Annotated in this window: 113 protein-coding genes, 1 pseudogene and 1 riboswitch; of the genes and pseudogenes, 69 read left to right on the top strand and 45 right to left on the bottom strand. The window is 28.6% G+C overall.

Going from position 1 to position 115,343, the window contains the following annotated elements:
• The first annotated feature begins 102 nt into the window (after positions 1-102).
• Positions 103-453: a holo-ACP synthase gene (acpS, locus tag ACH5BF_RS09565; protein WP_423274016.1), complete on the top strand. Its 351-nt coding sequence runs from the start codon at positions 103-105 to the stop codon at positions 451-453.
• Positions 454-487: 34 nt separating this feature from the next.
• Here the strand turns inward: acpS and ruvX are convergent, their stop codons facing one another.
• Positions 488-868, bottom strand: coding sequence for a Holliday junction resolvase RuvX (gene ruvX / locus ACH5BF_RS09560; RefSeq protein WP_423274015.1), 381 nt, complete (start codon positions 866-868; stop codon positions 488-490).
• A 65-nt stretch (positions 869-933) separates the two neighbouring features.
• Between ruvX and serB the strand changes: the two genes are divergently transcribed.
• The 3 genes from serB to ACH5BF_RS09545 all read left to right on the top strand — a co-directional run bounded on the left by serB (position 934) and on the right by ACH5BF_RS09545 (position 4,070).
• On the top strand, positions 934-1,554 hold the full coding sequence (serB, locus tag ACH5BF_RS09555) for a phosphoserine phosphatase SerB (protein WP_254576424.1): 621 nt from the start codon (positions 934-936) through the stop codon (positions 1,552-1,554).
• A gap of 11 nt (positions 1,555-1,565) precedes the next feature.
• A complete protein-coding gene (locus tag ACH5BF_RS09550; protein WP_423274014.1) occupies positions 1,566-2,558 on the top strand; it encodes a transaldolase in 993 nt (330 codons plus the stop codon).
• Between the two features lie 147 nt (positions 2,559-2,705).
• Positions 2,706-4,070 (top strand): class II 3-deoxy-7-phosphoheptulonate synthase, encoded by a 1,365-nt coding sequence (locus ACH5BF_RS09545; RefSeq protein WP_423274013.1) that lies wholly within the window; start codon positions 2,706-2,708, stop codon positions 4,068-4,070.
• Between the two features lie 63 nt (positions 4,071-4,133).
• Here the strand turns inward: ACH5BF_RS09545 and ACH5BF_RS09540 are convergent.
• A pseudogene (locus ACH5BF_RS09540) lies at positions 4,134-4,430 on the bottom strand (arsenate reductase family protein); the annotation flags it as partial.
• A 62-nt stretch (positions 4,431-4,492) separates the two neighbouring features.
• On the bottom strand, positions 4,493-4,783 hold the full coding sequence (gene gatC, locus ACH5BF_RS09535) for an Asp-tRNA(Asn)/Glu-tRNA(Gln) amidotransferase subunit GatC (RefSeq protein WP_423274012.1): 291 nt from the start codon (positions 4,781-4,783) through the stop codon (positions 4,493-4,495).
• Between the two features lie 220 nt (positions 4,784-5,003).
• A riboswitch (cyclic di-GMP riboswitch) is annotated at positions 5,004-5,079 on the top strand.
• Between the two features lie 81 nt (positions 5,080-5,160).
• Between gatC and ACH5BF_RS09530 the strand changes: the two genes are divergently transcribed.
• From ACH5BF_RS09530 to ACH5BF_RS09490, 9 genes are read left to right on the top strand one after another with little or no spacing between them, the layout of a single operon-like run.
• Positions 5,161-5,355, top strand: a complete 195-nt coding sequence (locus tag ACH5BF_RS09530) for a hypothetical protein (protein WP_254576419.1) — start codon at positions 5,161-5,163, stop codon at positions 5,353-5,355.
• 48 nt (positions 5,356-5,403) lie between these two features.
• Complete coding sequence (locus ACH5BF_RS09525; RefSeq protein ID WP_423274011.1) at positions 5,404-5,832, top strand: prepilin peptidase; 429 nt, start codon at positions 5,404-5,406, stop codon at positions 5,830-5,832.
• Positions 5,833-5,867: 35 nt separating this feature from the next.
• Positions 5,868-7,457: a CpaE/TadZ family protein gene (locus tag ACH5BF_RS09520; protein ID WP_423274010.1), complete on the top strand. Its 1,590-nt coding sequence runs from the start codon at positions 5,868-5,870 to the stop codon at positions 7,455-7,457.
• On the top strand, positions 7,457-9,058 hold the full coding sequence (locus ACH5BF_RS09515) for a TadA family conjugal transfer-associated ATPase (protein WP_423274009.1): 1,602 nt from the start codon (positions 7,457-7,459) through the stop codon (positions 9,056-9,058). Before ACH5BF_RS09520 ends, ACH5BF_RS09515 begins: the two co-directional genes overlap by 1 nt.
• 3 nt (positions 9,059-9,061) lie before the next feature.
• On the top strand, positions 9,062-9,988 hold the full coding sequence (locus ACH5BF_RS09510) for a type II secretion system F family protein (protein WP_423274008.1): 927 nt from the start codon (positions 9,062-9,064) through the stop codon (positions 9,986-9,988).
• On the top strand, positions 9,988-10,830 hold the full coding sequence (locus ACH5BF_RS09505) for a type II secretion system F family protein (RefSeq protein ID WP_423274007.1): 843 nt from the start codon (positions 9,988-9,990) through the stop codon (positions 10,828-10,830). Before ACH5BF_RS09510 ends, ACH5BF_RS09505 begins: the two co-directional genes overlap by 1 nt.
• A gap of 18 nt (positions 10,831-10,848) precedes the next feature.
• Positions 10,849-12,036, top strand: coding sequence for a hypothetical protein (locus tag ACH5BF_RS09500; RefSeq protein ID WP_423274006.1), 1,188 nt, complete (start codon positions 10,849-10,851; stop codon positions 12,034-12,036).
• Positions 12,033-12,476: a TadE/TadG family type IV pilus assembly protein gene (locus ACH5BF_RS09495; RefSeq protein ID WP_423274005.1), complete on the top strand. Its 444-nt coding sequence runs from the start codon at positions 12,033-12,035 to the stop codon at positions 12,474-12,476. Before ACH5BF_RS09500 ends, ACH5BF_RS09495 begins: the two co-directional genes overlap by 4 nt.
• A gap of 9 nt (positions 12,477-12,485) precedes the next feature.
• Positions 12,486-14,066 (top strand): secretin GspD/PilQ domain-containing protein, encoded by a 1,581-nt coding sequence (locus ACH5BF_RS09490; RefSeq protein WP_423274004.1) that lies wholly within the window; start codon positions 12,486-12,488, stop codon positions 14,064-14,066.
• Positions 14,067-14,077: 11 nt separating this feature from the next.
• Here ACH5BF_RS09490 and tgt read toward each other — a convergent pair whose 3' ends face one another.
• The gene (gene tgt / locus ACH5BF_RS09485; protein ID WP_423274003.1) at positions 14,078-15,196 is read right to left on the bottom strand and encodes a tRNA guanosine(34) transglycosylase Tgt; all 1,119 of its coding nucleotides are present in this window, start codon (positions 15,194-15,196) and stop codon (positions 14,078-14,080) included.
• A gap of 43 nt (positions 15,197-15,239) precedes the next feature.
• Positions 15,240-15,722: a response regulator gene (locus tag ACH5BF_RS09480; protein ID WP_423274002.1), complete on the bottom strand. Its 483-nt coding sequence runs from the start codon at positions 15,720-15,722 to the stop codon at positions 15,240-15,242.
• 125 nt (positions 15,723-15,847) lie between these two features.
• On the opposite strand from ACH5BF_RS09480, the gene ACH5BF_RS09475 reads away from it, so the two are divergent.
• Both ACH5BF_RS09475 and ACH5BF_RS09470 read left to right on the top strand, forming a co-directional pair.
• Positions 15,848-17,290, top strand: coding sequence for a TolC family protein (locus ACH5BF_RS09475; RefSeq protein ID WP_423274001.1), 1,443 nt, complete (start codon positions 15,848-15,850; stop codon positions 17,288-17,290).
• Position 17,291: 1 nt separating this feature from the next.
• A complete protein-coding gene (locus ACH5BF_RS09470) occupies positions 17,292-18,929 on the top strand; it encodes a HAMP domain-containing sensor histidine kinase (protein ID WP_423274000.1) in 1,638 nt (545 codons plus the stop codon).
• Here ACH5BF_RS09470 and ACH5BF_RS09465 read toward each other — a convergent pair.
• A complete protein-coding gene (locus ACH5BF_RS09465; protein WP_423273999.1) occupies positions 18,922-19,893 on the bottom strand; it encodes a hypothetical protein in 972 nt (323 codons plus the stop codon). The two genes, ACH5BF_RS09470 and ACH5BF_RS09465, sit on opposite strands and share 8 nt — an antisense overlap.
• Positions 19,894-20,081: 188 nt before the next feature.
• On the opposite strand from ACH5BF_RS09465, the gene ACH5BF_RS09460 reads away from it, so the two are divergent.
• From ACH5BF_RS09460 to nhaA, 5 genes are all read left to right on the top strand, one after another.
• Positions 20,082-21,515: a COG3400 family protein gene (locus ACH5BF_RS09460; RefSeq protein ID WP_423273998.1), complete on the top strand. Its 1,434-nt coding sequence runs from the start codon at positions 20,082-20,084 to the stop codon at positions 21,513-21,515.
• Between the two features lie 19 nt (positions 21,516-21,534).
• Complete coding sequence (locus ACH5BF_RS09455) at positions 21,535-22,671, top strand: succinyldiaminopimelate transaminase (protein WP_423273997.1); 1,137 nt, start codon at positions 21,535-21,537, stop codon at positions 22,669-22,671.
• Complete coding sequence (locus tag ACH5BF_RS09450) at positions 22,658-23,239, top strand: hypothetical protein (protein ID WP_423273996.1); 582 nt, start codon at positions 22,658-22,660, stop codon at positions 23,237-23,239. Before ACH5BF_RS09455 ends, ACH5BF_RS09450 begins: the two co-directional genes overlap by 14 nt.
• Positions 23,240-24,544, top strand: a complete 1,305-nt coding sequence (gene murC / locus ACH5BF_RS09445) for a UDP-N-acetylmuramate--L-alanine ligase (protein ID WP_423273995.1) — start codon at positions 23,240-23,242, stop codon at positions 24,542-24,544.
• An 81-nt stretch (positions 24,545-24,625) separates the two neighbouring features.
• Complete coding sequence (gene nhaA, locus ACH5BF_RS09440) at positions 24,626-25,819, top strand: Na+/H+ antiporter NhaA (RefSeq protein ID WP_423273994.1); 1,194 nt, start codon at positions 24,626-24,628, stop codon at positions 25,817-25,819.
• Positions 25,820-25,835: 16 nt separating this feature from the next.
• Here the strand turns inward: nhaA and ACH5BF_RS09435 are convergent, their stop codons facing one another.
• From ACH5BF_RS09435 to ilvC, 3 genes are read right to left on the bottom strand one after another with little or no spacing between them, the layout of a single operon-like run.
• The gene (locus tag ACH5BF_RS09435) at positions 25,836-26,615 is read right to left on the bottom strand and encodes a DNA-processing protein DprA (RefSeq protein ID WP_423273993.1); all 780 of its coding nucleotides are present in this window, start codon (positions 26,613-26,615) and stop codon (positions 25,836-25,838) included.
• 40 nt (positions 26,616-26,655) lie between these two features.
• Positions 26,656-27,756: a divergent polysaccharide deacetylase family protein gene (locus tag ACH5BF_RS09430; RefSeq protein WP_423273992.1), complete on the bottom strand. Its 1,101-nt coding sequence runs from the start codon at positions 27,754-27,756 to the stop codon at positions 26,656-26,658.
• Positions 27,757-27,796: 40 nt separating this feature from the next.
• Complete coding sequence (ilvC, locus tag ACH5BF_RS09425; RefSeq protein ID WP_423273991.1) at positions 27,797-28,819, bottom strand: ketol-acid reductoisomerase; 1,023 nt, start codon at positions 28,817-28,819, stop codon at positions 27,797-27,799.
• Between the two features lie 184 nt (positions 28,820-29,003).
• Here ilvC and ACH5BF_RS09420 point away from each other — a divergent pair, with 184 nt between their 5' ends.
• Positions 29,004-30,854 carry an RNB domain-containing ribonuclease gene (locus tag ACH5BF_RS09420; protein ID WP_423273990.1) on the top strand — a complete coding sequence of 617 codons (1,851 nt, stop codon included), beginning with the start codon at positions 29,004-29,006 and terminating at the stop codon, positions 30,852-30,854.
• A 1-nt stretch (position 30,855) separates the two neighbouring features.
• Here ACH5BF_RS09420 and fliW read toward each other — a convergent pair whose 3' ends face one another.
• Positions 30,856-31,224, bottom strand: a complete 369-nt coding sequence (gene fliW, locus ACH5BF_RS09415) for a flagellar assembly protein FliW (RefSeq protein ID WP_423273989.1) — start codon at positions 31,222-31,224, stop codon at positions 30,856-30,858.
• A gap of 62 nt (positions 31,225-31,286) precedes the next feature.
• Here fliW and holA point away from each other — a divergent pair, with 62 nt between their 5' ends.
• From holA to ACH5BF_RS09390, 5 genes are all read left to right on the top strand, one after another.
• Complete coding sequence (gene holA / locus ACH5BF_RS09410) at positions 31,287-32,267, top strand: DNA polymerase III subunit delta (protein ID WP_423273988.1); 981 nt, start codon at positions 31,287-31,289, stop codon at positions 32,265-32,267.
• An 81-nt stretch (positions 32,268-32,348) separates the two neighbouring features.
• Complete coding sequence (gene rpsF / locus ACH5BF_RS09405; RefSeq protein ID WP_423273987.1) at positions 32,349-32,702, top strand: 30S ribosomal protein S6; 354 nt, start codon at positions 32,349-32,351, stop codon at positions 32,700-32,702.
• A gap of 24 nt (positions 32,703-32,726) precedes the next feature.
• Positions 32,727-33,263, top strand: coding sequence for a single-stranded DNA-binding protein (locus ACH5BF_RS09400; protein WP_423273986.1), 537 nt, complete (start codon positions 32,727-32,729; stop codon positions 33,261-33,263).
• Between the two features lie 18 nt (positions 33,264-33,281).
• A complete protein-coding gene (rpsR, locus tag ACH5BF_RS09395) occupies positions 33,282-33,539 on the top strand; it encodes a 30S ribosomal protein S18 (RefSeq protein ID WP_423273985.1) in 258 nt (85 codons plus the stop codon).
• An 88-nt stretch (positions 33,540-33,627) separates the two neighbouring features.
• Positions 33,628-33,792, top strand: coding sequence for a hypothetical protein (locus ACH5BF_RS09390; RefSeq protein WP_423273984.1), 165 nt, complete (start codon positions 33,628-33,630; stop codon positions 33,790-33,792).
• 38 nt (positions 33,793-33,830) lie between these two features.
• Here ACH5BF_RS09390 and ACH5BF_RS09385 read toward each other — a convergent pair whose 3' ends face one another.
• The 3 genes from ACH5BF_RS09385 to nusA all read right to left on the bottom strand — a co-directional run bounded on the left by ACH5BF_RS09385 (position 33,831) and on the right by nusA (position 38,504).
• The gene (locus ACH5BF_RS09385; protein ID WP_423273983.1) at positions 33,831-35,810 is read right to left on the bottom strand and encodes a BCCT family transporter; all 1,980 of its coding nucleotides are present in this window, start codon (positions 35,808-35,810) and stop codon (positions 33,831-33,833) included.
• Between the two features lie 113 nt (positions 35,811-35,923).
• The gene (gene cysS / locus ACH5BF_RS09380; protein WP_423273982.1) at positions 35,924-37,327 is read right to left on the bottom strand and encodes a cysteine--tRNA ligase; all 1,404 of its coding nucleotides are present in this window, start codon (positions 37,325-37,327) and stop codon (positions 35,924-35,926) included.
• A 1-nt stretch (position 37,328) separates the two neighbouring features.
• Positions 37,329-38,504 carry a transcription termination factor NusA gene (nusA, locus tag ACH5BF_RS09375; RefSeq protein ID WP_423273981.1) on the bottom strand — a complete coding sequence of 392 codons (1,176 nt, stop codon included), beginning with the start codon at positions 38,502-38,504 and terminating at the stop codon, positions 37,329-37,331.
• Positions 38,505-38,656: 152 nt separating this feature from the next.
• On the opposite strand from nusA, the gene ACH5BF_RS09370 reads away from it, so the two are divergent.
• Genes ACH5BF_RS09370 through ACH5BF_RS09355 form a run of 4 tightly spaced genes read left to right on the top strand, consistent with a single transcriptional unit; the run spans position 38,657 to position 42,419 of the window.
• Positions 38,657-38,899, top strand: coding sequence for an HP0268 family nuclease (locus tag ACH5BF_RS09370; RefSeq protein WP_404306764.1), 243 nt, complete (start codon positions 38,657-38,659; stop codon positions 38,897-38,899).
• Positions 38,900-38,918: 19 nt separating this feature from the next.
• Positions 38,919-40,229, top strand: coding sequence for a tRNA (N6-isopentenyl adenosine(37)-C2)-methylthiotransferase MiaB (gene miaB, locus ACH5BF_RS09365; protein ID WP_423273980.1), 1,311 nt, complete (start codon positions 38,919-38,921; stop codon positions 40,227-40,229).
• The gene (locus ACH5BF_RS09360; protein WP_423273979.1) at positions 40,229-40,843 is read left to right on the top strand and encodes a lysophospholipid acyltransferase family protein; all 615 of its coding nucleotides are present in this window, start codon (positions 40,229-40,231) and stop codon (positions 40,841-40,843) included. The genes miaB and ACH5BF_RS09360 overlap by 1 nt, the downstream gene beginning before the upstream one ends.
• Positions 40,844-40,859: 16 nt before the next feature.
• A complete protein-coding gene (locus ACH5BF_RS09355) occupies positions 40,860-42,419 on the top strand; it encodes a DUF8569 domain-containing protein (RefSeq protein ID WP_423273978.1) in 1,560 nt (519 codons plus the stop codon).
• 27 nt (positions 42,420-42,446) lie between these two features.
• On the opposite strand, the gene mqnE is transcribed toward ACH5BF_RS09355, so the two are convergent.
• From mqnE to ACH5BF_RS09330, 5 genes are read right to left on the bottom strand one after another with little or no spacing between them, the layout of a single operon-like run.
• The gene (gene mqnE, locus ACH5BF_RS09350) at positions 42,447-43,511 is read right to left on the bottom strand and encodes an aminofutalosine synthase MqnE (RefSeq protein WP_423273977.1); all 1,065 of its coding nucleotides are present in this window, start codon (positions 43,509-43,511) and stop codon (positions 42,447-42,449) included.
• A gap of 7 nt (positions 43,512-43,518) precedes the next feature.
• Complete coding sequence (locus ACH5BF_RS09345; protein WP_423273976.1) at positions 43,519-43,839, bottom strand: hypothetical protein; 321 nt, start codon at positions 43,837-43,839, stop codon at positions 43,519-43,521.
• Between the two features lie 9 nt (positions 43,840-43,848).
• Positions 43,849-44,505, bottom strand: a complete 657-nt coding sequence (locus tag ACH5BF_RS09340; RefSeq protein ID WP_423273975.1) for a carbonic anhydrase — start codon at positions 44,503-44,505, stop codon at positions 43,849-43,851.
• Complete coding sequence (locus ACH5BF_RS09335) at positions 44,502-44,744, bottom strand: hypothetical protein (RefSeq protein WP_423273974.1); 243 nt, start codon at positions 44,742-44,744, stop codon at positions 44,502-44,504. The genes ACH5BF_RS09340 and ACH5BF_RS09335 overlap by 4 nt, the downstream gene beginning before the upstream one ends.
• Positions 44,741-45,835 carry an aminotransferase class I/II-fold pyridoxal phosphate-dependent enzyme gene (locus ACH5BF_RS09330; protein ID WP_423273973.1) on the bottom strand — a complete coding sequence of 365 codons (1,095 nt, stop codon included), beginning with the start codon at positions 45,833-45,835 and terminating at the stop codon, positions 44,741-44,743. Before ACH5BF_RS09330 ends, ACH5BF_RS09335 begins: the two co-directional genes overlap by 4 nt.
• A 233-nt stretch (positions 45,836-46,068) precedes the next feature.
• Between ACH5BF_RS09330 and ACH5BF_RS09325 the strand changes: the two genes are divergently transcribed.
• From ACH5BF_RS09325 to ACH5BF_RS09315, 3 genes are all read left to right on the top strand, one after another.
• Positions 46,069-46,881: an AraC family transcriptional regulator gene (locus tag ACH5BF_RS09325; protein ID WP_423273972.1), complete on the top strand. Its 813-nt coding sequence runs from the start codon at positions 46,069-46,071 to the stop codon at positions 46,879-46,881.
• Positions 46,871-48,046, top strand: coding sequence for a YbfB/YjiJ family MFS transporter (locus tag ACH5BF_RS09320; protein WP_423273971.1), 1,176 nt, complete (start codon positions 46,871-46,873; stop codon positions 48,044-48,046). Before ACH5BF_RS09325 ends, ACH5BF_RS09320 begins: the two co-directional genes overlap by 11 nt.
• Before the next feature lie 68 nt (positions 48,047-48,114).
• Positions 48,115-50,619 carry a methyl-accepting chemotaxis protein gene (locus tag ACH5BF_RS09315; protein WP_423273970.1) on the top strand — a complete coding sequence of 835 codons (2,505 nt, stop codon included), beginning with the start codon at positions 48,115-48,117 and terminating at the stop codon, positions 50,617-50,619.
• Between the two features lie 3 nt (positions 50,620-50,622).
• On the opposite strand, the gene ACH5BF_RS09310 is transcribed toward ACH5BF_RS09315, so the two are convergent.
• The 7 genes from ACH5BF_RS09310 to ACH5BF_RS09280 form a co-directional block, all read right to left on the bottom strand.
• Entirely contained in the window at positions 50,623-52,218 is a 1,596-nt protein-coding gene (locus ACH5BF_RS09310) for a cation:proton antiporter domain-containing protein (RefSeq protein WP_423273969.1), read from the bottom strand.
• Positions 52,219-52,274: 56 nt separating this feature from the next.
• Positions 52,275-52,607: a YraN family protein gene (locus ACH5BF_RS09305; protein WP_423273968.1), complete on the bottom strand. Its 333-nt coding sequence runs from the start codon at positions 52,605-52,607 to the stop codon at positions 52,275-52,277.
• 6 nt (positions 52,608-52,613) lie between these two features.
• Positions 52,614-52,814: a sulfur carrier protein ThiS gene (gene thiS / locus ACH5BF_RS09300; RefSeq protein ID WP_423273967.1), complete on the bottom strand. Its 201-nt coding sequence runs from the start codon at positions 52,812-52,814 to the stop codon at positions 52,614-52,616.
• 2 nt (positions 52,815-52,816) lie between these two features.
• Positions 52,817-53,482 carry a response regulator transcription factor gene (locus tag ACH5BF_RS09295; RefSeq protein ID WP_423273965.1) on the bottom strand — a complete coding sequence of 222 codons (666 nt, stop codon included), beginning with the start codon at positions 53,480-53,482 and terminating at the stop codon, positions 52,817-52,819.
• Positions 53,479-55,386 carry an FIST N-terminal domain-containing protein gene (locus ACH5BF_RS09290; RefSeq protein ID WP_423273963.1) on the bottom strand — a complete coding sequence of 636 codons (1,908 nt, stop codon included), beginning with the start codon at positions 55,384-55,386 and terminating at the stop codon, positions 53,479-53,481. Before ACH5BF_RS09290 ends, ACH5BF_RS09295 begins: the two co-directional genes overlap by 4 nt.
• Before the next feature lie 103 nt (positions 55,387-55,489).
• On the bottom strand, positions 55,490-56,497 hold the full coding sequence (locus ACH5BF_RS09285; RefSeq protein ID WP_423273962.1) for an SAM-dependent methyltransferase: 1,008 nt from the start codon (positions 56,495-56,497) through the stop codon (positions 55,490-55,492).
• Positions 56,498-56,560: 63 nt separating this feature from the next.
• On the bottom strand, positions 56,561-57,289 hold the full coding sequence (locus ACH5BF_RS09280) for an OmpA family protein (RefSeq protein ID WP_423273960.1): 729 nt from the start codon (positions 57,287-57,289) through the stop codon (positions 56,561-56,563).
• Between the two features lie 127 nt (positions 57,290-57,416).
• Here ACH5BF_RS09280 and pyk point away from each other — a divergent pair, with 127 nt between their 5' ends.
• The gene (gene pyk, locus ACH5BF_RS09275) at positions 57,417-58,856 is read left to right on the top strand and encodes a pyruvate kinase (protein ID WP_423273958.1); all 1,440 of its coding nucleotides are present in this window, start codon (positions 57,417-57,419) and stop codon (positions 58,854-58,856) included.
• A gap of 22 nt (positions 58,857-58,878) precedes the next feature.
• Here the strand turns inward: pyk and ACH5BF_RS09270 are convergent, their stop codons facing one another.
• Genes ACH5BF_RS09270 through ACH5BF_RS09260 form a run of 3 tightly spaced genes read right to left on the bottom strand, consistent with a single transcriptional unit; the run spans position 58,879 to position 63,201 of the window.
• On the bottom strand, positions 58,879-60,834 hold the full coding sequence (locus tag ACH5BF_RS09270) for a sensor histidine kinase (protein WP_423273956.1): 1,956 nt from the start codon (positions 60,832-60,834) through the stop codon (positions 58,879-58,881).
• 14 nt (positions 60,835-60,848) lie between these two features.
• The gene (locus ACH5BF_RS09265; protein WP_423273954.1) at positions 60,849-62,039 is read right to left on the bottom strand and encodes a TolC family protein; all 1,191 of its coding nucleotides are present in this window, start codon (positions 62,037-62,039) and stop codon (positions 60,849-60,851) included.
• A complete protein-coding gene (locus ACH5BF_RS09260) occupies positions 62,017-63,201 on the bottom strand; it encodes an aspartate aminotransferase family protein (protein ID WP_423273953.1) in 1,185 nt (394 codons plus the stop codon). The genes ACH5BF_RS09265 and ACH5BF_RS09260 overlap by 23 nt, the downstream gene beginning before the upstream one ends.
• A gap of 140 nt (positions 63,202-63,341) precedes the next feature.
• Here ACH5BF_RS09260 and ACH5BF_RS09255 point away from each other — a divergent pair, with 140 nt between their 5' ends.
• From ACH5BF_RS09255 to ACH5BF_RS09245, 3 genes are all read left to right on the top strand, one after another.
• Positions 63,342-64,220, top strand: a complete 879-nt coding sequence (locus ACH5BF_RS09255) for an aspartate carbamoyltransferase catalytic subunit (protein WP_423273951.1) — start codon at positions 63,342-63,344, stop codon at positions 64,218-64,220.
• A 10-nt stretch (positions 64,221-64,230) separates the two neighbouring features.
• A complete protein-coding gene (locus ACH5BF_RS09250) occupies positions 64,231-65,196 on the top strand; it encodes an aminodeoxychorismate synthase component I (RefSeq protein ID WP_423273949.1) in 966 nt (321 codons plus the stop codon).
• Between the two features lie 67 nt (positions 65,197-65,263).
• Positions 65,264-66,289, top strand: a complete 1,026-nt coding sequence (locus ACH5BF_RS09245) for a Cj0069 family protein (protein WP_423273947.1) — start codon at positions 65,264-65,266, stop codon at positions 66,287-66,289.
• 11 nt (positions 66,290-66,300) lie between these two features.
• On the opposite strand, the gene ACH5BF_RS09240 is transcribed toward ACH5BF_RS09245, so the two are convergent.
• A complete protein-coding gene (locus ACH5BF_RS09240; RefSeq protein WP_423273945.1) occupies positions 66,301-67,077 on the bottom strand; it encodes a hypothetical protein in 777 nt (258 codons plus the stop codon).
• A gap of 68 nt (positions 67,078-67,145) precedes the next feature.
• Here ACH5BF_RS09240 and ACH5BF_RS09235 point away from each other — a divergent pair, with 68 nt between their 5' ends.
• Positions 67,146-67,706: an aminotransferase class IV family protein gene (locus ACH5BF_RS09235; protein WP_423273943.1), complete on the top strand. Its 561-nt coding sequence runs from the start codon at positions 67,146-67,148 to the stop codon at positions 67,704-67,706.
• Here the strand turns inward: ACH5BF_RS09235 and ACH5BF_RS09230 are convergent.
• A complete protein-coding gene (locus tag ACH5BF_RS09230; protein WP_423273941.1) occupies positions 67,688-68,329 on the bottom strand; it encodes a transglutaminase-like cysteine peptidase in 642 nt (213 codons plus the stop codon). The genes ACH5BF_RS09235 and ACH5BF_RS09230 overlap by 19 nt on opposite strands.
• A 42-nt stretch (positions 68,330-68,371) precedes the next feature.
• On the opposite strand from ACH5BF_RS09230, the gene ACH5BF_RS09225 reads away from it, so the two are divergent.
• From ACH5BF_RS09225 to ACH5BF_RS09215, 3 genes are read left to right on the top strand one after another with little or no spacing between them, the layout of a single operon-like run.
• Complete coding sequence (locus ACH5BF_RS09225; protein WP_423273939.1) at positions 68,372-68,809, top strand: hypothetical protein; 438 nt, start codon at positions 68,372-68,374, stop codon at positions 68,807-68,809.
• Positions 68,810-68,821: 12 nt separating this feature from the next.
• Positions 68,822-69,505, top strand: coding sequence for an AzlC family ABC transporter permease (locus ACH5BF_RS09220; RefSeq protein ID WP_423273937.1), 684 nt, complete (start codon positions 68,822-68,824; stop codon positions 69,503-69,505).
• Positions 69,502-69,822, top strand: coding sequence for a branched-chain amino acid transporter permease (locus ACH5BF_RS09215; RefSeq protein ID WP_423273935.1), 321 nt, complete (start codon positions 69,502-69,504; stop codon positions 69,820-69,822). The genes ACH5BF_RS09220 and ACH5BF_RS09215 overlap by 4 nt, the downstream gene beginning before the upstream one ends.
• An 89-nt stretch (positions 69,823-69,911) precedes the next feature.
• Here ACH5BF_RS09215 and ACH5BF_RS09210 read toward each other — a convergent pair whose 3' ends face one another.
• From ACH5BF_RS09210 to ACH5BF_RS09185, 6 genes are all read right to left on the bottom strand, one after another.
• Positions 69,912-70,910, bottom strand: coding sequence for a beta-ketoacyl-ACP synthase III (locus ACH5BF_RS09210; protein ID WP_423273933.1), 999 nt, complete (start codon positions 70,908-70,910; stop codon positions 69,912-69,914).
• A gap of 42 nt (positions 70,911-70,952) precedes the next feature.
• Entirely contained in the window at positions 70,953-71,945 is a 993-nt protein-coding gene (gene plsX, locus ACH5BF_RS09205) for a phosphate acyltransferase PlsX (protein ID WP_423273931.1), read from the bottom strand.
• The gene (rpmF, locus tag ACH5BF_RS09200) at positions 71,945-72,097 is read right to left on the bottom strand and encodes a 50S ribosomal protein L32 (protein ID WP_423273929.1); all 153 of its coding nucleotides are present in this window, start codon (positions 72,095-72,097) and stop codon (positions 71,945-71,947) included. Before rpmF ends, plsX begins: the two co-directional genes overlap by 1 nt.
• A gap of 10 nt (positions 72,098-72,107) precedes the next feature.
• Positions 72,108-72,488 carry a hypothetical protein gene (locus ACH5BF_RS09195; RefSeq protein ID WP_423273927.1) on the bottom strand — a complete coding sequence of 127 codons (381 nt, stop codon included), beginning with the start codon at positions 72,486-72,488 and terminating at the stop codon, positions 72,108-72,110.
• A 26-nt stretch (positions 72,489-72,514) separates the two neighbouring features.
• Positions 72,515-72,928 carry a nucleoside-diphosphate kinase gene (gene ndk, locus ACH5BF_RS09190; protein ID WP_423273926.1) on the bottom strand — a complete coding sequence of 138 codons (414 nt, stop codon included), beginning with the start codon at positions 72,926-72,928 and terminating at the stop codon, positions 72,515-72,517.
• Between the two features lie 121 nt (positions 72,929-73,049).
• Complete coding sequence (locus ACH5BF_RS09185; protein ID WP_423273925.1) at positions 73,050-73,325, bottom strand: NADH-quinone oxidoreductase subunit I; 276 nt, start codon at positions 73,323-73,325, stop codon at positions 73,050-73,052.
• A 346-nt stretch (positions 73,326-73,671) separates the two neighbouring features.
• Here ACH5BF_RS09185 and ACH5BF_RS09180 point away from each other — a divergent pair, with 346 nt between their 5' ends.
• The 5 genes from ACH5BF_RS09180 to ACH5BF_RS09160 all read left to right on the top strand — a co-directional run bounded on the left by ACH5BF_RS09180 (position 73,672) and on the right by ACH5BF_RS09160 (position 78,351).
• On the top strand, positions 73,672-74,268 hold the full coding sequence (locus ACH5BF_RS09180) for a peroxiredoxin (RefSeq protein WP_423273923.1): 597 nt from the start codon (positions 73,672-73,674) through the stop codon (positions 74,266-74,268).
• Between the two features lie 176 nt (positions 74,269-74,444).
• Positions 74,445-75,767 (top strand): transcription termination factor Rho, encoded by a 1,323-nt coding sequence (gene rho, locus ACH5BF_RS09175; RefSeq protein WP_423273921.1) that lies wholly within the window; start codon positions 74,445-74,447, stop codon positions 75,765-75,767.
• A gap of 165 nt (positions 75,768-75,932) precedes the next feature.
• A complete protein-coding gene (locus tag ACH5BF_RS09170) occupies positions 75,933-76,889 on the top strand; it encodes a methionine ABC transporter ATP-binding protein (RefSeq protein ID WP_423273919.1) in 957 nt (318 codons plus the stop codon).
• The gene (locus ACH5BF_RS09165; RefSeq protein ID WP_423273918.1) at positions 76,889-77,527 is read left to right on the top strand and encodes a methionine ABC transporter permease; all 639 of its coding nucleotides are present in this window, start codon (positions 76,889-76,891) and stop codon (positions 77,525-77,527) included. The genes ACH5BF_RS09170 and ACH5BF_RS09165 overlap by 1 nt, the downstream gene beginning before the upstream one ends.
• Before the next feature lie 14 nt (positions 77,528-77,541).
• A complete protein-coding gene (locus tag ACH5BF_RS09160; protein WP_423273917.1) occupies positions 77,542-78,351 on the top strand; it encodes a MetQ/NlpA family ABC transporter substrate-binding protein in 810 nt (269 codons plus the stop codon).
• A gap of 58 nt (positions 78,352-78,409) precedes the next feature.
• Here the strand turns inward: ACH5BF_RS09160 and ACH5BF_RS09155 are convergent, their stop codons facing one another.
• Positions 78,410-79,075 carry a uracil-DNA glycosylase family protein gene (locus ACH5BF_RS09155; protein WP_423273916.1) on the bottom strand — a complete coding sequence of 222 codons (666 nt, stop codon included), beginning with the start codon at positions 79,073-79,075 and terminating at the stop codon, positions 78,410-78,412.
• A gap of 123 nt (positions 79,076-79,198) precedes the next feature.
• On the opposite strand from ACH5BF_RS09155, the gene murI reads away from it, so the two are divergent.
• From murI to ACH5BF_RS09115, 8 genes are all read left to right on the top strand, one after another.
• Entirely contained in the window at positions 79,199-79,996 is a 798-nt protein-coding gene (gene murI / locus ACH5BF_RS09150) for a glutamate racemase (RefSeq protein ID WP_423273915.1), read from the top strand.
• A complete protein-coding gene (locus ACH5BF_RS09145; protein ID WP_423273914.1) occupies positions 79,993-82,224 on the top strand; it encodes a DNA polymerase III subunit gamma/tau in 2,232 nt (743 codons plus the stop codon). The genes murI and ACH5BF_RS09145 overlap by 4 nt, the downstream gene beginning before the upstream one ends.
• Positions 82,225-82,233: 9 nt before the next feature.
• Positions 82,234-83,073, top strand: a complete 840-nt coding sequence (locus ACH5BF_RS09140; protein WP_423273913.1) for a DsbA family protein — start codon at positions 82,234-82,236, stop codon at positions 83,071-83,073.
• A 2-nt stretch (positions 83,074-83,075) separates the two neighbouring features.
• Complete coding sequence (hemC, locus tag ACH5BF_RS09135) at positions 83,076-84,017, top strand: hydroxymethylbilane synthase (RefSeq protein ID WP_423273912.1); 942 nt, start codon at positions 83,076-83,078, stop codon at positions 84,015-84,017.
• Positions 84,018-84,044: 27 nt separating this feature from the next.
• Positions 84,045-84,392, top strand: a complete 348-nt coding sequence (locus tag ACH5BF_RS09130; RefSeq protein WP_423273910.1) for a zinc ribbon domain-containing protein YjdM — start codon at positions 84,045-84,047, stop codon at positions 84,390-84,392.
• A 128-nt stretch (positions 84,393-84,520) separates the two neighbouring features.
• Positions 84,521-85,063 (top strand): hydrolase, encoded by a 543-nt coding sequence (locus ACH5BF_RS09125; protein ID WP_423273909.1) that lies wholly within the window; start codon positions 84,521-84,523, stop codon positions 85,061-85,063.
• A gap of 77 nt (positions 85,064-85,140) precedes the next feature.
• A complete protein-coding gene (locus tag ACH5BF_RS09120; protein ID WP_423273908.1) occupies positions 85,141-86,232 on the top strand; it encodes a substrate-binding domain-containing protein in 1,092 nt (363 codons plus the stop codon).
• Positions 86,232-88,361 carry a PAS domain-containing protein gene (locus ACH5BF_RS09115; protein WP_423273907.1) on the top strand — a complete coding sequence of 710 codons (2,130 nt, stop codon included), beginning with the start codon at positions 86,232-86,234 and terminating at the stop codon, positions 88,359-88,361. Before ACH5BF_RS09120 ends, ACH5BF_RS09115 begins: the two co-directional genes overlap by 1 nt.
• A gap of 75 nt (positions 88,362-88,436) precedes the next feature.
• On the opposite strand, the gene prpF is transcribed toward ACH5BF_RS09115, so the two are convergent.
• The 4 genes from prpF to prpB form a co-directional block, all read right to left on the bottom strand.
• The gene (prpF, locus tag ACH5BF_RS09110) at positions 88,437-89,615 is read right to left on the bottom strand and encodes a 2-methylaconitate cis-trans isomerase PrpF (RefSeq protein WP_423273906.1); all 1,179 of its coding nucleotides are present in this window, start codon (positions 89,613-89,615) and stop codon (positions 88,437-88,439) included.
• Between the two features lie 108 nt (positions 89,616-89,723).
• Positions 89,724-92,321 (bottom strand): Fe/S-dependent 2-methylisocitrate dehydratase AcnD, encoded by a 2,598-nt coding sequence (gene acnD / locus ACH5BF_RS09105; RefSeq protein WP_423273905.1) that lies wholly within the window; start codon positions 92,319-92,321, stop codon positions 89,724-89,726.
• Between the two features lie 188 nt (positions 92,322-92,509).
• A complete protein-coding gene (locus tag ACH5BF_RS09100; RefSeq protein ID WP_423273904.1) occupies positions 92,510-93,619 on the bottom strand; it encodes a citrate/2-methylcitrate synthase in 1,110 nt (369 codons plus the stop codon).
• Positions 93,620-93,688: 69 nt separating this feature from the next.
• Positions 93,689-94,573 (bottom strand): methylisocitrate lyase, encoded by an 885-nt coding sequence (gene prpB / locus ACH5BF_RS09095; protein ID WP_423273903.1) that lies wholly within the window; start codon positions 94,571-94,573, stop codon positions 93,689-93,691.
• Positions 94,574-94,748: 175 nt separating this feature from the next.
• Here prpB and ACH5BF_RS09090 point away from each other — a divergent pair, with 175 nt between their 5' ends.
• The 9 genes from ACH5BF_RS09090 to ACH5BF_RS09050 all read left to right on the top strand — a co-directional run bounded on the left by ACH5BF_RS09090 (position 94,749) and on the right by ACH5BF_RS09050 (position 103,523).
• A complete protein-coding gene (locus tag ACH5BF_RS09090; RefSeq protein ID WP_423273902.1) occupies positions 94,749-95,726 on the top strand; it encodes a hypothetical protein in 978 nt (325 codons plus the stop codon).
• A gap of 1 nt (position 95,727) precedes the next feature.
• The gene (locus ACH5BF_RS09085; protein ID WP_423273901.1) at positions 95,728-96,363 is read left to right on the top strand and encodes a LysE family translocator; all 636 of its coding nucleotides are present in this window, start codon (positions 95,728-95,730) and stop codon (positions 96,361-96,363) included.
• Positions 96,364-96,375: 12 nt separating this feature from the next.
• Complete coding sequence (locus tag ACH5BF_RS09080; RefSeq protein WP_423273900.1) at positions 96,376-96,948, top strand: TetR/AcrR family transcriptional regulator; 573 nt, start codon at positions 96,376-96,378, stop codon at positions 96,946-96,948.
• 130 nt (positions 96,949-97,078) lie between these two features.
• Positions 97,079-98,086 carry an Ig-like domain-containing protein gene (locus tag ACH5BF_RS09075; protein ID WP_423273899.1) on the top strand — a complete coding sequence of 336 codons (1,008 nt, stop codon included), beginning with the start codon at positions 97,079-97,081 and terminating at the stop codon, positions 98,084-98,086.
• A 50-nt stretch (positions 98,087-98,136) separates the two neighbouring features.
• Entirely contained in the window at positions 98,137-98,895 is a 759-nt protein-coding gene (locus ACH5BF_RS09070; protein ID WP_423273898.1) for a di-heme oxidoredictase family protein, read from the top strand.
• 115 nt (positions 98,896-99,010) lie between these two features.
• Complete coding sequence (gene recQ / locus ACH5BF_RS09065; RefSeq protein ID WP_423273897.1) at positions 99,011-101,119, top strand: DNA helicase RecQ; 2,109 nt, start codon at positions 99,011-99,013, stop codon at positions 101,117-101,119.
• On the top strand, positions 101,116-101,979 hold the full coding sequence (gene thyA, locus ACH5BF_RS09060) for a thymidylate synthase (RefSeq protein WP_423273895.1): 864 nt from the start codon (positions 101,116-101,118) through the stop codon (positions 101,977-101,979). Before recQ ends, thyA begins: the two co-directional genes overlap by 4 nt.
• Before the next feature lie 14 nt (positions 101,980-101,993).
• Positions 101,994-102,500 (top strand): dihydrofolate reductase, encoded by a 507-nt coding sequence (locus ACH5BF_RS09055; protein WP_423273894.1) that lies wholly within the window; start codon positions 101,994-101,996, stop codon positions 102,498-102,500.
• A gap of 96 nt (positions 102,501-102,596) precedes the next feature.
• Positions 102,597-103,523 (top strand): D-2-hydroxyacid dehydrogenase, encoded by a 927-nt coding sequence (locus ACH5BF_RS09050; RefSeq protein ID WP_423273893.1) that lies wholly within the window; start codon positions 102,597-102,599, stop codon positions 103,521-103,523.
• Positions 103,524-103,539: 16 nt separating this feature from the next.
• Here the strand turns inward: ACH5BF_RS09050 and ACH5BF_RS09045 are convergent, their stop codons facing one another.
• From ACH5BF_RS09045 to ACH5BF_RS09030, 4 genes are read right to left on the bottom strand one after another with little or no spacing between them, the layout of a single operon-like run.
• A complete protein-coding gene (locus ACH5BF_RS09045) occupies positions 103,540-104,934 on the bottom strand; it encodes an ABC transporter ATP-binding protein (RefSeq protein WP_423273891.1) in 1,395 nt (464 codons plus the stop codon).
• Positions 104,927-105,718 carry an ABC transporter permease gene (locus tag ACH5BF_RS09040; protein WP_423273889.1) on the bottom strand — a complete coding sequence of 264 codons (792 nt, stop codon included), beginning with the start codon at positions 105,716-105,718 and terminating at the stop codon, positions 104,927-104,929. Before ACH5BF_RS09040 ends, ACH5BF_RS09045 begins: the two co-directional genes overlap by 8 nt.
• Positions 105,708-106,655 (bottom strand): ABC transporter permease, encoded by a 948-nt coding sequence (locus ACH5BF_RS09035; RefSeq protein ID WP_423273887.1) that lies wholly within the window; start codon positions 106,653-106,655, stop codon positions 105,708-105,710. Before ACH5BF_RS09035 ends, ACH5BF_RS09040 begins: the two co-directional genes overlap by 11 nt.
• A 10-nt stretch (positions 106,656-106,665) precedes the next feature.
• Positions 106,666-108,159: an ABC transporter substrate-binding protein gene (locus tag ACH5BF_RS09030; RefSeq protein ID WP_423273886.1), complete on the bottom strand. Its 1,494-nt coding sequence runs from the start codon at positions 108,157-108,159 to the stop codon at positions 106,666-106,668.
• Positions 108,160-108,283: 124 nt separating this feature from the next.
• Here ACH5BF_RS09030 and ACH5BF_RS09025 point away from each other — a divergent pair, with 124 nt between their 5' ends.
• From ACH5BF_RS09025 to ACH5BF_RS09000, 6 genes are all read left to right on the top strand, one after another.
• A complete protein-coding gene (locus ACH5BF_RS09025; RefSeq protein ID WP_423273885.1) occupies positions 108,284-109,072 on the top strand; it encodes a class I SAM-dependent methyltransferase in 789 nt (262 codons plus the stop codon).
• A gap of 103 nt (positions 109,073-109,175) precedes the next feature.
• A complete protein-coding gene (gene cysC / locus ACH5BF_RS09020; protein WP_423273884.1) occupies positions 109,176-109,769 on the top strand; it encodes an adenylyl-sulfate kinase in 594 nt (197 codons plus the stop codon).
• Positions 109,769-110,824 carry a S8 family peptidase gene (locus tag ACH5BF_RS09015; RefSeq protein WP_423273883.1) on the top strand — a complete coding sequence of 352 codons (1,056 nt, stop codon included), beginning with the start codon at positions 109,769-109,771 and terminating at the stop codon, positions 110,822-110,824. Before cysC ends, ACH5BF_RS09015 begins: the two co-directional genes overlap by 1 nt.
• Complete coding sequence (locus ACH5BF_RS09010; protein ID WP_423273882.1) at positions 110,811-111,986, top strand: TIGR03032 family protein; 1,176 nt, start codon at positions 110,811-110,813, stop codon at positions 111,984-111,986. The genes ACH5BF_RS09015 and ACH5BF_RS09010 overlap by 14 nt, the downstream gene beginning before the upstream one ends.
• Positions 111,983-112,669, top strand: a complete 687-nt coding sequence (locus ACH5BF_RS09005) for a DsbC family protein (RefSeq protein WP_423273881.1) — start codon at positions 111,983-111,985, stop codon at positions 112,667-112,669. The genes ACH5BF_RS09010 and ACH5BF_RS09005 overlap by 4 nt, the downstream gene beginning before the upstream one ends.
• Before the next feature lie 19 nt (positions 112,670-112,688).
• On the top strand, positions 112,689-115,343 hold a 2,655-nt coding region (locus ACH5BF_RS09000; protein ID WP_423273879.1), incomplete at its 3' end, for a beta strand repeat-containing protein.

The following is a 115,343-nucleotide window of genomic DNA, read 5'->3' as shown; positions in this document are numbered from 1 at the left end:
TTATTGTATCAAAAATAAAATTAATTATTGTGTGAAATAATTTGCATATATTTTATGTGAAACAACGCTATAATTATTAAATTAATAAATAGGTTAAAAAGAATGATAGGTATAGATGTAGCTTCTGTGGATAGAATAAAAAGAATGTATGAGAAGTTTGGACGAAAGGCTTATGAAAGATTTTTAGATGATGAAGAGATTGAGCTTATAAAAAGACCTGAGAGTGCTGCTGGTTTTTGGGCTGCTAAAGAGGCTGCTTCAAAAGCTTTGGGTACTGGTATTGGTAAAGAGTGTGGATTTCATGATATTAAAATCAAAAAGTCAAAGCTTGGTGCTCCAAAAATAAAATACAAAAAAGAAATAAGAAAAAAGTATAAAATCAAAAAGTCTTATTTATCAATAACTCATGACCAAGGTTTAGCAATTGCCGTGGTTCAAAATACTAAAAAATAGATTTTACTTAAAGAAAAGGCAGAGATATTTAGTATTAGTTTTTTGCTAAATATCTCTCTAGTATAATTTTTGCTGCAAGAGAGTCAACCCTTCCATCTCTTTTGTATTTGATTTCACCTTTCATCATATCTTCGGCTTCAATTGAGCTCATATTCTCTTCTTGGAATTCATAAGGTATATCAAGTTCTAGTAGTTTTACAAAGTGATTAATTCTTTTTTGCATATCTTCACTTGCACTAGGAAACCCAACTATTAATTTTTCAATTTCCCACTCTTTTAAAAAAGCATTTACATCGTTTGAGGCTTGATTTCTATTTTTTCTCAGAATCGCTTCTTGTGGTGTTACTATGTTTGAACTAAGACAGATTGCAACTCCTATTCTTTTAAGTCCTATATCAATACAAGCTAGTTTCAATCAGTTTCCTTTAGTTAATTTTAGATATTATTATAACCTTTAAAGAATAAAACTAGGGAAAATTAATGAAATTAGCTGTATTTGATTTTGATTCAACACTTATGGATGGAGAAACAATTGACTTTCTTGCAAAACCTTTAGGATTAGAGGAAAAAGTTGCAGGAATCACTGAAAAAGCAATGGCTGGAGAGTTAGACTTTTTTGAATCTTTAATTGAAAGAGTATCTTTACTTGAAGGTTTAGAGTATGCAAAAGCTGTAGAGATTTGTAAAGACTTACCATTAATGCCAGGTGCATATGAGATTATTCCTGAACTTAAAAAAATGGGATATAAAGTTGTATGTTTCTCAGGTGGATTTAGAATAGGAACATCTCCTGCAAAAGATAAACTTGGACTTGATGCTGATTTCTCAAATGTATTACATGAAAGAGATGGTATCTTAACAGGACTTGTTGGTGGAGACATGATGTTTGGATATTCAAAAGGTGATATGATTCAAAGATTACAAAATATTTTAGGTGTTTCAAAAGCTGATACTTTAGTTTGTGGAGATGGAGCAAATGACTTATCAATGTTTGCTCATGCTGATACTAGAGTTGCATTTTGTGCTAAAGAAGTATTAAAGAAAGAAGCTAATATTATTGTTGACACAAAAGATTTAACAAAAATCTTAGATAATTTATAAGGGAAATAAACATGAGTTTAAAAGAAGATATTAACTACTCTTTATGGTGTGATTTTATTGAAAGAGATTTCTTAGAAAATAGATTTCAAGAGATTATCAAAGATGAGGTAATACAAGGTGCTACTTCAAATCCAGCGATTTTTGCATCATCTATTACTAACTCTGTGGCATACAAACAACAACTTGATATGTTACAAGCAAATAATGCAAAAACAATCTATGAAGAGTTAGCTCTAACTGATATTAAAAGAGCTGCTTGTTTACTTGATGAATTACATAAAAATGATGCAGATGATGGATTTATTTCTATTGAAGTTGACCCAACACTTTGCGATGATGCTCAAGGTACTATAGAAGAGGGTGTTAGATTACATAACTCTATTGGTGCTGATAATGTGATGATTAAAGTTCCTGCTACACAAGCTGGATACATTGCAATGAGAGAGTTAACATCAAGAGGTATTCATGTAAATGCAACACTTATTTTCTCAGTTGACCAAGCTGTTAAATGTGCACAAGCTTTAGATGAGGGAATTAAAGAATCAAATAAAGATATAAAAGCAGTTATTTCTGTATTTGTTTCAAGATTTGATAGATTATGTGATGGTGATTTTATGCAAAAAGGTTTAGAAACTTCTAAACTTGGAATTGTTAATGCAACAAAATGTTACCATGAAGTTAACAAATTTGAAAATAAAAACATCAGAACTCTTTTTGCAAGTACTGGTGTAAAAGGTGATGATTTAGCACCTTCATATTATGTAGATAACTTAATCTATCCAAACTCTGTAAATACTGCTCCTTTAGCAACTATTGAAGATTGGGTACAAGTTGGTTCAAAAGAGCAATCAGATATCATGACTGAAAAAGAGTGTGATGAGTACTTTGAGTTATTAGAGTCAAAAGGTGTTAATATGAATGACATCTATGAAAAACTTTTAGTTGAAGGACTTGATGCATTTAAAGTATCATTTAAAGAGTTACTATCTAAATTAGTATCTTAATCTTACAGACATATTAGAGTTTCTAATATGTCTTTTTATCCTAAAAACCCCTTAAATAGTTACAGAATAGTAACAATAACAACTTATCTTATTAAGTATATTTTAGATAGAATCATTAATTATTAAATAAAAAATAAAGGCAAAGAAATGAAAAATTGGAATCCAAGTAGTTGGAGAGATTTTCCAATCAAACAACAACCAACATATAATGACTTAGAAAAATTAAAAAAAGTTGAGAATGAACTAGGTTCATATCCACCTTTAATTTTTGCTGGTGAAGCGTTAAGTCTAAAAAATAAGTTAGCTGATGTTGTAAATGGAAAAGCTTTCCTTTTACAAGGGGGAGATTGTGCTGAATCATTTGCTGCATTTGATGCAAACAATATTAAAGATTTATTTAAAGTAATGATGCAAATGGCAGTAGTTTTAACTTTCTCTGGTGGATGTCCTGTTGTAAAAGTTGGACGAGTTGCTGGTCAATTTGCAAAACCAAGAAGTGCAGATTTCGAAGAGATTGATGGAGTTTCTCTACCTTCATATAGAGGGGATATTGTAAATGATATGGCATTTACAGAGAAAGCTAGAAATCCAAAAGCTAAAAAATTATTAAAAGCTTACAATCAAAGTGCAGCAACTATGAACCTTTTAAGAGCATTCTCTAGAGGTGGTATGGCTGATTTAAATCAAGTTCATTTATGGAACCTAGGGTTCTTAAAAGACCATGAATTAGATGAAAGATATCAAGATGTTTCAAATAGAATTTCTGAAGCATTAAACTTTATGAAATCATGTGGAATTACAAGTGCAAATACTGCACAATTAAGTGAAACTACATTATATACTTCACATGAAGCATTATTACTTAACTATGAGGAAGCATTAACTAGAAAAGATTCAATCACTGGTGATTGGTTCAACTGTGCTGCTCATATGTTATGGATTGGTGATAGAACAAGAGATTTAAAAGATGCTCATATTGAGTACTTTAAAGGTATTAAAAACCCAATTGGATGTAAAGTTGGTCCTACTATGAGAGAAGATGAACTTATTCAATTAATTGATACTTTAAACCCAGAAAATGAAGCTGGAAGATTAAACCTAATTGTTAGAATGGGTGCAAATAAAATAGAAGACCATTTCCCTAAATTACTTGCAAGAGTTAAAAAAGAGGGTAAAAATGTATTATGGTCATCAGACCCAATGCATGGAAATACTATCAAAACTGATAATGGTTACAAAACAAGAGATTTTGAAGCTATTTTAAGTGAAGTTAGAAAGTTCTTCCAAATTCATAAAGCAGAAGGTACATATGCAGGTGGTATTCACTTAGAAATGACTGGACAAAATGTAACAGAGTGTACAGGAAGTGCAAGTTCTGCTATTACTAAAGAAGGATTAGCAAGTAGATATCATACTCAGTGTGATCCAAGACTAAATGCAGACCAAGCTTTAGAGTTGGCATTTATGATTGCTGATACACTAAAAGAAGCAAGAAAAGATATTATTGTTTAATCAATATATCTTAAATAAAAAAAGGGGAAGAAGTTAAACTTCTTCCCCTTTTTTAGTTTTTTACTATAAAAACTTTTGATTATATTCTTCTTCATTGAAACCAACAACTACATCGTCACTCATTTCAACTATTGGTCTTTTTAAAAGCATTGGCTCTTTGCATAGCCACTCAAACTTACCTTGTTCATCAAGATTAAGCTCTTTTAATTTTAAACTTCTATATTTAGTTCCTCTACTATTAAAAACTAAATCAATTCCTGCTTTTTCAATCCAAAACTCGATAGAAGTTGAAGTAGGAGTCTCTTTTTTTGTATCAATAAACTCTACTTCTATATTGTTGTCCTTAAAAAACCTTAAGGCTTTTCTAACAGAGTTTCAGGTTTTTATTCCATAAACCTTAAACATTGTTTTCCTTTTATTTATTACTCAATAATCTTTGGAACTACAAAGTATCCATCTTCAGATTTTGGAGCATTTTCTAAAATATGATTTGATAACTCTAAATCTTGTTTTGCAACATCTTCTCTTAAAGGAGTTCCACCTTCAACTGTATTGAATGTCGCTTCAATCTTTGATACATCAATCTCATTTAAGTTCTCAACGAAGTTGATAATATCAGCTAGTTCAGATTTTAAGTTCTCTTTTCTTGACTCATCAATCTCTAAACTAGAAAGTCTTGATAATTTCTCAATTAGTTTATCATCTACTGTCATAGTTTTCCTTATTGGTTATATATAAAAGTGATTATATCAAAAAAGAGTTTGTAGGGGCTTTAAATACTATTTATTCTTCTAAATGAAACTAACATACAATAATTTTAACAGTAATAAATAATAAAGTTATGGAAATTATTTATAATCTTGTAAATGATACATTTATAGTACTTTTAAGTAATACTTAAGAATATATGTGTAACAATTACAATAACGACATATTAGTGATAGCCAAACTTATCGTGAGGTAGGGACGGAAAGCCACGGGTCTTGTTGAAGATAGCCGGGTTGCATTCTTTTTTATTATTAATTAATATTGCAACTACAGTAAAACTCAACATAAATAATTTTAATACTTATCAAACAAGGAGAACGAAATGTTAGATTTCTTAAAAAGAAGATTAAAAAGTGAAAAAGGTGCAATGGATAAAATTCTTGTAACTTTATTGTTAGTAATTGTAGGTGTTGGAGCTGTTGTTGGTTTAAATACTTGGGTTGATGGAGAAAAAACTAAAGTAGAAACTGCAGCTACTAATAAAATTACTGAAGTAACTGGTTCAACTTCAGAGTAATTTGAAAAGTAAAAGAGTTTACTCTTTTACTTTTTATTAGAAATACTTGTGTTTACAATAATCTTTTATATATTTTCCGCTTTTTTATCTTATACTGATTTTAAAAAATTTTTAGTACCCAATAACATTCTTATTACAATGTCAGCAATGCTTTTAATATTTGGTACTTTGGAATCGAAAATATATATAAGTTCTATTGTTTTATCTTTAATGGTTCTTTTCTTTTTTATTATTGTTATGCTACTTAATAGGCAAATGATATTAGGTGGTGGGGATATAAAATATATGATGGTTGTTGCTCTTTTTTTAGGAGTTAAACCTTTTGCTGTTTTTTTAATAGTTACAGGTGTTTTACAAACCATTGTTTTATTATTTATGCAAAAAATAAAAGGAAGAAGAGTAGCTGCTATGGTGCCAGTTATGTTTATTTCTGTTATAATAGTAGAGATATTGACTTATTTTAATATATTTATATAAAAATATATTAAAGTTTGAAAGATTAGGAAGATACGATGACATTAGATGATTTTAAAGACAAACTAGAATCCAATAAAGAGTATGCTATTCTTGATACTCAAATTGAAGAAGCACTTGAATTATTTGCTGATCTTACAAACTTAGATGAGATTTCATATTATAAATATGAGTATGAATATAATAACTTTTTTCATCAATTTACTATTGATAATGATGGGCAAAGACTTGAAAAAGCAAAAAATGACACTCATAAATATAAAATTATTCTAAGAAAAGATAAGCTTGTATATGGTTATGTAAGTATAAATAAAAGAGTTAAATCTTCATCTGTTATAAAGAAAATCCTTAAAAAATTAATTAAATATCTTGACAAACAAAAAGAGTTAGAGAAGAAACTTTTAGGTTCTGATGTTTCTTTTAATATATATTTATTTCATGATGATACATTAGATATGTTAGCTCAAAACCTAAAAGGTGGTCTTGAAGGATTATTTAATGTTGATGTTGTTGTTGATAGTTCTATTGAAAAACATATTTCATCAATCAAAGATAAAGAAACAAAACATATTATAGTTTATTTAATAGATGATGAAAGAAATATAAAAAAACATGAATCTGTTATCAAAGCTTTAAATGAACTTATTATTGTAATAGGGCCAAATGACCATAAAATATCAATGTATTGTGGAAAACTTGGTATTCAAAATTATATTTCAATAAATGAGTTTAAAGCTGAGTCTATTAAAGAAATAATCTTAGATACAAGAAATAATCTTTTAAATAAAAATAAATATGGAAATAAAATCATTGCTTTAAGTGGGATTACTGGTGGTATTGGAACTACTACAATTGGTATGAACATGTCTGATTTATTATCTCAAAATCTTCCAGAAAAAAATATTTTATATATTGATTTAGCAACTACAAAAGCTGTAAGTAATCTATTTTTGCAAAAAAACCCATTACCAAATAAGACTATAGTTGATTTAATCAATACTAGTGAATTTCATTTAGAAAATAACTTACAAAATGGATTATGTAAAATTAGAGAAAATTTCTACTGTATAACAGGAATTCAAAAACATATTGATAAAGAGTATATAGAAAAAGATGTTTTTATAAGTAAGCTTTTAGAGTATATCTCAAGTTCAAGTGATTATTTTAATTTTATTATTATTGATTTAGGTTTAGCAGATGCCTCAAATTTAAAAACTACAATTTATGATATTGTAAATGAGATTTGGCTTCTAACAGAAATGAATCTTCCTCATATCTCAAAAGTTAAAACTTTCTATTCTTTAATGAAAAGAGCAGGACTTAAAGAAAAAATATCATTTATTGTAAATAGATATGATTCTCAAAATGCTATTTCAGTAAATGATGTAACTTCAATCTTAAATATGACAAGTGGAGATAAAATCCAATTTGATGATTATAAAATACCTAATGATTATAAAACTTTAGGTAAATGTTGGAACTATTGTGAGTTGGCAAGTAGTACTGAAAAAGACTCAATATTTATAGAAAAACTTGAAGATATTTTAAAGAAAAAAGAGTTTTATAAAGGTGAAGATAAAAAATCTTCACAAAGCTTTTTTTCATCTTTATTTAAAAAGAGTAAATAATGAGAAGTTTAAGAGATTTAATTGAAGACCAAGAAAAAAACAGCATTAGCTTAGATAAAGATATTGAAGAAAAATCTTTTGAAGAAGATATTGATGTAAAACATACAAAAGAAAAAATCACAAAAATAAAAAAACAAGCTGTTAATTCTGTACTTGAATTCCCAGAGATTTATACTAATAAAGAGTTATATGATTTAGCTTTAAGAATTAATGATAGCTTTATGATGAATCTTAAATCTGACCAAAAAATCACTGAAGAGAACCTAGAAGAAGTTTTACCTGATTATATACAGTCTTACAACAATGAAACAAGACATCTTTCAAAAGAGCATTTAGAAGATATAAAACAAATGATTATAAATAATATTGTTGGGTACGGACATATCTCAACAATTTTCCAACTGGCAAAAGATGGTTTAAATGATGTAATTGTAAATACAAAAGATTATGTAGATATTATCTATAAAGGTAAGACTGAACAAACACCTTTTACTTTTAGAAGTGAAGAAGAGCTTCGAAAAGTTATTGATAAAATGCTTGCTGAAAATAATAGAAAAATTGATGAAGCTCATCCTATTATTTCAAGTAAATTAAATGATGGTTCAAGGGTAGAAGTTCAAATTCCTCCAATTGCTGCAAATGGTGGAAGTTGTATAACGATTAGAAAGTTTAATGAAATACCACTTTTATTAGAAATGTTAATAGACGCAGGTCAAATGGATATGAAAATGGCATATTTCCTAGTAAAAGTTTCAAAAGGAAAATGTAACATTATTGTATCTGGTGGTACATCAAGTGGTAAAACAACTTTCTTAAATGCAATGACACGATTTGTAGATGGAAATGAACAACTAATGGTTATTGAGGATACAAGAGAAATGCAACCTCAAATGCCTTGTCACTCTATTAGACAGTATGAATCAAGAATGGCAAATGAAGAAGGAAAAGGTGCAATTCCTTTAGAGTATTTATTAAGATCAGCTCTTAGATCAAGTCCAAGAAGAATTATTGTTGGTGAGTGTAGGGGACCTGAAATTGTTGTAATGTTAAATGCCATGAATACAGGACATCCAGGTTCAATGACTACTGTTCATGCTGATAGTACAAAAGAGGCTCTTGTTAGAATTGAGAATATGTATTTAGAAGCTAGACCTAGTGCAAATATCAACTTTATTAGGACACAAATTGTTTCTGCTGTTGATTTGATTATTCAGTTAGTTAGATTTCCTGATGGTACAAGAAAACTTGTTGCTATTTCAGAAATTGAGAGAAGAATGGAAGATAATGGTGTTGTATCTTTAAATAATATATTTGAATTTAAAAGAGATACAAGTGATTTAAAAAGAACAAAAGGTGAGTTTCAAACATTAGCAACGCCAACAAGAACAATTGATCAGATGAATATGTTTGGTGTTGATATTGATAAAAGGGTTTTTGATCCAAATTTTGAAATGCCAAAATCAATGCTAATTGAAGCTTTGGAGACAGATTTACCATCAGTAATGTGTGGTTGGAAAGATGAGTTCTTAAAAGTATTCCTTGAAAGAGACCCTCAACTTTTCCATAAATGGCCACATTTCTTAAAGATGAAAGAAGAGTAAATTATGGATAGTTTAGTTCTATTTTTTATTATAGTAATACCTGTACTACTAATTAGTTTTAGTTTTTACTTATACTCATTTTATATAAAAATGAATCAACAAAAAGTAATAATTAATACTTTAGTAAATACGAATAGTAAAATCTTAGATAATAATAGAACTGATAATACATTTGAAGATGATGCAAATTTTTTAAGAAAAAAACTTAGATTTGCGGGGTTTTCTACTCAGGGAGCTGAGTATGTATTTATCTTAATTTGTATTGGATTTGGGCTTTTAGCTAGTTTTTTTATCTTTTTAATTGCAGGTTCTAAAATTATATTTATTTGTACTTTTCTAATATTCATGGGGTTTCCATACTTGATTTTAGTGAATATTATAAAGGCTAGACAAGAAGAGTTTAACTTTGCATTAAAAGAGATTATTGATAAAGTTACTAGTATGATGAGAAGTGGTGTTGGATTTGAACAAGCTTTAAAAAAATCAATTCTTACTTCAAAATCAAAACTTGCACAAAAAGTTTTAGGTATTTATATAAATGAAAAATCAGTAATTGGTGAGGATAAATGTTTTGAAAAGATGTTTAAAATCATTGAATCAAGAGAGCTTAGAATTTTTTATCTAACAATTTCAATTGGTAGAAAATCAGGTGGTAAGTTCTCAAATACACTAGAAAAATTAAGAAAAACACTTCATGACCAAGGTGAGATAAAACAAGAGATTACTTCTTCTACAAAAGAGATAAAAGTGGGTACTTATATGATTATAGGGCTAATTATCTTCACTTATATGATGATGAATAGTGCTTTAAATAACTCTTTAAATGCGCACTTTTTTGGAAGTGATATTGGTAAAATCCAAATGTTCTTTATTATTGTATGGATTGCATTTGGATTATTTGTAAATAGCTTATTAACAAAGATAAAGTAATGGATAGAGCACTTTTAGTTTTCATATTAGCGCCAATGTTAATAGCAGTATTAGTAGTTGCTACTATGCTAATAATGCAAAGAAGAAAACAACAAAAAAACATTGTACTTCTTTCAAAATTAGATAATAAAGCAATTATTGAAGAGCAGAATAAAGGTGATAATAAAAGTAATGCCAGTTTGAATATGCAATTAATTCAAGCTGGAATTACTTATAAAGAGTATACAGAAGCTAGATTGCTTTTTGCTTTAATTGGAATAATAATCATGGGTGTTCTTCCTTTTTTCTTCTCCACAATGGTAGCAGTAATAAGTGTTGTTGCTGGTATTTTATGTATTGCTTTTGGAGGTAAATTTTATTTATCAATAGCAAAAGCTGAGAGAATTGAAAAAATAGATAGAGACTTAGGAATATTTTTAGATTTAGTAAATGTAATACTTGAAGCAGGTGGAAGTTTAAAAAATGCTTTTTTTGAAGTATCTAAAAGGGCTCATGGAATAATCGATGAAGAGTTACTAAAAGAGATTTCAATTTTAGAGTATGAAATGACAAACTATTCTACTAAAGTTGCATATGAAAATCTAAAAAACAGAGTAGATAGTAGACAGCTTGATAAGATTATTGATTTTTTAATACTTAGTGAAGAGACAGGTATTGGAGTAAAAAATATATTTACTATGCAATCAGATGAGATGAGAAAAGAGAAATTCTATAAAATTAAAGGGAAGGTAAATACTTTAAATATGTATTTAATGCTGATTATTTTCCTTTTTGTTTTACCTGCATTTGGGGCATTTATTGTTTTCCCTATTATGGGTGGAACTTTAACAATAGGAATATAAATTTAATAAGGATTTAACATGCAAGTTAACAAACAAATAATTATAATACTAATTTTAGCCTCTTTGCTATTTTCAGCATTAGGAGCTGCTTTTTATTTCTTCAAAAAGAATAAACAAGCCCAAAAGAGTAAAGATGAACTTGTCACGATTTATATTGCTAAAGATGATATAAACAAAGGTACTTTAGTTACTGTAAATCAAATGGCACAAACTCGTATAGCTAAACAATTCTTATTAAATACTCCTTTAACAAAAGAAGAGATAATTGGTAAATATACTAGTGAGAAAATCTATAAAAATGAGATGTTCCTAAAGCAAAAGCTTACTACTAAAATAGAAAAAGAAAGAGCAAAGATACTTGATTATTCAAATAGTAGTTACAATATGAAGTTTTCTATGTTTGATAATCCAAACTATACTTTAGTTCAAGGTGATTTGATAAATATTATCTCTGTTTTACCAAAAGGTGAACCAAATAATAAAGGTAAATATTTAGATTTTGATGTTCAATATGTGGCTGATAATATCAAGGTTTTAGGTTTTATCAAAGATGGTGTAAATCAATCTACAAGTATCACACAAGAAAAAGTAAAAAAAGTAGTAAAGAAAAAAGTAATTGAAGAAGTAGTAAATGTAAAAGCTCAAGAGTTAATACTTGATATAAATCCAAATGTTTTAATCTCTTTAATCAAAGATTTCAATAAAGGAAATCAATTATGGATGGTAAAAACAAAAGAGTCTATTCAAATTAAACCTTTAGATGAGATGACAAAAGAAGAAGTAAAAGAGTTTAAAGATGAGAAAAAACAAAATGTAGTTAAAAAGGTTTATAAACCAAAAGTATATAAATATCAATGGTATAAATCAAAAGTAAATACTATTACAAAAAGTGCTGTAATTGACTACTCAAATGATAAAAATGATTCAAAAACTAAAACAAGAAGTGTTGAAATAAAAGTAGATTCTCAAAAAATTTGTAATTCAATAACAGATAAGTTGGTAATAGGATATGTAAATAGATTTTATTTAAGAAAGGCTCCTACAACAAAGTCTACTAAGAAAGCAATATTAGAAAAAAATACAATAATTCCTTATCTTAAAAAAGTTGATGGTTGGTATGAGCTTTGTGATGGTAACTTTGTAAGTGAAAAGGTTGTAAAACCAGTTTCTTACTCATTTGCAGTTAAAAAAGCAGGTCAAAGATGAAAACAAAAGAAATAAAAAATAACACAAGCTTTAAAGACGCAGTTGTAGAGCAGATTGTTCTATGGATTGTGATTTTTATATCTTTTGTTAGTATTTTATTTTTTATAATTGATTATTCAAATGCATTAAAAGTTAGTGAAAATTCAGATTCAATTGCAAATTATACAGCAAGAATGGTGGCACTAAATTCTAGTGATAGTGATATAGCAGATGGAATCAACAAAATTAAAGGTGATTATGTAAATACAGTTAGCGCTTCAAGTATTAGCTGTAGTGAAGACACAACTGATTCAAGTAGACAAGTGATAGTAAATATATATGCAACTTTATCAAATAATATTTTACTGTCAGGAAGCAATAATATTCACTCAAAGGCAGTTGTTTATAATGAGAGTAGTGAATATAAAAAAGAGTGTAGTTTAACACTTAGTTTAAAGTAGGAGAGAGTTATGAAAGTAATATTTAAAAGTTTATTTATTTTAGTTATATTTTTTAGTTTTTCAAATAGTAATGAGTTAATAAATAAAGATTTACATGATAAAAATATATCTGTAAGTAAGGGCTCATTTAAAGTTTTTGAATTTAAAAAAATGATAAAAAGTATTAAAGTAAGTGATGAGAATATGATTGATGTAGACTTTTTAGAAAGCTCTTCAAAGCCATTGCAAACTATAAAAGTTTTCACAAAACAACTTGGTAATGGAAATATTCTAGTTACTTTTTATGACTCTACTTCTATTCATATAAATATTAATATAACTGAAAACTTAAGTACTATTATTGATGTTGCAAAGTTTATTAGTCCAAAGCTAAAAATACAGCAAACTAATGGGAAAGTAATTTTAAGTGGAAGAGTAAAAAATCAGAAACAAAAAGATAAAATCTTAGATTTATTTAAAAAGGCAGGAATAAATCTAGAAACAGATTTAGTTGATTTAGCAACGCTTGAAAATCCAGATAAGATGGTAAGAATAAAACTTTATGCTGTTGAAGTGAACAATGATAAAGGTCTTGATTTAAAGAATAATTGGCTTGTTTCAAGTAAAAACTATATGAAAGTAATTACAGATGATAATAAGTATTATAATGAGCCACTAGACTCATATGGCGCTGGATATAGAGTTAAAACTTATAAAGAATCCGTAGATGCAGATGGCAATAGAACTATTGTTCCAGATACATGGGAGTCTATATCTGGTGCTGATAGAAGTTCAGTAAATAATCAAAGAAATGTATTAGTAAATGATGCAATTGATGAAATGATGGGGAAAGCAGTATCTTTAACAGGTGGATTAACTGGTGCAGCAAACTATCTTGGAAAATATTTTAATGTAGGTCTTACTTTAAACTACTTGTCTTCAAAAGGTGTAGCTGAGGTTTTAGATGAAACTACACTTTTAACATTAGAAAATCAAGATGCTGATTTTCTTGCAGGTGGAACTTTAAATATTAGAACACAAACTACAACTTCTCAAGGAATTCCAACAACAGAATTAAAAGAGATTAAGTATGGATTACAACTTAATATTAAAGCTAAAAATATAGTAGATGATAACTTCATAAAACTAAATATTGTTACAAAATCAAGTACAGCAGATTTCGCAAATACAGTTGATGGTATACCAAATATTACAGAAAAATCAATTACTACAAATGTAGTAGTAGCAAATAAATCAACTATAGTTTTAGGTGGTCTAATAAATAGAAAAAATGCAAGTGATATAGAAAAAATACCATTACTTGGAGATATTCCAGTACTAGGGTTTTTATTTACAAGTAAAGCCTTTAAAGAGGGTAAAAGTGAGTTAGTATTTTTTATAACACCTGAAATAGTTGATCCAAAAGTTAATAATCAACAACAAGAGTTTTTACAAAAAACTACATTTACAAAAGCTATAGATGAAAAGTTTGAGAGTGATAAAAAAGCAGTGCAAAAAGAGAAAAATAAAAGTTTTGATGAAGAAAAAAAGGAAAAAGAAGACTCACAAAGTTTACATGAACAAAGAGTAAAAGCTATTTTAGGATATTAAAAAAAGAGCTTTTAGGCTCTTTTTTCATAAAACTCTTTTCTAAAATCATCCCATCTATTTTCTAATATAGCCTCTCTTGCTTGTTTCATTAGATTTAAATAGTAATGAATATTGTGAATTGACGCAAGTCTGTAATAAGTCATTTCACCTGCTTTATATAAGTGATTTAAGTATGCTCTTGTAAAGTTTTGACAAGCATAGCAGTTACACTCTTCATCAATAGGACGAGGGTCTTCTTTAAATTCAGCTTTTCTAATATTCATTCTTCCAAATGATGTAAATAGTGTACCATTTCTTGCATTTCTAGTTGGCATAACACAATCAAACATATCAACACCTCTGTGAATGTTCTCAATTAAGTCTTCTGGTGTTCCAACTCCCATAAGGTATCTTGGTTTATCTTCTGGCATAAACTGTGTTGTCCACTCAACTGTATCATACATATCTTGGTTTGGTTCACCAACACTTAATCCACCAATAGCATATCCATCAAAATCAGTTAAACCACATAATTGCTCAGCACTTAATTTTCTAAACTCTTTATCTGTTCCACCTTGAATAATAGCAAAAATATTTTGGTCAACTCCAATTCCTTTTGCTTGTTGTTCTTTGTGGTAAGTTATAGCTTCTTTTGCCCACTTTGTAGTTCTCTCAATTGACTCCTTAATTCTCTCTTTTGTGTTTGGAAGAGCAACTAAATCATCTAAAATCATCATAATATCACTACCTAAATCATATTGTGTATCTAGTACACTTTGAGGTGTAAAGTAGTGTTTACTCCCATCAATATGTGATTTGAACATAATTCCATTATTATCAGGTTTTGAATTATCACTTAAAGAGAAAGCTTGAAAACCACCACTATCAGTTAAAAATGAGTTTGGAAATTTTGAAAAGCCATGAAGTCCACCAAATTTCTTGATTATTTTGCTTCCTGGTCTTAGATATAAATGGTAAGTATTTCCAAGTATGATTTTTGCACCCATACTAAGTAGGTCATTTGCATCCATTGCTTTTACAGTTGCTTGAGTTCCTACTGGCATGAATACAGGAGTTTGAATAGTGCTATGGGCTGTTTGGATAGTACAAGCCCTAGCTTTGTTTACAGTTGCGTCGATTTTAAATTGCATATATATTATTAACCTTGATTAAAATTTCGCAATTATATCTAAATTAAGTTGATAGTTTTTCTTCTAGTTGTTTTTTTAAACTCTCATTCTCTTCTTTTAGAGTTTTGATTTTTTTTAGTAGTTCTTTTTTCTCATTCACAGGCTCAATTGCCTTAGAAATTGACCTAATAATATTTCTAATATCAATAGGTTTGATTATATATGAAGTTACTCCAAGTTCTATTGCTTTTTTTAAATAACTTATATCTTGATGAGCAGTTGTGATTAAAACAGGTACATCTCTATCTATTTTTTTAATCTCTTCAATCATCTCTAAGCCATCCATATTTGGCATAGATAAATCAGTAACAATAATATCAATTTTGTCTTGATTTTCTTTAAATTTTTCCACTCCATCTTTTCCATCTACTGCTGAGATGATAGTGGCATTTACAAGTTCAAGAGTAACAATAGTGTTTTGCTGTATTGCGTGATCGTCTTCAACATATAATACAGTTATATCTTTTAACATTTGTTCATTAATCATTATATTTTGGCCTCTTTTGATAGCTAATAGTATCTATTGTTCTATAAAAAAGTTATTAAATTAAGCTTTAAATAATATTATTTAATTTTAGATATAATAACAAAAAATTTACCAAAAGGGTATAGATGAGATTACTGTTTGTTTTTGCGTTAAGTATTAGTTTCTTATTTTCTAAAGAATTAAAATCAATTACTTTAGAAGAGGCTATAGAAATAGCTTTAGATAATAATAAAAGAAATAAAGTATCAAAACTAGCATTAGAGGTTGCAAATGCTCAATACAACCAAGCTTTAAGTGCAAACTATCCAACAATAAATGCAATGTTAGTTGGGATTAGAAATAATGAAGACTTAAACTTTCAAATGAAAGGAAATATTTCATTGCCTTCAAATACAGCAAAATCATTAGCTATGGTTGAAGCAATGTTAGGTGGACTTGATGCTACAAATGCAAGGAACTATATAAATAGTTTACCCGCATCAACTTTTTCTAATGCTTCGCTTTCTTTAGACACTGATGTAAAAGCAGCAGGTAGAGATACAGTAAAAGGTTCATTAAACTTACAATATCCAGTTTATACAGGTGGAAAAATCTCAGCAATTATTGAACAAGCTAAACTAAATAAGCAGATCGCTTTTAATGCTATGAAAAGAGAAGAAGAGAATGTAGTATTTGATACTAAAAAATATTTTTATGGATATGTTTTAACAAATGAACTACATAAAATTGCAAAAGAGTCTTATGAAAGAATGCAGTTTATCTCTGATTTAACAAAAAAGTTTTATGAAAGTGGAGAGTCTTTGAGTGTTAAAAAAACTGACTATTTATCAGTTCAAGTAACAGTAACATTAATCGAATCAGTAGTTTCAAAACTTGAAGCAAATAGAAATCTTGTTAAATCAGCACTTATAAACTCAATGGGATTATCTTGGGATAGTGATATAAATATCTCTTACACTAACAGATTAGTTCCTCCAAACTATACTTTAGCAAAACTTGTGGAAGATGCTTATAAAACAAATAAAGATATAAATGAAATGGATATAGCTTTAAAAGTTACTAGTGAGCAAATAAAAGAAAAAAAAGCAGGGCATTATCCAACATTAGCTTTTATGGGTGAAATCTCTCAAACATATAACTCTTATAAATATGGATTTTTAAATGAAGACCAAGAGAATAGATGGAATATTGGTTTTGCTGCAAATCTGCCTTTATTTGATGGATTTAAAACTACAAGTGAAGTAGAAGAAAAAGTTGCTCAAAAAAAGAAAATGTATCTATTAAGAGATATGTTAAAAGATGCAGTTGCAATGCAAATTAAAAATGAGTTAACAAATGCGTTAATAGGTTTTAAACAAATTAAAACACTTAAAAAAGCAAAGAAACTTGCAAAAGATAGCAGAGAATTAAATATAAGAGCTTATCAGATTGAAGCAGTTGAACCTGAAGATGTAGTTCAATCTCAATATATAGAAGCTTATGTTAAAGCTGATTATTTAAAATATGTTCATGACTATTTAATCTCTTTAGCAAAAATAGATAAATTAGTAGGAAAAGAGTTAAAATAGTATGGAATCAAATTACAGTAGAAATCGATTATTTAAAAAAGTTTATGTTCTTCTTTTTTTAGGAATAACTTTAATTACTATCACTTTTGCTGTAATTGGAGTATCTTTACAAAAAAAAGCTGTATTAGAACTAATGGAGTCGGAAGCTAAAAGTTTAGCTCAATCAATAACTTTTGTGATTTCAAAGTCTTTATTAATTGAAGATGATTCATCAATTATTGATTTTAATAAACAGTATATTAAAAAAGCAGATAGAGTAAAAAGTATAATTGTCTCAAAATCAAATAAAAAAGATTTCTTTATCATAAAAAAAGAGTCGTGGGAACATAAGCAAGAGGTATCAAACTCTTTAGTAAAAATGCAAAAAGACATACCTTCAAATAGTATGCTTTACTCAAAAATATTAGATGAAGAGGTTTTTCATTATGTTTATCCTATGCAAATTTCAGGTATTACTTGGGGATGGTTGCATATTAGTTTAGACTTGGAAAAATACTATGAAAAACTTGAACATTTATATACACAGTATCTTGTGCTATTTATATCTTTTACAATATTAGGTTTTATCATTTCCTTTTATATTGCAAAAACTTTTGTAAGACCAATTGTTGAACTTAACAAAACAGTTTCAAAAGTAAGTTCAGACAACTTAGATGTAATAAAAGTTGATAATGTTAGTAATGATGAGGTAGGAGAACTTACAAAAGCTTTTAATTCTATGATATCTCAATTAAGTTCATCACAAAAAAATCTTAAAAAATATCAAGCAGACTTAGAAAAAAGAGTACAAGAAAGAACAGCTGATTTAGAAAAAGCTAATAAAAGTTTAAATGAAAAATCAGCGCAATTAGAAGAGTTAAATAGAAGTCTTGATACGAAAGTAAAAAAAGAGATTGAAAAAAGAAAAGAGCAAGAACAAATGCTTTTACAGCAATCAAGACTTGCTGCAATGGGTGAAATGGTAGGAAATATCGCCCATCAGTGGAGACAGCCTTTAAATGCTTTAGGTATTATTATTCAAAATATTGATTTATCATATAAAATTGGTAAATTAAATGAAGAGTTTATGAAAAAATCAATTGATGAGTCTTTAGATTTAACAACTATGATGTCTAAAACTATTGATGATTTTAGAAACTTCTTTATACCAAATAAGAGAAAAGAAAACTTCTTGTTACATGAGAGTTTAAATAGCTCTTTAGAGTTAATTGGTTCAACTTTTAAAAACTATAATATTCATGTTAATAAAGATATTGATAAAGGCTTAGAAGTTTATGGTTTTCCAAATGAATTTGCTCAAGCCTTACTAAATGTATTATCAAATGCAAAAGATGCTTTAATTGAAAAAAGAATTAGTAAACCACAGGTTTGTGTTAAGTTAAAAAACTATGATGGTGTGGGAAAAATATTTATAAGTGATAATGCAGGTGGAATTGATGAATCTGTTATGCTTAAAATATTTGAGCCATATTTTACTACTAAAGAGCAAGGAAAGGGTACTGGAATTGGTCTTTATATGTCAAAAATGATTATTGAACAAAATATGAAGGGTAAAATTTATGCTAAGAATATTGAAAATGGCGTAAGTTTTATTATTGAGATACCTTTAAAACAAAAAGATGAAGATAAAACTATTTAGTTAGTTTTACCGTATCTTTTGTTTTTGTTCCAATAATTTTTAGATGAAATTCAAATTCATCATAGTCTCCATTAACTTTTTTATATGTTGTACTTGGATTTGTCAAAAGTTGAACCTCAATAAATTTATCAATAATCAGATTATCAGCTGTACTACCACATTCAAAAAGTGCCATGTGCATTTTAGCTCCAGTTAAATCATAAGAGTTTTCTAAATTTTTAAAAGATTGACTTATTTGTTTTGGGTCATTATCTTGTTCCTTTGCTAAAGAATCAACCATAGGAACACAAAAGTCATTATATACATCTGTCTCTAAAACCGATTGATCATTTCTAATAAAACCATCATCAGTATAAAAATATTTTATATCATTTTTAAAGTGTGACCAATTTGAATTACCAGTTGCCGTACAAGCATCGCCTAAATCAATTCCATAAAATTCATCATAATCTGTATCTGTATATCCTCTATGACCACTTAAATTGAATGTTATAATATTGTCTTTAAATAAATGTGAATCATCACATCCATTTATCCCAAAGGGTGCTAAGTCTTTAGTCTCTTTCAAGTCCTCAATTGTTGCTATTGAAAGTGTTTTTAAATCAAAGCTCGCTAAATCAATAAATTTATACCAAAAGGTATCATGTTTATAATTAGGAAGAGAAACTGTAACTGTATAAGGATCAGAGATAAAATCCCAAGTATAGGTAATTTCATCTTTTATTTCTAAACCCAATGGAGTTTGAGCTAAGATATCATTTGCAATAGTTTCAGCATTATCAGTATCCATTTCAACATCAATATAGTATTTTGCAGCAGCTAAAGCGGCATTGTCTGTTAAACTTTTAAGCTTATAATATTTGTTTCTAGCCTCAACATCATCTAATAGTGTTGCTCCAATTATAATCAAAGTTGCAAATAAAAATATACCTAACATAATTTGGTCGATAAATGCTTTTTTCATGGCTATCCTTTTCTTTAAATATTATAACATATAAAGATTGATTTTAAAAAGCATTAAGGTAGAAGTAATATCTTAAATAATTTTATAAAAGCCTATTTAAAAGAATTTATAAATATAAATAATTTTATTGAAGAGATGAGTGTTTTTATTAAAATCTACTATTAATTTAATTAAGATATAATGTCAAAATGAAAAAGATATTGATAATTTTAGATGGTATTGTTGCTAAGAAGCTAATGCATAGAATTGTTGAAGCAAACACTAATGATAATGCATATGATGTTATTTACATGAGTGATTTAATACTACCTGTTCAAAAGCCTTCTAACTTCACTTTTTACAAATTTGACCCAACTTCAAAATCAAAACTAGCAATGGTTTTAGACAAAAATATTCATACAGAAGTTTTAATTGCTTTAAACTCAAAAGATGAAATGATAAATGTTATAAAAAACATCAGAGAGCATAAACAAAACCTTCAAATGAATGTACTTGACTATTGGGGATTAGAAGTTGATGATCCTCATGTAAATGTTTATAAAGGTATTGAAGTTTTAGCAAATGGAATGGTTGAAAGACTTCCAAATATTCCTGTTGTTGCTCAAAATATTGGTCTTAAGCAGGGTGAAATTATGGAGATTAGGATTCCATTTGGAAGTTCATATGCTTATAGATATATAGGTTCAATTGAACAAAAAAAATGGAAAATTTTCGCTTTATACAGAAATCAACAACTTCTTACAATAAAACCCTCACTAGTTTTAAAACCCAATGATGTTATTTTAGTAGTTGGTAAACCTTATGTTTTAATGCAAGTATTTAATGCTATTGGTAAAAACCAAGGGCAATTCCCAATGCCATTTGGACATAATATTTATCTATATTTAGATTTATACTTACAAGATGAAGAGAGTGTAAAAAAAGCTATTTTAGAGGCTAAGTATTTAAACCAAAGACTAAAAAATGGAAAATTAATAGTTAGAATTACTAGACCAACTACAGTTGGAATAATGAATTTTATAAAAGATGAATTAAGACATTTCCCGACTATTACATTAAGAATTGATTATGCAAATAGTGGTTTATTTAAAATACTAAGAGAAGATTTTAGAAGATTTGATATTGGTATGATTATATTAACTCAAGAGATGTTTAAAGACAAAGAAGCAATTGCTGGAATAATAAATCTTAAAATCCCAGTATTTAAGCTTGGAAAAGAGAAACTAAAATCTATAAAAAATACAGTAGTACTTTTAAATGATACAGCGTCTTATGAACAAATCTCTCCTATGGTATTTGATGTGGCAAGTCAAATAAAAACAAAAACTAAAATATTTGATTTAGACCCAATTGGAGAAGAGGAAGATAAATCAAATCTTTTAGATCATTTTGAGAATTTAGCTAAGATATTTAATGAAAAAGTTGAGATTATCTCAACAACTGAGAACCCAATAAGAAAGCTAAAAAAAGAGAAAAATATGCTTCAAATCTTGCCATTGAAAAAAGAGATGTTCAAAAAAAGATTCTCTTTTAAATTTATTTATACAAATACAGATTTCATATCTTTTGACATGAATCAATATAATCAACTGTTAATCCCAGTTGTTGAAGAACAAAACTAAATTAAGGATAAGTTTTATAATGAATTTTGAAAAATACCCTTTTGAAAAATTAAATGAACTACTTGCTGATGTAGTTCCAAATGAAGAATATGAATTATCAGCGTTAACAATAGGTGAACCTAAATTTGAAACTCCTGGATTTATTCAAGAGACTTTAAAAGAAACAACTTCTTCTTTAAAAAAATATCCTGCAAGTGCTGGATTACCAGAATTAAAACAAGCAATGGTAAATTTTGTAAAAGAGAGATTTGATGTTGATTTAAAACAAAGTGAAGTAATTCCTACTTTTGGTACAAGAGAAGCACTTTTTAACTTTCCTCAATTTGCACTTTTTGATAAGAAAAATCCAGTTATGGCTTTTACAAATCCATTTTATCAAATTTATGAAGGTGCAGCTATTGCAAGTAGAGCAGAGGTTATTCATATTGATTTAACTAAAGAGAATGATTTCAAAGCAAACTTAAGTGATGAAGAACTGAAAAGATGTGATTTAGTAATTTTAAACTTCCCAAACAATCCAACTTCAGCAGAAATGACAAAAGAAGAGTTAGGTGTATGGGTTAAGAAAGCTTTAGAGTTTGATTTTATTTTAATAAATGATGAGTGTTATTCAGAGATTTATTTTGATGAAAAAGATAAACCAGCATCTCTTTTAGAAGCTAGTATAGAAGTTGGAAATAGAAGTTTTAAAAATGTTTTAGTAATGAACTCTATCTCAAAAAGAAGTTCAGCTCCAGGACTTAGATCAGGTTTTGTAGCAGGTGATGAAGAGATTTTAAAGAACTATTTACAATATAGAACATATGTAGGTTGTGCATCTCCTGTGCCTTTACAAATAACTGCAGCAGTAGCTTGGAATAATAAAGAGCATGTTGATGAATTTAGAGCAGTTTACAAAGAGAACTTTGAACTTGCAAAAGAGATTTTAGGTATAAACCCTCCAAAAGCAACTTTTTATATTTGGCTTGAAGTAAAAGATGAATTAGAGTTTACGAAAGAACTTTATAGACAAAAACATATAAAAGTTTTACCAGGAAGTTTCTTAGGAAGAAATGGTATTGGTAAAGGTTATGTAAGAATTGCATTAGTAGAAAACGCTCAAAAAACAAAAGAAGTATTAACAAGATTAAAGGATTTTATTGATGGACAAAAATGAGTTATTTGAAGCAAGAACAAACCCAGATTTTTTAAAGTATTTAGAAGAAACTAGAGTTTCTTCTATGAAAAATAAAGATATTTCAGCTATGTATGAAACATTAGATTCTATGCTAGTTTTAGGTTTAGATGAAGAGAATATAAACTCTTTATATGAAGCTATTTTAAAAACAGCATTTGAAAATGTTGAAGTTATAGTAAATGAAAATAAAAAATTAGACTTGCTTGATAATAACTTACTTTATGTTAGAGCTTTTTATGAACACGCAATAGAAAAATGGTCTTATGATAATTTTGATGGAGCGCAAGAGTTAGTATTTGTTTTAGCAAATATTATTGAAGATGAGATTTTAGAACAAGCTTTAAATGTACTTTTAGTAGTTCTAGATAAAAAAATACCATTAGATGACTTTTATGAAACAGAAGTTAATTTAGATACAAATAGTACAAATGAAAAGTATGGATACTTTTTAGTTGACTTTAAATTTAATCCAAATCAATATCTTGAAGAGAACAAAGAACTTTTACAAGATGTATACAAAAAATTACAACCATTACTGGACGCATAGATGAAAGTACATTTTATAGGAATAGGTGGAATAGGGCTTTCAGCTTTAGCTAGATTTTTGAAACATGATGGTCATGAAGTTTGTGGTTCTGATATGAAAAGTACTCCTATTACAAAAGAGTTAGAAAAAGAGGGTATTAAAGTTTCATGCCCTCAAGATGCTTCAAATATTGCTGATGATTTAGATTTAGTAATTTATTCAGCAGCTGTAACAGATGAAAATCCAGAGCTAATTGAGTCAAGATTAAAACAAATCAGAACTCTTTCAAGAAAAGAAGCATTACCTATTATCTTAGGTGATAAGAAGAACTATTGTGTGGCAGGTGCCCATGGAAAATCTACTACAACAGCGATTTTAGCCTCAATTTTAGATAGTTCAGCACTTATTGGAGCAATCTCTAAGGATTTTGGTTCAAACTTTAGATATGTAAATGATTTAGTTGCTTTTGAAGCAGATGAATCAGATGCATCATTTTTACTTTCAAATCCTTATTGTTCAGTTGTAACAAATGCAGAGCCTGAACATATGGAATATTACCATTATGATTATGAGAAATTTTTTCAAGCATATGAGAAGTTTATTAATCTTGGGCAAAAAAATGTATTAAATGGTGAAGATGAGTACATCAAAAAATTAAATATTAAAAATCCTAACTTTTTATATCCAAGTGCAGATATTAAAAACTTATGTTTTTTATTAAAAGAGGGTGAACCTTTTACTAGATTTGATTTAAAAGATTTAGGTTCATTTGAAGTTTGGGGATTTGGTTATCATATTGCATTAGATGCTTCTTTAGCTATTTTAGCTGCATTAGAAGAGCTTGATGTTGAAACTATTAGAAAAAATCTTTTAAACTATAAGGGTATTAAAAAGAGATTTGATATTGTTCAAAAAAATGACAATATGGTTGTAATTGATGATTATGCTCACCATCCAACAGAAATAGAAGCAACGATGAAATCAGTTGAAGTATATGACAACCTTACAAATTTAAACAAAAGAGTTGTAATTTGGCAACCTCATAAATACTCAAGAACATATGATAATTTAGAAGGTTTCAAAAAATGTTTTAGAAGATGTGATGAGTTAGTGATTCTTCCAATTTGGACAATTCCTGGTGAACAAGTGTTACAAATTGATTTTGAAAAAGAGTTTGCTTCTTATAATCCAGTTTTTGCTGATAGACTTAAAACTAGCGATGGAAAAATTGAACTTATTAAAGATGATAAAATTGTAGCTGTATTAGATGAAGGTATAGTTTTAGGTGTTGGTGCAGGAGATATTACTTATCAATTAAGACACTAATTTATTTTTTTAACTAAAAGTAAACATATTTGTAATAGAATAATAACTAAAACCAACTATTTTTAAAAAGGTGGTAATAATATGAAGGTTTTAGTTAGAAAATTTTTAAAAAACGAATCAACCTCTGGTATTATCTTAATGGTTGTAACTTGTATTGCTTTAATCTTTAGCAATACATTTTTATCAGATTTTTATAATACCTTCTTACATACACCAATAGTTTTTAAAATTGGTGATTTTCTTGATATTTCAAAACCTTTAATTTTATGGGTAAATGATGGCCTTATGGCTGTATTCTTTTTACTCATAGGTTTAGAGATAAAAAGAGAGCTTATTTTAGGGCATCTCTCTTCTTTTTCAAAGATTGCACTACCTGGTATTGCTGCAATTGGAGGGATGTTAGTTCCTGCTTTATTTTTCGTATTCTTTAATTATAATGATGAATTTGCTTTAAGAGGATGGGCGATTCCAACAGCAACTGATATTGCTTTTGCTTTAGGGATTGTAGCTTTATTAGGTAAAAGAGTGCCTAACTCACTTAAGATATTTTTGATGGCACTTGCTATTTTTGATGATTTAGGAGCAATATTAATTATTGCATTTTTCTATACTTCTTCTTTATCTTTTGAGGCTCTTGCCTTAGCCTTTTTTACAATAATAATATTATATTTGATGAATAAAATGCAAATAAAACTAATAGGTGCATATGTAATTGTAGGTGTTTTTTTATGGGTGTTTATATTGAAATCTGGAATACATGCAACTTTAACAGGTATTATTTTAGCCTTTGCTATACCTTTAAATATGGTTGATGAAGAGAAACACAAAAGAATTTCTCCTGTAAAAACTCTTCAACATCATATTCATTTTTGGGTTGCTTTTTATGTATTACCTATTTTTGCTTTTGTAAATGCTGGAATTGATTTAAGAGAAATGTCAATTGAGAAAATCTCTAATCCTGTTTCATTAGGAATTATTTTAGGTTTATTTTTAGGTAAACAAATAGGTGTATTTTTATTTACATTACTTGCTGTTAAATTAAAATTAGCAAAACTTCCTAAGTGTACAACATGGCTTCAAATATATGGAATATCCATATTAACTGGTATAGGATTTACAATGAGTTTATTTATTGACTCATTGGCATATAGTGATTCTGATGCCTTTTTTTATACAGATAAATTAGCTATTTTAATAGGTTCAATTTTATCTGGAATTATTGGTTACACTGTTTTACGATTTACAAAATCAAAAAAATATTGTAGCGTAGACTAAACTTCCTTAGGGAAGTTTATATAACAAAAACTTTTCCATTTTTAATCTCAATTTTTCCTAATAGTTCGTATTCAAAAACCTTATCAGAATATTTTAAAATAGCTTCATCATAAGTTGGTGATTCTTTACAGTAAGTTAAAAACTCATCATTCTCATAACATACAGATATACTTCTTCCTGTAATTGTCTCTATAAACTCATCAATATCATAAATAACTTCGCAAAGCCCTTTTTTTATTAGTTCTTGAGTACCTAAGCTTTCATTTATTCTATGTGGTAGTGTATAGACTTTTTTACCCATATTTAAAGCATATTCAATTGAGCGTAAACTACCAGAATTCAAATCAGCTTGAGTTACTATTAAAACTTCTCCTAGTGAAACAACTATTTCATTTCTTAATACAAAAGTATAACTTCTTGCTTTTTCACCAGTATTATATGCAGATAATACAAGTCCATTGTTCTCAATATCATTAATTAATGTTTTATTGATACTTGGGTATCTAATATCTAAGCCATTTGCAACAACAGCTATAGTATTTTGTGCTCCTGCTGCTTTATGAGCTATCGCATCTACTCCCATCGCAGCACCACTAACAATAGTAATATTATGACTAGATAGTTTTATTGAGAGTTTATGTGTGAACTCTTTTGTATAGGAGTTAGGCTTTCTTGTTCCAACAATAGAAACCATCTTATTTTCTAGAAGTTTACTATTACCAATATAAAAAAGTTTTTTTGGATAATTCTTCATGCTATGAAGTTGTGGTATTTGAAAATCTATAGTCTTAATCATAATATCTCTTTATAATAAAATAAATTATTATATCAAGATTTTATAAATAAGGCAATTCGTTTACAAAAATAGGTTCTAATCCCTCAAGTAAGTGTTTTGATTCTCTAAGAACTTTGATAGTCATAGAGTGAGGATGTCCAATAGCTATAGCATAACCTCTTTTTTTAGCTATTGAGATAGCTTTTTTTAGTTGATTTTGAATATAGTCATACTCTTTTACATTATCTATAAAAGTATTTCTAACAATATAAGGCATATTGTATTTTTCAGCCATTTGCTTTGCTACTGATTTAGATGTTGTTCTACTATCTACAAAAATAAAGTTATACTTTTTTAAAGCTCTAAATAGTTTATCCATAGCCTCTTCATTTTGTGTAAATACAGAACCTGTATGATTATTTGTAAAAACAGCATTTGGATACCATTTTCTTAGATTTTTAACTCTTTGTTCTATCTCTTCATATGTATCTGTAACTTTTAAAGTTTTCTTCTCTGCACCTTTAAATTTGCTTGATGCTTGCATGGGAAAGTGAATCATATGAAAAGGTAAATCTTGTGCAATTTCTGCTGAATTTGGATGACCTTTTGTAGGAGGAAGAAAAGCCATATTTACTTTATATCCAATATCTAAAATAGCTTTTTTTTGTCTTGATGAGCTTACATCATCAATCATAATAACTATTTTAGGTTTGCTTATTCCATCATATTTATAAAGAGACTTTTTAATAAATTCTGATTTATTATCAGCTTTTACTTCTATTTTAGGCTCTTTTTTTGGTAGAGGCTTAAGTTCTTCTATAGTCTCTTTTTTCTTTTCTATTTCTTCTTTAATTTGTTTGATAGGTTTATCAATATGGTCTTTATCAAACTCTTGTGTATACTCTTCAAAAGCTTCTTTTGGATGATCTTCTAACTTAAAGAACTCTTTTAATTTCTCTTCTTGGAAGTGCTTAATTGATTCTTTTTCAATTATAGTTTTATTAGTATCTTTTTTTTCATTTTGCATAATAAAATAGCTAAGAGCTGAAGCTATGAATGCAAATAAAAATACTAATAAAAATATATTTATTAGTTTTAATTTTGATATAGGAGTATTGTTTTTATTTTTTTTGGGTGATTTTTTTTTGTTTTTTTTAGTCATAGAAGAAACTAATTTAAGGAAGAAACTTCCTTAAATTATATTAGTTTTTGTCTTGTTGAACGATTTTTTTCTCAGCAATCCATGGCATCATAGATCTTAATTGAGAACCAGTTTGCTCAATTAAAGAAGCTCTGTTGTTCTTTCTTTCAGCATTCATTCTTGGGTATCCAGCTTGACCTTCTAAGATGAAGTCTTTAGCAAATCTACCATCTTGAATCTCAGCTAATAATTCTTTCATTGCAGCTTTAGATTCATCATTGATGATTCTCTTACCAGCAATATAATCACCGTACTCAGCAGTATTAGAAATAGAATATCTCATATCAGCAATTCCACCTTCGTACATTAAGTCAACGATTAATTTTAACTCATGTAAACACTCGAAGTATGCCATCATTGGATCATATCCAGCTTCAGTTAAAGTTTCGAAACCAGCTTGAACTAATGCAGTTGCTCCACCACATAATACAGCTTGCTCACCGAATAAATCAGTTTCAGTTTCATCTTTGAAAGTAGTTTCAATAATACCAGTTCTTCCTCCACCTACAGCAGAAGCGTAAGATTTAGCTAATTCTAAAGCAGAACCAGATGCATCTTGGTGAATTGCGATTAAGTCAGGAATTCCTCCACCTTTAACAAATTCAGATCTTACAGTGTGACCTGGAGCTTTAGGAGCAACCATGATTACATCATTAGAAGCTTCTGGTGCAATTCTTCCGTAGTGAATGTTAAACCCGTGTCCAAATGCTAATGTTGCATCAGCTTTTAAGTTAGGCTTAATTTCGTTAGCGTAGATATCAGCTTGGTTTTCATCTGGTAATAAAATCATTACTACATCAGCATCAGCAGTTGCTTCACCAACAGTTTTAACTTCGAAACCTTTAGCTTCAGCTTTAGCCCAAGAAGAACCACCTTTTCTTAAACCAACAACAACTTCTACACCAGAATCTCTTAAGTTTTCTGCGTGTGCGTGCCCTTGTGAACCAAATCCAATCATTGCTACTTTTTTAGATTTGATTAATTCGATATTACAATCTTTGTCATAGTATACATTTAATGCCATTACTTAACCCTCAGTAAAAATTTTTGTGATTATATCCAAACAAAACTAAAAGTTTGAGAAAAGTTATTAAAATTGACTAATTAGTCTAAATAGTTACAGCTTAATAACACTAAATAACAATAATTCAAAAAAATTTAGATAAAATATTTACTAAAAATTAGAAAATATATAAGGAAGCTATAAATTGTATAGTTCAATATTTAAAAAAATAGTTCAACAAAATAACGATTTTAATCAAGATGAATTAGATAAATTAAGTGTATTAGAAAAAGATGAAATTGTTATAAAAAATGATGATAAATATATCTTAAATTCTAAGTATAAAGTAGGGTTTATAAAATTACAAAATAAAAGAGCAATATTAAAAGATATATCTAATGAACATAAAGATATCACATTAGATTTTGAGCACTTATCAGGTGCTTATGATGGAGATTTTATTTTAGCAAAGAGAGTTTTTAATCCAAGAAGTAAGGTAAAAGCAAAGGTAATTAGAGTCTTAGATGGTAAAAAATCAGAAGTTTTACTTTATGTAAAAGATAACTCTTTTTACACAGTAAAAGAGCATATAAAACTAGAGAATAAGGGTGCTTTACAATATAAAGAAGGTGATGTTTTGCTTGTTGATAATCAAACTTTAGAGTTGATTAAACATGTTGGAAATTTAGCTGATCCTAAAGTAGATGAATTTATATCTTTACACCTTTATAATGAAACTGTAAGACTTGAAAAGCCTTTAGAAGTTAAAGCTTTGATGGATGATGAAAAACAAAGAGTAGATTTAAGAGATTTACCATTTTGTACAATAGATCCAAATAGTGCAAAAGACCATGATGATGCAATTTATTATGATGAATCAAATGAAATTTTATATGTGGCAATTGCTGATGTTTCGTATTTTGTAAAAGAAGGAAGTGCTCTTGATAAACTTGCTTTTAAAAAATCAACTTCTGTATATCTTCCTGGAAAAGTTTTACCAATGCTTCCAAATGAGCTTAGTGAAGATATGTGTTCCTTAAAAGAAGGGGTTGATAGATACTCTTACGTTTTTAAAATGTATTTAGATTTAGAAAATAAAGATGTAAAAAAGGCTGAGTTATTTGAAGCCATTATAAACTCTCATAAGAAGTTTTCATATGGAAGAATAGATAGAGTTTTAGAGGGGCACTTAGATCAATATAGTAGCGTAGAAAAAGAGATTTTTGACTATTTACTTCCATTATATGAAGTAACAAAAAGCTTTAGGGCAAAAAGACTTGAAAAAGGTTATGATTTTAGAACAAGTGAGTTTAGACTTAAACTTAAAAACGGTGAACTTTTTGGAATAGATGAAGAAGAATCAACAGCTTCTCATCAGTTAATAGAAGAGTGTATGCTTTTAGCAAATATTCAAGCTAGTAAAAAAGTAAATAGTGTTGGAATTTTTAGAATTCATGAAGAACCACCATTTAAAGCTATTTCGCAACTTGTTGATGATGTAAATATTTTAGGTGTAAAAGTAAAACTTAAAAGTGATGTTCATGATACAATTACTCATATTCAAGAAAGAGCAAGTCATAGTGTTTTAAGTGAAGAGATAGATGAGCTTATTATTCATGCTCAAACTCAAGCAAAATATAGTTCAAAAAACTTAGGACACTTTGGTTTAGGATTTAAGTCTTATTCCCATTTTACAAGTCCTATTAGAAGATACTCTGATTTAGTTTTACACAGAATGTTAAAAACTAAAAAAACACCTGAGAATATAGATGAAATATGTGAATATATTTCAACAAGAGAGCGAGAAGTTGATAAACTTGTTTGGGATTTTGAAGATAGAAAATATGCAAGATGGGCTGCAAAAAACATTGGTATTGAATTAAAAGTAAAAATTATTGATATTGAAAAAAGCAAGGCAGTTTGTTATGATAAAGCTAAAGGAATGAAAGTTACTTTAGATAATTATAAGGGACAGAATTTATATACTAAGTTAAGAGTAAAAATTAAAGAAGCAAATATTGTTACAAAACAAATTATAGCTTCTATTAAATACTAAACTATTCTACAAGATTTGTAAATAGTTTTGGAATGCTATCTTTTATAATGTATTGACCTACTAATTTATGCCTTTTATTTATTAAAATAGGTGCTACAAGATTTACTATTGATTTTTCAATAGGGTCTTGAAGTACAACAGAAAAATAAATATCAAAATCTTCTCTTCTTCTAATATGCATTTTCTCTAAAATCTCATCTTCGATATTAAAATCAAAAGCTGCATGTTGTAAGTACTTAATATTAACTATTGTGAAACTTATAAAGTTTTGTTTATCTAAAATTAAAGATGAAAAATTTTCATCAATATTTTCTAGTTCAACTTTTTTTATATTATCAAAACCTTGCAAGGGAATAGTAATTTCATACATTTGAAGCCTTTTTAGTAGTGACTGAATTTTATTGAAAGTATACTTAGGATATGATATAACTTATGTATAGAAACGAATTTGATAATCATTTAAAACAGAATAAAAAATTTAATGCTTATATGTTTTTTGGTCAATCAACTTTTTTAGTTGAGTATTATGCTTCTAAAGTAGCAGCACTACATGGCAATAAAGAAGATGTTGAAAAACTATATTTTGATGACTATGATTTCAAATATGCAAAAGATAAACTTTTGCAATCTTCATTATTCTCAGATAACAATATCTTACTTATTAAACTTGATAAAAAAAGACCTAAAAAAGAAGTTATGGAACTTATTGAAGCTTGTAACACAAATACTAGCAGTACAGTAATATTCTCATGTTTAGGTGATAGTGAATTTAAAACTATGGGAACTTATTTTAGTGATAAAACTAATTCAGTTAGTATTAGAATGTTCTCTCCTGCAAATTATGAAGCTATTAAAATTTTAGAAAACGAAGCAACAAATCTAAAAATGGATTATGAAGTTTCTGCTTTAAACCATCTTTTCTTTATGCATAAAAATGACTTGTCATTATGTATGAATGATTTAAAAAAATTAGCTGTATTAGATAAAAAGATAACTTCAAATGTAGTAAATACTCATTGCTTTGGCATAGGTGATGTTTCTTTTGAAGATTTTTTAAATGATTTAATTGAAGGAAAAGATATAAGTGATGATTTACAACTTTTATTAGAAGAGGGTGTAAATGAAATTTATCTTTTAACTCAAGTTACATCTTATGTACAACAGTTATTTATGATAAGCTCTTATGCAAGAACAATGGGAGCACCAAACCCAAAAGAGATTTTAGGGTTTATTCCACCTAAAAATATATGGGAAAGAAAATCTAAACTAGCAATAAATATTAAACCAGAAGTTTTCGCAGATATGATGGAATATCTACTAGATATTGAGCTAGAATTCAAAACTTCAAAAATTACTAATCAAAACTTGTATTTACAAGCAACTCTAAGAAAGTTTACAGTTTTATTTAGATAAAATCACGGACTTTACAAAAATTCATCCTTGCTGATATTAGGAAATGTAAAGATACCGGCACAAACTATAAGGAGAAAATAGATGTCAAAATTAAAACATTACGAAACAATGTTTATTATTAAACCTACGTTAACTGAAGAAGAGACTCAAGCTCAAATTGAAATCGTTAAAGCAAATATTGCTAAAAACGGTGGTGAAGTTGTTGCTTGTGATGATATGGGTGCTAAACAATTAGCATACGAAATTGATGGAAACAAAAGAGGTTACTACTACGTAATTTACTTCCAAGGTGAGCCTTCAAGCATTAAAGAACTTGAAAGAAATTACAAGTTCAATGAAAATATCATTAGATTTATCTTCATTAAATATGAAAACAAAAAAGAAATCGCTGCATGGACTAAAATGAGCGACGAGGCAGCTAAAAAAGCTAACTAATTAAAATAAAGACAGGAACCACTTATGTATAATAAAGTAATTATGGTTGGAAATCTTACAAGAGATATTGAACTAAGATATTTACCTTCAGGTGCAGCTATTGCTAAATCTGCTATTGCGACTTCATATAAATATAAAACATCTACGGGTGAACAAAAAGATGAAGTTTGTTTTTTAGATTTTAATATTTTTGGAAGATCTGCTGAAGTTGCTAATCAGTACTTAAGAAAAGGTTCTAAAGTTTTATTAGAGGGAAGACTTGTATTTGAACAATGGACTGCACAAGATGGGTCTAACAGAAATAGACACTCTTTAAGAGTTGACACTATGAAAATGTTAGATTCAAAAGGTGATTCTATGAATAACATGGCTGGGGATAACCAAGGTTATAATCCACAAGGTGGATCGTATAATCAACCAGCTGCGAACCAATACAATAATATGAACTCTCAAAATGGTAATATGCAAAACAACTATGGTGGTATGAATAATCAAGCGCAACAAATGCCTGAGCATAAAATACCTGAAATAGATATAGACGAAGACGAAATACCGTTCTAGAATTTAAAGGATTATAAAATGGCTGAAAGAAGAAAATACGGAAAAAAATATTGTAAATACACTGAAATGAAAGTTGATTTCATTGATTACAAAAATGTTGATTTATTAAAAATTTCTATGAGTGAAAGAGGTAAGATCATGCCAAGAAGACTTACTGGTAACTCTAAAAACTCTCAAGAAATGGTAGAAAAAGCAATCAAAAGAGCTAGACACATGGCTTTAGTTCCTTACATTGTTGATACTAAAAACGTTACTGACGCTGCTTACGCTAAGTAATTAGAACTTTAATAGTTAAAAAGGGAAGAGATTTTATCTCTTCCCTTTTTTTATACATATAAAAATGAATAGTTTATTAAAAGAGGCCATGCGTCTTAGATTTGAATACTATAACTTGTATGAAAACAAAGAGCAAAAGTGGCATAAAAAGTATGAAGGTCATAAACTTTACGAGGTGGTAGTAAAGAGTTTTGAATATGATTTTAAAGATATAGGTTTAATGATGCCAAAACTATTGGCTAAGTATAAATAAAAGTAAAGATATATAAAAAAGAAGGGAAATCCCTTCTTTTAGTTAATTAAGTGCATAAAGTGCATGTGTTTTTCATATTGGTCAACAATATCATTTCTAATGCTATCTTTTTCCCAACCCATAATATCATAATCTTGTCCACCTTCAATTAAGTGTACAATTGCACAATAATATAGTTCATCTTCTTGCCTATCTTCTTCATTTTTATCATCATGTAAAAAACCTGGTTTAATTCTTGAGATATTTTTTATTTGATATAAGAAGTTTTTATTTTCACCAAAGTTAGTCTCTTCACCTAAATTTACAACTAAAGTTACTTTATCTTTAGTTTCACTGATATTAACTTCAACATCAAACTCATTTTTTCTAAGAACTTCAGCTACATCATCCATAGCTGGTTTTGCAACTTTTTCTATGAATCTTCTAACATTCTTTTTTGTAGGATAGTTTACTATGTTGTTAAGTCTTTTATCCCAATCATCTGGATTTGAAGTAGATGTAGCAATAGTAGTTGAGTATTGTAAACTCTCTTTTTTTGCAATATCTAGTCTTAATGCTTTGATTAAACCATACGTAGCAATTAGAAGTACTATACTAAAAGGTAAGGCACTTGCAATTGTCATTGTTTGTAAAGCAGCAAGTCCACCAGCTAAAATAAGAATCGAAGCAATAACTCCTTCCCCAACTGCCCAGTAAACTCTTTGCCATATTGGTGTATTATCTTCACCATTTGAACAAAGCATATCAATAACCATAGAACCTGAGTCTGATGAAGTTACAAAGAAAACAATTACCATAATAGTTGCAACAACAGAAGTAAATGAAGCAAAAGGAAAGTTCTCTAAAAATGCAAATAAAGCAACTGTAACATCATTTGATACAGTAGTTCCTAATTGAGTAATCCCTTCTACTAAAATTAAATTAATTGCTGAGTTACCAAAAAATGTCATCCACATTAAAGTGAAACCAGTTGGTACTAATAAAACACCAAGTGTAAATTCCCTAATTGTTCTACCTCTTGAAATTCTTGCAATAAAAAGTCCAACAAATGGTGACCATGAAATCCACCAAGCCCAATAAAGAATAGTCCAACCACCAATCCAATCAGTTTTTTCATAGGCGAATAGGTTAAATGTACTATTTAAAATATTTGAAGCATATGCACCAATATTTTGAACATAAGCTTGAAGTAAGAATACAGTAGGTCCTACTATTAAAATAAACAATAATAAACCTACAGCTAATAAAAGATTTATTTCTGATAATCTTTTAATACCTTTATCAAGACCTGTAGTAACAGACAGCGTTGCCAAAGCTGTAATTACTAAAATTAAAATCACTTGTGTTGTAGCTCCAACTGGAACATCCCATAAGTAGTTTAATCCTGTATTAACTTGTAAAACACCATATCCAAGAGAAGTAGCAACTCCAAATAGTGTACCAATTACAGCAAAAATATCAACTGCATGACCGATTGGTCCATATATTTTATCTCCTATTATTGGATATAAAGCAGATCTTAATGTAAGTGGTAAGTTGTGTCTATAACTAAAGAAAGCTAAAATAATTGCAACTATTGCATAGATAGACCAAGCGTGTAAACCCCAGTGGAAGAATGTTATTCTCATGGCTTCCCTAGCTGCTTCAACACTACTTCCTTCTCCAACAGGTGGACTTAAAAAGTGCATTACTGGTTCAGCTACACCAAAAAACATTAAACCAATACCCATACCAGCTGAGAATAGCATAGCAAACCATGATAAATTACTATAATCAGATGTAGAGTGATCAGGCCCTAGTTTAATGTCTCCATATTTAGAGAAGGCTAGAAAAGCAACGGTAATAAGAATAATTGCAACGGATAGTACATAGAACCAACTTCCATTTTCAACTATGATAGCTTGAAGTTGTTTGAAGAAAGCATCTGCAACTTTTGGAAAAGTAGATGCAAAAAGTGCCAGACAAATAATTAGTCCCGAGGAGACGTAAAAAACAGTTTTATTTAATTTTGTAGTCATTAAATTCCTTTGTATAATCTATTTATTATTCATTATACAAAAAAAAGATAATATGAAGTTTATATAAGTGAAATTTATTAAGTATTTAAATAAAGCCTAGTTTAAACTAGACTCTATTGTTTTTCCCAAACAACACCATTTGGTGTGTCCATAAGGTTTATTTGCATTGAAGTTAATTCATCTCTTACTTTATCAGCAGTTTCGAAATCTTTTGCTTTTTTTGCTTCATTTCTTTTAGAAATTAACTCTTCGATTTTATTTTTAGTTAGCTCATCAATTCCAAATTGGAAATATTCATAAGCATCACTTCCTCCAAAACCAAGTGTTTCTTCTATAAATTCAATAGAAGCTACAAGCTCTTTTTTGAAGGCTTTATCTTTTGCATTTTCATTTAGTTTTTCATTAGCATTATTAATAAATTCATCTATAACAGCTAAAGCTTTTGAAGTATTAATATCATCATTTAAAGCCTCTATTATTGAAGTTTTAAACTCTTTATTTACAGCAGATTTTCCTCCACCATAAACTCTTTTTTTAACTCTATAAAGTTTGTCTAGTCTTTTTTTAGAAGCTATTAAATCCTCTTCATTAAAGTTAAAGTTTGCTCTATAATGAGCAGTCATAAGATAAAATCTTACAACTTCTCCTGAATAAGATTTTAAAATATCTTTTAAGAAAAATGAGTTACCTAAAGATTTACTCATTTTTTCTCCATTGATATTTACAAAACCATTATGCATCCAGTATTTTGATAAATGTTGTTTTGAATCACATCTAGTCTGAGCTGCTTCATTTTCATGGTGAGGGAATAGTAAATCAGCTCCTCCTCCATGAATATCAATTTGATATTCGCTATCTTCATAAGCTAAATGTTCTTTAATCATAGCCGAACACTCTATATGCCAACCAGGTCTACCATTTCCAAATGGCGCTTCAAAAGTTACATCATTCTCTTTAGCAAATTTCCATAAGGCAAAATCAGAAGGGTTTCTTTTTTCAGTATTTGTTTCTACTCTAGATTGAGAGTTTTCATCGCTAGCCATAGAAGATATAGAACCATATGAACTATCTTTTGATGTATCAAAATAAATACCATCACTTATTTTATAAGCAACATCTTTTGACATTAGGTTATTAATCATATCTTTCATTATTTGAAGGTTTTGAGTTGCTTTAGGCTCTAATGTGTTATCTAACACATTTAAAGCCTTCATATCATTTTTGTAAGCGTTTATGTATTCATTAGTTATATCTTCTAATGTTCTTGAAGTTTCATACATTTTTTTGATGATTTTATCATCAATATCAGTAAAGTTTTTAGTCATAGTAACTTCATAGTTATTTGTTTTAAATACTCTATGAAGTAAATCAAAAGCAATTGCACTTCTTGCATGACCTAAGTGTGAGTCATCGTAAACTGTTGGCCCACACACATAGATCTTTACTTGATTTTCTTTAATAGCTTCAAATTGAACTTTTTTCTTTTTTACTGAGTCATATATGTATATAGTATTCATATTATTTAAACAGTGCCTCTAAAGATGAAGTATCAGTAGTTTTCTCTTCAGGTTGAATTGATGCGTCCATAGAAGTGTTTGCTGTTTTCCCTTCAACTTCAATTAATTCAATATCATATTTTGTAAGCATTGAAGCTAATCTGATATTTAAACCTGATTTACCAATAGCTTTTGATTTTTGGTCACTTGGAATAGTAACTGTTGCTTTACCTTTTTCATTTCCTTCTGGTGCTTTATCAATTTTAACTGATGAAATAATAGCAGGAGATAAAGCTCTAGCTAAGAACATTTCAGGAATAGCAGAGAATTCAACACAGTCAATATTCTCACCATTTAATTGTTGTGAAACAGCACCAATTCTAACACCTTTTACTCCTACAACTGAACCAATTGGGTCAATTTGTGGGTCTGTAGTTAAAAGTGCAATTTTAGCTCTAGAACCAGGAATTCTAGCACTTGCTTCAATTGAGATTTTTTCATCTTTTAATTCAGGAACTTCAAGTCTTAATAATGACTCTAAGAATTTAGGACTTGTTCTTGAAATCTCAATAATTAATCCATTTGATTTATCAATATTAACTGATTTTACAACCGCTTTAATTGTATCACCAACTCTAAATGACTCACCTTTAATTCTACTTTTTCTAGGTAACATACCTTTTACTTCACCAATTTCAATAAAAGTATTTTCTGTTCTATCTACTCTTGTTACAGTTCCAGAGATGATTTTTCCAATTTTATCTTTATATTTACTTACTAAATTCTCTTCAATAAATCTTTGAACTCTGTATTCAAAGTTGTTATGTAAAATTGTTGCTGCATTTCTTCCCATGTTTTCAAATTCAAGGTCATAATCAACAGTATCACCAACTTCTAAATCTTCATCAATCTCTTTTGCTTCAGTTAATTCAATAAAGTTTTCTGGATTAAGTTTATTTCCCCATTCATCTTCACCTAAACCTAATGTTCTATTGTCTCCATCAGGTACAACTTCTACTTTTTGTGAAAGTTCAAGTTTTTTATTTTCTCTATCAATATTTGCATCAAAAACTAATGTTTCATCTACCATTTTTTGGGCAGTTTTGATTAATGCTTCTTTTAAAGCATTTTCAACATCTTCAATTTTTAAACCTTTTTCATAGGCAATTGAATCTAATATATCTATTATTTTCTCCATTAATAACCTTTTTTATGTTGACATTGAAATGATTTGTTTTGATTTCCAATGTAATGTAGGCAGATATTATATCCAAAACTTCTTTTATAGAAGTTAAAGCAATTTTAAGATAAAATGTATAGTTACATTAAAAAAGAAAAAGGGCTTAATAAATGGAATTATTATTTGCTAGAAACGAGTTAAATGAAAAACCCAAAAAAGTACAATTAGATAAGATTAAAGAAGAATTACAAAAAGAGGGTGAAAAGATTTTCTATTTTGATAGAGATAATTCACACAAAGATATGATGGCATTAGTTGATGCTTTAGAAGATGAAGGCTTAAATGTATACTTCAGAGAAGTTAAATACGGTTTAGCTGATGATGAGTATATGTATGAGGTTCATGCACTTTAATAGAAAGTAGTGTAGCAAAATGAGTTCAAACAAAAAATTATTTATTCAAACATTAGGCTGTCAGATGAATGACACTGATAGTCAGCATATTCAAGCAGAGCTTGAAAAACATAAAGGTTATACTCCTACTGAGAATATGGAAGATGCTGATTTAATCATCATTAATACATGTTCTGTAAGAGAAAAGCCAGTTCAAAAACTTTTTTCAGAAATTGGTCAATTTAACAAAAAGAAAAAAGAGGGTGCAAAAATTGGTGTTTGTGGATGTACAGCAAGTCATCTTGGTAAAGATATTATTAAAAGAGCACCTTATGTGGATTTTGTTGTAGGGGCTAGAAATATATCAAAAATCAAAGATGTAGTTGATGTAAAAGGTTCAGTTGAAATTGCAATTGATAATGATGAGTCAATGTATGAGTTTGCTGCAGCAAAAACAAACAAATATAGAGCTAGTGTAAATATTTCTGTTGGTTGTGATAAAAAATGTACTTATTGTATTGTTCCAAATACAAGAGGTGAAGAGATTTCTATTCCACCAGAAATGATTGTAAAGCAAGTTCAAAATGCAGTTGATGAAGGTGCAGTTGAAGTAATGCTTTTAGGTCAAAATGTTAACTCTTATGGAAGAAGATTCTCAGATAAAAGACCTAAATACTCTTTTACAAAACTTTTACAAGACGTTTCAAAAATTGAAGGTTTAAAAAGAATTAGATTTACTTCTCCACACCCTTTACATATGGATGATGAATTTATTGAAGAGTTTGCAAAAAATGAAAAGATCTCAAGATGTATTCATATGCCATTACAAAGTGGTTCAACAGCTGTTTTAAGAGCAATGAAAAGAGGATACACTAAAGAGTGGTTCTTAAATAGAGCAGCTAAAATGAGAGAACTTGTTCCTGATCTTAGAATTACAACTGATATTATTGTTGCATTCCCAGGTGAAACTGATGAGGATTATGAAGATACTTTAGATGTAGTAAGAAAAGTAGGATTTGACCAAATCTTTAACTTTAAATACTCACCTAGACCTGAAACAGCAGCTTTAGAGTTAAAAGACCAAGAGATTCCTGATGAAATTGGAAGTGCAAGATTAACTGGATTAATTGAACTTCACAAAAGACATCTTGAAGAGCAAATGCCTAAACTTATTGGTTCAACTGTAAATATCTTAGTTGAGTCATTAAAACCAAATGGTGAAATTTCTGGATATACAGATAACTATCTTCAAGTATTTGCAAAAGGTAGTGATGAACTACTTGGAAAATTTGTGGATGTTAAAGTAACAGATGTAACTAGAACAGCTTTAAAAGGTGAAGTTTTAGCCTAATGAAGCTTTTCTTTAAACTAAAAATATTACCATACTTCTTATATTTTTTAGTTAGATTGATTTATGCTACTAATAAAAAGGTTTATCATCATCCACAATTAAAGGATGATGAGGCTTATGTTTTTGTAATGTGGCATGGAGATTTATTAAGTCAGCCTTTCAACTATAGAGCCCTAAGAGGTAAAAGAGTTGTAAAAGGTATGATAAGTCTAAATAAAGATGGGGAAATCCTATCAAGAGTTTTTTCACTTTTAGGAATAGAAGCCTTAAGAGGGTCTTCTTCTAAAGGTGCAGCTAAAGTATTAATTAGTACAATTAAGGAAATCAAATCAGGAACAGATATTGCAATAACTCCTGATGGTCCAAGAGGGCCTAGGTTTTCTGTTGCAAATGGTGTTGTAGCTATTGCTCAAAAAAGTGGTTCTAATATTGTAGTTTTAAACTCTAAACCAAGTAAATATTGGCAGTTTAAATCTTGGGATAAGTTTGTTTTACCTAAGCCTTTTGGTAAAATAGATTTTTATATGTCAGAACCTTATAATATTAATGACTTACAAATGGACGAAGCAAAAGATTTTATAAAAGAAAAACTGATGATTCATTCAATAAAGTAGTTTAAGTAGGAAGTATATGTTTAGTAAAGAGTCTTTGTATATTAATGCTATTAAATATGATACTCAATTAAAGCTAGATTATAAAAAACTAGATGATGAGCAGATAATAAATGCCAATAATTCTGTTTTTTTAGTAAAAGATGAGATTTTATCTCACGAAATTGCTCATAAAATTAATGCATCCCAAAAAGAAACACCCTTAACATATATTTCTACTTTATTAATTAGTGATACTACAAAACTAATTCCTAAAAATAGTAAAAAACCAAATGATTGCGAAGTAGCACACTTTAATAATGACTATGATATTGCTGTTTTAAAAACAACATTATTTGAAACTCAACACTATTTTGAAAAAACAGGAATAGATTACATATATTCTGCTTTTCATATATTAAATCTTCATATTGAACAAAAAGTTTGTAAGAATCAACTTTTGATTTTTTTATTTAATAATAAAGCATTTATATTAATACTTGATGATAAATCAAAGATTGTTTATAGTAAAACTATAGAGCTTCCAACTTTTGAAAGTATTAAAAAAACTCACTTTTATGATGATGATGTTGTAGGTCAAAAACTTTTTGATGAAATTTATTATTTAGAATTAAGTGAAATTATTCATAATAATTTAAATGAATTTTATGAAAAAGAGTCTCAAACATTTATCGATAAAATTACTATTTTATATACTCTAAAACAGTTGAGTCAAGATCAAGTAGACCAACTAAGTAACGAGCTTTTACTTACAATAGATTATCAACCTATAAATATTGATGAAGAGATATTTGAATTATCAAAAGACAAACATCATAAACAAAGTTTTATAAGTCCAAGAAAAAAAGAGAAAAAGAATAATTACCTTACAATATTCATTGTTCTATTTTTCCTTATGGCCTTCTATGGAGTTTATTTATTATTTGATGAAGTTAAAGATAATAAAACTAAAGAAGTAAAAGTTGAAAAGAATTTAAGAAGTGAAGTAAAACTTCCTGACCATGTGAATAAGAATGATAAAATCACAAAAAGAATTCAAGCTATTTTTGAATCAATTCCTTATGATGTTATCTTAGATGAGATGGTAATAGATGGAGATGCCTTACTATTAAAAGCACAATTCCTTAAAGATGATACGTTTATCAAGTCATTGCAACCAGAGCTTGAAACACTATATGAAACAATTGAAGTTAAACTAGATTCAAAAGAGAAGTATTTTATTACAGGTACTGTAATGGCAAAAGATTTACATGATTTAGAAAATATAACTTATAAAACATATAATAATAGGTATATTGTTGATGAGTTTTTCCCTATTTCAAGGGTTACTGAACAATTAAAAATATTAATGCCTGAAAATGCAATAGTAAAGTTCCAGTCTAGTCAAAATAATAAGGTTACAAAATTTAACTATTTAGTTAATCTTGAAGTATCAACTCCAACAGAGTTCTTTAATCTAATAGATATGATAAACAATGAGTTATATTCAATTAGTATTTCTTATCCTATAAGTATGATTAGAAATGAAGAGGGTAAAATAGATATTGAGTTTAATGTTCAATTTAATCAACCCCAATAAACTTTAAAATAAAAGAGGAATTAAAGGTTAATTCCAAACCTTTAATTCATTATAAATAGAGTCTCTCTCAACTGGAATAAATCCAGAATTTTGAATAAGTTCAACAAACTCTTTTAATGCAACACCACCAGCACTAGATGCTCCAGCTGCACTTTGGATTGATTCTTTTTCAATAGTTCCATCAACATCATTAGCTCCAAACTCTTGTGCTATTAATGCTAATTTTACAGTTGAAGTTGCCCAATAGGCTTTAATATTTGAGATATTATCAAGCATTATTCTAGCAATTGCATAAGTTTTTAAAATCTCTTGTCCAGTTAAAGGCTCTTCAACTTTTAAGTAGTTATTTTCTGTTTGGAATACTAAAGGAATAAATGCATTAAATCCATTTGTTTCATCTTGTAAGTCTCTTAGTCTAATCATATGATCAATTCTATGTTCTCTTGACTCAACATGACCAAATAGCATAGTAGCATTACTTTGTCTTCCTGCTTTATGCCAAAGTCTGTGAATTTGTAACCATTCATCAGATTTAACTTTTCCACCACAGATTTTCTTTCTTACTTTTTCATCAAAAATTTCAGCTCCACCACCTGGCATAGAATCAATACCATGCTCTTTCATCATATTAATTAAGTCTTCATAAGATACATTATACTCTTTACTTAAAAAGTGAATTTCTGCAGCTGTTAAAGCTTTTACATGAATTGAAGGGAAGTTTTCTTTGATTTTCTTGAATACATCCATATACCACTGTAATCCTGTATCTGGATTATGAGCTGATACTATATGAACTTCTTTGATATCATTTTTAGAAGAGTTTTTAACAATCTCTAAAATTTCTTCATGTGTCATAGTCCATTGATTTGGATTTTTTCTACTTGCACTGTAAGCACAGAATTGACAAACATCTTTACAAACATTTGTTGGATTTATGTGTCTATTTATATTAAAATATGTTTTTTTGCCGTGCTTTTCTTCTCTAATCTTATTTGCATAATGAGCTAAAGTAAATAAATCTAAATCATAAAGTTGAATACCATCTTCATAACTTAATCTTTGCCCATTCTCTAATTTCTCAATAATACTCATAATTTTCCTATTTACAGTCTAAATCTTTAGTGAACTCTTGATGTCTTCCAATATGAATAAAACCAACACAAGTTTTATTTAGATTACCATCAAAAAATCTTACTTTATATACTGTACTTTTATATCTAGTCTTTGTATCTTCTACCCTTAATTTATTAATTACTTCCATACTATTTACGTTTTTGTGTCCTAAAGTAGCAAGTATTTCAGTCATTTTTTTCTCTTTTAAGTCTTTTAAAACTAAAAAGATTGCAAGGGCAATTATTACAATAATTCCTATTATAATTACAGTTTTTTTAGGTAATCTTCTAACTTCGGTTTCATTCATATTTTATTCCTAATCTTCTATTTTCATTTCTTTTAGAGGTTTAAACTGGTTTTCTTTTTTATCTAAATAATCGATTTCACCATTTCCTACATCATAGTGCCATCCGTGAATCTCTAAAGTACCGTTTTCAACCTTTTGTTTTACATCAGGGTATGTTAAAAGGTTTTTTAATTGATGTTTAATAGAGTTTCTTTCTGTAATTCTATACATTTCTTCTTCAGTTGTGAATTTTTTATCTGCTAAAGTCTTCTCTTTTGCAGCCATTCCAAGTTTAAGCCATGTTTTTACATGAACTAAAGAAGTTGTATCTGGAATGTCATCATATTCATATAAGCTCTTACATGCTCCACAGTGAGTATGACCACATACAATAATATGTTTTACTCCAAGAACAGCAACTGCATATTCAATAGCAGCAGCACTTCCATGGAAATCTTCATCATGTTTAAATGGTGGAATAAAGTTACCAACATTTCTTAAAATAAACATATCACCTGGTTTAGTATTTAACATTAAATCAGGAGTTAATCTACTATCTGAACAACCTACAAATAAAACTTGTGGTTTTTGTCCATTAATTACTAACTCATTTAATTCATCTTGCCACTTTGGAACCTTATTTTGTTGGAACTTTTGGTGTCCTTTAATTAGTTGTTTTAAAATCATTTTATTTTACTCTTATCCATTATTATTTTTTTATCATTTACAGTTAATGCTGTAATTTTTTTAATATTGTCTTTCTCTTCATCATCTTGCAGTGTATATTCAATAATATAATCTATTTGATGACAAGATACCAAAACTGTATACCTAGATAATTGAATCTTTTCACAATTCTTTATTTTGCTAAATTCATTTGAGAAACTAAATGTTAAAAATGCCATTAATAAAATTAGAATTTTCATAAAAGTTCCTTTATTAAATTACAAACATTTCTTAAGTTTTCTTCTTCAATATCAATTTTAGCTATAAGTCTTATAATCGCAATCTTTACTGTTGGTTGCCTAATTGCTCCAACAACAAAGCCTTTTTCTTGAAGCTTTTTTTGTATTTCTTTAACTTTTTTGTTGTCTGCTACTTCAATTGGAATAATTAGACTTTGTGAAGTAATACCTAGAATTTCTTTTACAATTTTAAGATTTTTATTTATGTTTTCTTTTAGTGTTTGTTTATTTTCTACTATATGTTTTAAAGATTCTAAACCCATAGAAATATCAAAAAGAGATGGTGCAGTAGAATAAATAATAGGTTTTGCTCTATTTTGTAAGAACTCTATTATTTCATTTGAAGCTAAAATATAAGCTCCATATGAGCCGTAAGCTTTTCCTAATGTACCCATTTTGATGTGAAGTTTATTAGGTTTGATTTTATAGTAGTCAAAAATCCCTAAGAGATTTTCTCCTAAAACACCAGAACTATGTGCTTCATCTACAATAAGTAAAGCATTATAATTCTCTGAGATGTGGAAAATTTCTTCTTTAGCTACATCTCCTCCCATAGAGTAAACACCCTCAATAGCTACGATTTTTCTACCCTTTCTTGTGCAGGCTTTTAGCTTTTCTTCTAAATCTTTTTCATCATTATGTTTGAAGATAACAACTTGTTCATCTTTTAGAAGTTTTGTAGCTAAAATCCCACTTGCATGATAATCATCATCAATAAATAGAGTATCATTTTTTCTACATAAAGCTTCAATCATTGAAATATTTGCTAAAAAACCAGAGCCAACACAAACTGCGGCTTCAAATTTATTAACTTTACAAAGTTTTTCTTCAAACTCTTTATGAATTGGGTTATAGCCATTTACTAGCATAGAAGCTTTAGGGGAATAGTACTTTTGTTTTAGTACTCTTTCGTAAGCATTTTGGAAGATATTTACATTGGAAGCAAGACCTAAATAGTCATTGGAAGCTAAGTCAATTAACTCTTCATCGAATATGTCTCTTGTTCTATATCGATTTGATTTTTTAATTGAAAGTAGTTCTTTTGAATACAAAAAATTCTCCATAAGTGTTTGTATATGTTAACTAAAAAATCATAAAATTTAGTTGAATAATTTTAGAATCATTTAGTTGCTAGTTTATTGCTACTTTATATAGTTATACTTGTTTTACTAATTTTATATACGTCCTTTAAAAAGATGAATGTATTCGCTCATTACATTCATCTTTATAATATATAGCAATATTTTACAAGACTTTTAACAAACAATCATGTATTATTTTTACCATGAATAATAGAATATTAAAAATAAAAGATTTAGACTATTTAGAGCTTAAATATAGTAAAAAATTTCATGAGTGTTCACAAAAACATTATCATAATTTAATCTGTTTTCTTGGCCTAAAAAAAGGCAGTGCAACTATTGTTATAAATGATGAGAAGATAATATTAGATGAAAATTCTTTAGTGATTATAAATCCAAATGAAGTTCATTTTTCTATTTCCAATGATTTTAGTGAAGATTATTATGTGATTTATATAGATAGGAATTGGTATAAAAATCTGCAAAGTATTACATATAAAACTAATGAAATTTTTCTTTTACCTAATAAAATTGAAAATAGCTTATTACTTGAGAGTTTTTTTACTCTTTTTGATTTTTTAAACTCTTCAAATGATAGTATTAAAAAAGAGCTTTTACTATTAGAGTTTTTAAAAGATATTTTCTCAAAGTTTTGTAAAAAAGATGAGTTTCTAAATATTGATAATACAACAAAAATAGCAAAAGACTTTAAAGAGTATATAGAAAATAATATATCTTCAAAATTAACATTATCAAAAATAGCAAACGAATTGGGCTTTAGTCCTTATCATATTATTAGGGTTTGTAATCAAGATTTTGGTTTATCAGCTAATGCTTATATTGTTAATAAAAGAGTTCATAGGGCAAAAAAATTAATTTCAGATGGTGTTGATATAAGTCAAGCAGCTATTGAAGTTGGTTTTTACGACCAAAGTCACTTAACAAATGTTTTTAAAAAAGTTTTTGCAATAACGCCAAAGGCATATCAAAAGGAAATTAAAAAAAATGAGAATTAATCTACTTGATAAAAATAGTAATTTTAATATTTTACTTGCTGGAATTATAGGACTTTTTATTGGAGTTGGGGTTGCAAGGTTTTCTTATACTTCTTTGCTTCCTGCAATGCTTGATGATGAAGCTTTAACATTAACTTTTTCAGGTGTATTAGCTTCACTAAATTATGTAGGATATTTAAGTGGAGCAATTTTTGCCATTTTTATAAAAGACATAGATACAAAAGTAAAATATTTTAGATTAGGTATAGTTTTATGTATTGTAACTACTTTAGTCTTAGGTGTTACATCAAATGATATCTTATGGTTAGTTTCAAGAGTAGTTGCTGGTTTTGCGGCTGCAATGGCACTTATTGTTGGTGCTGCAATTGTGATGGTAAAATTGAACTTTGAAGATAAAACAAAAGCTATGGGGATATATTTTTCTGGTATTGGAATTGCTTTAGCTAGTTCTGATATTATAAGTAGATTTGTTTTAGAGTACTCTTCATGGCAGAACTCTTGGATTATTTTAACTTTAAGTGCAGCTCTTGTTTGTTTTTATCCTTTATATATATTGTCTTTTGATAAAAAAGTTGCAACATCAAATGAAAAACACCCTTTTAATAAGGCTATATTTTCTCCTTTTGTAGTTATTTTAATTGCTGCATACTTTACAGAAGGTGTTGGTTTTGTTGTTCAAGGAACATTTCTTCCAACGATTTTAAAATCTATTGAAGGTTTAGAAGAAATTGCGGCTTTATCGTGGCTTTTAGTAGGACTAGCTGGTATTCCTTCTTCTATAATATGGATGAGATTAGCTTATAAGTATGGAAGTGTGAATATAATCATTTTAGCTATGAGTCTTCAAGTTATTGGAATTTTAATACCAACGCTTACAACAAATATGTATTTAAATCTTTTATGTGGAGTTTTTTATGGTGGAACTTTTGTTGGATTAGTTGCTTTATTTATGAATTTAGGTGGACAACTAGCTAAGAAAAACCCTGTAATGCTAATGGGAGCATTAACTACAGCTTATGGAATAGGGCAAGTTACAGCTCCTTTATATGCAGTAAGTTTGACAAAACTTACAGGTAATTATGACTATGCTTTATACTTAACAGCTGCTATTGTATCTTTTGGAGTTTTAATTCTTCTTTTATCAAAAAAAGTAATAAAAAAATAGTGTTATATTAAATGTGATACTTTTGTGATAGAATATGTAGATAAAATACTGCATTAAAAGGAGAACAAATGTTTAGCAACATGTCTATTAAAATAAAACTTACTTTAGTTACGGTTATAGGCTTACTTATATTAGGTGTTTTTATTACATTATTAGCAGTAAATAAATCTACAGAAGCCTTACTTGAAGCAGAATATAATAAATTAAGATCAATAGAAACTACAAAGGCAAGTGAAGTTAATAACTATTTTGATTCACTTAAATCTTTACTAGTTTCACTAGCAAATACAAAATCTACACAAGAAGCATTTCTTGATTTTGAAGATGGATTCTATAAATTAAGTAGTGAAATTGATATTGATATATCAATGGTAAAGGAGTCTTTAAAAAGAGATTTTAATAAAAACTATTTAGATAGTGTTAACTATGAAGTTCCAAATTCTCAAAGCAGAAAAGATATATCTTCTTATTTACCTTCTATAAATGATGCTTTAATTGCTCAATATATTTTTATTACAAATAATAAAGAAAAGCTTGGTGAAAAAAATGGTCTTGTATATGATGCATCTTTTGAATCTTCATATATGAAGGCTCATAAGAAATATCATTTAACATTTGATAAGTATTTAAATGAATTCTCTTTATATGATATTTTTATGGTTGATTTACAAGGAAATTTAATCTATACAGACTTTAAAGAAAAAGATTTTGCAACAAATCTAAAATCAGGTGTTTACTCAAATACTGGAATTGCAAAAGCTTATAAAAAAGCATTAGGTTTATCAAAGGGACAATTAGCTTTTGATGATTTTGCTCCTTATGAACCAAGTTATAACTCAGCAGCTTCTTTTATTGCAACACCAATATATATTGAAAATGAGAAAAAAGGTGTTTTAATTTTCCAAATGCCAGTTGATAAAATAAATGATATTATGAACTTTGATAATAAGTTTAAAAAAGCTGGATTAGGTGAAAGTGGTGAAGTATATCTAGTTGGTAGTGATTATAAAATGAGAAATAACTCAAGGTTTGTTAAAGATATAAAAGATGAGGTAGTACAGAGCTTAGGAAGTACTATTGGTGTATGGGAAGTAAAAACAGCTTCTGTTCAAAGTGCCTTATCAAATAATGATTATAGAGATATAGTTACAGATTATAGAGGAATAGATGTATTAAGTATCTCTTCAACAATAAATATTTTTGATACAGTAAAATGGGCAATTGTTGCTGAAATTGATGAAGAAGAGGCTTTATCTCCTGCATATGAACTAAGAAATATTATTTCAATTTTATCTTTAGTTATTATTATAATTGTTGCTTTAGTTACACTATATTTCTTTAATAGTCTAGTATTAAAACCTTTACAAGGTTTCCAATCATCTTTACTTAATTTCTTCAACTATGTAAATAAAAAAACAGACAAAATTGAACTTTTAAAAATTAGTTCAAATGATGAAATAGGTTCAATGGCTCAAGCAGTAAATGAAAATATTGAATTAACTAAGAAAAGTATAGAAGAAGAAAAGAGTTTAATAAATGATGCAAGTAGAGTAATTAATAGTGTAAATTCTGGTGATTTATCACAAAGAATTAATCTAAGTTCATCAAATAAAGGTTTAAATGATTTAAAAGAGTTAATTAATACAATGCTTATAAACCTTGATGGAAACATAAATAATATCCTTGCAGTTTTAAATGAGTATACAAACTATAACTATTTACACCAAGTTGATAAAAAAGATTTAAAAGGAGAGTTATCTAAACTAATTGATGGAATTAATAATTTAGGTGACTCAATAACAGAAATGTTAGTTGATAATAAGAAAAACGGACTAATTTTACAAAATGGTTCAGAAAAACTTCTAGGAAATGTTGAGTCTTTAAATACAAGCTCAAATGAAGCCGCAGCATCTTTAGAAGAAACAGCTGCAGCATTAGAAGAGATTACTAGTTTAGTTGCTACAAATACTCAAAAAATAAATGAAATGAGCAGTAAAACAAATCAACTTACAAAATCAGTAAGTGATGGTGAGAACTTAGCTTCAAGTACTACAACAGCAATGGAAGAGATAAATGAACAAGTACAATCAATTAGTGAGGCTATTTTAGTAATTGATCAAATTGCTTTTCAAACGAATATTCTTTCTTTAAACGCAGCAGTTGAAGCAGCAACAGCAGGTGAAGCAGGAAAAGGGTTTGCCGTAGTTGCTCAAGAAGTTAGAAACCTAGCAAGTAGAAGTGCTGAAGCTGCTAATGAGATAAAATCAATTGTTGAAAATGCAACATCTAAAGCAAATGAAGGAAAACAAATTTCAGAAAATATGATTAAGGGATATTCAGATTTAAATGAGAGTATTACTGAAACTATTGAACTTATAAAAGATGTGGCTTCTGCTTCAAGTGAACAACAAACTGGAGTTGAACAAATCAATGATGCAATCAATATGTTAGATAGACAAACACAACAAAATGCTTCTGTTGCAACAGAAACAAAAACAATTGCTGAGCAAACTAATCAAATAGCATTAAGAGTCGTAGAAGATACAAATAGTAAAGAGTTTAAAGGCAAATAAGCCTTATAAACTCTTTTTTACTAATAATGATGCAATTTTATTATGAGCATGAACAAAGTTAGATATATTTAAATCTTCAAACTCATTTTTCTCATTAAAGCTATTAATTTTAATAACTATATTTGCATCACTTTTATATTTAAGAATTGAATCACAAATTAATCTTTTTTTTACTACATTATCTAAAGTAATAATAATACTTGAAGCTTCATCTGCTTTTAGAGATTCTAAAACAGGAACTTTTTCTAAGTGTCCAAAATATGCCATATGACCATTTTCTCTAGCACTTAGTACGTGTCTTAAGTTATCTGAGATTATTACAAATGGAATGTCTCTATCTTTTAATTTACTTGCAACTCTTCTTCCTAGATTTGAGTAACCACAAACAATAGTATGGTTCTTTTTATTAATTGGTGTAATTTTATCTGATTCAAAATATTCAACAGCAAAAAATGAAGCTATTTTATAGATATTGTTTACGATAAATGGTGTTATAACCATTGATAAAACAGTAACTAAGATTAGAAATTTACTTAGATTCTCATCAAGAATACCATTTGATGAAGCTAGTGCAAAAACAGCAAATGAAAACTCACCTATTTGACATAAAGCAAGAGCTGCTTTTACTGAATCATTTTTATTGGATTTTCTTCTAATTAAGAAATAAATTACTAATGCTTTTAAAAGAAGAATTCCTGCAAAAATTAAAATTATATATACTATATTTTCAAAAAGATATAGTAAATCTATTTTTGTTCCAACAGTAAAGAAAAATGTACCTAAAAGTAAGTCTTTATATGAAGCAATATCAGACTCAACTTTTATATGATATTTTGTTTCAGCTATAATCATACCTGCAATAAATGCACCTAATGAATATGTAAATCCTAACTCGTGGGCTAAAATAGACGCTCCAAATACTATTGATAAAACTGAGCCAATAAATAGCTCTTCAAGTCTTGCTTTTGTTGAGAATTGAAGTAGCCAATTTACAATTTTTTTACCTATTGTAAACATAAAAACTATAATAGCAATTGCTGCAAAAGTTGTTTTTATAATAATATCTTGTAACTCTAAAGTATCATTTGATAAAAAACTTATTAGTAAAAGTATAGGAATTACAGCTAAATCTTGAAATATGAGAATTGCTGTTGATTTCTCTCCATATGGCGTATAGATGTCTTTTGATTGTTTTAGATATGTTAAAACAATAGCTGTTGATGATAAAGAAAAAGCTAATGAAACGATAATTGCTGAGACTGTATCTATAGAGAATACAAGTTTTGCAATTGAAAAAATAAGTAAGGCACTAACTGCAACTTGAAAAAAACCATTCACAAATAAAAGTTCTTTGATTTTTTTTAGTTTATTAACTGACATCTCTAAACCAATAGTAAACATTAAAAATACTATACCAAATTCTGCAATTAGATTTAGTGCATCTAAATTATGGTTTTTACTTAAGTTAAAAATTGATGTTATTATAATCCCTGTGATTATATAGCCAATAATATGAGAAATTTCATATTTTTTTAAAATGATATTTAAAATTGATGAAATAGCCAGTGATAAAAATAGTATAAATAGTATTGATTCCATGTATATATTTTATCCTAAAGTATATTTTTTTTACAAGATAAAACTGTTTACTTTTTTTACAAAGTAATATTTTCTAAATGCTCAATCTCTTCGTCACATACAATTATTGCATCAATACAAAATGTTGGATTTATATTTTTTGTTTGGATATAGTAGTTTATACTTCTTTTTAGTTTTGAGAGTTTATTTTTATGTATATTGTTTATTGCAGTTTCATAATCAGGTGCAGATTTAACTTCACAGAAGTGATAGATATTATCTTTCTTACAAATAATATCTATTTCTCCTAGTTTTTTAGCATAGAAGTTTTGCTCTATAATACAAAAGCCCTTTTCTTCTAAAAAAGAAATAGCTTTTTTTTCTGCAAAATCTCCTTTTTGCCTACTCATGAAAAATCAACCACCACCAACAAATTGTAGTAATTCGATTTTATCATTCTCTTTTGGAGTACAAGTATTCCAATTGTCTTTTTTTACAATCTCCATATTTACAGCTGCTGCCATAACTTTATCTTCGATTTTTAATGATGTAATAATATCTTGAAGTGTTGAATTCTCATCAAAATCTTTTGTTTCACCGTTAATAATTAAAGTCATATTTAAACCTTCTCTTTTTCATATTCAATCATATATCCAACGCCTCTAACATTAGTAATAAAGTCCTCTTTTAAAGCTTTTTTTACTCTATTAACTTCTGCTCTGATAGTTGCATTATCAATTTCATCATTCCATACAAACTCTCTAAACATATCATAGTTGACAACAGAGTTTTTAAACTTTGTTAGAAGTTGAATAATTTGTATTTGTCTTTTTGTAAGACTTTGAACTTCGTTATTATACAAAAGAGTTAAAGTATTTGGGTTAAAACTATAAGAATCTGATAGTTTTTTATCCTTTTGTGGTAACATTTTTGATTGAGCAATCTTATCAATTCTTAATGAAAGCTCTTTTAAGTGGAAAGGTTTTTTTAAATAATCATAACAACCAAGTTCAAAAGCTCTTGAGATATCTTCAATATCAATTAAAGCAGAAATATAAATAGTTGGAACAACTTTATTTTTTTTATGTAAAAACTCTAAAATCTCAAAACCATTAATATCTGGAACATTAATATCTAAAATAAGTAGATCAAACTCTTCTAATTCTAATATTCTAAGACAATTATTTCCATCTCTTGCAGTTCTTACTTCAAATTTTCTTGATTGTAAAAACTCAGTAATTGCTCTGTTTAGCATCACATCATCTTCTAATAATAAAATTCTCATATAATTTCTCTTTCTTTAAATAGGTATCTAAATGAAGTAAAGTATTCATTTGAATCTATTTTAATTTCTATATTTTCTTCATCACAAATTCTTTTGACTAAACTTAGTCCTAATCCAAATCCTTTTTTAGTTGAAGTCTCTCTATAATACTCTTTAAAGATATTTTCAGGGTATTGTATATATTGAGAACAACTTGAAATAGTTAAAGCATAGTTTCTATTCTCTTTTTTTAATGTAATATATATATCAGAGTTTTCTTCTGTATATTTTATTGCATTTGTTAGATTGTTATCAACTATTCTTTGAAGTTTTGTTTCATTAAATTCAAAAACTATTGAATTTTTTTCACTAAAAAACTTGATTTCAGAGCCAATTTGATTTGCCGATTGACTAAAGAAATCAATTCTTGACCGAATAAAATCAACTATATCAATTTTCTTTTTAGGATATAAAACCTGATCTTTTTTTACAAGATAACTTAAATCATCATAGATATTGAAGATGTTTTTTAAGGCAACTTCAATAGTAGATAAATAGTTGTTTTTTCCATACTGCATCTCAAAAAGTTCAATATTACTCATTATTACTGATAATGGAGTATTTGTTTCATGCACAGCATGTCTTAAAAATATTTTTTGTGAAGTTAAAAGCATTTGTGAATTAAACTTTTCAACTTCAAGCTTTTTTGATTGTTCATCATAATCTTTTGAAGACTCTTCTATTAAGTGAGTTAAAGTCTTGATATTTCTTGTATAAAAATCATCTTGTTTATTTTCATCTTTTTTATTATGTAAATCTTTTTTATTTTCATTTGTAGATTCACTAAGTGAAATAACTGTAAAAGTTTGATTTAAAAGTTGTGCTTCCCCATCTTTATAAAAAAACTCTCCATTGGCAAAAAAACCACTTGTATTAGCAATATCAGAGTATGCTTCACTCTCTTGGAAAATAAGATTAGGCATGTATCTTCTTCTTGCTAAACAAGAGTATATAAAAAAACTCTCACTGTTTAAAAACTTTTTTTTGTTTGTAATAATTGGCTTTTTTAGAATAACTTCAGCATTACCAAAACCAAATTTTATTTTATCTTTGTTTTTAAAATTTCCAGTGTATTGAAAACTTCCATCTTCATTTATTTTAACTAAGGCTCTTGCATGAAAACTCTTATTTTTCTTTAGTAGTATTGGAAATGTAGTTGCACTCTCAGGAAGTGATTCTAAAATCTCATCTCCTAAATATCTTTTATAAAACTTACATACTTTTAGATTGTTTATTTCATAGATTTTATTATCAACAGCTTTAGTAATTTCATGTTCAATTCCAATACTAGACCAGTTAAATCTAAAATCATTTTTTACTTCTAAGATATCAGAGTTTAAAGATACCCCAACAGCAGAGTTTTGAAGAATCTTATTCTTATGAGAAATATAAGTATTTTTATATTTACCATTATCAGCAGCCATTCCTCCACAAACGATTACATTTTTTGTAATACTATTTACACCTTTTAAAAACTCTTCTGCATTCATATTTAAAGAGTTTGTAAAAAGTATTAGAAGTTTACTATTTGGAGTAAAAATATTTTTTGCTAATTGAACACCTTTTTCATATGAGTCTTCTTCTTCACTAAAACTAGATTTTATTGATGTGTGTTCAAATACAGAAATAGAAACTACTGTAGATTTTGTTACAACTTCTTTTTCAAAAATCTCTCCATCTGAAGTTGTTCCTATACAAACAGCATTTGGAAGTTCTTCTTTTATATAATCTAAAAGCTCTTGAAAGAGCTTTTTATCTTGCCCACAAAAAATTTGGACTAAAATATTTTTATGATTTTGGAAAGTTTTTAAGTTAATCTCTTCTTTGGAAAAACTCTTATCTAGTTTAAAGTTGTAGGTTTTCATACGAAATTATAACAAATTATAATTTACAAGATTTAAAATATGTGAAAAAAAGTATCAACGAATAAAAATTGTAACTAATTGACATAATAAAATAGAATATAATCTATTTTATTATATTTAATGTCTTAAATCTATCACCCATTCCTGTTGGTTCTAGTAACATTTTTACTTTTTGTGTTTCTCTTAGATAAGTGTTTTCATCAACATTTATCTTAAGTATTTCAAGTAAATCTAATATACCAAAATCAACTAGTGATTTAAGTTGAGTGCTAAACTTTGCACTTTTTACATTTTGTTCTTCAAAAAGCTCTTTTAGATAGTTAAAATGTACATCATAAGTGATGTCACTTTTTTTAAATAATTTTTTTAAGTCTATTTCCTCATCAAAAATAGGATAGACATTATGCTTTTTATAGACTCTTGCAGAAAAATCATTTCTTGGATATCTGTCTCCATAATCAAATGTTACGAATTCAAAAGAGTTTATATTGTTACATAATATTTTTACAAACTCTTCATAGTCTAAACAAACTTCACCTTTTTCAATACTATATTTTTTACAGTGCTCAATTAGTTTTGTATCTTCACAATCTTTGAATTCAATTTTATGTTCATTTACATAAGCATTTTGTAAAACACCATCTTTATTTGTATATACTAAATCACAGGCAAAAGCATCAAAAATCTCATTTGCAACTATAAATGCATTATCAAGTTTTACTTCACTTATATCATTGTAATGTTTTAGATTTATTTTATCTCCAAATGATTCTTCTATATAGTTTTTTTGTTGTATTTGAAGATTCTCAAATCTTTCAACTATAGCAAAGTTTAAACTATCTAAAAGTTCAGGTTTTAAAGTATAAATAAACTGAATTATATCTGCAAGCAAGTATCCATGGTGAGCACCTATTTCAAGTAAGGTTGTATTTTTAGGAACTACATTTTTCTCAATTGAATCAATTAATTTTTTTGCAATAGAACCACCAAAAAAACAGCTTGTAGAAACAGATGTGAAAAAGTCACCTTCTTTTCCTATCTCTTTATAGTTTGAGTAATAGCCATCATTTCCATATAGCCAATCATTAAAATAATCATTAAATCTTATCATGGAGCAATTGTATCTAAAAGTTTATTTGAAGAAGAAATTATTGTAAATAGAAGAGAAAATCTTCTATCTACAAGTATCAATTACAGCATTTGCATTTGCATAAAGATAAACTTCAACTCTTCTATTTAATGCCATATTTGTTTCATTTGTATTTGGTGCTACTGGTTTATCATAAGAACAACCTTTTGAGAAAATCTGATTTTTTATACCAGAACTATAAATAGTATTTCCTACATTTGAAGCTCTTTTTTCAGAAAGTGTTTTGTTGTATTCATAACTTCCTCTACTATCAGTATGTCCTACAACTTGAACAATTGTATTAGGGTATTTTTGTAAAACACTATTAACTTTTGCTATTTTATAATTTGCACTTGATGTTGGGGTTGCTGAGTTTGTAGCAAACATCATATCATCTCTAAACATGATTTTAACATAGCTATCTGTATGAGATACAATTAAATCTTGGCTAGGGTCTAAAACAGCATTTGGGTCATTATTTACTGTTGTATTTAAACTATCTGCAACTTCTTTTGCTTGTTGATCCATTCTATAGCCAATATATCCACCAATTGCTGCACCTGCTAAAGCACCAATTGTTTTGTTTCTGCTTTTACTTCCACCACCAACATTATTTCCTAAAGCAATACCTGCTATTGCACCAATTGTTGTACCTATGATTGCTCTTTGATTATTGTCAATTGTTTGGTTTCCTGTTGAACCTGATGTACATCCAGAAAGTAATGCAACAGCAGCAATAGATGATACAAAAGTTTTTAAGTTAAAATATTTCATGATAAAACCTTTTATTTTTTAGTCTATCTTATTTTAACATAAGTAGTGTGAAATAATTGTGTTAAAAATAGTAATTAATATGTAATATATTTGTGCTATAATATCCAGATGAAAAAAAGGAGAAACTGTGGAAAAAAGAACAAAAATTTTGGCAACATTAGGGCCATCAAGCCATAGTATTGAAGTGATTGAAGGATTAATCAAAGCAGGTGCAAATATGTTTAGATTAAACTTCTCTCATGGAAGTCATGAGTATCATAAAGAAACGATTGATAATATTAGAACTGCAATGAAAAACTTAAATAAAACTGTTGGTATTTTACAAGATATCTCAGGTCCAAAAGTTAGAATTGGAGATTTAAAAGAACCTTTTGAACTACATAGAGATGATGTTATTACATTTTTAAAAGAAGAGATTATTGGTTATAAAGAAGCTGATAAAAAATATGTAGTATCTATTAATTACCCAGATATATTAGAAAAAGTAAAAGTTGATGAATATATTTATTTATATGATGGAACTATTAGAGCAAAAGTAATTCAAACAGGAGAAGAGGTAAAAGCTAAGATTGAGAATCATGGTATTTTATCTTCTAGAAAAGGTGTAAACTTCCCTAATACTGTAATTGATATTGATGTAATTACTAAAAAAGATGAAGAAGATATTGCATGGGGTGTTGAAAACCAAGTTGATTACTTTGCTATTTCTTTTGTACAAAATGCAAAAGACATGAAAAGAGCTAGAAGACTTTTAGATGGTTATAAAGGTAAATTAATAGCAAAAATTGAGAAATTTGATGCAGTTGAAAATATAGATGAAATTATTGAAGAATCAGATGGATTAATGGTTGCAAGAGGGGACTTAGGAATTGAAGTACCATATTATGATGTACCAACTATTCAAAAAATGCTTATTAAAAAAGCTAATAGTGTTGGTATGCCTGTAATTACAGCAACACAAATGCTTTTATCAATGACTCATAATGAAAGAGCTACTAGAGCAGAAATCTCTGATGTTGCAAATGCAGTATTAGATGGAACTGATGTTGTAATGCTAAGTGAAGAGAGTGCTGTTGGTGAAGATCCAATAAATGTTGTTGAAACAATGACTAATATTATTGCAAAGACAGAAGATATTTATAATTTTGACAAGCAAGATAAACTTGATTACTTAGATCACTTTGATGTAATTCAAGCAACGGTAACAAAGTTGGCAGATGATTTAGGCGCAAGAGGTATTTTAGCTCTAACAAGTTCAGGGAAATCTGCTGTAAAAATGTCAAGATATAGACCTAGAACGCCAATTTATGCCTTTACACATAAAAAGAAGATATTATCATCTTTAACAGCAATTTGGGGTGTAAAACCAATTGGTACAATTAAAGAAGCACAAGCTTCAAAAATGTTCCAAAAAATGCTTAAAGAACTTGATGCTAAAGGTTTCTTAGATAAAACAGAGACTTATGTAGCAACTGTTGGTTATCCAGTTGGAATGCCAGGAAGTACAAATACTATTAAGATTCTAACTCCATCAGAGATTGAATATTATTTAAACTTTAAGAAGTAGAGTAAAAAGAGCTTTGCTCTTTTTACTCATCTATAACTATTTGAATTAAAGCTGCTTTATAATCTTTTCCATCACACTCTAAGTTAGTATTCATAGCTTGGATTTTACCTTTCATATGTCCTACAATAATTGTTCTAGTCATATATAATCCAATACCTGTACCTTGTGATTGAAATTTTGTAGTAAAATAAGGCTCAAATATTTTATCAATAATACTCTCACTTATTCCCCCACCATTATCATAAACTTCAATATATATTTTTTCTTCTTTTTTATAAGCTTTGATTTTTATAATTTTACAAGCTAACTCTTTTTCAAGAAGGGCATCTTTGGAGTTATTTAAAATATTTAAAATAGCTTGTGTTAGTTCATTTTCAAGTGTATAAAGTTCTATGTTTTCATCTATATCAAGTTTGATTTTTATATCTTTATTCTTCAAACTTGCAGACATTAAGTTTATTACTTTTTCTATTATGTTTTTTAATATAAAATTTGTTTTTGTTTTATCTTTTTTAAAGAAGTTTCTAAAATCTTCAATTGTATCTGATAAATGTTTTGTGTTTGAAACAATTAAATCAAGATTTTTGTACATCTTATCTTTTGTCATTAGATTTAATTCATCTTCTAGTTTTATGCCTGAAGCAATAGTGCTTATAGTAGATAAAGGCTGTCTCCATTGATGGGCAATATTCCCAATCATCTCACCCATAGAAGCTAATCTTGATTGTTGATTTAATAGTTCATCTGTTTTTCTTATTTTTAAAACTTGCTCTTTAACTTTAGTTTCTAAAGACTCATTTAAACTTTTTAGTTCTTCATTGTTCTTTTTTAGCTCTTTTTCATATCTTCTAAATTGCGAGTCAATTCTTTTTGCAATAAAAACTAAAATGACAATTAGAAGTAAACTAATAATTGTTGAGATGACAATGATTTTGTTTTTTGCATCTTCTACTTCTTTTTCTAAATCAGCTTTTTTCTTTAAAAATTGTTCTTCTATTTTTGTAGTATATTGTCCTGTTCCAATTACCCAGTTGAATTTAGGAACTTTTTTAACAAAAGATATTTTTTTAGAAAGTTCTTTTGAGACATTATGACTTGTTGGAGTATATCCTAAAAATGAACCGCCTTCAACAGAACCTTTTTCTAATATATTTTTAACAACATTTTGTTCTATACTAGATAATGTTTCTAATTTTTTACCAACAAAAGATTTATTTATATGAGATAATGTAGTTCCTTTTTCGTTCATTACGAATAGATACTCGTTTTTGTCATATTTTATAGTGTCAATAATTCTTAATATTTGATGTTCAATTTTTTTATCAATATCTTCAACATATCTTGCTGTTCCAATATAAATTCCAAGAGGTTCAAAGAGTTTTACATAACCAAGTTTTTTAGATATTTTATTTGTATGTGGTTTATCCCAATACCAAGTTGTAAAACCTTCTTTTTTTTCTTTTACTATTTTATTAAACTCTTGTATAAAATATTTTCCTTCTTTATCCTGTAAATCAGATAGAGTTAATCCCACATGAGAAGGAGTTTGAGGCTGCATTATTACTTTATCATTTAAATCTATAATAAAGTAGTATCCACTTGCATTTGAATAGAATCGTTGAGGATCTAAGCTTTTTACTACTTTTTCTAAAATCTCTTCTTTAGTTAAAGACTCATTTTGTAAATAGATTTGTTTAATAGTTTTATATCCAATATTAACGATATTTTTTATATTGTTTTTTTCTTCAAGAGTTTGTAGTTTTGATTGTGTTTCGATTAATTTTATAGTTCTATTAACTCTATTTTTAATTCTTTCTTTTATTTCTTCAATATGTCTTTTTTGAGTATGTTCTATCTCCTCTTGAAACTCTTTATTTTCATAAGAGATAAATTCATAAGTTAAAATGGTAGAAGTTAATAAAACAGCAATGATAGGAAGTATTATGATCCAATAAGTGATATTGTTTATTTTTCTCATAAACTTCCTTTATTTTAGTAAACTTTAGAGTATAGCTCCAGTAAAATTATTTGTTTATCAATTTTATAGATTTTAGCATCTAAAAGTTTAATATCCCTAGAGTTTTTAAGTGTATCAAAGTCACTTTGAGTTTTGATTTCAGCTTCTTTTTCTTCTTTTATAATCTCTAAAATAGAGTTATATAGGCTTAAATCTTCACTAGTAATCTTTAATCTATCATCTAGCATACTAAGTTTATCAAGTTTTGTTTTAAAAAAACTTTTTTCATCATCAATCTTATTTTTTAGATTTAGTTTAGATTTTAGATACTCTATTCTTTTACTTTCTATATCATTTAATGCTCTTGAATCTAAAGGCATAGTAACAGATAATCCGTATGTTTGGTCATTTGTTTGTCCAACATTTGGTTTTCCATCAGAGTAGTGTGTTTTAGAATAGTTATAGTATACATTTACACTTGGTAAATATCTAGCCATAGTCATATGTGAATAGTTTTTATCTTTTTGAATTACTGCTTCTGCTTTTTTTAGTTCAATATTCTTATCTATAAACTCTTTTTTTGAAATAAGTTCAAACTTTGGAAGTTCAAAATCTGTGTATTTCCCCGAAGCAATATTTTCAAAACTATTAATAAGCTCTTGTTTTTGATACTTTAAATCAACTAATGTATGTTTTGAACTATTTAATGTAAGTAAAGCATTATCTAAAAATGAACTATCTAAAAAGCCATTTAAAACTTGCTCTTTTTTTCTTTGAACATCAATCTTTGCATTGGCTAAAGAAAGTTGTGTTTTTTGAATATTTAAATCAATTTTATTTATTTGAAATAGAAGGTTTAAAGCATCTTTTATTAAAAGTTTTTTTTGTTGTTCTATTTCTAGATTTGCATATTTATATGTTGAGTTAGCATATTTTATAGCTTGATAAATTCCCCCACTTTGAAAGATTGGTTGATTAATAGAAATCAGTGATGTCTCACCTTTATAATCATCCCCTAAATTCTTTTTAAATTGTAAAGTTATAGGGTTTATCCAATCTTTTTTAAGTTTTGAACTATCTTGTGTTGCTTGTTCTTTTTCTAAATCAAAACTCTTTTTTCTACTCTCTGATAATATATTATCATCAAAATTACTGTTTGCAAAAAGGTTTACACTAATTAAACTACATAAAAGTAGTTTAATTTTATTTGATTTTAGAAAGTGCATTTTCAAGCCTTTTGAACCCTTCATCTATTTCTTCTTTTGAGATAGTTAAAACAGGTAACATTCTAAGTGTGTTTTTACCAGCTCTTAAAACTAATAAACCTTCATTAAATGATTCTTTGATAATAGAAGCTAGAGTATCTGCATCTTTTACTCTAAGGCCTCTCATAAGTCCTAGTCCAACACTTCCTGTAAATATCTCTTTATTAGCTTCATAAACTTTGTTTAATCTATCTTGGAAATAAATAATTGTTTCATCAAGTTTTCCACTATCTTTAAAGTTATCTAAAATATCTAATACTTTTAAAGCAGCAGCAGTACTTAAATAGTTTCCTCCAAAAGTAGAACCATGGTCACCATAAGTAAATAAATCTTTATGAGTAGTAATAACAGCACCAATTGGTACACCACCACCTAAACCTTTTGCCATTGTAATAATGTCAGGTTGGATTTCATAAAGATTTGTAGCTAAAAACTCACCAGTTCTAAATGCACCTGTTTGAACTTCATCAATGATTAATAAAATATCTTTTTGCTTTAAATATTTTGCTAATTTTTGAATCTCTTCTTTATCAAAAGGTTGAACTCCACCTTCACCTTGAACAAGTTCAATCATAACAGCTACTGTTTCTTCATCAATAGAGTTATAAATATCTTCAATTTTATTGTTAAATGAGAAACCATCTGGATAAGGAGCAAAGTTTGGTGAATGCATTGAGCTTTGACCTGTTGCTTTTACAGTAGTAATAGTTCTTCCATGGAAAGAGTGTTCTAATGTAATTACTTTAAATCTTTTATTTTGAAATTTAGTTTCACCATATTTTCTAGCAAGTTTAATAGCACCTTCATTTGCTTCAGCACCACTATTTGCAAAGAATGTTGCAACATCCATACCTGATAATTTTGCAATTTTTTCACCTAGCTTTGCTTGTGGTTCAATAGCATAAAGATTTGAAATATGAGTAATTCTACTTACTTGCTCATAAATAGCATCTGCTACTTCTTTATTTCCATGACCTACAGAAACTACTCCAATTCCTGATGTGAAATCTATATAATCTTTATCATTCTCATCAAATAAAGTTGCATTAATACCTTTTTTGAAGTTTACATAGTTTCTTGCATATGTTTGAAGTACATAATCTTTATCTAACTGTTCTAACATTTCTTTTCCTAAATACTTTATAAATTAAAAGAGATTATAGCTAAAAATTTTAAACCATATATTAACAACAATTTTTCCTGAAGTTATTTTTTCTTTAAACACATTTTGGGTACAATAAAAACTAAAATTAAAGGGAAAAAATGCAGCATTTGATTAGAACTTCTGATTTTTCTAAAGAAGAGATTATTAGTTTATTTGACGACGCAAGAGAATTTTTAAAGTTTGAATATAATGAGGTTTTAAAAGGTAAGATTATAGTTACTCTATTTTTTGAGAACTCAACAAGAACAAGAAGTTCTTTTGAAATAGCAGCTAAAAGATTAGGTGCTGAGGTAGTATCACTTGATGTTGGAACTTCTTCAACTTCAAAAGGTGAAACTATTTTTGATACAGTTGCAAATATAAATGCAATGAAACCTGACGCAGTTATTATTAGACACTCAGAGTGTGGACTTCCTGATAAATTAAAAGATTTTGTTGATTGTCCTATTTTAAATGCAGGTGATGGAAAACACGCTCACCCAACTCAAGCATTATTAGATATGTTTACTATTTATGAACATTTTGAAGGAAAGACTGATGGTAAGAGTATTGCTATCGTTGGTGATGTAAGAACTTCAAGAGTTGCTGGATCAAACAAAAGATTATTACCTAAATTTGGAATAGATGTATGTTTTGTATCTCCTGAGTGTTTTAGATATGAAGGTGATGATTTCAAAACTTACACATCTTTAAATGACGTAATTGATAATGTAGATATTATCATGAGTTTAAGAACTCAGTTAGAAAGACACAATCAAGTATATTTTGAATCTTTAAATGAATATGCAAAAGATTTTTGTATTACAAGTGAAGTGATGGGTGATAGAGATATTTTATTATTACATCCAGGGCCTGTAAATAGAAACGTTGATATTTCAGATGAAATGCTAAAAGACCCTAGAAATAAAGTATTAGAACAAGTTACAAATGGTGTTGCTATTAGAATGGCTGCACTTAAAAAACTTGTTTTACAATAAAAAGTAGAAATTGAATAAAAAACTAATTGAAGAAGAAATTAATAAATTTGGCTCGTTAAACGAGCCATTTTTCTTTGTAATCTCATATGATTTCAAAAAATTCTATTGTAAGAAAATCAAAGATTTACCAAATAATATAAAGTTTGAAATCAACTCACAAAAAACAAATGAATCAAAACACAAAACAAAAGTTGAAAAATATCCTATTTCTTTTGAGGAGTATGAAAAAAAGTTTAACTTTTTACAAAAACAAATAAAAGAAGGGAATACATACCTTTTAAATCTTACGTCTAAAACTAAGATTAAAACAGCTTATTCTTTAGATGAAATATATGAAAAAGTTAATGCAAAATTTAAATTAAGATATGAAAATGATGATGATAATTTTGTTTGTTTTTCCCCTGAAAGATTTGTAAAAATTAAGAAAAATAAAATTTATACTTACCCTATGAAAGGGACTATTGACTCAAAAATACCAAATGCTCAAGCTAAAATCTTAGGTGATGTAAAAGAAATGGCTGAGCATACAATGGTAGTAGACTTATTGAGAAATGATTTAGGAATTGTTGCTTCAAAAGTTAGAGTTGAAAAGTTTAGATATATTGATAAAATAAATGCAGGTGAGAAAAAACTTTTACAAGTAAGCTCAAAAATTTCTGCACACTTAGAATCTAATTGGCAATCAAAACTAGGAACAATTATTACTTCAATGTTACCAGCAGGTTCAATAACAGGAACACCAAAGAAAAAAACAGTTGAACTTTTAGATGAAGTAGAAGATTATGAAAGAGATTTTTATACAGGTATATTTGGTATATATGATGGTGAAACTTTTGATAGTTCAGTTATGATTAGATTTATTGAAGAAGATAAAAATAATAATCAGTACTATAAAAGTGGAGGTGGAATCACATGTGATTCAAAAGCCATATTAGAGTATGAAGAGCTTCTAGATAAGATATATTTACCCTTCTAAAATTGTAACTTTAATGTAATCAAATAATTTTATTATTCTGCTAATATTTTCAATAGGATAGTAGTAGATGAAAAAAGCAGATACAGTTTTTATAATTGAGTATCAAAAAGGTAGTGATAAAGGTTTTGATGGTTTTAGACCAGATACAAAACCAATTTTAAGAGCAATTGAAGAAGCAACTTCTTTTAAGACAGAGATTGTATTTTTTAAACCAAACAAAAAATATCAACTATTAGAGTATTTAAAACAAAATGCTTTTGCAGTTATATCAAGAATTAACCCAGGTAATTTAAAACAAGTAGATGAATATTTCCAATTTTTAAAGGCATTAGGTGATAGTGGAGTTGAGATTCATACTCACCCTGATGTGATGATAAATCTTGATTTTAAAGATATTCTTGCAAAATTAAAAGGTACTATTTTAGGTGATGACGAGTCGTATTTCTACCATAACTTCCCAGATTTTGCTTCAAAATTTCCTTCAGATTTACAAAAACATGGAATCAGAGTTTTAAAAACAAATTATGGTTCAACAGGAGAGGGTGTTTATCTTGTAAGACAACAAGATGATGGTTCTATTATTTCAACAGAAGCTGTTAATAATGAGAAGTTTTTCTTTGATGATATTCATGAATTTATCTCAAAATTTGAGAAGAATTTTGAAGATGATAGTGAATATGCTGAGTATTTCCAAGGAAAAGTTGGTTTTGTTGGATGTAGATATTTAGAAAGAATAAAAGAGGGTGAAATTAGAGTTTTATTAGTAAATGATAAACCTATTTCTGTTGTACATAAAAAGCCACAAGATGGACAGTTCTCAGCTACACTTTTCTCTGGTGCAAAATATAAGTATGAATCACCAAGTGAACCTAAATGGAAAGAAGTTGTTGATTTAACAACTGAAGGTTTAGAAGTTTTAAGACCATATTTAAGAGGTCAAAACTATCCATTATTATGGACAATGGATTATATTTTAGATTATAATGAAGATGGAACTGATAAGTATGTTTTATCTGAAATTAACTGTTCATGTGTTGGAATTACAACTGAATTACAATATTCAAAAGATGTCGCACAAGTTTTTGTAAGATAAAAAAGAAGCCTTTAGGCTTCTTTACTCCAAAGTTTTAGAAAGTTTATAATGTCATCTTTTACATAGATATTTGTAGTAATATCATGTTTTGTTTGTGGAAGTATTATAACCTTTGCATTTTTATATTTTTTTAAAGCTTTAGTACAATGACCTTCTACTTCATGATCTTTAGTAGGCTTTGCATCATTTGAAAAATATTCATCATGTGTTCCTATTATATTTAAAAAAGGTTCATACTTAGTAGCTCCCAATTCAAAGTTTTTTGAATAATATGAGTTCTCACAAGAGTAAGCAGTTACTATTCTTCCTTTAAACTCTTTTCCTTTAAAGGCAGCAGCAGCTAAACCACCTTCTGAATTACCCATTAAAAAGATATTATTTGTATCTATAAAACTTATGTTTTGTAGTTTTTGAAGATTGTAGTGTATTTCTGCTTGTCTAAATTTATGAACTTTCTCATAATTTTTTAGTTTTGTTGGTGTTTCATATGTTGGTCTATTTTTTACTTTAAAAGAGTTAGGACAAAAGAAAATAAAATTTGCTTTTTCAACAATCCATTTTCTATAAATTACTCCTTTGTTTAATCCTGCTGAACCATGTAAAAATAAAACAGTTGGTATTTTATTTGAAGCTTTAAAATTTGGGTATAGTTTTTTGAATTTTTCTAAGGTTCCAAAGTAGTGTTTCTTTAAGCCTCCAAAACCTTTTGGAATACCTATATAGGCATATTTATAAGTATTATCAAAATCTTTATAGCTATCAATAATTTTTTGGTATTTTTTTTGCATGAGAAGCCTTAAAATAAAGTTTTGATATTATATCTTTTAAATTTAAATTGATTATAAAAGAAGAGAAAGTGTATTTTGAAACTATAAAATGTGATGATTACGAGGTTTTTAATTTAGAATATCATCAAAAACGAATTGCTAAAACTGTAGGTTTAAATATAAATCTTAGTGAATATATTTATCCTATATCAAACAAACTTCTAAGATGTAAGTTAATATATGATGAAACAGGTGTTTTAGAAGTAAGCTATTTTGAGTATAAAAAAAGAGATATTAAGACTTTTAAAATTGTTTGTGATGAAAATATTGATTATTCAAAAAAGTATTTAAATAGAGAATCTTTAAATAGTTTATATGAAAAAAAAGCTAATTGTGATGAAATTATTATCGTTAAAAATGGTTTTATAACTGATACTTCAATTGCTAATATTGCTATTTTCTATGAGAATAGATGGATTACTCCTAAGAAACCTTTACTTGAAGGTACAACAAGAGCTAGACTTATAGATAAAGGGCAGATATTTGAAAAAGATATAACAGTTGAAATGTTAAAAGAATCAGAGAAAATCTCTTTAATGAATGCAATGATTGATTTTGATGAAATTAAAGATTATTCATTTTTTTCATAGACTCTTTTAAGAAGATTTTCCCATTTATTTTCACTTCCCCAATTTACTTTTACTTTTTTAGTAAAACCATCTTTTGTGAATAAGTAAGAGTCAATTTCATTAAAAGCAAATTTTGGGATTAGTCTTTTTCTTTTGTTAAAAGGAATTACTTTAAAGCTAAGATTATCTAAAACTAGGGGACTTTTGTTTTTCTTTTCCACATAAAGTAATACCATATGATAGTCTCTCTCTCCTTTTACTTTTACAACAGCAAAATAAAGATTTTCTTTTTTAATTCCTAATTCAAGTAATGTGAAATATTTACTAATTACATAATCTTCACAATCTCCATGTCCTTGTATCAAAAACTCTTTAGGTGTTGCCCAATAATCAATAGAAGAGTTTGCTGTAATATCTTGTTTAGGTAATATTTTATTGAAAAAGGTATTAACATGTGATAGTTTTCTTATTAGTGTATAATCTACAACTTTTTCTTTTAATGCTTTGTATTTTTTTAGTCTATTAACAATAAATGATTGTTTTTTAGATTGTTGTATATACTTAATATCATCTTTATTTAATTTAAATTCATAAGCAAAAGTAATATTATAAAGTATTAAAATAAGCAAAAATATTCGTTTCATAAGTTATAATACCACTAAAATTTTAAAATGGATATTAATAAAATGATAAATGATATAATAGAAGATGTAAATTACAAGAACTTAGTAAAGAAACAAGTGTTTGAAACGATAGAATTTCTTTTAGATAAAGACCAAGAATTTTCTATAACAGCTAATATTGAACCAATAGAGTTTACTCCTGAATTACCTACAACAATAAAAGATCAATTACAAAAATTTTCACTATTTATTTTAAGTAACTATACTTATACAACTATTGAAATGACAGAAGATTATATAAGCTTTGAAGCCGGCTTTGGAAGTGAAAACTTTGGTTCTGTTGTAAAAGTTCCACTTCATAGTGTATTTCAAATTGTAGTTGATGAATCAATTTTGTATATAAACTCTGTTGCAACGGTTGATAAATTTAATAAAGACCCAAAAGAAAAATCAATGAATGTTTTCAAAAACAATCCAAATAATAAAAAGTTTGATAAGTAGGTGGTGTAAGTATTGAAATATGAAAGAGAGATAAAAGCTGCATTTAAAGTATCAATCCCAGTTATGATGGGGTATGCAGTTTTAGGATTCGCATTTGGCTTACTTTTGGTATCTTTTGATTACCCATGGTACTTAGCACCTATCATGTCACTTTTTATTTATGCTGGAGCATTACAGTTTGTAGCAATAAACTTTTTTAATGTAAAAGCAGGTTTTGTAGATATTGCAATTGCAACATGGTTTATAAATATTAGACAGTCTTTTTATGGATTATCACTACTTAAAAGATTTAAAAAAACGGGGAAATTAAAACCTTATTTGATTTTTGGATTGACTGATGAAACATATGCACTTTTAACAACAATAAAAGATGATGAATCATTAAAGAAAAAATGGTATTACTTTTTTTTAACAGCTTTTAATCAATCATATTGGTTTATAGGATGTACTTTAGGGGCTATTGTTGGTTCAAATATTAAATTTAATACAGCAGGTTTAGAATTTTCTTTAACAGCTTTATTTGTTGTTTTATGTATTGAACAATATAAAAATTTACAAAATATAATGCCTTTTATAATTGGCGGAATTGCATCTTTATTTTCACTAGTTTTTATCCCTAGTGATAAAATGTTAATAGTTTCAATCGTTTTAGCTTTAATTTTAATGTTTACTTTTAGAAGAAAGATTGAACAATGAGTGGAATTGAAATATATATAGCTATTGCTATTATGGCAGTTGTAAACTTTTTTACAAGAGTTTTTCCTTTTTTATTTTTTAGGAAAAATGAACTACCTTCTTATGTAGTATTTATTGAAAGGTTTTTTCCTGCTGTTATTATGACAATCTTGATTGTTTATTCGGTTAAAGATGTTGATTTTTCTCTTGCTCCATATGGATTTAAAGAGATTAGTGGAATTGTTTTTACAGCAGTTTTACATTTAACTTTTAAAAACTATTTAGTTTCTATTTTTTCTGGAACGATTTTTTATATGGCTTTAGTACAATATTTATAGTGCTAAAGTCTTATTTTGTTTTTTGATTAATATTATGATTTAAGAGTTATAGTTTGTGTAGTAGATAAAAAGGCTTTAGCCTCTTTTATCTAGTTTTTTGGTGCAAACGGGAAATAAGCACTTCCCCAAGTAAGTCCTGCTCCAAAAGCATCAAATAAGATTTTATCACCTTTTTTGATTTTTCCTTGTTCATAAGCATAGTTCATTGCCATTGGAATTGACGCTGCTGATGTATTACCATATTTATCTACAGTAACAACTGTTTGTTCATCATTAAGTCCTAAAGCTTTTCCTACAGCACTAATAATTCTATAGTTCGCTTGATGAGGGATAAAATGGTCTATATCACTATTTGTAATGTTGTGTTTTTTCATCATTACTTCAACATCTGCTGTTAGTGTTTTTACTGCAAGTTTGAAAGTTTCATTACCTTTCATTTTAATACATGCCATTTTTTGCTCTACTACTTCTTGTGAACATGGATGTTTACTTCCTCCACCTGGAGTTTTGATTAAATCATCATAGTTTCCATCACTTGAACAGTTTACATCTACAATAGCTTCACTTTTATCATCTGTAGCTGAAATAATTGCAGCTCCTGCTCCATCTCCAAAGATAAAACAAGTTCCTCTGTCAGTATAATCTAAAATTGATGTATAAGTTTCTGCACCTATAATTAGAACATTTTTCTTCATACCTGATTCAATAAATGCTTTAGCTACTGATACTGCGTATACAAATCCAGTACATGCAGCACTAATATCATAAGCTTGAACAGGAGGTAAGTCTAATTTTGATGCGATTAAACAAGCCGTTGAAGGCATACATAAATAATCAGGAGTTACAGTTGCACAGATAACCATATCGATATCTTCTTTTGCAATTCCTGCTCTTTCAATAGCAACTTCCGCTGCTTTTGCTCCTAAATCAGATGAAGCTTCGTTTTCTTCAGAAATTCTTCTTTCTTTAATACCAGTTCTTTTAGTAATCCACTCGTCACTAGTATCAATAATTTTTTCAAAATCTGCATTTGTCATAATCTTTGGTGGAATATAAGCACCAATAGATCTAAAAGCTGCATATGCCATTTACATATCCTTAAAATGAAAGTATAGTGTAGCTATAAATAACTATTTACTATACTGTGATAATCTCTCTTCAATATGACTATTTAAGTTTGAGCTAGCTGCATTGATAGCTTGGAAGATTGCATTTTGAATTGCTTTAGGATTTGACTTTCCATGGGCAATAATAACAGGTGATTTAACACCTAATAATGGTGCTCCACCATATTCTGCATAGTCAACTCTAACTTTTAAGTTTTTGAATACTTTTCTCATAAGAACTGCACCAGCAATTGAAATTAGAGATCTTTTTAAATTCTTTTTGATGATTTGACCGATAGTGTCTGCAACACCCTCAGCTGTTTTAAGTAAGATATTTCCTACAAAACCATCACAAACAACAACATCAACTGTTCCTTTGAAGATATCACTACCTTCTACATTACCTGCAAAATTTGGAACTCTTGATATAAGTTTATAAGCCTCTTTAGTAACTTCATTACCTTTGCTTTCTTCTTCACCATTTGAAAGTAAACCAACTATTGGTTCATCAAGTTGTAATACATCTTGTGCATAAACTTGTCCCATAACAGCAAATTCGAATAGATTTTTAGCATCACTATCAACATTAGCTCCAACGTCTAATACTAAAGTATTTTGATTTTCGCTTGTTGGCATAAGTGTTGCAATAGCAGGTCTTGATACACCTTTGATTCTTCCAATTCTAAGTGTTGCTAAAGACATTGAGGCACCAGAGTGTCCTGCAGAAACAACTGCATCAGCTTCTTGGTTTCTTACTAATTCTATAGCTTTGTAAATTGTAGAGTCTTTTCTTTTAAGTGCATCTGTAGCAGAGTCGTGCATACTAATTACATCATCTGTATCTAATATTTCAACTCTTGATTGATATTGTTTTGGCAATAAAGATTCTAGTTGTTCTTTTTTACCAACTGCAATTGCAGTGAAGTTATTGTTTTGTTTTAGAGCGGATATTAATCCCTCCATAATAGGTTCAGGACCGAAGTCCCCACCCATTGCATCTATAGCGATCTTTAACATTAGCTTTTGTATTCACCAGTGTTTGGGTTAACCATATGAGGCATTTTCCAAGATCCATCACTATCTTTAACTGGTTTCTTTAAAGTTATTTTGTAGTGAGTTCTTCTTTTCGCTGCTCTAGTATGAGATACTCTTCTCTTTGGTACTGCCATTTTTTTCTCCTTAAAATTCTTTTTGAAATTCACTATCGTCTTGTGAACAATTTTCACATAGATAGTAATCACTTTTAATTGATTCTAATTCACTTTGGATGATTTCATCAAAGTCAATTGTATTATTTTCTATTTCGATTACTAAATCTTCTGATTCAGAATCATCTTTATAAATACCATCACTTAATAAAAAGTTTGCCTTTTCATTTAAAGTAATAATATCTGTGATACCACATCTGCAACAATCAATGTCAGTATTACCTTTTAATACTGCATCGATTTTTACTAACGATTGCGATATTTTACAAAAAGTACCTTCAATTTCTACTGAATCAAGTGAAGCACTGAATTCACTAGGGTTTTGAGGAACTTTCTTAAATTCTATTTTCATGTTAAATTATAAAAAATACTTATTTATTAACAAATTTCTCTGTCAGAGAAGAAGAATTTAATTTCGTTTGCTGCATTCTCTAAAGAATCAGAACCGTGTACTGCATTTGCATCAATAGAATCAGCGAAATCTGCTCTAATTGTTCCAGCTGCAGCTTCTTTAGGGTTAGTAGCACCCATTAAGTCTCTGTTTTTAGCCATTGCATTTTCACCTTCTAAAACAGATACTACTACTGGTCCAGAAATCATGAATTCAACTAATTCTCCGAAAAATGGTCTTTCAGCGTGTACTGCGTAGAATGCTTCTGCATCAGCTTTGCTTAATTGAACTTTTTTAGTTGCTGCAATTCTTAATCCATTTGATTCAAATCTGTCTAAGATTTTACCTACAACATTTTTAGCTACCGCGTCAGGTTTGATGATTGATAGTGTTTGTTCCATATTTATATATCCCTCAATATTTTTTTAAGTCGCGGATTATACCTAAAAAAATAAAAAAAGGCAAGTAGTTAAAAAAACTACTTACCTTTTATAGTGTTTAGATATAGTTAAAAACTAAAAATTAGTCTTCTACTACAGGAGTTCCAGCTTCACCTCTGTCTTCTTTTTCAACAGAACCTGAACCAGCTTCATCCCATACAATACATCCCTCAGTTGGACATGCGTCAGCACATGCTGGAGCATCATTGTGACCTACACACTCAACACACTTATCAGCGTATACGTAGTATGTATCTTCACCAGTTGGGTTATCATCGTTATCAACAATTGCTTCTACTGGACACTCATCTAAACATGCGTCACAGCTAATACAAATATCAGTAATTTTTACTGCCATAGTAAATCTCCTATATATAAATTTAGTAAAACTTTATCACAGTAAATATAAAATTAACTTTAAAAAATAAAAATTATCAAATGATACTTCAAATGTAGCTATATTGGTAACAACAGCGATTTTTGGAACTTAAAATGATAATGATTATTGAGATAAAAATAGCTCTTTAATTATACATATATATAATGTATAAATAAAGTACAAAAAGTAAAAGTTATAAAGGATAAAAATTATCTTAGGATAAAAATTATATAAATTTCAAAATTTAAGGAAACTTGTAGCTTAATTTGTAACTTTTTAATGTATAATTACATCACAACTTAAAAAAATTAATAAAGGAATAAATATGTTAGTAACTAAAAAAGCTCCAGATTTTACAGCTACAGCTGTACTTGCAGACGGACAAATTGTTGAAGATTTTAACCTATATGAGAACATTGGTGAGAATGGTGCGGTATTATTTTTCTACCCATTAGACTTTACTTTTGTATGTCCATCTGAGATTATTGCATTCTCTAAAAGAATTGAAGAGTTCTCTTCAAGAGGTATCAATGTAATTGGTGTTTCTGTTGACTCACAATTCTCTCACTTTGCATGGAGAGAAACTCCAGTTGAAAATGGTGGAATTGGAAGAATCAAGTACCCATTAGTTGCAGACTTATCTAAACAAATTTCTAGAGATTACGATGTATTATTCGGAGATTCAGTTGCTTTAAGAGGTTCTTTCTTAATTGATAAAGATGGAACTGTAAGACACGCAGTAATTAATGACTTACCATTAGGAAGAAACATTGATGAGATGATCAGAATGGTTGACACAATGTTATTTACTAACGAGCACGGTGAAGTTTGTCCTGCTGGATGGAATAAAGGTGACGAAGGTATGAAAGCTTCAACTGAAGGTGTTGCTGAGTACTTAGGTAAGCACGAGGGTGACTTATAATATATAATTGAATATATTTTTAATAAAGGTGCTCTTGCACCTTTATTATCCCTTAAAAAATCATTTAATTGACTTTTTTTAAAATTAACACTACAATTACACTATTACTTTTAAACTACAAAAAACTACAAAAAAACTACATACTTAATATGTAAATTCAAAGGTTAAGATTACTCATGGAAGAGTCTAAAACTCAAAGTAAAACAAAAAACACTAGGAAAACTAGAACACATATACCAGTTGAAGGGTATAAAATAGAACAATTAAGAGAACTTCCTTTAGAAGAACTTTTAAATATCGCAAAAGAATTAGATGTAGAAAATCCTCAAGAACTAAAAAGACAAGATTTAATGTTCTCAATTTTAAAAAATCAAATTGATGCAGGTGGATTTATTCTATTTACAGGTATCTTAGAGATTAAAGAGGGTGGATTTGGATTCTTAAGAGCAATTGATGGTAACTTCTCAGATACATCAAATGATTCTTATGTAAGTGCTACACAAATCAGAAAATTTGCCTTAAGAACAGGTGATATTGTTACAGGTCAAGTTAGACCTCCAAACAAAGAGAGTGAAAAATACAATGCTTTATTAAAAATTGAAGCAATTAACTACTTACCAATCAAAGCATCAAAAAACAGACCATTATTTGATAACTTAACTCCTTTATATTCAACAGAAAAATTTAAATTTGAGTATGACTCTACAAGAATGACAGGTAGAATGCTTGATTTATTTGCTCCAATGGGTAAAGGTCAAAGAGGACTTATTGTTGCACCACCAAAAACTGGTAAAACTGAGTTATTGAAAGAGTTAGCACACGGTATTACAAAAAATCACCCTGAAACAACTTTAATGGTTTTATTAATTGATGAAAGACCAGAAGAAGTTACTGATATGCAAAGAAGTGTAAAAGGTGAAGTTTATAGTTCAACATTTGATTTACCTGCACACAATCATGTTAGAGTTGCTGAAATTGTTATTGAAAAAGCAAAAAGACTTGTAGAAATGAAAAAAGATGTAGTTATTTTACTTGATTCTATTACAAGACTAGCAAGAGCTTACAATACTGTTACACCAAGTTCTGGAAAAGTACTTTCAGGTGGGGTTGATGCAAATGCTTTACATAAACCAAAAAGATTCTTTGGTGCTGCTAGAAATATTGAAGAGGGTGGTTCTTTAACAATTATTTCAACTGCATTAATTGAAACTGGTTCAAAAATGGATGAAGTTATTTTTGAAGAGTTCAAAGGTACAGGTAATAGTGAAGTTGTATTAAGTAGAGATGCAGCTAATAAAAGAGTTTATCCAGCTCTTGATATTACTAAATCTGGTACTAGAAAAGAAGAATTACTTCTTACTCCTGAAATTTTACAAAAAACATGGATTTTAAGAAATGCAATTGCATCTATGGATGAAGTTGAAGCACTTAAATTCTTATACTCAAAAATGAAAAAGACAAAAGACAATGAAGAGTTTTTTGCAGGAATGAATGAATAAAAGAGATTTTCTCTTTTGTTCAAATCAATAAACTATACAAAACTAGTCAAAATTAAACTACACAAAATTACAATTAATTTCAAAAAAATTCTATTTTTATTCTATTTTTAACACATATTTTATTCAAATTTTACTACTATTCCATCACTTAATGAAGGATTTATCATGATAACTATAGAGAATTTAAATAAATACTATGGTGATACAAAAGTTTTAAATGATATTTCTATAGATATTAAAAAAGGTGAGATGTTCGCTATTGTAGGACACAGTGGCGCTGGAAAATCTACACTACTTAGATGTATTAATGGACTTGAAGATTATAGCGATGGTTCATTAAAAGTTAATAACAAAGAAATAAAATCTTTAGATAAACAGCAGTTAAGAGAGTTTAGAAAGAATATTGGAATGATATTTCAACATTTTTCGCTAGTTCAAAGAAAAACTGTTTTTGAAAATGTAGCACTACCAATGCAACTTTGGGGTTACAAAAAAGAAGAAATTTCAAAAAAAGTAAAAGAGTTATTAGCCTTAGTTGGTTTAGAGCAAAAGATTAATGCTTTTCCAAATCAATTAAGTGGAGGTCAAAAACAAAGAGTAGCAATTGCTAGAGCTTTGACATTAGACCCTGATGTATTATTAAGTGATGAAGCAACTTCAGCACTTGATCCAAATACAACAACATCTATTTTAAATCTATTAAAAGAGATAAATGAAAAACTAAATATTACAATAGTTTTAGTAACACATGAAATGGAAGTTGTAAAACAAATTGCCCAAAAAGCTTTACTTTTAGAGCATGGAAATATTATTGGTTTTGATGATACTGAAGAGTTGTTTTTAAAACCTGATGAAAAAATGAAAGACTTTTTAGGTGAAACAGAAGTTGTACCTAATGAGGGAGTGAATATTAAACTATATTTCCCAAAAGATAATGCATATCAGTCATTTATTACAAAAATGGCAAGAGAATTAGATATGGATTTCAATATCGTATGGGGAAAACTTGAAGAGATCAATACTCATATTGTAGGAAATATGGTTATAAATATAAAAGATGAAGAGAAAGAAATAGTTACAAACTATATAAAAGAGCATGATATTGTATGGGAGGTTTTATAATGGTTGATATTTTATTACCTGCACTTGGTGAAACTGTCTATATGTCATTTGTTTCTACTTTTTTAGCTGTAGTTATTGGATTTCTTTTAGCGATTGTTCTAATTCTAACTTCAAAAGGTGGATTAAGAGAAAATCTAAAAGTGTATGCTGTTTTAGATGTAATCATCAATACATTAAGGTCTTTTCCTTTTATTATTTTGATGATTGTTCTTTTCCCTTTAACAAAGTTTTTAATTGGAAAGAGTATTGGAACAACAGCTGCCATTATTCCACTTACAATTGGTGCAGCTCCATTTATTGCAAGATTGATTGAGAGTGCATTTAAAGAAGTTGATAAGGGTGTAATTGAAGCCGCAAAATCTTTTGGTGCAAGTGATTCACAAATTATTTTTAAAGTAATGCTTGTTGAAGCACTACCAAGTATCATTTCAGCAATTACTTTGACACTGATTACAGTTATTGGTTTTTCTGCTATGGCAGGAGCTGTTGGTGGTGGAGGTTTAGGTGATGTAGCTATTAAGTATGGTTACTATAGATTCCAAACTGATACTATGATTTATACAGTTGTTATTCTTATTGCACTTGTTCAAGCTTGTCAAAGTGCAGGGGATTATTTATATAAAATTACAAAAAAATAAAGAAAGGAAAATATATGTTAAAAAATTTATTAAAATTACTACTTACAGTAGCAGTTGCTTTAGGATTAGTAGCTTGTACTGATTCTAAAGTTGAAGAGAAAAAAGTTGAATCAAAAGTTATCAAAGTTGGAGCTACTCCAGTTCCTCATTCTGAGATTTTAGAAATTGCTCAACCTTTATTAAAAGCAAAAGGTTATGATTTACAAATTGTTGAGTTTACTGATTATGTAACTCCTAATATTGCTGTTGATGAGGGTGAGTTAGATGCTAACTTCTTCCAACATGAGCCATACTTAATTGAGTTTAACAAAAGTAAAAATACAAACTTAGTTAAAACTGTAAATGTTCACTTAGAGCCAATGGGACTTTACTCAAATAAGTTAAAAAACTTAAGTGAATTAGAAGATGGTGCAACAATTGCAGTTCCAAATGATCCAACAAATGAGAGTAGAGCTTTAGATATTTTAGAGAAAAAAGGTTTATTAACATTTAATGATGTTCAATTTAAAACAGCTTTAGATATAAAAGATAACCCAAGAAACTTAAAAATCAAAGAGTTAGATGCTCCACAATTACCAAGAGTTTTAGATGAAGTTGATGGTGCTATTATTAATACAAACTATGCTTTAGCAGCTAATTTAAACCCTGTTAAAGATGCTTTAGTAATTGAGCCAAAAGACTCTCCATACGCTAATATTTTAGTTGTAAAAGCTGGTAATGAAAACAGTGAAGCAATTAAAGCATTAAATGAAGTTTTAAACTCAACAGAAATTAAAAACTTTATTGCTGAGAAATATGAAGGTTCTATCGTAGAAGCTTTCTAGTAAAAGTTTATAACTTCTATTTTAAAGCAGAAAAGTTTTCTTTTCTGCTTTTTTTATGTCAAATTTTATCTTTAAATACTTTTTCATACTGTTCAACTCTAAAATCAAATGTTGTGTAGTTTTTATTTTCATGTCTTCTTTTCTTGTATAAAGCATTTGAGCCTATGTATCTATTTGCTGCATTTGAGGGAGAGGTTAAGCTTATGGTTTTAATAACTCTATTATCATAAGTAAAGCTATGAACTTTTGGTATTTCTTTAGAGATTAGAGTGTATTTGATATTTTCTTTTTTTAATATTTGTCTTAAAAAATATTCAGGGCCATTTTTGCTATTGCCACCTGTAAATATCAAAGTTTCTATGTTTTTGTACTTTTTTATATATCCTAGAATATCACGAAGTTTAACATCACTCATTCCTAAATCACTTGCATCAATTTTTTCTCTTTTACATGAATCAACAATATCACAAATGCCAATTTTATGTTTAATCAAAAACTCTTTTCTTTGTAAAACTGCATCACTTGAATTGTTAAAAAGTAAGTTTAGATTATAGATTTTATTTAATACTTGCCAAAGTAGATTATCTTTTGAGCCATAGCAAAAATCTACATCATTTTCTTTAAATTCCTTATTACAAAATCGTGGAGGAGGTAGAGTCCCTATTATTACTTTTTTAGTATCTTCATTTAAAAATGGTTCGTATGGATGAAAATGAAAAAACAAGATATTCCTTTTGTTTTTGAATTTAGTAGTTTTAACATTTTTATTATTAAAATAGAGTAACTGTTTTCATCTAGTTTTTTGACCTTTTTAGATATAATCACCTAAATTTATAAAAGGCAAAAGTTGAAAGTTGGTGTATTTGATTCTGGTCTTGGTGGTCTTACTGTTGTAAGTGCTATTAAAGATGTTTTTTATGGCGCTGAAATATTTTATATTGCAGATACTGCCCATGCTCCTTATGGAGTAAAAACCCATGAACAAATTCTTCAAAGATGTATTGAGCTTACGAACTATTTTATTAAAGAACATAAAATAGAGGTTTTGATTGTAGCTTGTAATACAGCAACTTCTGCTGCTATAAAACATTTAAGAGAAAATTTTCCTTTTTTAATCGTAATTGGTACAGAACCAGGTATAAAACCTGCAATTGAAAATACTAAGAGTTTGAGTGTTGGAGTTTTAGCAACTCCAGCAACACTTAAAGGGGATAAATATCAACTTTTAGTTGATAAACTTTCTCGTTCAAAAGAAGTAAAGCTTTTTGAGCAAGAGTGTCCTGGTTTAGTAGAGCAGATTGAAAAAGGAAAAATTTTACATAAAGACACAGATGAGATGTTAAAAAAATGGCTTCAACCTATGAAAGAAAATGGTGTTGATACTATTGTTTTAGGATGTACTCATTACCCTTTAGTATCACAGGCAATTAAAACTATTATGGGTGAGAGTATAAACTTAGTTCAAACAGGTGAAGCAATAGCCAATAGATTGATAAGTCTTAGTAGCCAAAAAGGGCATAAAAATCTAGGTGATTTAAAAATATCCATTTGTTATACAGGTGAATTAAATAAAAATATGGTAGATATGATTTTTAAAGAATATAAAAAACAAGATGAAATAATGGTAAGGAAATGTGAAGTATGAGTGAATCAGTAGAAAAAAGAGTTTTAGCTTTAAAGTATAGACCACATAGATTTGAAGATTTAGTTGGACAAAGTACTGTTTCTCAAACTTTATCTTTAGCATTGGATTCAAATAGATTATCTCATGCTTACTTATTTAGTGGATTAAGAGGAAGTGGAAAAACTTCGACTGCTAGAATTATGGCAAAAGCTCTGCTTTGTTCAAATGGTCCTACTTCAAAACCATGTGAAGTTTGTGATAACTGTAAAAGTGCAAATGCTTCAAGACACTTAGATATTATAGAAATGGATGCTGCTTCAAATAGAGGTATTGATGATATTAAAGATTTAATTGAGCATACAAAATATAAGCCAAGTAGTGCAAGATTTAAAGTATTTATTATCGATGAAGTTCATATGCTTACAACTCAAGCTTTTAATGCTTTACTTAAAACTTTAGAAGAACCTCCTGGTTTTGTAAAGTTTATCTTAGCAACAACAGATCCTTTAAAACTTCCTGCTACTATTCTTTCAAGAACTCAGCATTTTAGATTTAATAAAATCTCTAATTCTGATGTTATTCATCATTTATCTCATATTTTAAATGAAGAAGGAATTGATTTTGAAAGTGAAGCTTTAGAGATTTTAGCAAGAAGTGGACAAGGAAGTTTAAGAGATACTTTAACTATGCTTGACCAAGCTATTATTTTCTCAAAAGGAAGAGTAACAACTACAGCAGTTGTTGATATGCTAGGACTAATTGACCCAGAAGTAATGGATACAATCTTCCAAGTGGTTTTAAATAAAGGTGATATTACAGCTATTGTAAAAGAGCTTGAAAACTATGAAGTATCGCAAGTTTGTGATGAAATGACAATCTATTTAAAACATAGAATGTTAGAAAAAGATTCAAGATTTGATTTACTTTTATATGATAGATTTTTTAGAATCTTAAGTGATGCAAAACACTTATTAGCTATGAACTCTGATGGTGGTTTTGTACTTATTTTAACTTTAATGAAAATGATTGAAGCGGTTGATATTAGAACAATTGATGAGATTATTAATCAAGTTCAAAAAGTTAAGGAAAAAGAAGAGCCTATTAATCCCAAAGTTGAAGATGTTTTACCTAAGGTTCAAGAAGTTACACCTAATTTAGTAGAAGAAGTAAAACCACAGATTATTCCTGAGATACCAGAACAAAACAATACTCCTGAAATTCAGCCAATTCAAACAGTAGAAGAAGTTGTACAAAAAGTTGAGCAAACAATTCAATCTCAAATAGAACAAAATCAAAGTGTAAATGAAAATCCTTTTGATAATGAACCTGAAACTAAAATTGAAGAAGCAACACCACAAGATTTAGCTTATGCTAATAGTCTTGGAGATATTGTTGATTTAGGTATTACAGATGCAATTGAGACTGTATCTTATCCAACGCCTTTTGATGATTTGCCAACAACTCCACCTACAATAAATACGCAAGTACCAACTCAAGATGAAGTAATAAGTAAAATTGAAGAACCACAAGTAGCTCTAAATAAGGAAGTTCAAATGTCAGAAAATAATCCTTTTGAACAAACTTCTCAAGAAAATACTCAACAAGTGCAAAATGAGACAGTGGTTAAAGAAACAAATAATAGTTCAAATGAAATATATATGGAATCTGTAGAACAGCAAGTTGCTGTAAATCCAAATATGGAAGTAGAGGCAGTACCATTTGAAGAGGAGGTTGAAGAAGAACCTCTAACAAATGAGTTGTATGAAAAGCTAACTAAGAAAGTTTATGATAGGGATTACTCTTTAGGAGAGTGTTTTGAAAAGAATTTTATTTTTAATGGTTATGAAGAGAATAAATTATATATAATTTCGAGAGCTCAAGGTGAAGATAGAAAATTCTTATATAAACACTTTGGATTAATAAGAACATTTGCTCAAGATGTTTATGGAAATGAAGTTGAGTTAGATTTTACAAAGGAGCAAGCCCGCAAGGATTTAGCAGAAATTAAACCTAGTGCACCTGTTGAGCCAAATAAACCTTTAGCTTTAGAAAACAACTCAAATGACACAGGCTCTATGCTAGAAGATGTAGAAGTAGGTTCTGGTTGTGTTGCTGATATGCAAAAAGTAGCTGACCCAAAACCTTCACAAAGGGAACTACAGTTAAATGATATTTTAAATTCTCCTATGCTAAACAGAGCAAAAGAGCTTTTAGATGTAAAAAAAATAACAGTTAAGTCAAGAAGTTAAAGGAGAGAGATGAAAAAACTATTAAAGGCTTTAAGTTTTGTTAGTTTAAGTACTACATTACTTTTTGCAAATATAAATGATGAAAAAATCATAGAGTTTGAGAATAATAGAATTTCTCAAAACCCTAATGTTGAAGTACTAAATGTTGATATTAGTTTTAAAAAGCAAATGCCATTAAAAGATTGGTATGGATATATATTAAATGTACAAGCAGAAGTTCAAGCTTCTAAAGATTCAACAAAAGTTGTAAATGTTAAAGATATTTTATTTACAAATGGAGAGTATGTATCTTTAGATTTAATTGATTTAAAAACAGGAAAATCTTTAAAAAGTGAAGTTTCTCCAAAATTAACTAGTAACTATTATAATAAAGAGAAGTTAATTGCTGGAAATCATAATGCAAAAGATAAGATTGTGATTTTCTCAGATCCTTTATGTCCTTTTTGTATGGACTATGTTCCAGATGTAATTGAGTATGTAAATAAAAATAGTAAAAATATTTCTTTATACTATTATCATTTCCCTTTACTTAGAATTCACCCTGCAGCAGGACCTTTATCTAAAATTATGGAAATAGCTAAACATAAAAATATAAAAGATTTAGAGTTAAAAGTTTATTCAATTGATTGGGATAAATATTTTAATTCAAAATCAATTGATGAGAAAAAAATTCTTGAATCTTTTAATAAAGAATTTAAAACAAATATTACTCTTGAAGAGTTAAAAAAAGTTGATATTCAAAGTGATATTAAAATGGGTGATGATGTTATGGTTCAAGGAACACCAACTATTTTTATCAATGGGCAAAAAGATAATACAAAATTAAAATATCAAACATTAGGGAAGTAAATATGGAAAAATTAGTAATCGCAACAAGACAGAGTAAGTTAGCATTATGGCAAAGTGAATATATAAAAGCTGAACTAAATAAGCACTATCCAGATATGCAAATTGAGTTAAAAACATTTTCTACAAAAGCAGATAAGATTTTAGATGTGCCATTAGCTAAAATTGGTGGGAAAGGTCTTTTTACAAAAGAGTTAGAAATTGCACTTTTAAATAAAGAGGCAGATATTGCTGTTCATAGTTTAAAAGATGTTCCAGTTGAGTTTGAAGAAGGTTTTGTATTAGCAGCACTTACAAAAAGATTTGATCCAAGAGATGCATTTTTAAGCCAAAATTATGAAAGTATCGAAGCTTTACCACAAGGTGCAGTAGTTGGAACAACAAGTCTTAGAAGAAGAATGGAAATCAAAATGCTAAGACCTGATATTGAATTAAAAGATTTAAGAGGAAATATCAATACTAGAATTGCTAAGTTAAAAGCTGGTGAGTACGATGCTATTATTTTAGCTGCTACTGGCGTACAAAAACTTCAAATTGAAGATGAAGTAAACTACTTTACTCCTATTTCTACTGATATTATGATTCCTTCAATGGGACAAGCAACTTTAGGAATTGAAACACTTGATAATAAAGAGCTAATTGAACTTCTATCTGTATTAAATGATGAGAATGCATATATAGAATCAACTATTGAAAGAAGTTTTGTAAGAACTTTAGAGGGTGGTTGTCAAGTTCCTATTGGAGCAAAAGCTACTATTTTAGAAGATGGAAAAAATGTAAAATTCCAAGCAATAGTTGGAATGCCAGATGCAAGTGAAAGAATTGAAGAAGAAGTAATAGAGCCTATTGAAAACTTTGAAACTATTGGTGTAAATATAGCAAATAGTTTTATTGAAAAAGGTGCAAAAGAGCTTCTTAAAAAAGCTGAAGAAATAGCATTTAAATAGAACTTAACTTAACAAGAAAAGGAAAACATGGAAACTTTACCAAACTGCCCAAAATGTGGGGGAGAATATACTTACGAAGATATGGATTTATATATTTGTCCAGAATGTGCTCATGAGTGGTCAAAAGACTCATCTTTAAATGCAGATGAAGATCAATTAGTAGTAAAAGATGCTAATGGTGCTATTTTACAAGATGGTGATGATGTTACAGTTATAAAAGACTTAAAAGTTAAAGGTAGCTCATCAGGAATTAAAGTTGGTACTAAAGTAAAAGGTATTAGATTAGTTGATGGTAATGATGGACACAATATTGATTGTAAAATCCCAGGTGTTGGTGCTATTAAATTAAAACAAGAGTTTGTTAAAAAAGCTTAATCTGCGTAAAAGACAAAAGAGTTTCTCTTTTGTCAACACTTCAAAAAACTTTCAAAAAAGCAATATTTTCCAAGAAAATTAAATAATTATTTTGTATCATAGTCCTATGACATATTAAGGAGTGATATATGAGAATTAATGTAGAGGACACACTATTTTGTTTAGTAGATGTACAAGAGAAACTATTTCCACATGTAACTAATCATGAAGATATTGAGAAGAAATTAATAACATTAATAAAAGGTTTAAAGGTTTTAGAAGTTCCTTTTATTGTAAATGAACAATATAAAAAAGGAATAGGTGAGACAATACCATCTTTAAAAGAGTTAGTTCTTGATTACCCACATTTTGAAAAAACAACTTTTTCATGTTGTAAAAATGAACCAACTATGGAAGCTATAAAAAATAGTGGTAAAAAAAATGTAATTGTAGCAGGTATTGAAACACATGTATGTGTACTTCAAACTTGTATTGATTTGCTTGAAGCAGGTCTTCAACCTATACTAGTTACTGACTGTGTAACTTCTAGAAAGCAAAATGATACTGATGTAGGAATTCAAAGATTAATTCAAGCAGGAGTTATTCCTACAACTTACGAATCAATTTTATTTGAATTAACTCTAAATGCAAAAAATCCTGTATTTAAAGAGATATCAAAATTGGTTAAATAACTCAATAATAAACATTAAAACAATTAGTTTGTTATGGTATAATAATTGTATTTAAGCTTATAATACAAGGGTAAACAATGAAAAAATCCATTATCAAACTAATTCTTTTAATGGCAACAATAACTTTTTTAAATGCAGAAAGTTCAAAGTACTTTGATATTGATGAGTATATTGAATTTACAAATCAAGAGCAAATCACAAAAGATTTTATTGATGTAATTCAAAAAGATGCAGTAAAAATCAAACAAGAGAATAAAAAAGTAAAAATTGTTTTAGTCTATCCAGGAAAGCAATTAACTGACTATTGGATGAAAAGTAAAATCTCTTTTGAAAAAAGACTTGATGAACTAGGATTAAACTATGAGCTAGTTCTACATTTTACAAAACCTCATATTGAAACAAGAGTTCAATCAAAACTACTTTTACAAGCTATTAAAGATAATACTGATTATTTAGTTTTTGTTTTAGATGCTAGTAAACATGCAAAATTTATTGAAAGAATTATAAGTAGAGAAAAGCCAAAATTAATTTTACAAAATATTACTACTCCACTTAGAAAATGGCAAAAAAAACAACCTTTTTTATATGTAGGATTTGATCATATGATTGGAAGTCAAATGCTTGCAGACTACTATATTAAAAAAACTAAAGGTGAGGGTAAGTATGCTGTTTTATATACAGCAAATGGATATGTAAGTTATATGAGAGGTACAAAGTTTATTGATTATGTATCAAAAAACTCAAATCTAAAACTGACACAAGAGTATTTTACTAATACAAGTAAAGATAAAGCAAGATTAGCAACTCTTGATTTATTGAATAAAGAGAAAGATATTAAGTTCATATATGCATGTTCAACTGATATTGCCTTAGGTGTAATAGAGGCTTTAAAAGAAAAGAACCTAATAGGAAAAGTTTTAGTAAATGGATGGGGTGGAGGAAGTAGTGAACTTCAAGCAATCCAAGATGGCTTAATGGATATAACAGTAATGAGAATGAATGATGATAATGGTGTTGCAATGGCAGAAGCTATCAAGCTAGATTTAGAAGGAGATTCTCAAAAAGTTCCTACAATCTTCTCAGGTGATTTTGCACTAGTTGAAAAAGGTATAGATGAGCAAAAATTAAATGAATTAAAACAAAGAGCATTTAGGTACACAGCACAGTAATGAAAACAAAAAAACTTTCACTTTCAATAATAAATAGTTTATTATTACTAATATTTTTTATTGTTTTAACTACAGCGGTTTTATTTTCCACATATTTAAATACGCAAAAAGTAGTTGATAAAAATATTAAAGACTATTTTAATCAAACATATAATATTTCAAAATTGATAATAGAGAGTGAACAAAAAAATCTTCAAGATACAGTTTCTAAAGTTACTGATGAGTTTTATGATATTGCTGATTTACAAAATAGTGATGAGATAACTTATAAGTTAGAAACATTATCTTATGTTGATAGTGTAGATTTACTTTTTTTCAAAATTGATAAAGAGTTTTATGATTATAGTACTTCATTATTTGATTCAAAACAGATAATTGATGAGATTAAAAAAATGGATTCTTCTATTGATAATAAAATCATTACAGTTAATCTAAATGATGAAAATATTGTTTTAATGATAAGTAAAGATAGTATTATTGATGATAAAACAGGAAGAGTTAAAGCAAAAATATATGCTGCAAAAATTTTTAATGACAATTTTAGTTTACTTAATCATATAAAAACAAAAGCAAAACTTGATGATATTCATATCTATTTTGATAAAACATTAGTTGCATCAACTAATAGTAAAAATAATAAAGGTTTAGATGTATTTAAAAAGAGTAATACTTTTGTTGATGATGTAACTATTTATTCAAAACTTGATTATCAGATTTTTAATCAAAAGAGTCTTCAAGTTATATATGTAAAGAAAAATAGTTCCTTTGAAGTGTTAAAAGATTCAGTATTACAGCAAGCATTTTTACTTATGCTTTTTGTAATATTCTGTTTTATATTTTTATACTATTTATCATCACGATTTATTATTAAACCTTTTGAGAAGTTAGTTAATTATGCTTATAAAGTAAAAGATGGCAAAGATATAAAGTATGAAAACTCAAATGTGCTAGAGTTTGATGATTTTGCCTATAAATTAGAAGATATAATATCTGAATTAAGAGATGTAAAAGAACAATACTCAAGAGCAATTGATGGAGTACAAGATGGTTTATGGGATGTTGATTTAAAAAATAAAAAACTCTTTTATTCTCCTAGATTTATGAGTATGTTGGGGTATAGTTCAGATGATATTATCACATATAAAAGTTTTTGGCAAAGAAGTATTCATAAACAAGATTATAAAAAAACTTTGTTTGAATTAAAAAAGCATTTAGCAAAAAAATCTGAATTATTTGAGACACAATATAGATTTAAATGTAAAGATGGTTCTTTTAAATGGATAAAGATTAGAGGTAAACTTTTTTATGACTCAAAAAATAAACCAAATAGGTTTATTGGTTTTCATACAGATATAAATGATTTAGTATTACTAGAACAGCAAAATCAAGAAAAAGAAAGAATGCTTTACCAACAATCAAAATTAGCTTCAATGGGAGAAATGATTGGTAATATTGCACATCAATGGAGACAACCTTTAACAGTAATGAGTGTAATCTCCTCATCTATTAATATGCAACTTCAATTAGATAAATTGAATAAAGAGTTAGCCCAAAAGAATCTTGATAAACTTTTGAAAAATATAGAATATTTATCTTCAATTATTGATAAATTTAGGAATTTCTTTAATCCTAATAATGAAGTAGAAGAGTTTTACATTGATGAGGTAATAAAAGAGAATCTTGTGATTTTTGAGTCATCATATAAATCAAGTAATATAAATCTTATTTTGAATTTAGAGCATATTAAGTTAGTTGGATATAAGTTTGAACTTATGCAAGTAGTAATAAATATAATAAATAATGCAAAAGATGCATTAGTATCTAAAGCTTCTTTGAAAGATTTAAGTAAATTTGTTTTTATTAATTCATGTATAAAAGATGGCAAGTTAGAACTTATAATATATGATAATGCAGGTGGAATAGAGAGTAAAATTTCTGAGAAAATTTATGAACCATACTTTACTACAAAACATCAAAGTCAAGGTACAGGTTTGGGACTTTATATGTCAAATGAGATTATAAAAAAACATTTTAAAGGAAGTTTATCTAATAGAACTATTGAGTATGAATATGAAGGAAATAGTTATAAAGGTGAAGAGTTTAAAATAATAGTTCCACTTGAATGTTAGACTAATATTATAGATATAAAAAAAGGGGGTAAGAAAGTTTTCTTACCCCCTTTTTTATTTTAGAATATAAATAGATTATATATCCATTGTTCCAGCTGGAACATGAACATTACCATCCATGATAATTCTTGCACTTCTACTCATAGAAGCTTTTTCAACTACATATTTATCACCATCTTTAGAAATAGTTGCACCAACTTTGATAGCACCACTTGGGTGTCCAAATGTTACAGTATCTCTCTCTCCACCACCAGCAGCTAAGTTAACTAAAGTTCCTGGAATAGAACCTGCAACACCAATAGCAACTGAAGCTGTTCCCATCATAGCATGGTGTAATTGTTGCATAGATAATGCTCTTACATGTAAGTCCATCTCGTTCGCTTTTACTTCTTTTCCTGAAGAAGTAATAAAGTCTTGTGCAGGAGAAACAAATGCAATTTTAGGAGTGTGCTGTTGAGTTAATGCATCTTCTGCACTTTTCATAACACCCATTTTTAAAGCACCTGCAATTCTGATTTTTTCAAATTTCTCTAAAGCTTCAGTATCAGAATTGATGTCACCTTGTAGCTCAGTTCCTTTGTATCCAATCTCTTCAGCATTTACAAATACAGTTGGAATACCAGCTGTAATCATAGTAGCTTTAAGAGTTCCTACTCCTTCAACTTCTAAATCATCTACAAGGTTTCCAGTTGGGAATAACTCTTCACTTGGGTCAACTGGCTCAACGAATTCTAAAACAATTTCTTCAGCAGGGAAAGCAACACCGTCAATTTCGTAATCACCCATTTCTTTAACCATTCCATTTTCCATTGTTACATAACAAAGAATAGTTTTTTTGATGTTTGCTTGCCAAATTCTTACACAACAAACTCCATTTTGGGGAACATTATCAACTAAACCTTCATGAATAGCAAAAGGTCCAACAGCTGAGCTTAGGTTTCCACAGTTTCCACTCATATCAACAAAATCTTTGTCAATTGCAACTTGACAGAAGTAGTAATCTACATCATGATTTGGAACATCAGATTTTCCTACTAAAATAGCTTTAGAAGTAGATGAAGAAGCTCCACCCATTCCATCCATTTGTTTTTTATAAACATCAGGAGAACCAACGATTCTTTGAAGTAATTTATCTCTTTTTCTTGAATCTTCTTGAGCCTCTTTTGGTAAATCGGCAATATTAAAGAAAGTACCTTTTGAAGTACCACCTCTCATATATGTAGCTTTAACTTTAAACTGTGGTTGGTAAGCCATAAGTTTGTCTCCTTGTTTTAAATAAATATTTATTAAAAAAATCTTTTGATTTCTTTAACAAATATTTTAAGGGCAAAAGCCCTTAAAATTTTAAGATGTTAATCTAGATTAGTTTCCAGAAGCAACAACATCTTTAGCGAATTTTTGTAAAATACCACCATTTTTGTAAACTTCAACTTCAGCAGAAGTATCTAATCTACATAATACAGGGAATTTAACAACTTCACCATTTGCTCTTGTCATAACTACTGTTAATTCACATCTTGGAGTGATTTCACCTTCGATATCAAAAGTTTCAGAACCATCAATTTCGTAAGTAAATCTAGTATCACCTTCGTTGAATTGAAGTGGTAATACACCCATACCAACTAAGTTAGTTCTGTGAATTCTTTCAATTGACTCAGCAATAAGAACTTCAACACCTGCAAGTCTAACACCTTTAGCTGCCCAGTCTCTTGATGAACCTTGACCATAGTTAGTACCAGCAATGATAATAAGTGGTTGTTTTCTATTGTTATACTCTTCAATAGCTTCCCACATTCTAGACTCAGTACCTTCTGGCATAATCTTAGTTAATGAACCTTGTTTAACATTTCCATTTTCATCTTTAACCATTTCGTTAAATAGTTTTGGATTTGCTAAAGTAGCTCTTGATGCTGTATTGTGATCCCCTCTATGTGTTGCATAAGAGTTAAGGTCAGGAATTGGAAGACCTTTAGAGATACAGTACTCACCAGAAGCAGAATCAGGTAAGATAGCATTTGATGGTGATAAGTGGTCAGTAGTGATATTATCAGGGAATACACCTAATGGTCTCATACCTTTTAATGCTGGCATTTGCATATATTCATCTTCCCAGTATGGTGGCTTTTGAATATAAGTTGAATTTGGATTCCATTTATAGAATGGCTCAGCTTTGATACCTGCAATTCCATCTCTTGCGAACATTGGCTCATAAATAGCGTTATACATTTCTGGTCTAACGTACTCTTTCTCAATTGCATCAATTTCAGCATCTGATGGCCATAAGTCAGCTAATTTAATGTCATTACCGTTTGCATCTTTACCTAAAGAGTCATTTTCAATATCAAATCTTACAGTACCAGCTAATGCATATGCAACAACTAATGCAGGAGATGCTAAGAATGCTTCTTTTACGTATGGGTGGATTCTTCCATCAAAGTTTCTGTTTCCAGATAATACAGCTGTTGAATAGATATCTCTATCAACTACTTCTTGTTGGATTTTTGGATCTAATGCACCAGACATACCGTTACAAGTAGTACATGCAAAACCAACTACACCGAATCCTAATTTTTCTAATTCAGGTAATAATCCTGCTTCTTTTAAGTAAACTTCAATTACTTTTGAACCTGGTGCTAATGAAGACTTAACCCATGGTTTTCTTGATAATCCAAGCTCATTTGCTTTTTTAGCTACAAGTCCTGCAGCAATAACGTTTCTTGGGTTTGAAGTATTTGTACAAGAAGTAATAGCAGCAATTAAAATACCACCATCTGGTATTAAATCACCTTCTTGAGTCCACTCTTTTACAATTCCTTCATCTTTTAAAGTTGAAGTAGGAACTAATTTATGAGGTTTAGAAGGACCTGCTAATGATCTCGTAACTTTAGATAAGTCAAATTGAATTGTTCTAGCGTATGTAGCATTTTCGAAAGAATCAGCCCATAATCCATTTGCTTTAGCATAAGCTTCAACTAATTGACATTGCTTTTCTTCTCTACCTGTTACTCTTAAGTAAGAAATAGTTTGATCATCAATAGCGAACATACCAGCAGATGCACCATATTCAGGAGTCATGTTTGCAATAGTTGCTCTATCACCTAAGTTAAGGTACTTAATACCAGAACCATAGAACTCTAAGTAAGCAGAAATAACATTGTTTTCTCTTAAGAATGAAGTCATTGATAATGCAATATCAGTTGCAGTAATTCCAGGTGCTCTTTCACCTACAATTTCAACACCAATGATTTCAGGAACTCTCATGTAAGAAGGGTTACCTAACATTACGTTTTCAGCTTCTAATCCACCAACACCAACAGCGATTACACCAAGTGCATCAACGTGAGGAGTATGTGAGTCAGTTCCTACTAATGTATCAGGAGATGCTATACCATCATTTAAGTGAACAACTGGAGACATTTTTTCTAAGTTGATTTGGTGCATAATACCATTTCCTGGAGGAATTACATCAACGTTGTTAAATGCTTCTTTAGTCCAGTTAATGAAGTGGAATCTATCAGCATTTCTTCTATCTTCAATATCTCTATTTTTTTGGAATGCATCTGGATCAAATCCACCACACTCTACTGCTAATGAGTGGTCAACGATTAATTGAGTAGGTACAACAGGGTTAACTTTATCTGGGTTTCCACCTTTAGATGCAACAGCTTCTCTTAATCCTGCTAAGTCAACAAATGCAGTTAAACCTAAAATATCGTGACAAATAACTCTTGATGGGAACCAAGGGAAATCTTTGTCAGTTCTTTTTTCAATTAATTGTACTAGTGAATCTTCTAAATCTTCACTTGGACACTTTCTTAATAAGTTTTCAGCTAAAACTCTTGAAGTATAGTTAAGTTTTTCAAATGAACCAGGAGTAATATCTTCTACTGCTGATTTAACATCATAATACTTAACACCATCTACACCATCAAGGTCTTTAAGATATTTTTCGTTTGTCATTATTTATATCCATTTTTTAATTTTTAGAACTTTAGTTCTATTTATGTTTCCAAACAGTGCTAAATCTTTTTTTGAAATTTATCCACTGTATGTGGCACTTGTGTTGCATTAGCCTCAAAAGAGGCTAACTAATTTTTTTATGTAAGTTTTTTATGTTTCTTGTTTTCCCAAAAGGGGAGAAGAAAGAATTATGCTCTGTCTTCTAAAGCAACGAAATCTCTTGGCTCAGGTCCAGTATACTCTGAACTTGGTCTGATAATTCTGTTGTTTGCTCTTTGTTCAAATGCGTGAGCAGCCCATCCAGCAGCTCTTGACATAATGAATAATGGAGTGTAGTATAATCTTTCGATTTCCATGTAGTGGTAAATTAATCCACCGAAGAAGTCGATATTATCTGGTAAACCTTTTTCAGCTTTTACTTTATCTCTAATTGCTTTAGCGATATCGAATAATTTAGGGTCAGAAGTTTCTAACTCTTTTAATTCTTTAGCTAATTCGAATCCGATAGGAGATCTTGGGTCTACTTCTCTATATACTCTGTGTCCGAATCCCATAATTTTTTCTTTTCTAGCGAATAATTCATCTACAGATTTTAATGCGTGATCAACATCATCAAACTCAAGAACGAATTTAATTGCTACTTCATTTGCTCCACCATGTAAGTGACCTTTTAAAGTACCAATACCAGTAGTCATACAAGAGTAGATATCTGATAAAGTAGATGCAGTAATTCTGTTTGCGAATGTAGATGCATTAAACTCGTGCTCAGCATATAAAGTTAACATAGCATTCATAGCTTTAACTTCTACATCTAGAGGCTTAACTTCTTTTAATCTTTCTACAATGTAACCAGCAATTGTATCTTCATCAGATGCTAATTCAATCTCTTTACCGTTTACATGCCAGTGGTGCCAGTAAACTAAGAATGATGGGAATGCACCTAATAATCTAGTGATTTTGTCCATTTGATCAGAGAAATCTTCTGCTTCTGGCTCAATACAACCTAAAGCTGAAGTTGCAGTCTTCATAACGTCCATTGGATGAGATGAAGCTGGAATTGCTTTTAAAACTTCTTTAACAGAAGCTGGTAATTGTCTACCTGCAATAATTTTTCTTCTGAACATTTTAAGTTCTTTTGCGTTTGGTAATTCACCAACTAATAATAAATATGCTACCTCTTCAAAATCAGCTTTTAAAGCTAAATCTGCGATATCATAACCTCTATAGTTAAGACCATTACCTAATCCACATGTACAAATTGATGATTGACCTGCTGTAACACCTGCTAAACCACTCATTTCTCTCTCCTTAAATTTTGTGTTCTAAATTATAATTTTATATTTGTGCTTTTTGTAAAGGCAAGCTAATTACTTAGCTTTACCTTTTGAAAATAATTCGTCCATTTTTTGCTCATAATCATGGTAACCTAACATATCGTAAAGTTCCATTCTTGTTTGCATAGTATCTAATACACCTTCTTGAGTTCCTTTATCTTTTAACTCTTGGTATACATTTAATGCAGCTTTGTTCATTGCTCTGAATGCTGATAATGGGTAAAGAACCATTGAAATACCAACTTCTGCTAATTCTTCAGTTGTGAACATTGGAGTTGCACCAAATTCAGTAATGTTTGCTAATACTGGAACATCCATTTGATCAGTAAACTCTTTGTACTCTTTTAATGTGTGAACTGCTTCAGCAAAGATTGCATCTGCACCAGCTTCAACATAAGCTTTAGCTCTAGCGATTGCAGCTTCTTGACCTTCAGATGCGTGTGCATCAGTTCTAGCAATAATGTAGAAATCTGGGTCTAATTGCATTTTAGCATCAACCGCAGCTCTAATTCTGTCACACATTTCTTCTGTAGATACTAACTCTTTGTTAGGTCTGTGTCCACATCTTTTTGCAGCTACTTGATCTTCAATATGTAATCCAGCTGCTCCAGATCTGATAAATTCTTTAACAGTTCTAGCAACGTTGAATGCGTGTCCCCAACCTGTATCAGCATCTACGATTACTGGCGTATCACAAATAGAAGTAATTCTTCTAATATCAATACATACGTCTTCAATCATAGTCATACCTAAGTCAGGTAAACCGTAAGATGCATTTGCAATTCCTCCACCTGAAAGGTAAATCGCCTTGTGTCCTACTCTTGTAGCTTGTAATGCTTGGTATGCATTAATTGTTCCTACAATTTGTAAAGGAGATTCTTCCTTAAGTGCTTCTCTAAATTTTTTTCCTGCGCTCATACACATCCTTTAATTTGAATTGAGTATTATTATACATGATTTAGACATAGCAGTAGTGTATGATTTTTGTATAAGAAAACACAACTTTTTTTACAAAAGATATAAAATGTACAATATTTGTTCTTATGCTTTAAAATGGTACAATATAGGATAAAGTTAATTCTAAGGAATGTAAATGAATTATAAGAGCTCAATAGATAAGTTTATAGAGATATTCAAAAGATCGAACCTAAGTATATCAAAGTTTGCTTCTTTAATCAACAAGGATAGAAGAACTGTTACATCATGGATTGATAATGTTACAGAGGTAGAACCAAGTAATGATGTAAAAGAGAAAATTTGTCAGATTTTTAGGTATCCAGATTATATTTGGGAAGATGGTTGTACAGATGAAGAGTTTTTAAAATCTATTACTCAGATACCTCAAAAGGAAGTAAGAATTATAGATGAAGACTATCATGGTAGACTAAAATATATTATGGATGTGGAAAAAAATAGAAGATTTGTTATTCAAGCACAGTTTCCTGGACCTATGTATAGAGATACTGCCGTACAAAAAGTGTACAGAACAAAAACATCAAAAGATATAGAAGAGTTAAAACAAAAAAGAATTGAACAGATGTTAAGATATGATTATGATACAACTGAATGGTACTCTATTAAATCTGTATTATCTTTTTGTTTTGCAAGTATTGGAAACTTCTATACCAAAGAAGAAAAAATTAAAATTTTAGAGCTTATATATGAGCTATTTAACAATAACTATAATAAAAAGCTTTTTTTGTTTGATAGTTTCTCTAGAAAAATCTATGGAATGGAAACAACATATATATCTATAAATGTAAAGCAAAAAATACTTTTCTTTAAATCACCAATTGAGTCTGTATTTATTGAAATCAGAAATAAGAACTTAGTTGAGCGAATGCATAAATATTATAGCTCTCCTATTGAAGCACCTTCTCATGTAAACTTTTTAGAGTCAGTAAAGATTATTAAGATCTTGCAAGAGGCACTAAAATATAACAATGATATTAAGCAAGCTTACGAAACTATAAATAGAACAACTGATTATGGAGAACTTTTCTACCATAACCTAAGTTTAGATTTACAAAAAGAGGTTAGTGAACCAAAATCTGGACAAAGAAGGAATTAGTATGTTTGAATATAGTTTATATATAAATGAGTTCTTAATCCTTGCTGGGGCACTATTTATTGCACTTTTATCACCAGGTCCTGATTTTGCAATGATTTTAAAACAAAGCGTAACATATGGAAAAAGAGCTTCAATATTTTCTAGTATTGGTATTGGACTTGGAGTATCTGTTCATGTGGTTTATACTTTATTAGGCATTGGGCTTATTATTTCAAAATCTATTGTTTTATTTAATATTGTTAAATATTTAGGTGCTGCTTATTTGATTTATTTAGGAGTAATGAGTCTAAAATCAAAAGGTATGAAACTTCAAAACAATAATATTGAGCATAAAGAGAATATTAGTGATTTTAAGTCTTTTAGTATAGGGTTTTTATGTAATGCTTTAAATCCAAAAGCAACGCTATTTTTCTTATCAATGTTTACAGTAGTTATAAGTATAGATACACCAATGTATATACAAGCTATTTATGGTTTGTTTTGTATGTTTGCTACTATTATTTGGTTTGTTTGCTTATCTTTATTTTTAAGTCATTCAAAAGTTAGAGGTTTTTTTAACTCTTTTGGTGTATGGTTTGACAGAATTGTTGGTGTAGTTTTAATAAGCCTTGGAATTAAAGTAGCTTTAAGTAAGTAAAGGAAAATAAGTATGAATAGTAGAGACAAGTTATTAAAAGTCGCATTTGAAGAGATATATCAAAACGGTTATCATGCAACATCAGTTGATAAGATACTCAAAAAAGCTTCAATGAATAAAGGAAGTATGTATCACTTTTTCAAGTCAAAAAAAGAGTTGATTTTAGCAATTATAGAAGTTCATGTTGATGAATATATAGCAAAAAAATATGGAGTTATTTTAGAAAGCAATGAAAATATGATAGAAGCTATCATGGGTGTATTAACAGATAAACCTTCATATAATTTTTGTTTTGGTTGTAGACTAAACAACCTTGTACATGAATTATCAAATCAAGATGAGGATTTCAAAAAAGCTTTAGAACAATCATACTTTAAATTTGAAGCAATCTTCCAAGAAGCTCTTGATAGAGCTGTGAAAAATGGTGAGATAAAACAAAACACTGATACTAAAGCACTTGGAATGTTTATTTTGGCGACAATTCAAGGTGGTCTAACAACTGCTAAAAAATCATCTGATTCTAAATATTATGATATATGTATTGATCAATTACATAACTACCTTAATCTTTTAAAAACTAATTAATAAAATAAATATAAGTCTTTAAAAAAGACTTGTGTTTATAAATACTTAATATTGAAAACAATTATCAATATTAAGAAATATTTAATTTTATATTCATTAAAATTCCATTTATTATAAGCAAAGGAAATAAATGAGAATAAGATTAAAAGAATTATTAATATTATCTATATCAATTATTTTATTTATTGGTTGTGGAAACAGTAGCTCTCAGGCTACTGATGGCACTTCTAAAAATGGAGTATTTATAGATGATGTGGTTTCAGGAATAAAATATGTTAATGGCCAAAACACTGGTTATACAAATGAAAATGGTGAATTCCCATACACTGATGGTACAGTTGAATTCTATCTAGGAAATATAAAAATTGGTGAAATAACTTCATTAAATAGTGATGGAAAAGTATTTATCCAAGATTTAGTGGGATTAGATAGAACTAACGTTGATGATGAAAAAGTTTTAAAAATTGCAACACTATTACAATCTTTAGATTCTGATAATACAACAAATAAAATTGAAATTAATAGAGCTGATTTTGAAAAATTCAATGAACAATCAAATAAAAACGTTGATGAGATTGATGTTGATACTTTATTAAGTGAAAAGGGCTTTTCAAAAGTATCACAAGCAGATGTAAAAAGACACTTAAGCAATGTATTAAAGCATCATAAGGTAGTGGAAGATGATACAATCTTAGAAATAAAAAATACATCAATAAAAGATGGAGATTATGAAGTTGAGTATGACTCATCTTTTGACATTGAGTTTACAAAAGATATAAAAAAAGATGACATAAAAAAAGATATTTTTATATTAACAGATTTTAAAGGAAATATTTTAGAATATGATTTAGAGTATGATTATGATACAGTTGAGATAATTCCAACACAAAACTTAACAGAATCAGAGCAGTATATTATCACTATAAAAGTATCAAAAATAGAAAATTATGATAGTAATAACAATGATGATATAACTATCTCTTTTAGTGCTAAATCTGTAAAACCGACATTGCAGACAAATATGGATCAATCAAATGATATTAGTATTTCAACTACAAACTGGACATTTTCAGGTATGGCTAGAGATGATAATGGTATTTCAAGTATAAATCTAACATTAAATGGTCTTTTGATTTAAGTAGTGACGGATTTAATATAGGAGGAAGAATATCTCCTCATTTATTAGGAATGGGACTTTTAGATTTAATTTCTGAAGAGACAATTTTAGAGTATGAAGATATAAATGATTCAAATGGTGATGGAGTTTCAGGAAGAGCTCATTGGGTTTTTGAAGAGGGTGAACAAAAAATTGGAAGATTTGGTTGGAAAGCAATAAATTCAAGTTTAAGAACTCAAAATGCAGGAGCATTGCATCAAGATATGGGACTTACAAGTTCAGTTAATCCTATAGAGAATTGTACAAGTAATCAAACAATTTGTTCTGAAGAACAAAATGGTGGAACTCCAGAAGTTACAGAAACTTCACTTCAAGCTATAGTTGATTTTATGAGTGCATTAGGAGTACCTAATAGAAGAATTTCTAATCAAGAAAAATTTGATAATGGTGAAATGATTTTTGAAACTATAGGTTGTGCTTCTTGCCATAGACCTTCAATGACAACAGGAATAAGTAGCAAATTTGCAAGTTTAAGTAATCAAAAAATCTATCCATATACAGATTTACTTTTACATGATATGGGTGAGAGCTTAGCTGATGGCGTAAAAGAAAAAAATGCAACAGGTTCAGAATGGAGAACACCACCTTTATGGGGAATAGGAATTGTTGAACAAAAAGAGGGTGCAAAATTTCTACATGATGGTAGAGCAAGTTCAATAAAAGAAGCAATTGAATTGCATGATGGAGAAGCAAAAAGTGCAAGAGATAAATTTATGCAACTTGAGTTAAATAAAGTAGAAGAATTGATGACGTTTTTAAAATCAATTTAGATTTGATTAAATACTAAAAAAGTCTATTTTTGTGTAGATTTTTATTTTTTGATAAGTAAAAAATAAAAGTTATTGAATAGATATGAATTAAAATAAACTATGATACTATGCCATCATGAATAAAAAATATGAAGTATTAAAAGATATATTCGGACATGAGAAATTTAGGTCATTTCAAGAAGATGTAGTTGATACAATATTAAATAAGCAAGATGTATTAACTATTCTTCCCACAGGTGGTGGAAAATCACTTTGTTATCAACTTCCAACTTTACTTATGTCTGGTGTTACAGTTGTAATCTCTCCACTTATTGCACTTATGCAAGACCAAGTTAAAGTACTAAATGATTTAAATATTAGTGCTGAGATGATTAGTTCCCTTCAAAGTAGTGATGAAAACAGTTTTACTTTACAAAAGCTTTTGCAAGGTGAGCTAAAGTTTTTATATGTAGCTCCTGAGAGATTTACTTCAAATGAGTTTGTAGGTGTTCTTCAAAGAGTAAATATAAACTATTTTGTAATAGATGAGGCTCACTGTGTTTCTGCTTGGGGACATGAGTTTCGAGCTGAGTATAGAAATCTTGATAGATTAAAACAGTTTTTCCCAAATACTTCTATATGTGCATTTACAGCAACTGCTACAAAAAAAGTAGAAGCTGATATAGCAAATAGTTTAAGACTAAATAATCCAAAACACTTTAGAGCAAAAACAAAAAGAGATAATCTTGATATAAAAGTAGAACCAAGAGTTTCAAATGGGAAAAGACAAATACTAAACTTTCTAAAAACTCATAGGGGAATGTGTGGAATAATCTATACTTTTACAAGAAAAGAGGCTGAAAGTATTGCTAAGTTTTTATGTGATGAAAACTACAAAGCAGCAGCTTATCATGCAGGTCTTAGTGTAGATGTGAAAAATAGAGTTTTTGAAGATTTTGTATATGAAAGAGTTGATATAGTTGTTGCTACTATTGCATTTGGTATGGGAATTGATAAATCAAATATTAGATTTGTATTACATACTTCTATGCCTAAAACTTTGGAAAACTACTATCAAGAAATAGGGCGTGCAGGAAGAGATGGTGAAATGTCTTATGTTTATTTACTTTATTCAAAAGCTGATGAGGTAAAAAGAAAAATACAAATAGAAGAAGCAATTGATGATGGCTATAAATCTACATCTTTAGAAAAGCTTGAGTTTATGTATAGGTATTGTGTCTCAAATAACTGTAGGCATAAAATCATAGCTTCATATTTTGAAGATGAAATACCTAATTGTGAAACCTTATGTGATAACTGTACAAAAGGAGAGGTTGAGCAAGTAGATGTAAGTGTAGATGCTCAAAAACTTCTTTCAGCTATTTTTAGATGTGAACAAAGATTTGGAATAAATCACATAGTTGATGTTTTAAGAGGTTCAAAAAATCAAAAGCTTTTAGAGTTTGGTCATGATAAGTTAAGTGTTTATAATATAGGAGCTCAAAAAAGTAAAAATGAGTGGATAGCAATTTGTGATAAGCTTATAGACATACAAGCCTTAGAATTAGGCGAGTTTAGAGCTTTGAAAATCACTGATTTAGGAATGAAAATACTAAAAGGAAAAGAGAAACTTTTCATAGATAGTGATAAACTTGGACTTTTAGTAAAACAAGAAGAGGAAGAGTTAGAATTAAGCTTTGATGATAAGGTTTTTGAGGAGTTTAAAACTCTGCGAAGAGAAATAGCAAATGAAAATGAAGTTCCTGCATATGTGATTTTTGGAGATAAAACCCTAAAAGAATTAAGTCAAAAACTTCCTATTACAAAAGAAGAGTTTCTTGAAATAAATGGAGTTGGAAAAGTAAGATTTGAAAAGTATGGAAATGCTTTTTTACAAGCTTGTCAAAAAATAAAAGAAGAGAATAAGGAAGAGCTTGAAAATAAAGCTCCTTCAAAGAAGTTAACAAAGACTTATTTGGAAACTTTAGAGTTAATTGAAAATGAAAAAACTCTAGAAGAAATAGCACAAATTCGAGATTTAGGGATTAGTTCGATATTAAGCCATATATCACTATTATACGAACATAAAAAGCTTTCAAAAAACAAAAAACAAGAGTTATTAGAGCCTATTAAAATTCCAACTGAAATAACACAATGGATAGAACAAGGCTTAGAGTATGAAAGTTTAAAAGAACTAAGACAATACTTATATTTGTATGAGTATTTTAAGAAGGAAAATAATTGAAACAATATTTAGACTTATTACAACATATTTTAGACAATGGAGTAACAAAAGAGGATAGAACAGGTACGGGAACTACTTCTGTATTTGGTTATCAAATGAGATTTGATTTAAGTGAAGGTTTTCCTTTAGTAACTACTAAAAAAACTCATTTAAAAGCTATTATTTCTGAGCTTTTATGGTTTATTGAGGGTAGTACGGATGAAAGAAGACTTGCTGAGATTCACTTTGGGGATAAAAGAGAAAATCTTATTGGTAAAAAAACTGTATGGACAGCAAATGCAGATGCTCAAGGAAAAGATTTAGGTTATGAAAACTCTGATACAGTAAAAGAGCTAGGACCTGTATATGGTTCTCAGTGGAGATCATGGATGGGTGCTGATGGAAAAGCACATGACCAACTTGCAACTGTAATAAATCAAATCAAGAACAATCCAGATAGTAGAAGAATCATCTTAAATGCTTGGAACGTGGCAGAGATTGATAATATGGCACTACCTCCATGTCATACTTTCTTCCAGTTTTATGTAGCAAATGGAAAACTATCTTGTCAGTTATACCAAAGAAGTGCAGATGTGTTTTTAGGAGTTCCTTTTAATATTGCTTCTTATGCACTACTTACTATGATGATAGCACAAGTATGTGAGCTTGAAGTAGGAGATTTTGTACATACATTTGGTGATGCGCATATTTACTCAAATCATATGGAGCAAGTAAATCTACAACTTTCAAGAACACCACATAAGAAACCAACTATGAAAATAAATCTAGATATTAAAGATATAAATGACTTTAAAATGGAAGATTTTGAATTAGTTGATTATGTATGTGATGAACCAATCAAAGCTGTGATGGCTGTGTAAATTAAAGGAATAATATGAAAATCTCAATGATTGTAGCTTATGGTAAAAACTGGGAAATTGGTCTTGATAATCAGATGTTATGGCATATAAGTGAAGACTTTAAAAACTTTAAAGCTATCACATCAGGTCATCATATCTTAATGGGAAGAAAAACTTTTGAAAGTATTGGAAGACCACTTCCAAATAGAACTTCACTTGTTTTATCAAGAGGAGATTTTTCCCATGAAGGTGTAGAGACTTTTAGTAATGCACAAGAAGCTTTTGATTTTGCAAGAGCAAATGGGGAAGAGGAACTATTTGTAATTGGTGGAGCAAATATTTACGAAACTTTATTTGACTATGTTGATAAGATGTATTTATCAGAGGTTGATTATGAAGGTAAAGCAGATGCTTATCTTAAAGAAATAGACTTTTCAACTTGGGATTTACAAGAACAAAGAGAGTATGAAGCTATAAAAGATGAAGAAGGAAATATAACTTCTCCTGCTTGGAACTTCAAGGTTTGGGTAAAAAAAGACTAGTCTAAAGCTTGGCATTGTGTCAAGCTTTTTTTATATAAACTTACTTGACTAAATAGTCAAAAGAAGATAAGATTAAAAAAATAGCAAAGGAAAAAAATGAAAATAGCAATATTAGATAGAGCAACACTTGGAAATGATGTGGATGTATCTATTTTTGAACAGTTTGGTGAACTAATAGTTTATGATATGACGAGTGAAGAACAAACACAGGATAGAGTAAAAGATGTTGATATTGTTCTTACTAATAAAGTAGTTATAAATAGCTCTCATATGGATAACTCAACTATGAAACTTATTTGTATAACTGCAACTGGTATGAATAATGTAGACTTACAATATGCAAATCAAAAAGATATAGCTGTTAAAAATGTAGCAGGATATTCAAGCTCATCTGTTGCACAAGTTGCTTTTTCTATGATTTTTCATTTTGTTACAAAACTTGATTATTATAAGTCATATGTAGATAATGGCAACTGGCAAAAATCACCAATCTTTACTCATATAGATAAACCTTTTTATGAACTTGATAATAAAAGAGTAGGTGTTATAGGTCTTGGGGATATTGGAAGAAACTTTGCTAGAAAAGCAAAGGCTTTTGATTGTGAAGTGGTTTATTATTCTACTTCTGGGAAAAACTCAAATAGTGAGTATAAAAGAGTTGAGTTAGATGAGCTTTTAAGTACAAGTGATATTATCTCTATTCATTGTCCTTTAAATGAAAACACGCAAGATTTATTAAACTATGAAAATATGTCAAAGATGAAAGATAAAGCTATATTATTAAACCTTGGAAGAGGTGGCATCATAAATGAAGAAGATTTAGCAAAAATCTTAGATGAAAAAGAGATTTATGCGGGAATAGATGTAGTTTCAAAAGAGCCAATACTTGAAGATAATCCACTTTTAAAAGTACAAAATAAACAAAGACTGTTACTTACTCCTCATATTGGTTGGGCAAGTATTGAAGCTAGAACAAGACTTCTTGAAATGGTAGCTGATAATATAAGAGAGTTTTTAAAATAAAGAAGATAAATCTTCTTTATTTAAACTTTTCTATATCTATGATTTTATTGGATAGTGATTTAGCTATTTGAATATCATGTGTTACAAGTAAAACACATAAAGAGTCTTTTTGTACAACTTTCTTTAATAAAAAAAGAACTTCTTTTTGAGAAATAGGGTCTAGTCTTGAGCTAATCTCATCAGCAAATATAAAAATAGGATTTAGTAATAAAACTCTAATAATAGATAATCTTTGAAGTTCTCCTCCTGAAATTTCATCTGGCTTTCTTTGTAATAAATCTTCTGATAAATTAAAATCTTTTAAATATCCATTTAGTTTATTTTCATTTATATTATAAAGTTTTAATAGGTCATCAAAGCCATCTTTTAAAATCTGTTCAGGTAGAAAAGCACTTGGAGGGTCTTGATAAATTTTTTGAAACTGTGCTTTTGTATATTGGCTGTTCTTTATAACTTCTCCTGATGATGGCTCTAGGTTTTCAAGTATTATATTTCCAAGGGAACTTTTACCACTTCCACTTTTCCCTATAATTGAGACAATTTCACCTTTTTTAACATCAAAAGAGATATTTTTAAAAAGATGATTGTTTTTGAAACTTTTAGATAAATTATCAATCTTTACTATAACTTCATCTTTTGGAATAGATTTGTTTATTTGCCAAAATTTTGCTTCTGAGTTAATAAGTTCTTTGGTGTACTTCTTTTGTGGATTTTGGAATATCTCTTTTGTTGTATTACATTCGATTAGTTTTCCATCAAGCATAATACCAAGTGTACCTTCTATACTTTTTGCTATATCTAAATCATGGGTAATTATAAATAGAAGTTTATTCTCTTTTATATGAGTTTGAAGTTTTTCACAAACTTGGTCACAAAGTTCTCTATCTAAACCTTTAGTTGGTTCATCTACTAAAATCACTTTAGCTTCTTGACAATGAGTTATAGCAATAGTTAATCTTTGACACATTCCACCAGAAAGTTCAAAAGGGTAGGCATTTTCAAAGGTTTCAAGGTTTACATCTTTTAGCTCTTTTTGTACACGGCTTTTACTATGTTTATCTTTATATACGAACTGTCTTACTTCTTTTATTTGTTCTTTTATTTTCATGGTTGGGTCTAAAGCTCGCCAAGGTTCTTGTGGTAATAAAGCGATTTCTTTTCCCCAAAGTTTTTGTCTTTGTTTTTTACTTAGTTTTAGCAAGTCTATATCGTCTAGTAGAATCTCACCTTTAACTTTTAACTCTTTTGGTAAGACACCCATTAACGCATCAATAATTAAAGATTTTCCTGAACCTGATTCTCCTAATAGTACCAAGGGTTTATTTACACTTATTTCTAGGTTTATATTTTCAACTAATGTTTTTTCTTTTGAATAAATGTATAAGTTTTTAATTCTAATATTTTTAGACATTTTCACTCCTTTCTGACATTAGTTGTAAGCTTAAAACTATTAGAAAGATTACTAATGATGGAAGTAGTACTAAAAAAGGCTCTTCTTCATAATATGGCAAAACTTCAACAATCATACTTCCAAGTTCTGCAGTAGGAGGTCTTAATCCAACGCTAATTGCACTTAATGATGAAATTGCAATTATTGCAGTACTCATTGAAAATGTGCTTATTGTAAAAACTAAAGGAAGAAGCTTAGGTAAAATTAGTTTCTTTAGAATATAAAAGAAATTAAATCCTAGTGACTTTGTTGCTTCAACATAAGGTTCAACTAAAAGAGATTTTGTTTTAGCTCTACTTACTTTAAAAAACTCTATCCAAAGAGTAAGTGCAAGTCCTAAATACAAAAATAAAAAGTTTCCAGGAGAAAAAGCTAAAAAGATTAATACTAAAAGTAATCCTGGTAATGCTAATAGCACATCACATAAGAAGTTTAATATTTTATCTATAATTCCACCTTTATATGCTGCAAGAATTCCTAATATTAATCCTGGAATAAGGGCTGTTATAGTTGTAATGAAAGCTAAAAAAAATGATAGTTGTGTAGCTTGTGCTATTCTGATTAATACATCTCTTCCATATTGGTCTGTTCCTAAGGGATGATTTAAACTAGGGTTTGCAAAAGTATTCATTAAGTCTTGTTGGTCACTTTCATAGTAAAAAATCATTTGTGATAAGATTGAGAAAAAAGCTAAAACTATTAAAATAAAAGCTCCTAAATAAAAACTTTTTTTGCTATTTTGCATGATTTCTCTCCTTTAATCTAGGGTCTAAAATATAAGATAAAATATCTACTAATAGATTGATTAGAACAAAAAGTAAGCCCATAATAAATATTGTTCCTTGAATCATTGGAATATCTCTTGCTACTATTGCATGAACTAGTGCATGCCCAATTCCTGGAAAAGCAAAAATAGTTTCAACTACGACTACTCCTTCAATTAAATAGACTGATTGTAAGGCTAAAAAAGATAGTAGAGGTATTAAAGCATTTTTTATTCCATGTCTTTTTATAGTTCTATTTTTTGATAAACCTTTATATCTCGCATATTTGAAATAAGATGAGTTTTGAACTTCATTCATTGAGTTGTTGATTAATCTGTTTGATACAGCTGCTAAACCTAATGCTAATGTAAGTGAAGGAAGTATAAAGTTTTTCCAACTATCAAAACCTGCAGGTGGGAGAAGGTTAAACCAAATACTAAAAACAAGTATAAGTAATAAACCCAAAACAAAAGGTGGAATAGCTTTAATAATTATAGATATATACATAAAAACTGTATTTATGAATCTTAATTTTGTAGTTGCTGTATAAATACCTAAAGGTATAGCAATAATAAGTGAAACTATAAATGTACTAAGTGTCAGTAAAAGTGAATAACCTAATTGTACTTTTAACTCATTTATAACACTCTGCCCACTTACTAATGAATATCCTAAATCAAGTTTTAAGAAGTTGTAAATAGATAAAAAGAATTGTTCATATAAAGGTCTATTTAATCCAAGTTCATCTCTTACACTTTGAGCTATTTCTGCTGTAATACCGTCTGGTCCATATCTTCCTGCTGCAATTCTCATAGCCATATCTCCTGGTAGTAAGTGCATCATTAAAAATCCAATACTACTTGAGATTAGGGCTATTATTACAACTTGGAAGACTCTTTTTAAAAAGATATTTCCCAAGTTTATTCCTTTATTTAAATGTAATGTCTGTTAAGTTATAAGAGATTTCGAAAGAATCAACTTTTAAGTTTTTGATTTTTTTATTTGAAACAACTGTTAAACTCGACCATGTAACAGGAATAGCAGGTAGTTGCTCATTTAAAATTTTACTTACATTCTTTTGTAATGCAAGATTCTCATTTTCATATAGAGAGTGAAGATTTTTAAACATTTCTTTATTTTCCCAATTCATTGCACCCCAATCATTACCACCTTCACCATAGGCTTGTAAGATTACACCTAATGGATTTGGAATTAGAGTAAAGTTTTTTGAAATAAGTGCTAGTTGTAAAGAATTGTCTTTATGTCTTCTCACAACCTCTGAAGCATTTGTAACTGATACTTTTAAATCAATACCTACTTGTTTTAATTGATTTTGAATAGCAGTAGCAATAATAGGAAGTTCCGGCCAGTTTGGATATGTGATAAGTTCTAATTGTAGTTTTTTGGAATCTTTATATACAAAACCATCTTTACCTTCTATCCAATTGCTTTTTTCAAGAAGTTCTTTTGCTTTTTTTATATTAAAGTTTAGTGGTTCAATATCTTTATTATGCCAAGAAATAAGTTCTTTTGGAAACATTTGAGTAGCTGCTAGTGATTCATCTTGTAAGATAGCTTTAGAGATAGCTTTTCTGTTTATAGCATAACTTATAGCTTTTCTTACATTTAAGTCTTTAAGTATTTCATCTCCTGCATTTACCTTTAGCTTTCTAGTTCTAAAGATTTTTACTGTTTGAATATTTAAATCTTCTCTTTTTTTAAGAGATTTAAGTGAAATTGGAAGAATTGAAAAAGCAATATCTGCATTTCCTGATTTTATCATTAAAGCTCTTGTTTCATTTTTTCCAACAGCTGTGTATGTGATTTTACTAACTTCGTTTGAGTTTCCCCACCATTTTTCAAACTTTTTTGCATTTATAGCTAAAGGTGCTGTTATATTTGTAATCTCAAAAGCACCTGTCCCTATAAATTTAGTAACTTTTTTTTCATCATCAAATGAGTTTTTACTCAATATAAGTGTGCTGTAGTGAACAAAATATGCAGGAAGTATATTAACCTTTGAGCTTAATTTTATTTTTAATTCATATTTTTTAGAAGCTTCAATTTTTTGTATTGGAAGGTATCTTAGAATACTTTTTTTTAGAATAGAGTCTCTATTTAGATTGAAAGCCACAATGTTTGCATCTAAATCTGTGTTGTCATGAAACTTCACATTTTCTCTGATTTTAAATGTCCAAGTTAAGCCATCTTTTGAATTTTTCCAGCTAGTAGCTAAGGCGGGTTTTAATTGACCTTTTTCATCTATAGTGATTAAATTTTCACCTATTTGTAGTCTTGCAAATAAGTAACCCGCTTTATTTGGTTCAAGTCCTTTTATTTCAAGTGGTCCGATTATTTTAAGACTATTTGCATTTAATATAGTATAAATTGCTAATAATGCAATAATAAATATTTTTTTCATGTAATTCCTTTAAGATAATAATAATTGGAATCATATTTAAAAGTTTATTAATTGCAACTTAGTTGCATAATAATATATTTTCTCTTAATTTATTATTTGATATTCTCTTTTTCAAAGGAAAAATATGAAATATGAAGATATAAATTTTAATGAAATGTATATAAAACAAAAAGAGCTTACGTCTTTTAAAGCAAAGGGAAAAGAAGCGTGGGATGAAAAAGCACCTTCTATGAATAAAAGAGTTCATAAGTCTATTTATAATGAACAGTTTTTAGAAAAACTTGATTTAGAAGGAATAAATAGCTTACTTGATGTAGGATGTGGAGTTGGAAACTTATCTTTAAAGCTTTCATCAAAGCTTGATGAGGTTTACTGTTTGGATTATTCACCAAAAATGCTTGAAATCTTAAGTCAAAATGCAAAAGAACAAAATATATCAAACATAAAAACTATAAATAAATCATGGTATGACTCTTGGGATGATGTACCAAATGCAGATTTAGTAATAGCCTCAAGATCAATGGAAGTAAAAGATATGAAAGAGGCTTTAACAAAACTAAATAATAAAGCAAATAAAAAAGTAATAATTTCATATAAAAAAGGTGGCTCATTTGTATCAGATGAAATACTAGATGCAATGCAAAGAAAAATAATAAAAAAACCAGATTATATTTATGTACTAAATATCTTATATCAAATGGGAATAAATGCCTCAGTAAATTTCATACAAAGTGAAGGAAGAAGTAGTATTTATACTTCAAAAGAGAAGTTTATAGAATCAGTTTCATGGAGTATAGATGGACTAAGTGAAGATGAAATAAAAAGACTTGAAAACTATTATGATACTTTAGATTTAGAAAAAAAACAAAAAGATGAGTTTGTACAGTGGGCTTTGATTTCTTGGGAGAAATAAGTTTTATATAAAAAATATTAATTCTTTATAATGCTCTTATCTATTAATAGTAAAAACATGGTATTATTATCTAATAATAAAAGTAGGGGATTATTAGATAAATATGTTAGATATTAAACCATCAAAAAATCTTTATATTCATAAAACATGTATAAAAAAAATAGATAGAGAAGAAAATCTAAAACAAAAACCTTTGATTATATGGTTCACAGGTCTTAGTGCAAGTGGAAAGTCAACTTTGGCAAATGCACTTGAAGTAAAACTTTTTAAAAAAGGTTTTAAAACATATTTACTTGATGGAGATAACTTAAGACATACTCTAAATAGTGATTTAGGATTTAGTGATAGTGACAGAATCGAAAATATAAGAAGAGTTTCACATTTATCTCAAATATTAGTTGATTCAGGTCTTATTGTAATAACTGCATTTATTAGTCCTTTTGAAAAAGAAAGAGAATTTGCACGAAGCTTAGTAAAAGAGGATGAATTCATCGAAGTTTTTGTTGATACTCCTTTAGAAGTATGTGAAAAAAGAGATCCTAAAGGCTTATATAAAAAAGCAAGAGCAGGTGAAGTTAAAAACTTTACAGGTGTTGACTCTAATTATGAAGTACCTAAAAAACCAGAAATTATACTAAGAAACTTGTCAATTGAAGATTCAGTTAACAAAATATTAGAATATCTAAAGAATAATTGATGTTTAAAATTATTTTTATTCTATGTACTATTTTTAGTATAACATATGCTACTACTTGTATTAACAACTTTAATAATAAAGTATGTAAAAACTTTAAAGTATTACCAAGTGTGATTATAAAAACAACACTTAATAAAAAACAGCTATTAGAAAAACTAGACAAACCTTTGAAACAAATAGCTTTTTTAGAAGACTCTAATCTTTTTTTAGTTGAAGTTAAAGATTCATTAACTTATGCAAAAGAGCTAGAAAAAAAAGATTTTATAATTTATGCTCAGCCTAATATTTTACAACAAAAAGTAAAAAATAGTTTTAAAGCAACTAATATTGTATCAGATTTCAATCTAAAAAAGTTATGGAAAAATACTAAAGGAGAAGGTGTAAATATAGCTATTATTGATGATGGCTTTGATTTAGTGCATGAGGATTTAAAAGGTGTAAATGTACTATTTTCTTATGATAGTGATAATAAAAACTTGAACTCTTCTCCAAAATTAAAGATAGATAACCATGGCACACAAGTAGCAGGTATAATATTTGCTCAGCATAATAGTGTAGGTGTCAATGGAATTGCACCAGAAGCAAATCTTATAGCTATAAGACAAACTACAAATACTACATCTGATACTATTATATCTTTTACCGTTTCCAAAAAAGCTGGTGCAGATATTATAAATTGTTCTTGGAATTCACCAGTTCTTTTAGAACCAATATATGATGTAATAAAAAGCATATCAAAAGATACAGCTGTTGTTTTTGCTGCTGGTAATGATTCAAGAAAAATAGAGTCTTTCTCTACAGAAGCTTCAATCCCTGAAGTTATAACTATAGGAACAAATAAAAAATATAGTAATTATGGAGATGTTGTAGATACTATCCTTCCAACAAATATAAAAACAACAAAAATTAATAATAACTATGGAAACTTTGGAGGTACAAGTGCTAGTGCACCACTTTTTTCTGGCTTATTGGCACTTAAAATATCTCAAAATCCAAATGAAAAAATAGAAACTTTAATAATAAATTTAAAAAAGGAGTTAAATGGTAGATACTAATATAGAAAATGAAGAGGATAAATTTGATTTTTCTAGCACATATAGTGATAACTTTCCAAAGATTTTAAAAGCTTTGAATATATCACTTGCAGTTACAAGCTATCAAAGTGAGAGATTGATTCTTGTAAGAAGTGATGAAGAAGGGAATCTTGATACAAATCTAAAAGCTTTCCCAAGACCTATGGGCGTTTATGTAGATGAAGATAGGATAACTTTAGGAACTTTAACATCTGTAGTTGAGTTTAGAAGAAGTGATGAAGTACTTGAAAGTATAAAAAAAGGTTCTTTAGATAATACTGGAAACTTTACAAAAAAAGTTTTGGAAAAAGATAAAGAAGAGATGCAAAGACTTAAAGATGAAAGAGAAAAAGAGCTTTCTGAGATAAAAAAAGCTGACTCACTATATCTTCATAGAGCAAGTCTTACTACAGGAATGATAAATATCCATGATATAGCATGGGGAGATGAAGGTCTTTGGGTAGTGAACTCTACTTTTTCATGTTTAAGTACATTAAGTCCTGATAGCTCTTTTGTAGCAAGATGGAAGCCTCCTTTTATTAGTGAGTTAGTACCTGAGGATAGATGTCATCTAAATGGGATGGCAATGCTTGATGGTAAACCAAAGTATGTAACTACTTTTAATAAAGAAGATACAAGAGACTCATGGAATGAAACAAAAATCTATGATGGAACACTTATAGATGTAGATACAAATGAGATTTTAATAGATGGTATGATTATGCCTCATTCACCAAAAGTGTATAATGGAGAAGTTTATGTATGTGATTCAGGGTATGGAACAGTATTTAAATACAATCCAATAACCAAAGAAAGAACACAAATCGTAAAACTTCAAGGTTTTACAAGAGGTTTATACTTTTATGGTGGGATTATGTTTGTAGGAACTTCTCAAGTAAGAGTAAGTGATATGAAAAACCCTATGCCAATATCTAAAGAGTATAATGAAACTTATGCAGGAGTTTGGATGATAAACTTAGAAGATAATAGCGTGATTGGATATATCAAGTTTGATGGAGATGTTGACCAGATTTATGATGTAGCAATTATTCCAGATAGTATAAATCCTGAGATTATAAGTGAGGATAGTTCTCTTACAAGACATATATTTGATTTTAAAAATTTAACAAAGGAAAAACTATGAAGTATATATTGATTTTATGTTTGTTTTTATCCTCAATATGGGCTAAAAATAAAGATGTAGAGTTTTTTAATAATCTACAAATTGTAAAACAAAATGGAATAGAAGTAAATGAGTTTAGAGAGTATGATTCTATTTATTTATTAAAAGGTACAAGAAATACACCTAAAGGTACTAAGGCATTGATGTTTTATATGACTAAGGATTTAAAATATACTTTTTTTGGTAGAGCAATAGAAAATAGTGTAAATGAACCTTTATATATAAAAAGAGATATGAGTAAATATAAAAAGTTTGCTAACTTTGCTTATGGAAATGGAAAAGAAGAGTATTATCTTTTTACTGATCCTGAGTGTCCATATTGTAAAAAGTTTGAAAAAGAGTTATCAAATCTAGATATAAAAGATAAAGTAAAGATATACTACTTTTTATATCCACTTGCTTTTCATAAAGAAGCAGTTGCTATGTCTAATTATATACTATCAAAAGATAATAGATATGAGGCTTTAAAAGATGTACTTATAAATAACTCAAAAGAGTATAAATCTTTTTCAAATAAAAAAAGTGAGGAGTTAGAAAAAAATATCAGTTTAACTCTAGAGTTGGCTGTAAGAGGAACACCAAGTTTATATGATAAAAACGGGAAAAGATTAAATTATCAAGAGTTTTTAAATAAATTAAAATAAAGTAGTAGAGAGGTAAGAAATGACAAAAAAAGATTTGGCAAAGGCTATATTGCCTTTTGTTTTTTTAGGTTCACCTGCAATAGCAAGTAATCTAAAAAATAGTTCAAGTAGTAGAAAGAAGTTTAAAGCTGCTGCTGTTGAGTCAAAAAAACTTGTTGAAAAAAGTAGTTTTAATGACCCCTTTAACAGTTTTAGTAAAATAAATCAAAATAAAAAAAATAGTAAAGAACAAAATGATGATGTTCTTAGTTTTTTGAAAAACAATGACTTAATAAAACCAACTAATGAAAATAAAAGTATGTTTTCAGGTGATATCTCTGAACGTAAAAAATTTGCTTATATTTGTAGTACTTTTTTTAACACTTGTATGAGTGGTCCTAATTCTGGTGCCGCATGTGGTAATAATTCTGATTGTGATTCAACAACAACATATACTATCACATTTGATGGTAATGGTTCTGATTCTGGTTCGACATCTAGTGTTACAAGTGGTTCTGTTACAAGTGGTAATAGTACAAGTGTTATTTTGACATCTAATGGTTTTTCAAGAACAGGATATACTTTTTCTGGTTGGAATACTAATTCTGATGGAAGTGGAACTACCTATTCTGATGGACAAAATATTTCTATTTCATCTAGTACTACTTTATACGCACAATGGAGTGCGGCAGATTCAACAGCCCCAACAATTTCATCAGTTTCTATTCCAGATACAGCAATGAAAGTAGGAGATGTAGTAACAGTAACAATCACAGTCTCAAGTGATAGTGATGATTATACTACTGGAAGTGGTGCTATTAGTGGTACTATTGGTGGCTTTACCCTTGGAAGTTTAAGTAAGACAAATGACACTACATATACAGCAACTTTTACAGTAACAAATGGTGGTACAGATGCAGCTGCTGGAAGTGATATACCAGTAAACTTTACATTAACAGATAGTTCAGGAAATACAAGTGCTGCATTTACAACAGCTATATCTCAAGCAAGTGATAGTATAGATGCAAATAATCCAGTAATTACAAATGTAACTATTCCAAATTCACCTATGAAAATAGGTAATGCAGTGACTGTAAGTATAACAGCAGGTGAAGCAGGATTAACTTTAAATAGTGGAAGTGTAAATGGCGTAGCTGTAACTGGTTTTACAGATGATGGAGGAGGAAATTATAGTGCAACATATACTGTAACTTCATCAGATACAAATAGAGCTGCTGGAGATAGTATCCCTGTATCTTTTATTTTATCAGATTCTGCAGGAAATAATAGTGCTACTTATAATACATCTATAACTCAAAATGCTGATAGTATAGATGCAACTGCTCCTATAGTAACGGATGGAAATATTTCAATAAGTGGAGCAACTGGAACAAGTGGTGCATATAAAGTTGGAGATACAGTAACTGCAACATGGAATAACACAGCAGGTGGAGATAATAATAGTGATATTTCTTCTGTAACAGTTGATTTCTCAGCATTTGGTGGAGGAAGTGCAGTATCAGCTTCTAATTCAAGTGGAACATGGACAGCGACATATACTATAGTGTCAGGCTCTATTGATACTACAAATGTAAATATATCAGTAAAAGCTACTGATAGTGCAGGGAATACTACAACAACAGCTGATACATCAAATGCAACAGTTGATAGTGAATTAGCAACTGTAAGTGATGCTAATATTTCAATAAGTGGAGCAAGTGGTACAGCTGGAACATATATTGTAGGTGATACTGTTACAGCAACTTGGAATAACACTGCAGGTGGAGATAATAATAGTGATACAGTATCTTCAGTAACTGTTGATTTCTCAGCATTTGGTGGAGGAAGCTCTGTAGCAGCTTCAAATTCAAGTGGAACATGGACAGCAACATATACAATAGTGTCAGGTTCAACAGTTGCTAGTAATTTAAATATAGCAGTAGTAGCTACAGATAATGCAGGAAATACTACAACAACAGCAGATACAACAAATGCTAGTTTAAATAATCAAGTACCAACAGTAAGTGATGCTAATATTTCAATAAGTGGGGCAACTGGAACAAGTGGTGCTTATAAAGTTGGAGATACAGTAACTGCAGTATGGGATAATACAGCAGGAGGGGATAATAATAGTGATATTTCTTCTGTAACAGTTGATTTCTCAGCATTTGGTGGAGGAAGTGCAGTATCAGCTTCTAATTCAAGTGGAACATGGACGGCGACATATACTATAGTGTCAGGTTCTATAGATACTACAAATGTAAATATATCAGTAAAAGCTACTAATAGTGCAGGAAATACTACAACAACAGCAGATACATCAAATGCTACAGTAGATAGTGAATTAGCAACTGTAAGTGATGCTAATATTTCAATAAGTGGAGCAAGTGGTACAGCTGGAACATATATTGTAGGTGATACTGTTACAGCAACTTGGAATAACACTGCAGGTGGAGATAATAATAGTGATACAGTATCTTCAGTAACTGTTGATTTCTCAGCATTTGGTGGAGGAAGCTCTGTAGCAGCTTCAAATTCAAGTGGAACATGGACAGCAACATATACAATAGTGTCAGGTTCAACAGTTGCTAGTAATTTAAATATAGCAGTAGTAGCTACAGATAATGCAGGAAATACTACAACAACAGCAGATACAACAAATGCTAGTTTAAATAATCAAGTACCAACAGTAAGT

The organism is Arcobacter pernae, from assembly GCF_049472135.1.
Lineage (GTDB): Bacteria > Campylobacterota > Campylobacteria > Campylobacterales > Arcobacteraceae > Arcobacter_B.
Note: the sequence above shows the minus strand (reverse complement) of the source record. Positions and strands in the feature narration are given on the sequence as shown.

What these genes read in the sequence shown, in the direction of transcription:
- thiS (WP_423273967.1), bottom strand. Translation starts at nt 52,814, where the DNA reads ATGACTTTAATTATTAACGGTGAAACAAAAGATTTTGATGAGAATTCA.
- ACH5BF_RS09475 (WP_423274001.1), top strand. Translation starts at nt 15,848, where the DNA reads ATGAGATTACTGTTTGTTTTTGCGTTAAGTATTAGTTTCTTATTTTCT.
- ACH5BF_RS09465 (WP_423273999.1), bottom strand. Translation starts at nt 19,893, where the DNA reads ATGAAAAAAGCATTTATCGACCAAATTATGTTAGGTATATTTTTATTT.
- ACH5BF_RS09160 (WP_423273917.1), top strand. Translation starts at nt 77,542, where the DNA reads ATGTTAAAAAATTTATTAAAATTACTACTTACAGTAGCAGTTGCTTTA.
- rpmF (WP_423273929.1), bottom strand. Translation starts at nt 72,097, where the DNA reads ATGGCAGTACCAAAGAGAAGAGTATCTCATACTAGAGCAGCGAAAAGA.
- ACH5BF_RS09550 (WP_423274014.1), top strand. Translation starts at nt 1,566, where the DNA reads ATGAGTTTAAAAGAAGATATTAACTACTCTTTATGGTGTGATTTTATT.
- ACH5BF_RS09075 (WP_423273899.1), top strand. Translation starts at nt 97,079, where the DNA reads ATGAGAATAAGATTAAAAGAATTATTAATATTATCTATATCAATTATT.
- ACH5BF_RS09505 (WP_423274007.1), top strand. Translation starts at nt 9,988, where the DNA reads ATGGATAGAGCACTTTTAGTTTTCATATTAGCGCCAATGTTAATAGCA.
- ACH5BF_RS09545 (WP_423274013.1), top strand. Translation starts at nt 2,706, where the DNA reads ATGAAAAATTGGAATCCAAGTAGTTGGAGAGATTTTCCAATCAAACAA.
- ACH5BF_RS09325 (WP_423273972.1), top strand. Translation starts at nt 46,069, where the DNA reads ATGAATAATAGAATATTAAAAATAAAAGATTTAGACTATTTAGAGCTT.
- ACH5BF_RS09120 (WP_423273908.1), top strand. Translation starts at nt 85,141, where the DNA reads ATGAAAAAATCCATTATCAAACTAATTCTTTTAATGGCAACAATAACT.
- ACH5BF_RS09130 (WP_423273910.1), top strand. Translation starts at nt 84,045, where the DNA reads ATGGAAACTTTACCAAACTGCCCAAAATGTGGGGGAGAATATACTTAC.
- ACH5BF_RS09255 (WP_423273951.1), top strand. Translation starts at nt 63,342, where the DNA reads ATGCAGCATTTGATTAGAACTTCTGATTTTTCTAAAGAAGAGATTATT.
- holA (WP_423273988.1), top strand. Translation starts at nt 31,287, where the DNA reads ATGTATAGAAACGAATTTGATAATCATTTAAAACAGAATAAAAAATTT.
- ACH5BF_RS09045 (WP_423273891.1), bottom strand. Translation starts at nt 104,934, where the DNA reads ATGTCTAAAAATATTAGAATTAAAAACTTATACATTTATTCAAAAGAA.
- ACH5BF_RS09245 (WP_423273947.1), top strand. Translation starts at nt 65,264, where the DNA reads ATGAAAAAAGCAGATACAGTTTTTATAATTGAGTATCAAAAAGGTAGT.
- gatC (WP_423274012.1), bottom strand. Translation starts at nt 4,783, where the DNA reads ATGACAGTAGATGATAAACTAATTGAGAAATTATCAAGACTTTCTAGT.
- ACH5BF_RS09005 (WP_423273881.1), top strand. Translation starts at nt 111,983, where the DNA reads ATGAAGTATATATTGATTTTATGTTTGTTTTTATCCTCAATATGGGCT.
- ACH5BF_RS09450 (WP_423273996.1), top strand. Translation starts at nt 22,658, where the DNA reads ATGGACAAAAATGAGTTATTTGAAGCAAGAACAAACCCAGATTTTTTA.
- ACH5BF_RS09270 (WP_423273956.1), bottom strand. Translation starts at nt 60,834, where the DNA reads ATGAGAAAAATAAACAATATCACTTATTGGATCATAATACTTCCTATC.
- ACH5BF_RS09215 (WP_423273935.1), top strand. Translation starts at nt 69,502, where the DNA reads ATGAGTGGAATTGAAATATATATAGCTATTGCTATTATGGCAGTTGTA.
- ACH5BF_RS09195 (WP_423273927.1), bottom strand. Translation starts at nt 72,488, where the DNA reads ATGAAAATAGAATTTAAGAAAGTTCCTCAAAACCCTAGTGAATTCAGT.
- ACH5BF_RS09230 (WP_423273941.1), bottom strand. Translation starts at nt 68,329, where the DNA reads ATGAAACGAATATTTTTGCTTATTTTAATACTTTATAATATTACTTTT.
- ACH5BF_RS09310 (WP_423273969.1), bottom strand. Translation starts at nt 52,218, where the DNA reads ATGGAATCAATACTATTTATACTATTTTTATCACTGGCTATTTCATCA.
- ACH5BF_RS09070 (WP_423273898.1), top strand. Translation starts at nt 98,137, where the DNA reads ATGGGACTTTTAGATTTAATTTCTGAAGAGACAATTTTAGAGTATGAA.
- ndk (WP_423273926.1), bottom strand. Translation starts at nt 72,928, where the DNA reads ATGGAACAAACACTATCAATCATCAAACCTGACGCGGTAGCTAAAAAT.
- ACH5BF_RS09260 (WP_423273953.1), bottom strand. Translation starts at nt 63,201, where the DNA reads ATGTTAGAACAGTTAGATAAAGATTATGTACTTCAAACATATGCAAGA.
- ACH5BF_RS09295 (WP_423273965.1), bottom strand. Translation starts at nt 53,482, where the DNA reads ATGAGAATTTTATTATTAGAAGATGATGTGATGCTAAACAGAGCAATT.
- ACH5BF_RS09210 (WP_423273933.1), bottom strand. Translation starts at nt 70,910, where the DNA reads ATGGCATATGCAGCTTTTAGATCTATTGGTGCTTATATTCCACCAAAG.
- ACH5BF_RS09285 (WP_423273962.1), bottom strand. Translation starts at nt 56,497, where the DNA reads ATGATAAGATTTAATGATTATTTTAATGATTGGCTATATGGAAATGAT.
- ACH5BF_RS09015 (WP_423273883.1), top strand. Translation starts at nt 109,769, where the DNA reads ATGTTTAAAATTATTTTTATTCTATGTACTATTTTTAGTATAACATAT.
- ACH5BF_RS09115 (WP_423273907.1), top strand. Translation starts at nt 86,232, where the DNA reads ATGAAAACAAAAAAACTTTCACTTTCAATAATAAATAGTTTATTATTA.
- ACH5BF_RS09490 (WP_423274004.1), top strand. Translation starts at nt 12,486, where the DNA reads ATGAAAGTAATATTTAAAAGTTTATTTATTTTAGTTATATTTTTTAGT.
- ACH5BF_RS09335 (WP_423273974.1), bottom strand. Translation starts at nt 44,744, where the DNA reads ATGAAAATTCTAATTTTATTAATGGCATTTTTAACATTTAGTTTCTCA.
- ACH5BF_RS09085 (WP_423273901.1), top strand. Translation starts at nt 95,728, where the DNA reads ATGTTTGAATATAGTTTATATATAAATGAGTTCTTAATCCTTGCTGGG.
- ACH5BF_RS09145 (WP_423273914.1), top strand. Translation starts at nt 79,993, where the DNA reads ATGAGTGAATCAGTAGAAAAAAGAGTTTTAGCTTTAAAGTATAGACCA.
- ACH5BF_RS09530 (WP_254576419.1), top strand. Translation starts at nt 5,161, where the DNA reads ATGTTAGATTTCTTAAAAAGAAGATTAAAAAGTGAAAAAGGTGCAATG.
- ACH5BF_RS09515 (WP_423274009.1), top strand. Translation starts at nt 7,457, where the DNA reads ATGAGAAGTTTAAGAGATTTAATTGAAGACCAAGAAAAAAACAGCATT.
- hemC (WP_423273912.1), top strand. Translation starts at nt 83,076, where the DNA reads ATGGAAAAATTAGTAATCGCAACAAGACAGAGTAAGTTAGCATTATGG.
- ACH5BF_RS09500 (WP_423274006.1), top strand. Translation starts at nt 10,849, where the DNA reads ATGCAAGTTAACAAACAAATAATTATAATACTAATTTTAGCCTCTTTG.
- ACH5BF_RS09520 (WP_423274010.1), top strand. Translation starts at nt 5,868, where the DNA reads ATGACATTAGATGATTTTAAAGACAAACTAGAATCCAATAAAGAGTAT.
- ACH5BF_RS09400 (WP_423273986.1), top strand. Translation starts at nt 32,727, where the DNA reads ATGTATAATAAAGTAATTATGGTTGGAAATCTTACAAGAGATATTGAA.
- ACH5BF_RS09320 (WP_423273971.1), top strand. Translation starts at nt 46,871, where the DNA reads ATGAGAATTAATCTACTTGATAAAAATAGTAATTTTAATATTTTACTT.
- ACH5BF_RS09385 (WP_423273983.1), bottom strand. Translation starts at nt 35,810, where the DNA reads ATGACTACAAAATTAAATAAAACTGTTTTTTACGTCTCCTCGGGACTA.
- ACH5BF_RS09510 (WP_423274008.1), top strand. Translation starts at nt 9,062, where the DNA reads ATGGATAGTTTAGTTCTATTTTTTATTATAGTAATACCTGTACTACTA.
- ACH5BF_RS09265 (WP_423273954.1), bottom strand. Translation starts at nt 62,039, where the DNA reads ATGCACTTTCTAAAATCAAATAAAATTAAACTACTTTTATGTAGTTTA.
- ACH5BF_RS09185 (WP_423273925.1), bottom strand. Translation starts at nt 73,325, where the DNA reads ATGGCAGTAAAAATTACTGATATTTGTATTAGCTGTGACGCATGTTTA.
- ACH5BF_RS09100 (WP_423273904.1), bottom strand. Translation starts at nt 93,619, where the DNA reads ATGAGTGGTTTAGCAGGTGTTACAGCAGGTCAATCATCAATTTGTACA.
- nhaA (WP_423273994.1), top strand. Translation starts at nt 24,626, where the DNA reads ATGAAGGTTTTAGTTAGAAAATTTTTAAAAAACGAATCAACCTCTGGT.
- plsX (WP_423273931.1), bottom strand. Translation starts at nt 71,945, where the DNA reads ATGTTAAAGATCGCTATAGATGCAATGGGTGGGGACTTCGGTCCTGAA.
- ACH5BF_RS09225 (WP_423273939.1), top strand. Translation starts at nt 68,372, where the DNA reads ATGATAAATGATATAATAGAAGATGTAAATTACAAGAACTTAGTAAAG.
- ACH5BF_RS09125 (WP_423273909.1), top strand. Translation starts at nt 84,521, where the DNA reads ATGAGAATTAATGTAGAGGACACACTATTTTGTTTAGTAGATGTACAA.
- ACH5BF_RS09340 (WP_423273975.1), bottom strand. Translation starts at nt 44,505, where the DNA reads ATGATTTTAAAACAACTAATTAAAGGACACCAAAAGTTCCAACAAAAT.
- ACH5BF_RS09480 (WP_423274002.1), bottom strand. Translation starts at nt 15,722, where the DNA reads ATGATTAATGAACAAATGTTAAAAGATATAACTGTATTATATGTTGAA.
- ACH5BF_RS09010 (WP_423273882.1), top strand. Translation starts at nt 110,811, where the DNA reads ATGGTAGATACTAATATAGAAAATGAAGAGGATAAATTTGATTTTTCT.
- ACH5BF_RS09390 (WP_423273984.1), top strand. Translation starts at nt 33,628, where the DNA reads ATGCGTCTTAGATTTGAATACTATAACTTGTATGAAAACAAAGAGCAA.
- serB (WP_254576424.1), top strand. Translation starts at nt 934, where the DNA reads ATGAAATTAGCTGTATTTGATTTTGATTCAACACTTATGGATGGAGAA.
- ACH5BF_RS09050 (WP_423273893.1), top strand. Translation starts at nt 102,597, where the DNA reads ATGAAAATAGCAATATTAGATAGAGCAACACTTGGAAATGATGTGGAT.
- rpsF (WP_423273987.1), top strand. Translation starts at nt 32,349, where the DNA reads ATGTCAAAATTAAAACATTACGAAACAATGTTTATTATTAAACCTACG.
- ACH5BF_RS09455 (WP_423273997.1), top strand. Translation starts at nt 21,535, where the DNA reads ATGAATTTTGAAAAATACCCTTTTGAAAAATTAAATGAACTACTTGCT.
- ACH5BF_RS09080 (WP_423273900.1), top strand. Translation starts at nt 96,376, where the DNA reads ATGAATAGTAGAGACAAGTTATTAAAAGTCGCATTTGAAGAGATATAT.
- ACH5BF_RS09495 (WP_423274005.1), top strand. Translation starts at nt 12,033, where the DNA reads ATGAAAACAAAAGAAATAAAAAATAACACAAGCTTTAAAGACGCAGTT.
- nusA (WP_423273981.1), bottom strand. Translation starts at nt 38,504, where the DNA reads ATGGAGAAAATAATAGATATATTAGATTCAATTGCCTATGAAAAAGGT.
- ACH5BF_RS09165 (WP_423273918.1), top strand. Translation starts at nt 76,889, where the DNA reads ATGGTTGATATTTTATTACCTGCACTTGGTGAAACTGTCTATATGTCA.
- murC (WP_423273995.1), top strand. Translation starts at nt 23,240, where the DNA reads ATGAAAGTACATTTTATAGGAATAGGTGGAATAGGGCTTTCAGCTTTA.
- tgt (WP_423274003.1), bottom strand. Translation starts at nt 15,196, where the DNA reads ATGCAATTTAAAATCGACGCAACTGTAAACAAAGCTAGGGCTTGTACT.
- ACH5BF_RS09030 (WP_423273886.1), bottom strand. Translation starts at nt 108,159, where the DNA reads ATGAAAAAAATATTTATTATTGCATTATTAGCAATTTATACTATATTA.
- mqnE (WP_423273977.1), bottom strand. Translation starts at nt 43,511, where the DNA reads ATGAGTATTATTGAGAAATTAGAGAATGGGCAAAGATTAAGTTATGAA.
- ACH5BF_RS09055 (WP_423273894.1), top strand. Translation starts at nt 101,994, where the DNA reads ATGAAAATCTCAATGATTGTAGCTTATGGTAAAAACTGGGAAATTGGT.
- ACH5BF_RS09025 (WP_423273885.1), top strand. Translation starts at nt 108,284, where the DNA reads ATGAAATATGAAGATATAAATTTTAATGAAATGTATATAAAACAAAAA.
- ACH5BF_RS09305 (WP_423273968.1), bottom strand. Translation starts at nt 52,607, where the DNA reads ATGAGTAGGCAAAAAGGAGATTTTGCAGAAAAAAAAGCTATTTCTTTT.
- ACH5BF_RS09040 (WP_423273889.1), bottom strand. Translation starts at nt 105,718, where the DNA reads ATGCAAAATAGCAAAAAAAGTTTTTATTTAGGAGCTTTTATTTTAATA.
- ACH5BF_RS09460 (WP_423273998.1), top strand. Translation starts at nt 20,082, where the DNA reads ATGAAAAAGATATTGATAATTTTAGATGGTATTGTTGCTAAGAAGCTA.
- cysC (WP_423273884.1), top strand. Translation starts at nt 109,176, where the DNA reads ATGTTAGATATTAAACCATCAAAAAATCTTTATATTCATAAAACATGT.
- ACH5BF_RS09240 (WP_423273945.1), bottom strand. Translation starts at nt 67,077, where the DNA reads ATGCAAAAAAAATACCAAAAAATTATTGATAGCTATAAAGATTTTGAT.
- rpsR (WP_423273985.1), top strand. Translation starts at nt 33,282, where the DNA reads ATGGCTGAAAGAAGAAAATACGGAAAAAAATATTGTAAATACACTGAA.
- fliW (WP_423273989.1), bottom strand. Translation starts at nt 31,224, where the DNA reads ATGTATGAAATTACTATTCCCTTGCAAGGTTTTGATAATATAAAAAAA.
- ACH5BF_RS09090 (WP_423273902.1), top strand. Translation starts at nt 94,749, where the DNA reads ATGAATTATAAGAGCTCAATAGATAAGTTTATAGAGATATTCAAAAGA.
- prpB (WP_423273903.1), bottom strand. Translation starts at nt 94,573, where the DNA reads ATGAGCGCAGGAAAAAAATTTAGAGAAGCACTTAAGGAAGAATCTCCT.
- ACH5BF_RS09370 (WP_404306764.1), top strand. Translation starts at nt 38,657, where the DNA reads ATGGAATTATTATTTGCTAGAAACGAGTTAAATGAAAAACCCAAAAAA.
- ACH5BF_RS09360 (WP_423273979.1), top strand. Translation starts at nt 40,229, where the DNA reads ATGAAGCTTTTCTTTAAACTAAAAATATTACCATACTTCTTATATTTT.
- miaB (WP_423273980.1), top strand. Translation starts at nt 38,919, where the DNA reads ATGAGTTCAAACAAAAAATTATTTATTCAAACATTAGGCTGTCAGATG.
- recQ (WP_423273897.1), top strand. Translation starts at nt 99,011, where the DNA reads ATGAATAAAAAATATGAAGTATTAAAAGATATATTCGGACATGAGAAA.
- acpS (WP_423274016.1), top strand. Translation starts at nt 103, where the DNA reads ATGATAGGTATAGATGTAGCTTCTGTGGATAGAATAAAAAGAATGTAT.
- ACH5BF_RS09180 (WP_423273923.1), top strand. Translation starts at nt 73,672, where the DNA reads ATGTTAGTAACTAAAAAAGCTCCAGATTTTACAGCTACAGCTGTACTT.
- ACH5BF_RS09435 (WP_423273993.1), bottom strand. Translation starts at nt 26,615, where the DNA reads ATGATTAAGACTATAGATTTTCAAATACCACAACTTCATAGCATGAAG.
- cysS (WP_423273982.1), bottom strand. Translation starts at nt 37,327, where the DNA reads ATGAATACTATATACATATATGACTCAGTAAAAAAGAAAAAAGTTCAA.
- rho (WP_423273921.1), top strand. Translation starts at nt 74,445, where the DNA reads ATGGAAGAGTCTAAAACTCAAAGTAAAACAAAAAACACTAGGAAAACT.
- ACH5BF_RS09355 (WP_423273978.1), top strand. Translation starts at nt 40,860, where the DNA reads ATGTTTAGTAAAGAGTCTTTGTATATTAATGCTATTAAATATGATACT.
- ACH5BF_RS09290 (WP_423273963.1), bottom strand. Translation starts at nt 55,386, where the DNA reads ATGAAAACCTACAACTTTAAACTAGATAAGAGTTTTTCCAAAGAAGAG.
- ACH5BF_RS09315 (WP_423273970.1), top strand. Translation starts at nt 48,115, where the DNA reads ATGTTTAGCAACATGTCTATTAAAATAAAACTTACTTTAGTTACGGTT.
- ACH5BF_RS09470 (WP_423274000.1), top strand. Translation starts at nt 17,292, where the DNA reads ATGGAATCAAATTACAGTAGAAATCGATTATTTAAAAAAGTTTATGTT.
- ACH5BF_RS09170 (WP_423273919.1), top strand. Translation starts at nt 75,933, where the DNA reads ATGATAACTATAGAGAATTTAAATAAATACTATGGTGATACAAAAGTT.
- ilvC (WP_423273991.1), bottom strand. Translation starts at nt 28,819, where the DNA reads ATGGCATTAAATGTATACTATGACAAAGATTGTAATATCGAATTAATC.
- ACH5BF_RS09280 (WP_423273960.1), bottom strand. Translation starts at nt 57,289, where the DNA reads ATGAAATATTTTAACTTAAAAACTTTTGTATCATCTATTGCTGCTGTT.
- acnD (WP_423273905.1), bottom strand. Translation starts at nt 92,321, where the DNA reads ATGACAAACGAAAAATATCTTAAAGACCTTGATGGTGTAGATGGTGTT.
- ACH5BF_RS09345 (WP_423273976.1), bottom strand. Translation starts at nt 43,839, where the DNA reads ATGAATGAAACCGAAGTTAGAAGATTACCTAAAAAAACTGTAATTATA.
- prpF (WP_423273906.1), bottom strand. Translation starts at nt 89,615, where the DNA reads ATGGCTTACCAACCACAGTTTAAAGTTAAAGCTACATATATGAGAGGT.
- ACH5BF_RS09140 (WP_423273913.1), top strand. Translation starts at nt 82,234, where the DNA reads ATGAAAAAACTATTAAAGGCTTTAAGTTTTGTTAGTTTAAGTACTACA.
- ACH5BF_RS09430 (WP_423273992.1), bottom strand. Translation starts at nt 27,756, where the DNA reads ATGACTAAAAAAAACAAAAAAAAATCACCCAAAAAAAATAAAAACAAT.